At 66.4% G+C, this 88,010-nt stretch carries 89 protein-coding genes, 2 tRNA genes and 1 pseudogene; 74 read left to right on the top strand and 18 right to left on the bottom strand.

Going from position 1 to position 88,010, the window contains the following annotated elements; translation table 11 throughout:
- The first annotated feature begins 102 nt into the window (after positions 1–102).
- A complete protein-coding gene (locus FL625_RS14365; RefSeq protein ID WP_149589368.1) occupies positions 103–474 on the top strand; it encodes a hypothetical protein in 372 nt (123 codons plus the stop codon).
- A gap of 95 nt (positions 475–569) precedes the next feature.
- Entirely contained in the window at positions 570–1,874 is a 1,305-nt protein-coding gene (locus tag FL625_RS14360) for a UDP-glucose dehydrogenase family protein (RefSeq protein WP_149589367.1), read from the top strand.
- On the opposite strand, the gene FL625_RS14355 is transcribed toward FL625_RS14360, so the two are convergent.
- From FL625_RS14355 to FL625_RS14340, 4 genes are all read right to left on the bottom strand, one after another.
- Positions 1,871–3,235 carry a sigma-54-dependent transcriptional regulator gene (locus FL625_RS14355; RefSeq protein WP_200833953.1) on the bottom strand — a complete coding sequence of 455 codons (1,365 nt, stop codon included), beginning with the start codon at positions 3,233–3,235 and terminating at the stop codon, positions 1,871–1,873. The genes FL625_RS14360 and FL625_RS14355 overlap by 4 nt on opposite strands.
- A 62-nt stretch (positions 3,236–3,297) precedes the next feature.
- Positions 3,298–3,816, bottom strand: coding sequence for a hypothetical protein (locus FL625_RS14350; RefSeq protein ID WP_149589365.1), 519 nt, complete (start codon positions 3,814–3,816; stop codon positions 3,298–3,300).
- Positions 3,817–3,902: 86 nt separating this feature from the next.
- Entirely contained in the window at positions 3,903–5,789 is a 1,887-nt protein-coding gene (locus tag FL625_RS14345; RefSeq protein WP_149589364.1) for a propionyl-CoA synthetase, read from the bottom strand.
- A 260-nt stretch (positions 5,790–6,049) separates the two neighbouring features.
- Entirely contained in the window at positions 6,050–8,329 is a 2,280-nt protein-coding gene (locus FL625_RS14340) for an NADP-dependent malic enzyme (protein WP_149589363.1), read from the bottom strand.
- Between the two features lie 128 nt (positions 8,330–8,457).
- Here FL625_RS14340 and FL625_RS14335 point away from each other — a divergent pair, with 128 nt between their 5' ends.
- From FL625_RS14335 to FL625_RS14305, 7 genes and pseudogenes are all read left to right on the top strand, one after another.
- The gene (locus tag FL625_RS14335) at positions 8,458–9,540 is read left to right on the top strand and encodes a cupin domain-containing protein (protein WP_149589362.1); all 1,083 of its coding nucleotides are present in this window, start codon (positions 8,458–8,460) and stop codon (positions 9,538–9,540) included.
- Between the two features lie 107 nt (positions 9,541–9,647).
- Positions 9,648–10,067, top strand: a pseudogene (locus tag FL625_RS14330) (cytidine deaminase); the annotation flags it as partial.
- A complete protein-coding gene (locus FL625_RS14325; RefSeq protein WP_149589360.1) occupies positions 10,064–11,374 on the top strand; it encodes a thymidine phosphorylase in 1,311 nt (436 codons plus the stop codon). The pseudogene FL625_RS14330 and the gene FL625_RS14325, both read left to right, overlap by 4 nt.
- 1 nt (position 11,375) lies before the next feature.
- Positions 11,376–12,584 (top strand): phosphopentomutase, encoded by a 1,209-nt coding sequence (locus FL625_RS14320; RefSeq protein WP_149589359.1) that lies wholly within the window; start codon positions 11,376–11,378, stop codon positions 12,582–12,584.
- A 66-nt stretch (positions 12,585–12,650) separates the two neighbouring features.
- Complete coding sequence (locus FL625_RS14315) at positions 12,651–13,634, top strand: adenosine deaminase (RefSeq protein WP_200833952.1); 984 nt, start codon at positions 12,651–12,653, stop codon at positions 13,632–13,634.
- Between the two features lies 1 nt (position 13,635).
- Entirely contained in the window at positions 13,636–14,268 is a 633-nt protein-coding gene (upp, locus tag FL625_RS14310) for a uracil phosphoribosyltransferase (RefSeq protein ID WP_149589358.1), read from the top strand.
- Positions 14,268–14,840, top strand: coding sequence for an SPOR domain-containing protein (locus FL625_RS14305; protein WP_149589357.1), 573 nt, complete (start codon positions 14,268–14,270; stop codon positions 14,838–14,840). The genes upp and FL625_RS14305 overlap by 1 nt, the downstream gene beginning before the upstream one ends.
- A 46-nt stretch (positions 14,841–14,886) precedes the next feature.
- Here FL625_RS14305 and FL625_RS14300 read toward each other — a convergent pair whose 3' ends face one another.
- Positions 14,887–15,909, bottom strand: coding sequence for a hypothetical protein (locus tag FL625_RS14300; RefSeq protein WP_149589356.1), 1,023 nt, complete (start codon positions 15,907–15,909; stop codon positions 14,887–14,889).
- A 185-nt stretch (positions 15,910–16,094) separates the two neighbouring features.
- Between FL625_RS14300 and FL625_RS14295 the strand changes: the two genes are divergently transcribed.
- Positions 16,095–17,042 carry a DMT family transporter gene (locus FL625_RS14295; RefSeq protein ID WP_149589355.1) on the top strand — a complete coding sequence of 316 codons (948 nt, stop codon included), beginning with the start codon at positions 16,095–16,097 and terminating at the stop codon, positions 17,040–17,042.
- On the opposite strand, the gene FL625_RS14290 is transcribed toward FL625_RS14295, so the two are convergent.
- Positions 17,003–17,593 (bottom strand): thymidine kinase, encoded by a 591-nt coding sequence (locus tag FL625_RS14290; protein WP_149589354.1) that lies wholly within the window; start codon positions 17,591–17,593, stop codon positions 17,003–17,005. The genes FL625_RS14295 and FL625_RS14290 overlap by 40 nt on opposite strands.
- Positions 17,594–17,964: 371 nt before the next feature.
- On the opposite strand from FL625_RS14290, the gene FL625_RS14285 reads away from it, so the two are divergent.
- The gene (locus FL625_RS14285) at positions 17,965–18,417 is read left to right on the top strand and encodes a hypothetical protein (RefSeq protein WP_435532710.1); all 453 of its coding nucleotides are present in this window, start codon (positions 17,965–17,967) and stop codon (positions 18,415–18,417) included.
- A 78-nt stretch (positions 18,418–18,495) separates the two neighbouring features.
- Here FL625_RS14285 and FL625_RS14280 read toward each other — a convergent pair whose 3' ends face one another.
- Entirely contained in the window at positions 18,496–19,845 is a 1,350-nt protein-coding gene (locus FL625_RS14280) for a DEAD/DEAH box helicase (protein WP_149589353.1), read from the bottom strand.
- Between the two features lie 342 nt (positions 19,846–20,187).
- On the opposite strand from FL625_RS14280, the gene FL625_RS14275 reads away from it, so the two are divergent.
- Together FL625_RS14275 and FL625_RS14270 are read left to right on the top strand one after the other, a co-directional pair.
- The gene (locus FL625_RS14275; protein ID WP_160147785.1) at positions 20,188–21,285 is read left to right on the top strand and encodes an efflux RND transporter periplasmic adaptor subunit; all 1,098 of its coding nucleotides are present in this window, start codon (positions 20,188–20,190) and stop codon (positions 21,283–21,285) included.
- Positions 21,282–24,431 (top strand): efflux RND transporter permease subunit, encoded by a 3,150-nt coding sequence (locus tag FL625_RS14270; protein ID WP_149589351.1) that lies wholly within the window; start codon positions 21,282–21,284, stop codon positions 24,429–24,431. Before FL625_RS14275 ends, FL625_RS14270 begins: the two co-directional genes overlap by 4 nt.
- Positions 24,432–24,547: 116 nt before the next feature.
- Here the strand turns inward: FL625_RS14270 and FL625_RS14265 are convergent.
- Both FL625_RS14265 and FL625_RS14260 read right to left on the bottom strand, forming a co-directional pair.
- Positions 24,548–24,623 (bottom strand) — tRNA-Ala (locus tag FL625_RS14265).
- Between the two features lie 103 nt (positions 24,624–24,726).
- Positions 24,727–25,062 carry a TIGR02300 family protein gene (locus FL625_RS14260; RefSeq protein WP_149589350.1) on the bottom strand — a complete coding sequence of 112 codons (336 nt, stop codon included), beginning with the start codon at positions 25,060–25,062 and terminating at the stop codon, positions 24,727–24,729.
- A gap of 124 nt (positions 25,063–25,186) precedes the next feature.
- Between FL625_RS14260 and FL625_RS14255 the strand changes: the two genes are divergently transcribed.
- The 4 genes from FL625_RS14255 (at position 25,187) to FL625_RS14240 (ending at position 28,518) form a co-directional block, all read left to right on the top strand.
- Complete coding sequence (locus FL625_RS14255; protein WP_149589349.1) at positions 25,187–25,879, top strand: M48 family metallopeptidase; 693 nt, start codon at positions 25,187–25,189, stop codon at positions 25,877–25,879.
- Positions 25,880–25,910: 31 nt separating this feature from the next.
- Positions 25,911–26,558, top strand: coding sequence for a GntR family transcriptional regulator (locus tag FL625_RS14250; RefSeq protein ID WP_149589348.1), 648 nt, complete (start codon positions 25,911–25,913; stop codon positions 26,556–26,558).
- 184 nt (positions 26,559–26,742) lie between these two features.
- Positions 26,743–27,654, top strand: coding sequence for a pirin family protein (locus tag FL625_RS14245; protein ID WP_149589347.1), 912 nt, complete (start codon positions 26,743–26,745; stop codon positions 27,652–27,654).
- A gap of 117 nt (positions 27,655–27,771) precedes the next feature.
- A complete protein-coding gene (locus FL625_RS14240; protein WP_200833951.1) occupies positions 27,772–28,518 on the top strand; it encodes a class I SAM-dependent methyltransferase in 747 nt (248 codons plus the stop codon).
- Here the strand turns inward: FL625_RS14240 and FL625_RS14235 are convergent.
- Together FL625_RS14235 and FL625_RS14230 are read right to left on the bottom strand one after the other, a co-directional pair.
- Complete coding sequence (locus FL625_RS14235; protein WP_149589346.1) at positions 28,515–31,028, bottom strand: ABC transporter permease; 2,514 nt, start codon at positions 31,026–31,028, stop codon at positions 28,515–28,517. The two genes, FL625_RS14240 and FL625_RS14235, sit on opposite strands and share 4 nt — an antisense overlap.
- Positions 31,025–31,720 carry an ABC transporter ATP-binding protein gene (locus tag FL625_RS14230; RefSeq protein ID WP_149589345.1) on the bottom strand — a complete coding sequence of 232 codons (696 nt, stop codon included), beginning with the start codon at positions 31,718–31,720 and terminating at the stop codon, positions 31,025–31,027. The genes FL625_RS14235 and FL625_RS14230 overlap by 4 nt, the downstream gene beginning before the upstream one ends.
- Here FL625_RS14230 and FL625_RS14225 point away from each other — a divergent pair.
- The 3 genes from FL625_RS14225 (at position 31,719) to FL625_RS14215 (ending at position 36,835) form a co-directional block, all read left to right on the top strand.
- Positions 31,719–32,417, top strand: a complete 699-nt coding sequence (locus tag FL625_RS14225; RefSeq protein WP_149589344.1) for an arylesterase — start codon at positions 31,719–31,721, stop codon at positions 32,415–32,417. The two genes, FL625_RS14230 and FL625_RS14225, sit on opposite strands and share 2 nt — an antisense overlap.
- Positions 32,418–32,481: 64 nt before the next feature.
- Positions 32,482–36,060: a hydantoinase B/oxoprolinase family protein gene (locus FL625_RS14220; RefSeq protein WP_149589343.1), complete on the top strand. Its 3,579-nt coding sequence runs from the start codon at positions 32,482–32,484 to the stop codon at positions 36,058–36,060.
- 85 nt (positions 36,061–36,145) lie between these two features.
- The gene (locus FL625_RS14215) at positions 36,146–36,835 is read left to right on the top strand and encodes a tellurite resistance TerB family protein (RefSeq protein ID WP_160147784.1); all 690 of its coding nucleotides are present in this window, start codon (positions 36,146–36,148) and stop codon (positions 36,833–36,835) included.
- On the opposite strand, the gene FL625_RS14210 is transcribed toward FL625_RS14215, so the two are convergent.
- Positions 36,832–37,662 carry an SDR family oxidoreductase gene (locus FL625_RS14210; protein ID WP_149589341.1) on the bottom strand — a complete coding sequence of 277 codons (831 nt, stop codon included), beginning with the start codon at positions 37,660–37,662 and terminating at the stop codon, positions 36,832–36,834. The two genes, FL625_RS14215 and FL625_RS14210, sit on opposite strands and share 4 nt — an antisense overlap.
- Before the next feature lie 26 nt (positions 37,663–37,688).
- On the bottom strand, positions 37,689–38,309 hold the full coding sequence (locus FL625_RS14205) for an SH3 domain-containing protein (protein ID WP_149589340.1): 621 nt from the start codon (positions 38,307–38,309) through the stop codon (positions 37,689–37,691).
- 141 nt (positions 38,310–38,450) lie between these two features.
- On the opposite strand from FL625_RS14205, the gene parC reads away from it, so the two are divergent.
- Positions 38,451–40,766 (top strand): DNA topoisomerase IV subunit A, encoded by a 2,316-nt coding sequence (gene parC / locus FL625_RS14200; RefSeq protein WP_435532709.1) that lies wholly within the window; start codon positions 38,451–38,453, stop codon positions 40,764–40,766.
- A 3-nt stretch (positions 40,767–40,769) separates the two neighbouring features.
- On the opposite strand, the gene FL625_RS14195 is transcribed toward parC, so the two are convergent.
- The 3 genes from FL625_RS14195 to FL625_RS14185 all read right to left on the bottom strand — a co-directional run bounded on the left by FL625_RS14195 (position 40,770) and on the right by FL625_RS14185 (position 43,789).
- Entirely contained in the window at positions 40,770–41,429 is a 660-nt protein-coding gene (locus FL625_RS14195) for a Fe2+-dependent dioxygenase (RefSeq protein ID WP_149589339.1), read from the bottom strand.
- A gap of 3 nt (positions 41,430–41,432) precedes the next feature.
- On the bottom strand, positions 41,433–42,281 hold the full coding sequence (locus FL625_RS14190) for a 4-helix bundle domain-containing protein (RefSeq protein WP_149589338.1): 849 nt from the start codon (positions 42,279–42,281) through the stop codon (positions 41,433–41,435).
- A 149-nt stretch (positions 42,282–42,430) separates the two neighbouring features.
- On the bottom strand, positions 42,431–43,789 hold the full coding sequence (locus tag FL625_RS14185) for a cytochrome P450 (RefSeq protein WP_149589337.1): 1,359 nt from the start codon (positions 43,787–43,789) through the stop codon (positions 42,431–42,433).
- A 166-nt stretch (positions 43,790–43,955) separates the two neighbouring features.
- Here FL625_RS14185 and tuf (FL625_RS14180) point away from each other — a divergent pair, with 166 nt between their 5' ends.
- From tuf (FL625_RS14180) to FL625_RS14160, 5 genes are all read left to right on the top strand, one after another.
- Positions 43,956–45,131 (top strand): elongation factor Tu, encoded by a 1,176-nt coding sequence (gene tuf, locus FL625_RS14180; protein ID WP_149589320.1) that lies wholly within the window; start codon positions 43,956–43,958, stop codon positions 45,129–45,131.
- A 147-nt stretch (positions 45,132–45,278) separates the two neighbouring features.
- Positions 45,279–45,572 (top strand): ribbon-helix-helix domain-containing protein, encoded by a 294-nt coding sequence (locus FL625_RS14175; protein ID WP_149589336.1) that lies wholly within the window; start codon positions 45,279–45,281, stop codon positions 45,570–45,572.
- Between the two features lie 87 nt (positions 45,573–45,659).
- Entirely contained in the window at positions 45,660–46,055 is a 396-nt protein-coding gene (locus FL625_RS14170) for a VOC family protein (protein WP_149589335.1), read from the top strand.
- 49 nt (positions 46,056–46,104) lie between these two features.
- A complete protein-coding gene (locus FL625_RS14165) occupies positions 46,105–46,626 on the top strand; it encodes a Twin-arginine translocation pathway signal (protein ID WP_149589334.1) in 522 nt (173 codons plus the stop codon).
- Between the two features lie 15 nt (positions 46,627–46,641).
- Positions 46,642–48,213: a GMC family oxidoreductase gene (locus FL625_RS14160; RefSeq protein WP_149589333.1), complete on the top strand. Its 1,572-nt coding sequence runs from the start codon at positions 46,642–46,644 to the stop codon at positions 48,211–48,213.
- 71 nt (positions 48,214–48,284) lie between these two features.
- Here the strand turns inward: FL625_RS14160 and FL625_RS14155 are convergent, their stop codons facing one another.
- Positions 48,285–49,136: a hypothetical protein gene (locus FL625_RS14155; RefSeq protein ID WP_149589332.1), complete on the bottom strand. Its 852-nt coding sequence runs from the start codon at positions 49,134–49,136 to the stop codon at positions 48,285–48,287.
- A 195-nt stretch (positions 49,137–49,331) separates the two neighbouring features.
- Here FL625_RS14155 and FL625_RS14150 point away from each other — a divergent pair, with 195 nt between their 5' ends.
- The 20 genes from FL625_RS14150 to FL625_RS14055 all read left to right on the top strand — a co-directional run bounded on the left by FL625_RS14150 (position 49,332) and on the right by FL625_RS14055 (position 70,852).
- A complete protein-coding gene (locus tag FL625_RS14150) occupies positions 49,332–49,982 on the top strand; it encodes a CatB-related O-acetyltransferase (protein WP_149589331.1) in 651 nt (216 codons plus the stop codon).
- Positions 49,983–50,061: 79 nt separating this feature from the next.
- Positions 50,062–50,137, top strand: a tRNA-Trp gene (locus FL625_RS14145).
- A 105-nt stretch (positions 50,138–50,242) separates the two neighbouring features.
- Positions 50,243–50,761, top strand: a complete 519-nt coding sequence (locus FL625_RS14140) for a hypothetical protein (protein ID WP_149589330.1) — start codon at positions 50,243–50,245, stop codon at positions 50,759–50,761.
- A gap of 175 nt (positions 50,762–50,936) precedes the next feature.
- Positions 50,937–51,128 carry a preprotein translocase subunit SecE gene (gene secE / locus FL625_RS14135; RefSeq protein WP_149589329.1) on the top strand — a complete coding sequence of 64 codons (192 nt, stop codon included), beginning with the start codon at positions 50,937–50,939 and terminating at the stop codon, positions 51,126–51,128.
- 155 nt (positions 51,129–51,283) lie between these two features.
- Positions 51,284–51,817 (top strand): transcription termination/antitermination protein NusG, encoded by a 534-nt coding sequence (nusG, locus tag FL625_RS14130; RefSeq protein WP_149589328.1) that lies wholly within the window; start codon positions 51,284–51,286, stop codon positions 51,815–51,817.
- Between the two features lie 91 nt (positions 51,818–51,908).
- Positions 51,909–52,361 carry a 50S ribosomal protein L11 gene (rplK, locus tag FL625_RS14125; RefSeq protein ID WP_149589327.1) on the top strand — a complete coding sequence of 151 codons (453 nt, stop codon included), beginning with the start codon at positions 51,909–51,911 and terminating at the stop codon, positions 52,359–52,361.
- A 5-nt stretch (positions 52,362–52,366) separates the two neighbouring features.
- On the top strand, positions 52,367–53,065 hold the full coding sequence (gene rplA, locus FL625_RS14120; RefSeq protein WP_149589326.1) for a 50S ribosomal protein L1: 699 nt from the start codon (positions 52,367–52,369) through the stop codon (positions 53,063–53,065).
- A gap of 223 nt (positions 53,066–53,288) precedes the next feature.
- Positions 53,289–53,804: a 50S ribosomal protein L10 gene (gene rplJ, locus FL625_RS14115; RefSeq protein WP_149589325.1), complete on the top strand. Its 516-nt coding sequence runs from the start codon at positions 53,289–53,291 to the stop codon at positions 53,802–53,804.
- A 66-nt stretch (positions 53,805–53,870) separates the two neighbouring features.
- On the top strand, positions 53,871–54,254 hold the full coding sequence (gene rplL, locus FL625_RS14110) for a 50S ribosomal protein L7/L12 (RefSeq protein WP_135448038.1): 384 nt from the start codon (positions 53,871–53,873) through the stop codon (positions 54,252–54,254).
- A gap of 236 nt (positions 54,255–54,490) precedes the next feature.
- Entirely contained in the window at positions 54,491–58,624 is a 4,134-nt protein-coding gene (rpoB, locus tag FL625_RS14105) for a DNA-directed RNA polymerase subunit beta (protein WP_149589324.1), read from the top strand.
- A gap of 81 nt (positions 58,625–58,705) precedes the next feature.
- On the top strand, positions 58,706–62,956 hold the full coding sequence (gene rpoC, locus FL625_RS14100; RefSeq protein WP_149589323.1) for a DNA-directed RNA polymerase subunit beta': 4,251 nt from the start codon (positions 58,706–58,708) through the stop codon (positions 62,954–62,956).
- A gap of 402 nt (positions 62,957–63,358) precedes the next feature.
- Positions 63,359–64,237, top strand: coding sequence for a DMT family transporter (locus FL625_RS14095; RefSeq protein WP_235019420.1), 879 nt, complete (start codon positions 63,359–63,361; stop codon positions 64,235–64,237).
- Positions 64,238–64,505: 268 nt separating this feature from the next.
- Positions 64,506–64,877 carry a 30S ribosomal protein S12 gene (gene rpsL, locus FL625_RS14090; RefSeq protein WP_103259202.1) on the top strand — a complete coding sequence of 124 codons (372 nt, stop codon included), beginning with the start codon at positions 64,506–64,508 and terminating at the stop codon, positions 64,875–64,877.
- An 11-nt stretch (positions 64,878–64,888) separates the two neighbouring features.
- Positions 64,889–65,359 (top strand): 30S ribosomal protein S7, encoded by a 471-nt coding sequence (gene rpsG / locus FL625_RS14085; protein ID WP_149589322.1) that lies wholly within the window; start codon positions 64,889–64,891, stop codon positions 65,357–65,359.
- Positions 65,360–65,371: 12 nt separating this feature from the next.
- Positions 65,372–67,489 (top strand): elongation factor G, encoded by a 2,118-nt coding sequence (gene fusA, locus FL625_RS14080; RefSeq protein WP_149589321.1) that lies wholly within the window; start codon positions 65,372–65,374, stop codon positions 67,487–67,489.
- 83 nt (positions 67,490–67,572) lie between these two features.
- Positions 67,573–68,748 carry an elongation factor Tu gene (gene tuf / locus FL625_RS14075; RefSeq protein WP_149589320.1) on the top strand — a complete coding sequence of 392 codons (1,176 nt, stop codon included), beginning with the start codon at positions 67,573–67,575 and terminating at the stop codon, positions 68,746–68,748.
- A 125-nt stretch (positions 68,749–68,873) separates the two neighbouring features.
- Positions 68,874–69,182 (top strand): 30S ribosomal protein S10, encoded by a 309-nt coding sequence (gene rpsJ, locus FL625_RS14070; RefSeq protein WP_149589319.1) that lies wholly within the window; start codon positions 68,874–68,876, stop codon positions 69,180–69,182.
- A 13-nt stretch (positions 69,183–69,195) separates the two neighbouring features.
- Complete coding sequence (gene rplC / locus FL625_RS14065; RefSeq protein WP_149589318.1) at positions 69,196–69,918, top strand: 50S ribosomal protein L3; 723 nt, start codon at positions 69,196–69,198, stop codon at positions 69,916–69,918.
- Positions 69,915–70,535, top strand: coding sequence for a 50S ribosomal protein L4 (gene rplD / locus FL625_RS14060; RefSeq protein WP_149589317.1), 621 nt, complete (start codon positions 69,915–69,917; stop codon positions 70,533–70,535). The genes rplC and rplD overlap by 4 nt, the downstream gene beginning before the upstream one ends.
- Positions 70,532–70,852: a 50S ribosomal protein L23 gene (locus FL625_RS14055; RefSeq protein ID WP_149589316.1), complete on the top strand. Its 321-nt coding sequence runs from the start codon at positions 70,532–70,534 to the stop codon at positions 70,850–70,852. Before rplD ends, FL625_RS14055 begins: the two co-directional genes overlap by 4 nt.
- Before the next feature lie 110 nt (positions 70,853–70,962).
- On the opposite strand, the gene FL625_RS14050 is transcribed toward FL625_RS14055, so the two are convergent.
- Positions 70,963–71,433, bottom strand: a complete 471-nt coding sequence (locus FL625_RS14050) for a hypothetical protein (RefSeq protein ID WP_149589315.1) — start codon at positions 71,431–71,433, stop codon at positions 70,963–70,965.
- A 385-nt stretch (positions 71,434–71,818) separates the two neighbouring features.
- On the opposite strand from FL625_RS14050, the gene rplB reads away from it, so the two are divergent.
- From rplB to FL625_RS13910, 28 genes are all read left to right on the top strand, one after another.
- Positions 71,819–72,658: a 50S ribosomal protein L2 gene (gene rplB, locus FL625_RS14045; RefSeq protein WP_149589314.1), complete on the top strand. Its 840-nt coding sequence runs from the start codon at positions 71,819–71,821 to the stop codon at positions 72,656–72,658.
- 3 nt (positions 72,659–72,661) lie between these two features.
- Entirely contained in the window at positions 72,662–72,940 is a 279-nt protein-coding gene (gene rpsS, locus FL625_RS14040) for a 30S ribosomal protein S19 (protein ID WP_149589313.1), read from the top strand.
- Between the two features lie 3 nt (positions 72,941–72,943).
- Entirely contained in the window at positions 72,944–73,324 is a 381-nt protein-coding gene (gene rplV / locus FL625_RS14035; protein WP_137110185.1) for a 50S ribosomal protein L22, read from the top strand.
- Positions 73,324–74,040, top strand: coding sequence for a 30S ribosomal protein S3 (rpsC, locus tag FL625_RS14030; protein ID WP_149589312.1), 717 nt, complete (start codon positions 73,324–73,326; stop codon positions 74,038–74,040). The genes rplV and rpsC overlap by 1 nt, the downstream gene beginning before the upstream one ends.
- A 13-nt stretch (positions 74,041–74,053) precedes the next feature.
- Entirely contained in the window at positions 74,054–74,467 is a 414-nt protein-coding gene (gene rplP, locus FL625_RS14025) for a 50S ribosomal protein L16 (protein ID WP_149589311.1), read from the top strand.
- A gap of 224 nt (positions 74,468–74,691) precedes the next feature.
- Positions 74,692–75,315: a TIGR02466 family protein gene (locus FL625_RS14020; RefSeq protein WP_149589310.1), complete on the top strand. Its 624-nt coding sequence runs from the start codon at positions 74,692–74,694 to the stop codon at positions 75,313–75,315.
- Positions 75,316–75,398: 83 nt separating this feature from the next.
- Positions 75,399–75,683 carry a hypothetical protein gene (locus FL625_RS14015; protein WP_149589309.1) on the top strand — a complete coding sequence of 95 codons (285 nt, stop codon included), beginning with the start codon at positions 75,399–75,401 and terminating at the stop codon, positions 75,681–75,683.
- Between the two features lie 162 nt (positions 75,684–75,845).
- Positions 75,846–76,046 carry a 50S ribosomal protein L29 gene (rpmC, locus tag FL625_RS14010; protein ID WP_137110190.1) on the top strand — a complete coding sequence of 67 codons (201 nt, stop codon included), beginning with the start codon at positions 75,846–75,848 and terminating at the stop codon, positions 76,044–76,046.
- 11 nt (positions 76,047–76,057) lie between these two features.
- Positions 76,058–76,297, top strand: coding sequence for a 30S ribosomal protein S17 (rpsQ, locus tag FL625_RS14005; protein WP_149589308.1), 240 nt, complete (start codon positions 76,058–76,060; stop codon positions 76,295–76,297).
- Positions 76,298–76,355: 58 nt separating this feature from the next.
- Positions 76,356–76,724: a 50S ribosomal protein L14 gene (gene rplN, locus FL625_RS14000; RefSeq protein ID WP_023666245.1), complete on the top strand. Its 369-nt coding sequence runs from the start codon at positions 76,356–76,358 to the stop codon at positions 76,722–76,724.
- The gene (rplX, locus tag FL625_RS13995; protein ID WP_149589307.1) at positions 76,724–77,029 is read left to right on the top strand and encodes a 50S ribosomal protein L24; all 306 of its coding nucleotides are present in this window, start codon (positions 76,724–76,726) and stop codon (positions 77,027–77,029) included. The genes rplN and rplX overlap by 1 nt, the downstream gene beginning before the upstream one ends.
- Positions 77,029–77,589, top strand: a complete 561-nt coding sequence (gene rplE, locus FL625_RS13990; RefSeq protein WP_149589306.1) for a 50S ribosomal protein L5 — start codon at positions 77,029–77,031, stop codon at positions 77,587–77,589. The genes rplX and rplE overlap by 1 nt, the downstream gene beginning before the upstream one ends.
- A 19-nt stretch (positions 77,590–77,608) precedes the next feature.
- Positions 77,609–77,914 carry a 30S ribosomal protein S14 gene (gene rpsN / locus FL625_RS13985; protein WP_149076682.1) on the top strand — a complete coding sequence of 102 codons (306 nt, stop codon included), beginning with the start codon at positions 77,609–77,611 and terminating at the stop codon, positions 77,912–77,914.
- A gap of 12 nt (positions 77,915–77,926) precedes the next feature.
- Positions 77,927–78,325, top strand: coding sequence for a 30S ribosomal protein S8 (gene rpsH, locus FL625_RS13980; protein WP_149589305.1), 399 nt, complete (start codon positions 77,927–77,929; stop codon positions 78,323–78,325).
- Positions 78,326–78,335: 10 nt separating this feature from the next.
- A complete protein-coding gene (gene rplF / locus FL625_RS13975; protein ID WP_149589304.1) occupies positions 78,336–78,869 on the top strand; it encodes a 50S ribosomal protein L6 in 534 nt (177 codons plus the stop codon).
- A gap of 11 nt (positions 78,870–78,880) precedes the next feature.
- A complete protein-coding gene (gene rplR / locus FL625_RS13970; RefSeq protein ID WP_149589303.1) occupies positions 78,881–79,240 on the top strand; it encodes a 50S ribosomal protein L18 in 360 nt (119 codons plus the stop codon).
- 109 nt (positions 79,241–79,349) lie between these two features.
- Positions 79,350–79,922, top strand: a complete 573-nt coding sequence (gene rpsE / locus FL625_RS13965) for a 30S ribosomal protein S5 (RefSeq protein ID WP_149589302.1) — start codon at positions 79,350–79,352, stop codon at positions 79,920–79,922.
- 2 nt (positions 79,923–79,924) lie between these two features.
- Positions 79,925–80,122 (top strand): 50S ribosomal protein L30, encoded by a 198-nt coding sequence (rpmD, locus tag FL625_RS13960; RefSeq protein WP_135449746.1) that lies wholly within the window; start codon positions 79,925–79,927, stop codon positions 80,120–80,122.
- A 365-nt stretch (positions 80,123–80,487) separates the two neighbouring features.
- On the top strand, positions 80,488–80,967 hold the full coding sequence (rplO, locus tag FL625_RS13955; protein WP_149589301.1) for a 50S ribosomal protein L15: 480 nt from the start codon (positions 80,488–80,490) through the stop codon (positions 80,965–80,967).
- Positions 80,968–81,069: 102 nt separating this feature from the next.
- Positions 81,070–82,440 carry a preprotein translocase subunit SecY gene (gene secY, locus FL625_RS13950; protein ID WP_149589300.1) on the top strand — a complete coding sequence of 457 codons (1,371 nt, stop codon included), beginning with the start codon at positions 81,070–81,072 and terminating at the stop codon, positions 82,438–82,440.
- Positions 82,441–82,443: 3 nt separating this feature from the next.
- Positions 82,444–83,094, top strand: coding sequence for an adenylate kinase (locus tag FL625_RS13945; RefSeq protein ID WP_149589299.1), 651 nt, complete (start codon positions 82,444–82,446; stop codon positions 83,092–83,094).
- 178 nt (positions 83,095–83,272) lie between these two features.
- Positions 83,273–83,641, top strand: coding sequence for a 30S ribosomal protein S13 (rpsM, locus tag FL625_RS13940; RefSeq protein ID WP_149589298.1), 369 nt, complete (start codon positions 83,273–83,275; stop codon positions 83,639–83,641).
- A gap of 12 nt (positions 83,642–83,653) precedes the next feature.
- The gene (gene rpsK, locus FL625_RS13935; RefSeq protein WP_149589297.1) at positions 83,654–84,049 is read left to right on the top strand and encodes a 30S ribosomal protein S11; all 396 of its coding nucleotides are present in this window, start codon (positions 83,654–83,656) and stop codon (positions 84,047–84,049) included.
- A gap of 122 nt (positions 84,050–84,171) precedes the next feature.
- Positions 84,172–85,188: a DNA-directed RNA polymerase subunit alpha gene (locus FL625_RS13930; RefSeq protein WP_149589296.1), complete on the top strand. Its 1,017-nt coding sequence runs from the start codon at positions 84,172–84,174 to the stop codon at positions 85,186–85,188.
- Positions 85,189–85,324: 136 nt separating this feature from the next.
- On the top strand, positions 85,325–85,735 hold the full coding sequence (gene rplQ, locus FL625_RS13925) for a 50S ribosomal protein L17 (RefSeq protein ID WP_149589295.1): 411 nt from the start codon (positions 85,325–85,327) through the stop codon (positions 85,733–85,735).
- A gap of 196 nt (positions 85,736–85,931) precedes the next feature.
- Positions 85,932–86,525 (top strand): helix-turn-helix transcriptional regulator, encoded by a 594-nt coding sequence (locus FL625_RS13920; protein ID WP_354001258.1) that lies wholly within the window; start codon positions 85,932–85,934, stop codon positions 86,523–86,525.
- Positions 86,526–86,577: 52 nt separating this feature from the next.
- Positions 86,578–87,165, top strand: a complete 588-nt coding sequence (locus FL625_RS13915; RefSeq protein ID WP_149589293.1) for an acyl-homoserine-lactone synthase — start codon at positions 86,578–86,580, stop codon at positions 87,163–87,165.
- Positions 87,166–87,266: 101 nt separating this feature from the next.
- On the top strand, positions 87,267–87,878 hold the full coding sequence (locus FL625_RS13910; protein WP_149589292.1) for an autoinducer binding domain-containing protein: 612 nt from the start codon (positions 87,267–87,269) through the stop codon (positions 87,876–87,878).
- Positions 87,879–88,010 lie beyond the last annotated feature (132 nt).

The raw sequence follows: 88,010 nt of genomic DNA, 5'->3' as shown, positions 1-88,010 counted from the left end.
CTACGCAACTTCTGGCGCCCAACGGATACATCAGCGTTGGCGGCACCTCGTCCGTAATCGGGTTTGCCACCATGAGCCTCTACATCGAAAGCGACCACTGACATGACCCTGCACGTCCTGTTCACCGAAGACGGCACTCCCGGCTGGATCGGCGATACCCCGCGCGCCGGCAGCGAACCGATCGAGGGTCTGACGATCGAGTTCCTGGCCGCGCATCGCCGGACCGCTCGCGGAAAATGGGTGGCGCGCGCCCCGGCGGCACCCGAGGCGCCAACGCCGGAAGCGGAGGCCGAGGCCGCCGAGGCGGAGTATCAGGCAGCCTTGCAGCAGCGCAGCGACGCGGTGCGCGAGGCGCTGAGCATCGAGGCGGACCCGCAGTTCTTTCGCTGGCAGCGCGGCGAAGCTTCGCGCGAGGACTGGCTGGCGGCGGTGGCGCGGGTCAAGGCCCGGTTCCCCAGACCCGAGCGGGTCTGAGCCTCGGCGGGCCGGCCCGCAGGCCACCGGTCCGGGGATTTGACACCCCGGGGCGTGCTGCATAGACATGCGCCCATGTTGGAAAGGGTATTGTCATGCGCATCGCGATGATCGGGACGGGATATGTCGGGCTGGTCTCGGGCGCGTGCTTTTCGGATTTCGGGCACGAGGTGATCTGCGTCGACCGCGACGCGGGCAAGATCGAACGGCTGAACCGCGGCGAAGTGCCGATCTTCGAGCCGGGGCTCGAGGCGCTGATCGCCAAGAACGCGGGGGCCGGACGGTTGAGCTTCACGACCGACCTCGCCGCCGCGGTGGATGGCGCCGAAGCGGTGTTCATCGCCGTGGGCACGCCCACGCGCCGCGGCGATGGCCATGCCGACCTGACCTTTGTCATGGCAGCGGCCGCCGAGATCGGGCGGGCGCTGACGGGATATGCGGTGGTGGTCACCAAGTCCACCGTGCCGGTCGGCACCAATCGCAAGGTGGCCGAGGCGATCCGCGCGGCCAACCCGGCGGCGGAGTTCGATGTCGCCTCGAACCCGGAATTCCTGCGCGAGGGCGCGGCGATCGACGATTTCATGCATCCCGACCGCGTGGTGGTCGGCGTCGAGACCCCGAAGGCGCGCAAGGTGATGGCCGAACTCTACCGGCCGCTGTCCCTGCGCGAGTTCCCGATGGTGTATACCGGGCTCGAAAGCGCCGAGCTGATCAAGTATGCGGCGAACGCCTTCCTGGCCACCAAGATCACCTTCATCAACGAGATCGCCGCCCTGTGCGAGAGGGTGGGTGCCGACGTCAAGACCGTGGCCAAGGGCATCGGCATGGACGGGCGCATCGGCGACAAGTTCCTGCACGCCGGCCCCGGCTATGGCGGCAGCTGTTTTCCCAAGGACACCAAGGCTCTGGCCCGGATCGGGCAGGATCATGCCGTGCCGATGCAGATCGTCGAGACCGTCATCAAGGTCAACGAGGAGGTGAAGCGGCGGATGATCGACAAGATCGTCGATCTCTGCGGCGGCTCGGTCCGCGACAAGACGATCGCCGTCCTCGGTGTCACCTTCAAGCCCAACACCGACGACATGCGCGAGGCGCCCTCGCTGACCATCGTCCCGGCGCTGGTGGGCGGGGGTGCGAAGGTCCGGGTCAGCGATCCGCAGGGCCGGCACGAAGGCGAAGCGCTGCTGCCCGGGGTCAAGTGGATCGACAACCCCTATCAGGCCGCCAACGAGGCCGATCTGGTCGTACTTCTGACCGAATGGAACGAGTTCCGCGGTCTCGACCTGGCGAAGCTGGCCCGCAAGATGGCCACGCCGCAAATGGCCGACCTGCGCAACATCTACGACCCGGTCGAGGTGCGCGCGGCAGGCTTCACGGCCTATGTCGGCGTCGGCCGCTAGCTGGCCTTCGCGTTCCAGGCCTCGATCTTGCGGTAAAGCGTCGAGGGCGAGACATCCAGCACCCGCGCGGCCTTGGGAATCGAGCCACCATGCAGCGCCAGCGTCGCCTCGATCAGGCGGCGTTCGGCCTCGGCGAGCGGCAGGCCGAGAAGGCTGTCGGCGCTGAGTGCCTCTGGAGCAGCCATCGGCACCGGCAGCGGTTCGGGGTCGCGCCCTTCCTCTGCCAGGCCGGGCGGAAGCATGTCGGGCGTGACCCAGCCGCCCTCGTTCAGCACCACCACGTTGCGCATGACGTTCAGCAACTGGCGGACATTCCCGGGCCACGGCAGCGACTGCATGAGCGCGCGGGTCTCGGGCGCGAGGCCGTGAAAGGTGCGTCCCTCTTCCTGGGCGAAGCGGGCCAGCGCGGCCTCGGCGATCTCGATCACGTCCTGCCCGCGTTCGCGCAGCGGCGGCATGTGGATCGGCACGACGTAGAGCCGGTAATAGAGGTCCTCGCGGAAATGACCGCGACGGACGGCGTCCAGCGGGTCGCGGTTGGTGGCGCAGACAATGCGGACATTCACCTTGCGCGGCCGCGTCGCGCCCACGGGCTGAACGGTCGAGGTTTGCAGGAAGCGCAGGAGCTTGGTCTGCAAGGCCGGCGCCATCTCGCAGATCTCGTCCAGGAAGAGCGTTCCGCCATCGGCCGCCTGGGCGGCGCCCTGCTTGTCGGAGATGGCACCTGTGAAGCTGCCCTTCATGTGGCCGAACACCTCGGATTCCAGCAGGTCCTGCGGGATCGCGCCGCAGTTGAGCGCGATGAAGGGGCCATTGGCGCGGTTGGAATTGGCGTGGACGGCAAGGGCGCAAAGTTCCTTGCCGGTTCCGCTTTCGCCGGTGATGAACACGGTTGCCATCGATCGCGCGACCGAGCCGATGGTCAGGTGGATGCGCTTCATCGCATCGGACGAACCGATGAAGCCCGAGTTTTCCGCGACTTCGGCCGGGTCGCGGCTGCGCGTGGCGACCTGTGGGTCGGCCTTTCCGGTTTCGCGCAGGTTCGCCTCGGCCAGGGCATTCTGAACGACGGACAGGAAGCGCCCCTCGTCGAAGGGCTTGACCAGGAAGTCGTGCGCGCCGGCGCGCATCGCCTCGACCGCGCGGCTGACCGAGCCGTTGGCGGTGATCGCGATCACCCGGGTTTCCGGCTGGATCGCCTGGATGTCACGCATCAATTCCAGCCCGTCGCGGTCGGGAAGGATCAGGTCAAGCAGCACGACCATCGGCCGATGCACCCGGAACTGTTGCAGTCCGTCATCGGCCGTGCCCGCAACGGCCACCCGGTGCCCGGCGGTGGCCAGGATCGAGCGATAGACCATTTGCAGGGACAATGTGTCCTCGACCAGAAGGACGGATGGCCGGGAAAGGGAGGTGACGGGTTTCACGCGGCAGACCCTTCGGGCGGCTTGGTGGATCGAATCAGGCGGATCAGCACGGCAAGTTCGCCCGCAAGCGGCGGCATCAGCCGGTCGAGCGCACCGTGGTCCCGGGCATGTGCTATGGCGTTCAGGCTTTCTGCCATCTCCTGCAACGAAATCGCACCGACCGACCCGGACAGGGAGATCAGCACATGGCTACCCTCGCGCAATGCCTTCCAGTCAAGATCGCCCGCACCCTTGGCCAGCTTGGCCTCGGTGGTGGTCAGGTCTTCGGTCAGGCGCGCCAGCAACTCGGCAGCAAGCTCGGGTCCCGTGATCTGCAAGAGGTGGTGCAGCCGCGTGGCATCGAACTGTTTCAGTCCCGAGGCAAGCGGGGGGGGCGAGTCGGCGAGGCGCACCATCGTCTCTTCGATCAACTGAAGCGCAGCCTGCTCGTCTGACGTGGTCAGGAACGGTCGCACCGCCGCCACCGCCTGATACAGCCCGGACAGGGCCTCCAGCTTGCCGGACGGTGGCGTCATCCGAGAATCGTCCCGAAATGCGACGGATTTCTTTGCATAATGCAAAGATTGCCGCAGATCCGGGGCTCTGTCCAGCGCGTTTCGCGTCAGCCGCGCGCGAGGCCGAGCGATTGCAACGCCTGGGTGATCTCATCCAGGATGGCCGGGTCGTCGATGGTGGCGGGCATCTTCCAGGGCTGGCCGTCGGCGATCTTGACCATGGTGCCGCGCAGGATCTTGCCGGATCGGGTCTTGGGCAGGCGGTCCACCACGACGGCGCGCTTGAAGTCGGCGACAGGGCCGATCTGGTCGCGCACCAGTTGCACGCATTCCTTCACCACCTCGTCATGCGGGCGGTTGGAGCCCTTGTTGAGGCAGAGGAAGCCCAGCGGCGACTGGCCCTTCAGCTCGTCGGCGACCCCGATCACGGCACATTCGGCCACGTCCTTGTGGCTGGCGAGGACTTCCTCCATCGCGCCGGTGGACAGGCGGTGGCCGGCGACGTTGATGACGTCATCGGTGCGGGCCATGATGTAGAGATAGCCGTCCGCGTCGACATAGCCCGCGTCGCCGGTCTCGTAATAGCCGGGGAAGTGGTTGAGGTAGGACTTGCGGAACCGGTCCTCGGCGTTCCAGAGGGTTGGCAGGGTGCCGGGGGGGAGCGGCAGCTTGATCGCGATGGCGCCGAGCGTGCCGGGTGAGACCGGGTGGCCGCCTTCGTCGAGGACCTGCACGTCGAAGCCGGGCATGGGGACGGATGGCGAGCCGATCTTGACCGGCAGATGTTCGATCCCGAGGGGATTGGCGGCGATGGCATAGCCGGTTTCGGTCTGCCACCAGTGGTCGATCACCGGGACCTTGAGATGGGTCTGCGCCCAGTGGATCGTATCGGGGTCGGCGCGTTCGCCCGCCAGGTAGAGCGCCTGGAGCGTGGGCAGCGGCGGGACGAGCTTGCCGTCCGGGTCGTCGCGCTTGATGGCGCGAAGGGCGGTCGGGGCGGTGAAGAAGCTGCGGACCTTGTGTTCGTTGATGACGCGCCAGAAGGCGGCGGCGTCGGGGGTGCCGACGGGTTTGCCTTCGTAGACGACGGTGGTGCAACCGGCGATCAGCGGGCCATAGCAGATGTAGCTGTGGCCGACGACCCAGCCCACGTCCGAGGCGGCCCAGAACACGTCGCCCGCGCCGCAGTTGTAGATCGCGCGCATGGTCCAGTTGAGGGCCACGAGGTGCCCGGCGGTGGGGCGGACCACGCCCTTGGGCGCTCCGGTGGTGCCGGAGGTGTAGAGGATGTAGGCCGGGTGATTGCCCGCGACGGGCACGCAATCGGCCGGTTCCACGCCATACTGGAACTCGTGCCAGGCGACATCGCGGCCGGGGGTGAGTTTCGCCACCTCCTGCTCGCGCTGGAAGATCACGCAGAAGTCGGGCTTGTGGGTGGCCTGGTCGATGGCGGCGTCGAGGAGAGGTTTGTAGTGGACCACGCGGGAAGGCTCGATCCCGCAGGAGGCGGCGATGATCGCCTTGGGGGTGCAGTCGTCGATGCGGACGGCGAGTTCATGCGCCGCGAAACCGCCGAAGACGACGGAATGGATCGCGCCCAGCCGGGCGCAGGCGAGCATCGCCTCCAGAGCCTCGGGGACCATGGGCATGTAGATGATGACGCGGTCGCCCTTTTCGATGCCGCGGGCCTTCAGCGCCCCTGCGAGGCGGGCGACGCGGTCCCGGAGCTCGGCGTAGGTGATGACGTGCTTGGTGCCGGTGACCGGGCTGTCGTGGATGATCGCCGGCTGCTTGCCGCGGCCGGCGATGACGTGGCGGTCCACGGCGTTCCAGCAGGTGTTCACCTCGGCATCGGTGAACCATTCGTAGAGGGGGGCGCGGTCGGCATTGAGGGCTTTCGTCGGCTTCCTCACCCAGTCGATGCCCCCTGCGGCGGTCAGCCAGAAGCCCTCCGGATCCTGCTGCCACTGACCGTAGACCTGTGCGTAGCTCATCGCGATCTCCCCCCGCTGATGCACTGACGGGTTCGTATGCGAATGGATGCCTGTCACGCAACGGTGTTACCGTTAGCGGGGTGCGGCAGATTTGCAGAATTTGCGATTGATCGGGACAAATATTTGCAAACCGACCAAAGCTTGCAAAGCGGTCTGGCATCCCTGCGTACGATTTGCAAAAGGCGGCGGAGTTTTCGAAAACTCCGCACCGGAGCCTTTGAAGGCTCCGGTCCGATTTCTTCGAAGAAATCGGCCCTGACTCAGCCGTAATGCGCCACGGGCGTCCCGGCGATGGCGGACATGTTCAGAAGGCCGCGCGCGGTGATGGCGGGGGTCACCACATGCGCCTTGTTGCCCATGCCCATCAGGATCGGGCCGACCTCCAGCCCCCCGGCCTTGACCTTCAGGATGTTGCGCACGCCCGAAGCGACCTCGGAGGAGGCGAAGACCAGCACGTTGGCCGCCCCATCATAGCGCGAGTTGGGCAGGAGGCGGTCGCGGATCGACTGGTCCAGCGCGGCGTCGATGTTCATCTCGCCCTCGTAGGCGAAATCGGGTTCGCGCAGGTCCAGAAGCTCGAGCGCGTCGCGCATCCGGCGGGCCGAGGCATTGTCCATGTTGCCGAACTGGCTTTGCGTGCAGAGCGCGATCTTCGGCGTCAGGCCGAAGCGGCGGACATGCCGCGCGGCGCCGATCACGGTTTCCATGATCTGCTGCGGCGTGGGCTCGGGATGCACATGGGTGTCGGCGATGAAGAGCGGGCCATCCTCGAGGATCATCATCGATAGCGCGGCCACCGGGTGCAGCCCGCCCCGCGCGAGGATCTGACGGACATAGCCGAGGTGCCAGTTGAACTGGCCGAAGGTGCCGCAGATCATGCTGTCGGCTTCCTCGCGATGCACCATGATCGCGGCGATGGCGGTGGTATTGGTGCGCATCACGGCGCGGGCGATGTCGGGCGTCACCCCGCGCCGGGCCATCAGGTCGTGATAGGCGCCCCAGTAGTCGCGGTAGCGGTGGTCGTTCTCCGGGTTCACCAGATGGAAGTCGCGGCCCGGCCGGATCGGCAGGCCATAGCGTTCGCAGCGCGCCTCGATCACCTCGGGCCGGCCGATCAGGATCGGGACCTCGGTGGTTTCCTCGAGGATCGCATTGGCCGCGCGCAGCACCCGCTCGTCCTCGCCTTCGGCAAAGACGATCCGGCGCGAGGCAGTGCGGGCGGCCTCGAACACCGGGCGCATCAGGAGCGCCGACTTGAAGACCGAGCCGTCGAGCTTGCGCTTGTAGGCGTCGAGGTCGGCGATGGGGCGGGTGGCAACGCCGGTTTCCATGGCCGCACGCGCGACGGCCGAGGCGACGGTGCCGATCAGGCGCGGATCGAAGGGTTTCGGGATCAGGTAGTCGGCGCCGAAGGCCAGCGTCTCGCCCCGGTAGGCGGCGGCGGCCTCGGCCGAGGTGGTGGCGCGGGCCAGCGCGGCGATGCCCTCGATGCAGGCCAGTTCCATCTCGTCGTTGATCGTGGTGGCGCCGACATCAAGCGCGCCGCGGAAGATGAAGGGGAAGCAGAGGACGTTGTTGACCTGGTTCGGGAAGTCCGACCGCCCGGTGGCGATGATCGCGCCGGGGGCGACCTTGCGCGCCTCGTCGGGCAGGATTTCGGGCGTGGGGTTCGCCAGTGCGAAGATGATCGGGTTCGGCGCCATCTTCGCCACCATCTCGGGCGTCAGCACCCCGGGGCCGGAGAGGCCGAGGAAGAGATCGGCGCCGTCGATCACGTCGGACAGGGTGGCAGGCGTGGTGCCTTGCGCGAAGGCGGCCTTCTGCGGCGTCATCTGCGCCTCGCGCCCGTGATAGACCAGCCCCTCCAGGTCGCAGAGCCAGACGTTCTCGCGCCTCACCCCCAGCTTGACCAGCATCTCCAGGCAGGCGATCCCCGCCGCGCCGCCGCCGGTGGAGACGACCTTGATCTCGCCGAAGCTCTTGCCCGCGACGATCATCGCGTTGGTCGCCGCCGCGCCCACCACGATCGCGGTGCCGTGCTGGTCGTCGTGGAAGACCGGGATGTTCATCCGCTCGCGGCAGAGCTTCTCGACGATGAAGCAGTCGGGGGCCTTGATGTCCTCAAGGTTGACCGCGCCGAAGGAAGGTTCCAGCGCGCAGACGATCTCGGCGAGCTTGACCGGGTCGGGTTCGTTCACCTCGATGTCGAAGCAGTCGATGTTGGCGAATTTCTTGAAGAGGACGGCCTTGCCTTCCATGACGGGTTTGGAGGCCAACGCGCCGATGTTGCCAAGGCCGAGGACCGCGGTGCCGTTCGAGATGACAGCGACGAGGTTGCCCCGCGAGGTGTAGCGGCTGGCCGTCGCCGGGTCGGCCTTGATTTCCAGGCAGGCCTCGGCCACGCCGGGGGAATAGGCGCGGGCGAGGTCGCGGCCGTTGGCAAGGGGCTTTGTCGCGCGGATTTCCAGTTTTCCCGGTTTGGGAAACTCGTGGTAATCCAGCGCCGCCTGCCGCGCGTTGTCGTTCCTGGCCTCGTCCATCAACCCCTCCCGCAAAACTGGTTCAGCGTTGAACCAGTATTTCCAGACCGCCAAGTTGCGGCTTTCCGCAGCCGGCTTGCAAATCGGCCTGGCGCCGATCACCATGGCGCCATAGCACGGGGAATGCCATGACGGAAACACGCGCGGAAGTTCGGCTGCCGACGAAAGAGCTTCGCGAGGATCTGCCGTTCTACACGAAGACTCTCGGGTTCAGGCTGGACATGATCTTTCCCGCCGACAACCCCGAGGTGGCGGTGCTGTCCGGCCACGGGCTGCGGCTGCGCATCCAGAAGGGGGCACCCGAAAGCCCCGGCACGCTGCGCATCCTGACGGACGATCCGGGCTTTGCCGGGGGGGCGAAGGAGCTGGTCGCTCCGAACGGCACGCGGGTCGAGATCGACGAGTTGAACCCTCCGGTGGTCACGCCCGCGACCGAGCACGCCTTCGTGGTGCGCCGCCTGGCCGACCAGGCGCCCTGGGTGATCGGGCGGGCGGGGATGGAATATCGCGACCTGATCCCGACGCGGCTTGGCGGGGCGATGATCGCCAGCCACATCCGCGTGCCGGATGGTCCGGTGCCGGACATGGTGCACTTCCACAAGGTCGGCTTCCAGCTGATCTTCTGCGTCGCGGGCTGGGTGGACGTGCTGTATGAGGATCAGGGCGACGTGCGCCGCATCCATGCCGGCGACTGCTTCATCCAGCCGCCGGGCATCCGTCACAAGGTGCTGCATTCCGAAGGCGTGCAGGTGGTGGAGATCGGGGTGCCCGCGGAACACGTCACCGAGATCGACCACGAGATGACCCTGCCGACCCCGCATTACCGGCCCGAGCGGGAATGGGAGGGGCAGCGTTTCGTCCACGACATCGGGGCGGAGGGCGTGTTCCGTCCCTTCCGCATCCCGGGCTTCGAGGCCCGCGACACCACGATCATGGCGGCGACGAAGGGCGTGGCTTCGGTGATGGTGGCCCGGCCCACGGGAAAGCCGACGCCCTGGACGGTGCATGAGGGCGACATACTGTTCACCTTCGTGATGCGGGGCGGCATGGTGCTGGAGGGCGAGGGGAAGGAGCCCTGCCGGCTGGAACCGGGCGACGCCTTCGTGATTCCGCCCGGGATGGCCACGCGCTACGCCGATCCGACGCCCGACCTGGAACTGCTGGAAGTGACGCTGCCGGGTAACCCGATAACGCGGGTGGTGCAGCGTTAGCACCTCCTCCCGCGCCTTCGGCGCGTCGTCGGGAACGGCGAGGAGAAGCCGAAGGCGCACGAGGAGCAGAGCCCGCTTGCGGAAATCGTGGCGCCGCCGCACACTCTGACCAAATGGTCAAACAGGGGGTGGCGATGACGCTGAAGGAGGCTGCGACGGCCGTGCGAGAGAGGGCCTATGCGCCATATTCGCGCTTCAAGGTGGGCGCGGCGCTGCGCGCGACCAGCGGCGCCGTGCATGTCGGCTGCAATGTCGAGAACGTGGCCTATCCGGAAGGCACCTGCGCCGAGGCGGGCGCCATCGCCGCGATGATCGCTGCCGGCGACAGCCGGATCGCCGAGGTCTGTGTGATCGCCGACAGCCCCGAGCCCGTGCCCCCCTGCGGCGGCTGCCGGCAGAAGATCGCCGAATTCGCCGCACCCGAGGTGAGGGTCACGCTCTGCACCACGGATGGCAAGGAGAAGGTCATGACCGTGGCCGAGCTTTTGCCGGGCCTGTTCACCGCCGCGCACATGGAGCGGACATGACCGATGCGCGCGCCGTCATCGCAGCGATCCGCGACGGCCGGCAGATCTCGGCCGAGGAGCTGCGCTGGTTCGCGGCCGGCTTGGCCTCTGGCGAGGTCACCGATGCGCAGGCCGGCGCCTTCGCCATGGCGGTCCTGCTGAAGGGCCTGGGCGAGGAGGGCCGCGTCGCCCTGACGAAGGGCATGCGCGACAGCGGCAAGGTCCTCGCCTGGGACCTGCCCGGCCCGGTGGTGGACAAGCATTCGACCGGGGGGATCGGCGATTGCACCTCGCTGCTCCTTGCACCCGCGCTGGCGGTCTGCGGCGCCTATGTGCCGATGATCTCGGGCCGGGGTCTTGGCCATACCGGGGGCACGCTGGACAAGCTGGAGGCGATCCCGGGCTTTCGCACCGGCCTGTCCGAGGCCGCGCTGCGCCGGCAGATGGCCGAGGTGCATTGCGCGATCGTCGCCGCCTCGGCCGATCTCGCTCCGGCGGACAAGCGGCTTTACGCGATCCGCGACGTGTCGGGGACGGTGGAGTCGATCGACCTGATCACCGCCTCGATCCTGTCGAAGAAGCTGGCAGCGGGGCTTGAGGCGCTGGTGCTGGACGTGAAATGCGGCAGCGGCGCCTTCATGAAGACGGCCGAGCAGGCCGAGGCGCTGGCCCGCGCGCTGGTGACGACGGCGCAGGGCGCGGGCTGCATGACCTCGGCGCTGATCACCGACATGTCGCAGCCGCTCGCGACGGCGGCGGGCAATGCGCTGGAGGTGATCGAGGTAATGGAGACGCTGACCGGCACCTCGGTCAATGCGGCGCTGTGGGATGTGACCGTGGCGCTGGGCGGCGAGGCGCTGGCGCTGGCGGGGCTGGCCGGCGATGCCGAGGACGGGGCCGGACGCATCGCACAGGCCCTAGAGTCCGGCGCTGCGGCCGAGGTCTTCGGCCGCATGGTTTTGGCACAGGGAGGGCCGGCAGACTTTGTCGACCGCTGGCCGGACCGGCTGCCCTCGGCCCCGGTGATGCTGGAGGTGCCGGCCCCCGCCAACGGCTATGTCGCCGCAATCGACGGTGAGGCGCTGGGCCTGGCGGTGGTCCATCTGGGCGGCGGACGCCTGCGCGAGGGGGACCGGGTCAACCCCTCGGTCGGCCTGTCGGACCTGGCCGGGATCGGCGAGGAAGCGGGCGCAGGCGTGCCGTTGGCCATGGTGCATGCGGTGACCGAGGAGGCGGCCCGCGCGGCGGTCGAGGCGGTGCAGGCGGCCTATGTCATCGCGTCGGATCCGCCGGAGGAACCGCCACTGGTGCAGAAGAGGATCGGCTGAGATGGCACAGGGGCAAGGACGCGCCTTCCTGATCGTGATGGATTCCGTGGGCTGCGGCGGGGCGCCGGATGCGGCGGCCTTCGACGACGAAGGTGCGAACACGCTGGGCCATATCGCGGTTGCCTGCGCCGAGGGGCGGGCCGAGACGGGGCGCAGCGGCCCCCTGCGGATGCCGAACCTCGACCGGCTGGGCCTCGGGGCGGCGATCCGGCTGGCCTCGGGCGCGGCGACGCCGGGGCTCGACGCGGTGCCCGAGGGGCTGTGGGGCGCGGCGGAGGAGGTGTCGAAGGGCAAGGACACACCCTCGGGGCACTGGGAGCTGGCCGGCGTGCCGGTGCCCTGGGACTGGACCTATTTCCCCGACACGGTGCCCGCCTTCCCCGACGACATCGTGGCCGAGGTCTGCCGGCTGGCCGGGACCGAGGGCATCCTCGGCAACTGCCATGCCTCGGGGGTGCCGATCATCGCCGAACATTGCGAGGAACACCTGCGCACCGGCTGGCCGATCTGCTATACCTCGGCCGACAGCGTGTTCCAGATCGCCGCGCATGAAGAGGCCTTCGGGCTGGAGCGGCTTCTGAAACTGTGTGCCGACCTCGCGCCGATGCTGCACGCCCGCAAGGTCGGCCGGGTGATCGCGCGGCCCTTCACCGGGACCTGCGGGGATTTCAGGCGCACCGCGAACCGCAAGGATTTCGCCATCGCGCCGCCCTCGCCCACGCTTCTGGACTGGGTGTCGGGCGCGGGGCGGGCGACCCATGCCATCGGCAAGATCGGCGACATCTTCTCGATGCGGGGGATCGGCAAGCTGCACAAGGGCAAGTCGGACTCTGACCTTTTCGAACATCTGGTGCGACTGGGCGCTGAGGCGGAGCCCGGTTCCTTGACCTTCGCGAACTTCGTGGAGTTCGATACGCTTTATGGCCATCCGCGCGACGTGTCGGGCTATGCGCGCGCGCTGGAGTGGTTCGATGCCCAGGTGCCGCGTTTCCTGGCCAACCTGCGGCCCGGCGACCTGGCGATCTTCACCGCCGATCATGGCAACGATCCGACCTGGCGCGGCACCGAACACACGCGCGAGCGGGTGCCGGTGGTAGGCTGGGGCGCGGTCGAGCGCGGGGTGGGTCTGTGCGGGTTCGTCGATGTCGGGGCAAGCGTGGCGGCGCATCTGGGTGTCGCCGCGCAAGGGCCGGGGCGGAGTTTCCTGTGACCTCTGTCGGTCCGGGGGCCAGCCCCCGGACCCCCGGGATATTTGCAGACAGATGAAATCAGGGAGTTGTTCGTGAGCGGATTGCCGAAGGTCGAATTGCATCTGCATCTGGAAGGCGCGGCGCCGCCAGCCTTCATCCGGGGGCTGGCGAAGGAAAAGCATCTGGACATATCCGGCATCTTCGATGCAGCCGGGAACTACCGCTACCGGGACTTCTGGGACTTCCTGAAGGTCTATGAGGCGGCGACCTCGGCCCTGCAGACGCCCGAGGACTATGCGCGGCTGACGCGGGCGGTGCTGGAGGAATCGGCGGAGTCCGGCGTGGTCTATTCCGAAACCTTCCTGTCGCCCGATTTCTGCGGCGGGCGCGATGTCGGCGCCTGGCGGGAATACCTGCACGCAATGCGCGAGGCGGCGGATCAGGCCGAGCGCGACATGGGGATTTGCCTGCGCGGGATCGTCACCTGCATCCGGCATTTCGGCCCCGAAAAGGCGCGCGAGACGGCGATCTGCGCGGCCGAGACGGCGGGCGACTGGATCGTCGGGTTCGGCATCGCGGGGGACGAGAAGGTGGGGGCGCCGAAGGACTTCCGCTGGGCTTTCGACTGCGCGCGCGAGGCCGGGCTGCGGCTGACGGCGCATGCCGGGGAATGGGGCGGGCCTGCGAGCGTGCGGGACGCGGTGCGCGATCTGGGGGTGGAGCGGATCGGGCACGGGGTGCGGGCGATCGAGGACCTGGCGCTGGTCGATGAACTGGCGGAGAAGGGCATCGTGCTGGAGGTCTGCCCGGGGTCGAACGTGGCGCTGGGCATCTATCCGACCTTCCGCGACCATCCGATCAACGAGCTGGACCGGCGCGGGGTGAAGGTCACCATATCGACCGACGATCCGCCCTTCTTCCACACCACCATGGCGCGGGAATACGAAGAGCTGCACCGCGCCTTCGACTGGGACGAGGGGCAATTCCGGCGGATTGCCCGCCAGTCGCTTGACGCGGCCTTTTGCGACGGGGATACCAAGGCGAGGATCGGAAAGCTCTTGGAGGCCTGAAATGCTGGATCATCTGACCGTCGTCAGTCACCCGTTGGTCCAGCACAAGCTGACCCTGATGCGCGAGAAGGACACCTCGACCGCGAGCTTCCGCAAGCTTCTGCGCGAGATCAGCCTGCTGCTGGCCTATGAGGTCACGCGGGAGTTGCCGATGACGACCAAGCGGATCGAGACCCCGCTGGAGGAAATGGACGCGCCGATGATCGAGGGCAAGAAGCTGGCGCTGGTCTCGATCCTGCGGGCGGGCAATGGCCTTCTGGACGGGATCCTGGAGCTGATCCCTGCGGCGCGCGTGGGGTTCATCGGGCTTTACCGCGACCCCGAGACGCTGCAGCCGGTGCAGTATTACTGCAAGCTTCCCGAGCACATGGAGGACCGCATCGCCATCGTCGTCGATCCGATGCTGGCGACCGGCAATTCCAGCGCGGCGGCCGTGTCCCTGCTGAAACAGGCGGGGGCGAAGCAGATCCGCTTTCTCTGCCTTCTGGCCGCGCCCGAGGGGATCGCGCGGATGAAGGAGGCCCATCCCGACGTGCCGATCGTGACGGCGGCGGTGGACAGCCATCTGAACGACCACGGCTACATCGTGCCGGGCCTCGGCGATGCCGGGGACCGGATGTTCGGGACCAAGTGATGCGTGCGGTCGTGACGACGGCCGCCCTGATCGCGCTGGCCGCGCCTGCCCTGGCCCGTGACCCGATCCGACCGGCCGAAGTGCCGCCGCCGGATTATGCCGGCGAGCAATACGTCGATTCCAGGGGCTGCATGTTCGTGCGCGCGGGGACCGCCGCGCAAGTGGTCTGGGTTCCCCGGGTGAGCCGCGACGGGATGCCGTCCTGCGGCAATCCGCCGTCCGGGCGCCGGGTACCGGTGGCCGAGGAAATCGGCGTTCAACCCTATGCTCCCGGGCAAGCCGCATCTGCGGCGCCGGTGACAGCGGAAGCGGGAGACCCTGCCCCGGGCGGCGGTGACAGCGGCGGGTATTTCGTCGATGTCGGCCGTTTCGGAGATGCCGGGAATGCGGAACGGGCCGAGGCGAAGCTGATGTCCCTGGGTCATTCGGTGGTGCGGGGCAGGGTCCAAGGCGGCAGTTCGACCCTGATCACGGTCTTTGCCGGCCCGTTCCCGGATGCAGCGGCCGCAGAAAAAGCCCGCGCAGCCTTGCGAGACGCCGGGTTTCCCGACGCGGCCGTGATGGGGCGCTGACCGGCAACCCTCCGGACCGCGCGCCGCCGCGACCGGGACGGCCGGTCTAGGTGCCGCAGATTCCCTGCAAGGCCACCCAGGAGTCGTCGGGGATCAGCGGCGACGGTGCGAGCCCCTTGTAGGGGTCTGCGGCCAGAAGCCCGGCAGTTGCCTTGCCTTCCGGGTCGATCGCAAGGGCGTAGGGCGTCGCAGGGATCTGCGCGGCCTCGAAGGCGGCGAGAATCTGGGCATCCGGCACATCGACCGGTGCGGCCCGCAAGGCGGCTTCTCCGTAGCCGACGATGGCGTCGTCCGGCAGGGCGGCCGTGGTCAGAAGCGCCAGCGTCGCGCGCAGTCCGGCATGGTTCAGCAGGGGGATGATTGGATCGCGGGTCCGGGCGCGCAACCGCTCGACCAGGGCCGCCCCGGCCGCCGCCTCGGGGCCGTTCGCCTGTTCGATCAGCCGGCGCGGCAGCACGATCACGTCACCGGGCAGGTGCAGGGGCTGCTCGACCCCTTCGGGCATCACATAGAGGATCGGCGTGTCCACCGGGCCGAACACCCGCTCGGCCAGAGCCGCCAGTGCCTGAAGCCCCAGCCGGTTGTTGCAGTTCGCGCCCGTGACCCGCGCCAGGTCGTCCAGGGCGCGCTGGCCGATGTCGGCCCGCTGGGCTGCAGGCACCACCGAGGCGGTGTGCCGGACCAGGGCGCCCGGAAGCCAGAACACGGCAACCGCGACCACGGCCAGCGCCGTTGCAGCTAGGATCGCCCCCCGCAGCCGACCCGGCCGGGCGGTTGCCGCCTGGACGGCCTGGCGGACCGCGGCCAGCGCCTCGATCATGTCGGGATCGGTCAGTTCCAGGCTTTCGGCGGCGTCGGGGCCGGGGGCAAAGACCGGAGGCTCTTCGCCCCGGTTGATCCTTTCGATCGCGGGCAGGGACCAGTGGCTGATCGCGGTGCCGCTTTTCGGATCCGAGAGGACCAGCGTCGCGTCGCCGAAGCGCACCAGCACCTCGCGCCGCTGATCCTGCGGCGTCTCGCGCCACAGGCCGCCACATTCCAGCCTCTGATACTTCTTCAATGCCGTCATCGGCCGGGGGGTCTCTGCCTGTTTGGCGCAAGTCTATCCGGCCCCTGTGGCGGCGACAATCACCCTTACCGGACCTCCGTGCCGAAGGTGCATCCGCGACCGGGATTTGCCTTGCGGCGTCGCGTTCGGGCTGGAAGGGCCCGGAAAGCCCGGTCATTCAGGAGGAAACGAACCCGGGCAGGACCATGAACGCACCGCAGAACCGAACCCTGGCCGCCTTCGGTGCGGTGCTGGTCTATGCAACCGTGATCGCATTCACCGACAATTTCGTGCGGGTGATCGCCCGCGACGGGGGACTGTGGCAGTTCCACGCCACGCGCACCGCGATGGCCTTCGTCCTGCTGGCGCTGGCGGCGGTGCCGTTCGGGCTGAGGCTCTGGCCCAGACGCCCCGGTCCCGTGCTGGCCCGGTCCGCGATCCATGCGGCGGCGATGGTGATCTACTTCGGCGCGCTGGCCTTCCTGCCGGTAGCGCAGGTCGCGGCGGGCCTGTTCACCGCGCCGATCTTCGTTCTTCTGATCCAGCGGTTCCTCTATGGCCATCCGATCGACGCGCTTCAGGTCGTGGCCGTGTTCACCGGTTTTCTGGGCGTGGTGCTGGTGCTGGGCCCCGAGGCGATGACCGGAGCCACCATCGCGGCGCTGTTGCCGGTCATTTCGGGTGCGCTTTATGCCATGGGCAACATCGCCACGCGGGAATGGTGCGCGGGCGAGACGGCCGAGACGATCCTTGCGGGGTTCTTCGGCATGCTGGGGGTGATCGGGCTGCTGGGCATGGCGGTGCTGTGGCTGGTGCCGCTGCCGGTGGCCGAAGGCGCGGAGGGGTTCCTCTTGCGCGGGCCTGTCTGGCCGACGGGGGAGTTCCTGTGGTGGACCTTCGTGCAGGCCGCGGGTTCGCTTCTGGGCGTGGGGATGATCGTGAAGGCCTACCAGATCGCCGAGGCCTCGCGGGTGTCGGTCTTCGAATATGTGATCCTGCCCGCCTCGGCCGCCTGGGGGCTGATCCTGTGGGGCGAACGGCTGAGCTGGATCGCCATGGCCGGCATGGGCCTCATCGTGCTGGCCGGCGTGCTGATTGCCCGACCGGCGCCGGATCAGTCGCCCGCACGATCTTCCACGGCCTCGCGCCAGTGACGGCGGCAGAGGCTGACGTAGGTCTCGTTTCCGCCGATCACCACCTGTTCGCCTTCCTTCAGCGCCCGCCCGTCGGGACCGCGGCGGATGACCATGGTGGCCTTCTTGCCGCAATGGCAGATGGTGCGCACCTCGCGCATCTCGTCGGCCCAGGCGAGCAGGGCGGCCGAGCCGGGAAAGAGGTTGCCCTGGAAATCGACCCGCAGCCCGTAGCACATGATCGGCACACCGAGGTCATCCACCGCGCGGGCCAGCTGCCAGACCTGCGGCTTGGACAGGAACTGTGCCTCGTCGATGAAGACGCAGGCCACGGGACCGGTCGCAAGGCGCGACTTCAGCTTTTCGAACATGTCCTCGTCGGGCGAGAAGGTATCGGCCTCCTCGCCGATGCCGATGCGGCTGGCGATGCGGCCCTGGCCGGCGCGGTGGTCGAGGCGCGCGGTGATGAGGTAGGTCTGCATCCCGCCCTCGCGGTAGTTGTGCGAGGCTTGCAGCAGCGCGGTCGATTTCCCCGCGTTCATCGTCGAGTAGTGGAAATAGAGCTTGGCCATGGCGCGAAGCCCTAGCCGATGACCGGGCCGCGCTGCAAGACGCCACGCGCGACCCGGTTTACCGAAGGAAACCACCCAAGGGCGGGACCGCAGGCCCGGAACGAAACACACACACACACTCAAACGCGGAGCTGATCCGCCTACTGGTAAACACGGGCCCGCCGCGTTTCGTCGGCTCCGCCGTCACACCTTTGCAAGGGATGATGCGACGGGCCCCACCCTTGCCGATGCTGGGGACATCGGCCACTCGCTAACGTTCCGGATTGCCCGGAACCGCTTTATCCATGACAAAGCCTTCCCATCCGATTAATGGGAAAAAAATGACGGGTTTCCCCGGGGCTTGACGCCGGGGCAAGGCAGTGGAGTTGGTGATGTCGGTCGCGTCCTACCTGAAGAAGCACACCGAGGCGCTGGTCAAGGATGTGGGGATCGAGGCGGCCTGCGAGTTGACCGGCAAGTCCAAGGCGACGCTCGGTCGCTATTATTCCGACAGCGACGAACATGACGACCGGTTCATGCCGATCGACGTGGTGGCCGCGCTGGAAGGCGCGAGCCGCTTTCCGCATGTGACCGCCGCCCTGGCCGACCTGCGGGGCATCACGCTGTCCTATGACGGCGAGCGGCGCAATTCGACCAGCTCCGGGGTGAACCACGATGTCGTGGCCCTGGCGCAGCGGTTCGGGATCCTGATGGCGGAATACAACCAGGCCATCGGCGACGGAAAGATTTCCGTCAACGAGGCCAAGCGGCTTCTGCGTGAGACGCTGGCGATCCAGCAAGTGCTGTTGGAAATGAAGCTGAACCTCGAAGAAGAGGCGGGCTGAGGCGGTCAGGCGCGGCCAAGAATTTTCTCGAAAATTCTCGGCGATGTCCTGCCGCCGGGATCGGCCCGCCTGGCCGCCTTAGCGTGCGTCGCGGCGCGGGGCGAAGCTGCCGCCTTGCGGTTTCGCCGGGCGCTGGCCGCCGGGCTTGCCCTGGCCCTGGGGCCGACTCTGGCCGCCGGGCTTGGCCGGGCGTGCGCCCTGCGGCTTCGCCGTCAGCTTCTGGCCCTGGCGTCCGCCGTTGCCTTGCCTCTGCCCGCGATTCTGGCCCGGACGCGGGGCCGCCGCGACCACATCCGCCGCCCAGGGAGCGCCACCCACCACCGGCAGAGGCTTCTTCAGAAGCTTCTCGATGGCTTGCAGTTCCACCATCTCGGCGGGCGCACAGAAGCTGATCGAGGATCCCTCGGCCCCCGCCCGCGCGGTGCGGCCGATGCGGTGGACGTAGTTTTCCGGCACGTTCGGCATGTCGTAGTTGTAGACGTGGCGCACCGTCGGAATGTCGATCCCCCGCGCGGCGACATCGGTCGCGACCAGCACATCCAGTTCGCCCGCCCTGAATTCACCCAAGGTCCGGTCGCGCTGGTTCTGGCTCTTGTTGCCGTGGATCGAGCCGACGTTGAAGCCCCAGGAGGCCAGCAGCTTCGCGAGCTTCTCGGACCCGTGCTTGGTGCGGCCGAAGACCAGGGCCTGCTCGCCCGGGTGCTTCTTCAGATACTCTTCCAGAAGCTTTGCCTTGTCGCCGTTCGGGATGAAGTGGACGCCCTGGCTGATCCTGTCGGCGGGCTTGCCGGGCGGCGCGACCTGCACCTTGACCGGGTCGCGCAGGTAGGTGTCGGCGATCTCGCCGATGTCCTTGGGCATGGTGGCGCTGAACAGCAGCGTCTGGCGACGCAGCGGGATGTGCCTGGCGATCTTCCGCAAACTGTGGATGAAGCCCATGTCGAGCATGTGGTCGGCTTCGTCCAGCACCAGGTAGCCGCATTTCTCCAGGCTCACGTCGCCGCGTTCCAGGAGGTCGATCAGCCGGCCCGGAGTGGCGACCAGGACATCAGTCCCGCGCGACAGCGCCTGGGCCTGCTTGAACAGCGAAGCGCCGCCGACGACCATCGTCACCTTGACGGCGGTGCCCTTGGTGAAGACCTCGAAGTTGTCCTTGATCTGGCTGATGAGTTCCCGCGTCGGCGCGAGGATCAGCGCCCGGACGTGCTTCGGCCCCGGCGGGTGGCCGATGTCGAGCAGGCGGTGGAGGAGCGGCAGGCCGAAGGCCGCGGTCTTGCCGGTGCCGGTCTGGGCAAGGCCCATCAGGTCGCGACCCTGCATGATATGCGGGATCGCCTGCGCCTGGATCGGCGTGGGGGTCTTCAGCGTGGTCTTTTCCAGCGCCTTCAGGATTTTCGGCGACAGGCCGAGGTCGGCAAACGTGGTCATGGGTTCATCCATTCGTCAAAGGGCCCGCGACCCTCGCCCCGGACCAATGCCCGTGACCGTGCCGCGCGGCGGCGCCCCTGCGTGATGGTGGGAACCTTTCATCCGGGCCATACGGCGCCTCACGCGGGCGCTGGCTTCGGACAGAGGGGACATGGGGGCAATCGCGGCCCAAGTCAATGCCAAAGCGCTTGCACAAGCGGTCTGGACCTTGATACGCGCCGGGCGTATCACTTGCCGCACCAGCGTATCGGGTCTCTCGTCTTGCCCGGCGACCGTGCATTGCCGCGATCGCAGACCATAGAAGTTCCGTAGATTCAACCACTTGTCCGGATGCTGCCTGCCATGCCGAAATTTCATCGTATCGCCGCCATCTGCGTCCTGGTCGCCGCCGGAGCCTGGATTGCGACCGGAGAATTCTCTTCGGTCGGCAGCGCGCAGGTCGCCGAGGGTAAGGAAATCCCGACGCCCGAGACCCCGGTGCAGGACCCTGCGCCGCTGGTGCGCACCGTGGCAGCGGTCGAGCCGGCCTTTGTCGATCATGCCCGCGCCATCCGTCTGTCCGGCATCACCGAGGCCGACAAGCGCACCGATCTGGCCGCGCGGGCCGAGGGCGTGATTGCCGCGCTGGCCCTGACCAAGGGTGGCGTGGTCGCGGCGGGGCAGGTCGTCATGGAGCTGGAAGGCCCCGAGACGGTCGCACAGGAAGAGATCGCCCGCATCGCCCTGGCCCAGAAGGAACGCGACCTTGAAGTTGCGGAGCGGCTTTTCGAGGGCGGCAGCACGTCGGAGTCGAACCTGACCAATGCGCGCTCGGCGCGCGACGCGGCGCAGGCCGAACTGAATCGCGCCCGCGCTGCCGCCGACCGACTGCGGCTGAAGGCGCCCTTCGCCGGGGTTGTCGATACCGTGTCGGTGGAACTGGGCGAATGGGTGCAGACCGGGACGCCGGTTGCCACGATCCTGTCGCTGGACCCGATCCTGGTGAAGGCCGAGGTAAGTGAGGTCGATCTTGCGGCGGTCACGGTCGGTTCCACCGCCAAGGTCCGGTTGGTCAACGGGACCGAGATGGACGGGACCGTGCGGTTGGTGGCACGGGAAGCCTCGGCCCAGACGAGGACCTTCCCGGTCGAGATCGCCTTGCCGAACCCGCGCATGGCGCTGCCCTCGGGGATGACGGCGCAGGTCACGGTCTTTGCCGCGCCAGTCCGGGCCGTAGTGGTGCCCCGGTCGATCATTACCCTGTCGGACGAAGGCAAGCTTGGCCTGCGCGTGGTGGGCGACGACAACATCGCGCAATTCGCAGCCGTCACGATCATCGACGACACGCCCGAGGGCCTTGTAGTCACGGGCGTTCCCGAGGGCGTGCGGATCATTACCGCCGGGCAGGACCTGGTGCGCAACGGAGATACCGTAAAGGTCGCCGCGGGGATCGGCCAATGAGACTGGTCGAGACCGCCATTGCCAATGCCAGGCTGACGATCTCGGTCCTGCTGTTCCTGATGCTGGCCGGGGCGATGGCCTATGTCTCGATCCCCAAGGAGGCCGAGCCGGACATCCAGATCCCGATCCTCTACGTCAGCCTGCACTACGACGGCATCTCGCCCGAGGACAGCGAGCGGCTGCTTCTGCGCCCGATGGAGACGGCGCTGAAGTCGATCACCGGCATCAAGAAGATGACCTCGACCGCCTATCAGAACGGCGGCAACGTGGTGATCGAGTTCCAGGCCGGCGCCGACCTGAAGAAGGCGCTGGACGACGTGCGGACCAAGGTGGACCAGGCGCGGCCCGAGCTGCCTTCCGGCGCCGACGAGCCGACGGTCAACGAGGTCAACCTCTCCGAATTCCCGGTCCTGGTCATCACGCTGTCGGGCGACGTGCCGGAACGGGTGCTGGCGAAGGCCGGACGCGAGTTGCGGGACCGGATCGAGGAACTGCCCCCGGTGCTGAACGCCGAGCTTCAGGGCGTGCGCGACGATCTGGTCGAGGTAGTGATCGACCCCGGCAAGCTGGCGACCTACGGGCTGCGCCCGGACATCCTGATCGCGGGCTTTGCCGCCGGAAACCAGCTGGTCGCGGCGGGTGCGCTCCAGGGCGCCGAGGGGCGCTATGCGATCAAGGTGCCGTCGCTTCTGGAGACGATCGAGGACGTGGCCAACCTGCCGGTGGTGTCCACCGGGACGGCCACGGTCCGCGTGCGCGACATCGCCGACATCCTGCCCACGCTGAAGGAACCCGAGACGGTCACCCGCCTGAACGGCGCGCCGGCCATCGCCATCGAGGTGTCCAAGCGCACCGGCGCGAACCTGATCGAGACGGTGGACCAGGTAAAGGCCGTCACCGAGGCCTTCCGCAAGTTCCTGCCCGAGGGCACGGAGGTCACCTTCAGCCAGGACAAGTCGAAGGACATCCGGCAGTTGCTGTTCGATCTGCAGAACTCGGTCCTGACGGCCGTGATCCTGGTGTTCATCGTCATCCTGTATGCGCTTTCGGTGCGGGCCTCGATCCTGATCGGCCTGGCGATCCCGGCCTCGTTTCTGATGGGGATGCTGGCCCTGTCGCTGATGGGCTACACGGTGAACATCGTCGTCCTGTTCAGCCTGATCCTGGCGGTCGGGATGCTGGTCGATGACGCGATCATCGTCACCGAATATGCCGAGCGCCGGATGACCGAGGGGATGGAAAAGCGCGAGGCCTTCGCGCTGGCCTCGCACCGGATGACCGGCCCGGTGGTGGCAGCGACGATGACGCGGGTCGCGGCCTTCTCGCCGCTCCTGTTCTGGCCCGGCATCGTCGGCGAGTTCATGAAATACCTGCCGATCACGCTGATCGTCACGCTGTCGGCCTCGCTGGTCTATGCGCTGATCTTCGTTCCGACCCTGGGCGCGATCATCGCCAAGCCGTTCAAGCACCCGCCCCAGCACAGGGACGGGCCTTACATGTGGGTTGCCGGCAAGGCGGTGCGGCATCCCTGGATCATGCTTTTCCTGGCCGTCGCGCTCCTGGTCTCGGTCCCCTATGCCTATGCGAAATACGGCAAGGGCGTGATCTTCTTTCCGGACGTGGAGCCCGAGTATGGCCTTCTCTACGTCAAGGCACGGGGGAACCTGTCCATTGCCGAGAAGGACGCGCTGGTCGCGCAGGCCGAGGCGCGTATCCTGGGCTGGCCGGGGATCGAGACGGTCTATACCCGCACCGGCGCAGGCGGCGGGATGGGCAACGAGGTCGATGCCGACGTGATCGGCGTGATCCAGTACGAATTCGTCGACTGGCGCGAACGGAAGAACGCCAATGCCATCCTCGCCGACCTGCGGCAGGCGATGGTGGGAATTCCGGGCGTGGACATCCAGGTCTCGGTCCCGCAGGCCGGCCCGCCGACCGGCAAGGCGATCCAGATCCAGCTGTCCGCCGACGACCCGACTCACCTGAACGAGGTCGCGGTGCAGGTGGCGGCGAGATTGGCGCAGGTGCCGGACGTGATCGACATCTCGAACGGCCTGCCGCCCCCCGGCGTGGACTGGGAGCTTCAGGTCGACCGCGCGGCCGCCTCGCGCTATGGCATCGCGCCCTCGACCGTGGGGGCGATGGTCCAACTGGTGACGGGGGGCCTCAAGCTGTCGGACTACCGCCCGGCGGGGGCGGACGACGCGGTGGACATCGTGCTGCGCCTGCCGGCCGACCAGCGGACCATTTCGGCGCTGGACCAGCTGCGTATCCAGACCGCGGAAGGCTCGGTCCCGATCTCGAACTTCGTCACCCGCAGCGCCGCCCCGACGACCGGCACGCTGACCCGGCTTGACGGGTCGAGGACCGTCACCGTGCAGGCCGGCATCCGCGAGGGGGTGCAGGCCGACGCGGTCTATGCGCAGATCACCAGGGAGATGGAGGCCGCGGGGCTGGACCAGTACGGCATCCGCTGGAAACTGGCCGGCGAGGATGCCGAGCAGGCCGAGGCCGGGGCCTTCCTCTCAAAGGCCTTCGCGGCGGCGATCTTCCTGATCTTCGTCGTGTTGCTGGCGCAGTTCAACAGCTTTACCCTGGTCGGGCTGGTGCTGTCGGCGGTGGTGATGTCCACCATCGGCGTGCTTCTGGGCCTGATGATCATGGGGCAGCCCTTCACCATGGTGATGACCGGCATCGGAATCATCGCGCTGGCGGGCGTCGTGGTGAACAACAACATCGTGCTGATCGACACCTACGACACGCTCCGCCGCGAGGGGAAGCCGAAGATCGAGGCGATCCTCCAGACCTGCCGCGAACGCGCCCGCCCCGTGGTCCTGACGGCGCTGACCGCGATCCTGGGGGTGCTGCCCATCGCCTTCGGCCTGAACCTGGAACTGCTCAGCCACGAGGTCACCATCGGCGCACCCTCGACCCAGTGGTGGATCGCGCTGTCGTCGGCCATCGTCTATGGCCTGGCCTTTGCCACGGTGCTGACGCTGATCATCATCCCGTCGCTCCTCATGCTGGTGACGCGGGCCGACCATCCGAAGCCCTGGTTCTGGCAGCGCGAGAAGCGCCGCGCCTGGTATGCCGAGCATCGGCCGGAAAAGCTGCGGGGCAGGGGCCGCGCGCAGCCGGCGGAATAGGTCTTTCGGTGCATCCCGGCCCCGGCCGTGCCGCGCGCAGGTTCGGAGTCATCCGTGCGACAAAGGAGAGGAAATGAAAAAGGGACGGCAATGCCGTCCCGCTTTCAGTCTCTTGTTGGTGGAGCCAGGGGGAATCGAACCCCCGACCTCTTGAATGCCATTCAAGCGCTCTCCCATCTGAGCTATGACCCCACCGGAGAGAAGCATCGCACCGTTTCCGCCGCGATGCCGGCTATCTAGGACAGGTCGCCGGGGGCCGCAAGGGGAAAATCGCCCCTTTTCCCGGCGCCCGATGTCAGACTTCCTCCTCGTCGCCCGGCACGTCCGCCAGGTCGTCGAGCGAAACGTTGTCGTCGGCATCGTCTTCCAGAAGATCGTCATCCATCTCGGCGTCGTCGGCGACGGCGCCTTCCAGCAGGACGTCTTCGGCTTCCAGATCCTCGACCAGAACGTCGTCATCCTTTTCGGGAACAGCGCGCGAGATGACCGAGGCGGCCATCTTGCGGCGGACAGATTCGATGTCCACGATCTCGCCCGTGTAGGGGCTGACGATCGGGGTCTTGTTGAGGTCGTAGAAGCGTTTGCCGGTCGTCGGGCAGATGCGCTTCGTGCCCCATTCTGCTTTGGGCATGGTGGTCCCTTCGGGTAGTGGGTCAGCAGGAAAATTGCCGCTTGCCACAGGTGCAGGCGACTGTCAAAGCCTTTTGTGTGCCGTGCGAAGTGGCTATGGTCGCGGCAGGTTTCAAGGGGTTTTCATGGCCGTCCTGCCCGGTTCTCCGCCCGTCGAGGTGCATCTAAGGCGTTCGGCCCGGGCACGCAGGTTCTCGCTGCGCGTGTCGCGGCTGGACGGCAAGGTCACGCTCTCGATGCCGTTGCGCGCGCGCGAGGGTGAGGCGCTGGCCTTCCTGAAGGGCCACGAGGGCTGGCTGCGCAAGACGCTGGAGGCGATGCCCGGCTCGACACCGCAGCGTGTGGGGTTGGGGGCGCGGCTGCCGGTCCAGGGACAGGAACTGACGATCCTGCCGGGAACCGGGCGGCGCATCCGCGTGGAGGGCGAGACGCTGCTGGTCCCGGGTGATCCGACGAGCGTCGGTCCGCGCGTCGCAGCCTGGCTGAAGGTCCTGGCCCGCGACCGGCTGGCGGAGGCGTCCGCCCGCCATGCCGCCGCGGTGGACCGCCGCTTCAGCGCCATTGCGCTGCGGGATACAAGGTCGCGCTGGGGGTCCTGCTCGCCGGACGGTCGTCTGATGTATTCCTGGCGCCTGATCATGGCCCCGCCCACGGTGCTGGACTATGTTGCCGCGCATGAAGTGGCGCATCTGGTGGAGCTGAACCACTCGCCGGCCTATTGGGCGGTGGTGTCCCGCATCTGCCCGGACTGGAAACGGCAGCGTGCCTGGCTGCATGACCAGGGCCAGACGCTGCACCGCCTGCGCTTTCAGGATTGACCGGGCCCGGACCGGGGTGTTCCCTTCGCGCATGGTGACGCCCCGCCCCCCCGATCCGAACGCCGCCGCGCATGAACGGCTCTATCGCACCCTGCGCCAGCAGGTGATGCACGGCGAGCTTGATGCCGGCCAGGCCCTGACGCTGCGTGGCCTCGGCAAGCAGTTCGGCGTCTCGATGACGCCAGCGCGCGAGGCGGTGCGGCGGCTGGTCGCCGAAGGGGCGCTGACGTTGTCGTCCTCGGGACGCATCTCGACGCCGGAACTCACGCCCGAGCGGATCGAGGAACTGGCGGCGATCCGGGCGCTGCTGGAGCCGGAGATGGCCGCCCGCGCGCTGCCGCGCGCCCATTTCGCGCTGATCGAGCGGTTGACGGCGATCAACATGGCCAATGCGGAAGCCGCCGTCAAAGGCGACGCGGTTGCCTATGTCCGCACGAACCTGGAGTTTCACCGAACGCTTTACCTGCGCGCCCAGTCGCCCGCGATGCTGGCCCTGTGCGAGACGGTCTGGCTGCAACTGGGGCCGACGATGCGGGCGGTCTATGCGCGGCTGAAGCGGCGGGAGCCTCCGATGCACCACCGGGCGATCCTGGCGGCCCTGAAGGCGGGGGATGAGCCGGGCCTGCGGCTGGCGGTGCGAACCGACGTCACCCAGGGGCTGCGGCATCTGACTGGATAGCCGCCGGAGCCCACCCGGGTTGCATCCCCCAGCCGCGGCGCATGACCCGGTGATCGCGCGATCCCGGATACCGCGCCCTGGCGGGGCCTTGGTGCATTTCCGCACAGATAATCCCTGCATTTGCGCCTTGGCGCGCGGGTCGGATCACCCCATCTTCACCCCAACGCAGATTCAGGAGAGACCCATGTCCATCCGTCCCGTGATCGAGACCCGCCGCGCCCAGCCGCATATCGAGGGCGCAGGCGTCCATCTGCACCGCGCCTTCGGGTTCCAGGACCCGACCGAGGCGGACCCGTTCCTGCTGTTCGACGACTTCCGGGGCGATCACCCCCGCGATTACTCGGCCGGCTTCCCCTGGCACCCGCACCGGGGGATCGAGACGATCACCTATGTGCTGGCAGGGACCGTGGAGCATGGAGATTCGTTGGGCAACCGGGGGATCCTCGGGCCGGGATCGCTGCAACTGATGACCGCCGGCCGGGGCATCCTGCACCAGGAGATGCCGAAGGGCGACGACCAGGGCCGGATGCATGGCTTCCAGCTTTGGGGGAACCTGCCCGGGCGGCTCAAGATGACCGCTCCGCGCTATCAGGACATGCCGGCCGAGGCGCTGCCGGAACGGCACGAGGATGACGGCACCAGCATCCGCGTGGTGATCGGCGACTATCGGGGCGTGAAGAGCCCGGTCGAGGGAATCGCGGCGGACCCGCAGTATCTGGATGTCTTCGTCCCGGCGGGCAAGCGCAAGACCTTCAAGGTGGACACCCGCCGCCGGGCCTTTGCCTATGTCTTCGAGGGCGCCGGGAACTTCCGCGACGCGGCGCGGCCCGAGGGCGTGCTGCTGGAGAAGGAAGTGCGCGGGCAGGAGGTCAACATCCGCGACCTGTCGGGCAACCGGACGCTGGTGCGCTTTGGCGCGGGCGACGAGGTGACGGTGACGGCCGGGCCGGAAGGCGTGCGCTTCCTGCTGATCTCGGGTGCGCCCATCGAGGAGCCGGTGGCCTGGGCCGGTCCCATCGTGATGAACACCGAGGCCGAACTGCGCCAGGCCTTCACCGAACTGCGCAACGGGACCTTCATCCGCCCCGCGCATTGAGAAGCGGCCCAGGAATTTTCGACGAAAATTCTTGGGCGGCCTGCGGTATGCGGCGGGGTGGCTTGCACGGGCGGGCGCAGACGGGCAGTCTGCGACCGTTCGCATAGGGACCGCCACATGTACGTCAGACCCATCGGGCTGCAATACCACCGCTTCCTGCGCCGGCTGCACCGGGCCTGCCTGTTCGACTGGTACCTCGAGATCGGCTGCCGGACCGGGGACAGTTTCGCCCCGGTCCGCTCCAAGACGCTTGCGGTGGACCCCTTCTTCCGGGCCGAGATCAACATCATCGGCACGAAGCCCGCGCTGCATGTCTTTCAGGAGACCAGCGACGATTTCTTTGCCGGCGGCTTCATCGCGCGCAACGGCATCCGGCTGGGCCTCGCGTTCCTGGACGGGATGCACCTGTTCGAGTTCCTCTTGCGCGACTTCATCAATACCGAGGCGGCGATGGACCCGAACGGGGTCATCCTGATGCACGACTGTGTGCCCTACAGCCTGGGGATGACGACGCGCGACCTGCAGAACCTGCCGCGCGGGGCCTGGACCGGGGATGTCTGGAAGCTGATCCCGATCCTGCAGAAGTGGCGGCCGGACCTGCGGCTGACGGTGCTGGACTGCCGACCGACCGGGCTGGTCTGTGTCTCGGGCCTCGACCCCGAAAACCGGGTCCTGCGCGAGAACTACGACGCGATCCTCGCCGAGTTCCTGGATGTGGATATCGAGTCCTACGGGGTCCGGCGGTTCTTCGACAGCTTCGTCCTGGCCAGCGGCAAGGCAGAGCAGGAGGCAGGCTTTCCCCTCTTCCGCCCCGCGACCCTGCCCGAGGAGATGGCGCTGGTGCCGCGGAAGGTCTCGACCTAGTCCTGGGCGCGCAGGGTGCCTGCCGGGCGCGCGGCCAGGGGGCGCAGCGCGAAGGCAAGGCCCGCAAGCAGCGTGGCGATGACCCCGCCTGCCACGATGCCGATGGCCGACAGCGGCTCGAAGCGGTATGACGAGTCCATCACGAAGGTCATCACCGCCCAGCCCGACAGCCCGCCCGCGATGACCGCGACCACCCCGGCAGCGGCCCCCATCAGCGCCGAACGCAAGGCGAAGCTTGACAGGATGCGGCCCCGCGTGGCGCCCAGCGTCTTGAGGATGGCGGATTCGTAGATCCGGGCCCGTTCGCCCGCCGCCGCCGCGCCGATCAGCACGACGAAGCCCGTGACCAGCGTCCCGGCCGCCGCCCACGCGGTGGCGGTGGCGATGGCCGACAGCGCCTCGGCCACGCGGTCCACCGCCTCGCGGATGCGGATCGCGGTGATGTTGGGCCAGGTCTGCGTGACCTCGCGCAGGATCGCAGCCTCGGCCTCGGGCGGGGCGTAGACGGTGGCGATATGGGTGTGCGGCGCCCCGGCCAGGGCCGAGGGGTTCAGCGTCATGACGAAACCCATTCCGGCGTTCGAGAAATCGACCTCGCGGAACGAGGTGACGGTGGCGGTCAGGTCGCGGCCGAGGATGTTGACGGTCATGGTGTCACCGAGCTTCAGGCCGATTTCCTCGGCCTCTTCGGCGGCAAAGCTGATCTGGGGGGCGCCCGTGTAGTCCTCGGGCCAGAAGGTGCCGGCGGTGATCCGGGTCTTGGGCCCCGGCGTGGCGGCGTAGGTGATGCCCCGGTCGCCGCGCACGACCCAGTGGTCGCCGGCGACTTCGCGGGCGGGGCGACCGTTGATCTGCGTAATGACGCCGCGCAGCATCGGGGCGGTCTCGGTGTCGGTCACGGCGGGATTGGCGCGGATCAGGGCGAGGAAGGGGTCGATCTGGTCGGGCTGGATGTCGATGAAGAAGAAGGCCGGCGCCCGGGTTGGCAGGTCGGTCGCGATGGCCTGGCGCAGGTTCCAGTCGATCTGGCCCACGGCGGCAAGGACGGAAAGGCCAAGGCCCAGCGACAGGACGACCGAGGTCGCGTCCGACCGCGGCGCGCCGATGGCGGCCAGCGCGGCGCGGGTGGCGGGCCGGCCCCGGGCGATCCGGCTGCGCGCCAGCCGACGCGCGACGAGGCGCAGGGCGAGCGCCGCGAGCCCCAGCACGAGGAGAGCCCCCAGCACCCCGCCAGCCGCACCGAGCGCGAGTTCCGGGATGCCGGAGGCCCAGGTCGCGCTGCCGATCAGCGCAGCGGAGAGGAGCGCAAGCGCCGCAAGGTAGCGCTTTCGCGGCCAGGCGCGGGTGCCCGTGCCGCCGCGATAAAGCGCGGCGGGGCGGATCGTCTCGGTCCGGGCCAGCGGCAGGAGGGTGAAGATCAGCGCCGAGAGCGCGCCGTAGAAGGCAGCCTCGACCAGCGCCATGGGCGCAAGACGGATCGTGGCGGGGAAGGGGAGAGAGGCCTCGATCAGCGGCGCGGCCAGGATCGGGACCAGCGCCCCGAGCGCAAGGCCAAGCCCGATGCCGAGGCCCGACAGGATCGCGGTCTGCCACAGATAGCTGCGGAAGATCAGCCCGCCCTCGGCTCCCAGCGTCTTGAGCGTGGCGATGGTCGCCACCTTGCCGTCCAGGTAGGACCGGATCGCGGCCGAGATGCCGACCCCGCCCACCGCAAGGCCCGCAAGGCCGACAAGGACGAGGAAGCTGCCGATCCGGTCCACGAAGGTCTCGATCCCCGGCGCGGCGTTGCGGCTGTCGGTCCAGCGCATCCCCTTGTCGCGGAAGGTGTTTTCCGCCTGCCGCTTCAGCTCGGCCAGGTCGCTGCCGGGGGGCAGGAGCAGCCGGTAGCGGGTTTCGTACATCGACCCCGAGGCAAGAAGGCCCGAGGTCGCCAATGCGTCCGACCGGACGATGGTGCGCGGGCCGAGCGTGAAGCCGGTCGAGGCGCTGTCGGGTTCGCGTGTGAGCGCGGCGGTCAGGCGGAAGTCCTGCGTGCCGAGGCGGAAGCTGTCGCCGATCTTCAGGGACAGCCGGTCGATCAGCACCGGGTCCATGATCGCGCCGGGCAGACCGCCGTGATCGGCCAGCGCCTCGGCCACCGGGATCTCGGGCGACAGTTCGGCCGCGCCGGTCAGGGGCCAGGCGCTATCGACGGCCTTGATCTGGGTCAGCGCCTGGTCGTCCCCGGTCAGAGCCATGGAGCGGAAGTCGTAAACCTCGGATACCGCGGTTGCGGTGCGCGCCATCCAGTCGCGTTCTCCGGCGTCGGCGGAGCGGTAGGTGAAGCGCATCTCGGCGTCGCCGCCCAGGATCACCGCGCCCTGGTCGGTCAGGCCCTGCTGGATGCCCGCGCGCAGGGTGCCGACGGCAGCGATCGCGGCGACCCCCAGCGCGAGGCAGGCGAGAAAGACGCGAAAGCCGCGCAGGCCCCCGCGCAGCTCGCGCCGGGCGATGTTGAGGGCGAGGCTCATTCCGCGGCCCTGGCCACGGCCTCGGGCGCAAGCCGGCCATCGGCCAGCCGGATCACCCGGTCGCAGCGTGCCGCCAGTTCCGGAGCGTGGGTCACGAGGACCAGCGTCGCCCCGTGCCGGTCGCGCAGGCCAAACAGAAGGTCCATGATCGCCTGCCCGTTCGCCCCGTCGAGATTGCCTGTCGGCTCATCCGCCAGCAGGATCGCCGGGCGCGGCGCGGCGGCGCGGGCCAGCGCCACGCGCTGCTGTTCGCCGCCGGACATCTGGCTGGGGTAATGGTGCATCCGCGCAGCCAGTCCCACGGCGGCCAGTTCCGCCGCGGCCCGGTCGAAAGCATCGCCCGCCCCGGCCAGTTCCAGGGGCAGCGCCACGTTTTCCAGCGCGGTCATCGTCGGAATCAGGTGGAAGCTCTGGAACACAACCCCCATATTCCCCCGACGGAAGCGGGCGAGCGCGTCCTCGTCCATCGTCGTCAGGTCCTGCCCCAGCGCCAGCACCTGCCCGCCGGTGGCACGTTCGAGCCCGCCCATGAGCATGAGGAGCGACGACTTGCCCGACCCAGACGGCCCGATCAGCCCCACGGTCTCGCCTCGGTGGACCGAAAGCGTGATGCCCTTCAGGATCTCGACCGGCCCGGCATTGCCGGCAAGGGTCAGCCGCGCGTCGGTCAGCGCGAGGATGGGATCGGTCATGCGGGCTGTCCTTCGGGCAATGGTTGCAAAGGGATATGGCGCGCTTGCCCGGCTGCGCAATGGGCTGGCAGTCACGTTCTTGCTGGCAGGGGTGGCCGCGGCCGAGCCGGTGACGGTGGTGGCGCTGGGCGACAGCCTGACGGCGGGTTACGGGCTGGCGGATGCCTCGCAGGGTCTGGTGCCGCAGCTTGAGGCCTGGCTGAAGGCGCGCGGGCATGACGTTGTGGTGCAGAATGCGGGCGTTTCGGGCGATACCACCGCCGGGGGGCTGGCGCGGATCGGCTGGGCGCTGGGGCCCGAGGCCGATGCGCTGATCGTCACGCTGGGCGGCAACGACCTGTTGCGCGGGATCGACCCGGCCGCCTCGCGGCAGAACCTGGACGGCATCCTCAAGGAGGCTGCGGCGCGCAACCTGCCGGTGCTGTTGGTGGCGATGAAGGCGCCGGGGAACTTCGGGCCGGAGTACAAGGCCGCCTTCGACGCGATGTATGGCGATCTGGCCGCGCAATACGGCACGGTGCTGGCCGACGATTTCTTTGCCGGCCTGCGCGCGGCGGGGGCGGACCCGGCCGATCCGGCCTCGCTGGCCGCCTTCATGCAGGTGGACGGGTTGCATCCGAACCCCGAAGGTGTGCGGCTGATCGTCGAGGGGCTGGGGCCTAAGGTCGAGGAGCTTCTGGCGCAGGTGAAGGGATAGGCCCGCCGCCCCTTGCATCCCGCCCCGCCCCGGGCCACCAAGAAGCGGCAGGGGGGCTGGGCTGATGGGCGCTTGGGAATTCTGGATCGACCGGGGCGGCACCTTCACCGATGTGGTGGGCCGCGCGCCGGACGGTCGGCTGGTGACGGCGAAACTTCTGTCCGAGAACCCCGAACGCTATGCCGATGCCGCCGTTCAGGGGATTCGCGACTGTCTGGGGCTGCGCGAGGGCGAGCCGATCCCGGACGGGGCGATCTCGGCGGTCAAGATGGGCACTACGGTTGCCACGAACGCTTTGCTGGAGCGGAAGGGCGAACGGGTGGCGCTGCTGATCACCGAGGGGTTCGGTGATCTTCTGCGCATCGGGACACAAGCGCGGCCCTCTCTGTTCGACCTGAACATCCGCCGGCCGGACCTGCTTTACGAACAGGTGTTCGAGATTCCCGGACGGATGGACGCCGACGGCCGCGAGATCCGTCCGCTGGACCGGGCGACGGTCGCCGACGCGCTGGCGCAGGCGCGCGCGGCGGGGATCGGCGCGGTGGCGGTTGCGCTGATGCATGCCCATGTCAATCCGGCGCACGAGGCCGAGATCGGCCGGATGGCGCGCGAGGCCGGATTCGCCCAGATTTCCCTTTCGCATCAGGTCTCTCGCCTGGCAAAGCTGGTGGCGCGGGGCGACACGACCGTGGTCGATGCCTATCTCTCGCCGATCCTGCGGCGCTATGTGGCGCAGGTCGAGGGCGCGCTGGACATGGGCCGGGCGACGCGGCGGCTTCTGTTCATGCAGTCGAACGGCGGGCTGACCGAGGCCGGGCGCTTTCAGGGCAAGGACGCGATCCTGTCCGGCCCGGCGGGCGGTATCGTCGGCATGGTGCGCACGGCCGAGGCGGCGGGGTTCGACCGGCTGATCGGCTTCGACATGGGCGGCACCTCGACCGATGTCAGCCATTATGCCGGGCAATACGAACGGTCGTTCGAAACCGAGGTCGCGGGCGTCCGTATGCGTGCGCCGATGATGGACATCCACACGGTTGCGGCGGGGGGCGGGTCGATCTGTTCCTTCCGCGACGGGCGGTTCCAGGTCGGCCCGGAAAGCGCCGGGGCCAATCCCGGCCCGGTGTCCTATCGCCGGGGCGGGCCGCTGACGATCACAGATTGCAACGTGATGCTGGGTCGAATTTCGCCCGCGCATTTCCCGGCGGTCTTCGGCCCCTCGGGCGACCAGCCGCTGGACGCCGAAGCGGTGCGGCGTGCCTTCGCGGCCCTGGCCGGGGAGGTCGCTCGGGCGACCGGCCAGAGCGCGCGGCCCGAGGCGATCGCGGAGGGCTTCCTGCGCATCGCCATCGACAACATGGCCAATGCGATCAAGAAGATCAGTGTCCAGCGCGGGCATGACGTGACCGGATATGCCCTGCAATGCTTTGGCGGCGCGGGTGGACAGCATGCCTGCGGGGTTGCGGACGCGCTTGGCATGAAAACAGTTTTCATCCATCCCCAGGCTGGGGTTCTGTCGGCCTTCGGCATGGGCCTGGCCGAGCTGCGAAGCTTGCGAGAGGCGCAGTTCGATGCGCCCCTGTCGGCGGTGGACACGGCCCGCGACAGGATGGCGGCGTTGGCGGAGGAGGCGACCGCGGCGCTGGTCGCCCAGGGCGTGGCGGGGCCGCGACTGACGCTGACGGCGCATCTGCGCTACGAGGGGCAGCACCAGTCGCTGGCGGTGCCCTTCGGCGAGGCGGAGGCCATGGCCGAGGCCTTCGCCGCGGCGCATCGCGCGCGGTTCGGGTTCACCTCTCCCGAACGGGCGCTGTGGTTCGAGATGCTGGCGGCCGAGGCGGAAGGCGGCGGGGCGGACCTGCCGGTCCTGGCCCCCGGTCCGGGCGCGGGCCAGCCGGCTGGGCAACTGCGCCTCTGGGCCGGCGGGCGCTGGCAGGAGGTGCCGCTCTACCGCCGCGAGGATTGCGGGACGGCGACGCGGATCGCGGGGCCGGCGGTGATTGCCGAGGCGACGGGGACGGTGATCGTCGAGCCGGGCTGGGAGGCGACGGTGGATGCAAGTGCCAACCTGATCCTGCGCCGGGTGGCCGAGTTGTCGCGGGAGGCGGCGGCGGGCACGGCGGTCGATCCGGTGCGGCTGGAACTGTTCAACAACCTGTTCATGTCGGTCGCCGACCAGATGGGCGCGACGCTGGCCAACACGGCCTGGTCGGTCAACATCAAGGAAAGGCTGGACTTTTCCTGCGCGATCTTCGATGCGGCCGGGGATCTTGTGGCCAATGCGCCGCATGTGCCGGTGCATCTTGGGTCGATGAGCCATGCGGTCAAGACCGTCATCGCGGCGGTCGGCGCCACGGCGCGGGAGGGCGATGCCTGGATGCTGAACTCGCCCTGGAACGGGGGCACGCATCTGCCGGATGTGACCGTCATCACGCCGGTCTTCGTGGACGGGCGGCCGGCCTTCTGGCTGGGCTCGCGCGGGCATCATGCCGACATCGGCGGGCGGACGCCGGGCTCGGGCCCGCCCGACAGCCGCACGATCGAGGAGGAGGGGGTGGTCATCGACCTCTTCCACCTGGTGCGGGAGGGCAGGCTGGCCGAGGACGAGACGCGGGCGCTTCTGGGCTCGGGCCGCTGGCCCTGCCGGTCGCCGGATCAGAACATGGCGGACCTCAAGGCGCAGGTCGCGGCGAACGAGACCGGGCGGCGGGAACTGATGCGCGTGGTGGCGCAGCATGGGGCCGACGTGGTGACGGCCTACATGGGCCATGTGCAGCGGAATGCCGAGGAATGCGTGCGCGCGGTGATCGACCGGCTGTCGGACGGGGCCTTCCGCATGCCCCTCGACATCGGCGCCGAGATCGTGGTGCGGGTGACGGTGGACCGGGCCGTGCGATCGGCGAAAATCGATTTCACCGGCACCAGCGCGCAGCATCCGGGCAACTACAACGCCCCGCAGGCGGTGACGCGGGCGGTCGTCCTTTACGTCTTCCGCACGCTGGTCGGCAAGCCCATCCCTCTGAACGAGGGTTGCCTGAAGCCGCTGGAGATCGTGGTGCCGGAAGGAACGCTGTTGAACCCGCGCGCGCCGGCGGCGGTGATCGCGGGGAATACCGAGATCAGCCAGTCGGCCTGCAACGCGCTTTACGGCGCGCTGGGTGTCGTGGCGGCCGCGCAGGGGACGATGAACAACTTCATCTGGGGCAACGCCCGTTTCCAGAACTACGAGACCATCGCCGGCGGCACCGGGGCGGGGCCCGGCTTTGCCGGTTGCGACGCGGTGCAAAGCCACATGACCAACACCCGGATGACCGACCCGGAAGTGCTGGAGAAGCGGTTCCCCGTCCGGCTGGAGGCGTTCGGGATCCGGCATGGCTCGGGCGGGGCAGGGCGCTGGCCGGGGGGCAACGGCGCGGTGCGGCGTCTGCGGTTCCTCGAGCCGGTGACGGTCACGACGCTCTGCGGCAGCCGGAAGGTCGCGCCCTTCGGTGTGGACGGCGGTGGTCCGGGCGCGGTGGGCGAGAACCTGGTGCATTGGCCGGACGGACGGATCGAGCGGCTGGAGGGCAATGACGAGCGCGACCTGCCCGCGGGCGCGCTGTTCGAGATGCGCACCCCCGGCGGTGGCGGCTGGGGCAAGGCATAGGCGGCGGTTGGCCGGGATCGCGGGCCGTCATTGCCCTGTTGCAGTCGGCTTCCCATATTGGGTGCGGCAACCCGAGGAGGCCCCGATGCTGAACGCGAAATCCCTGCTGGACGACCTGATGGGCGGGCTGAACCAGCTGACCGGAGGCCAGGGGGCCAAGGGTCTGACCGACAAGGCGAAAGAGACCTGGAACAACCAGTCTGCCCTTGGCAAGGGCGCGATTGCCGGCGGCCTTCTGGGGCTGATCCTGACCAGCGGCGGGCGGCGCATCCTGGGCACCTCGCTGAAGATCGGCGGCATGGCGGCGATCGGCGGGCTGGCCTACAAGGCCTACGAGGACTGGAAGGCCGGGCGCTCGGGCGGGGGGGCGGCGACGCTGCCGAGCCCCGAGGGCACCGAGTTCCTGCCCTCGGATCCGGCGGCGGCGGACGAGTTGGCGACGCACCTGTTGCAGGCGATGGTCTCGGCGGCCAAGGCCGATGGCCATGTCACACCGGATGAGCGCGCGCGGATCGACGGGCAGCTGGGCAACCTTGGCCTTGGCGACGAGGCCGCGGCGCTGATCGCGGCCGAACTGGACGCGCCGCTCGATGCCGCGCGGATTGCGGCGCTGGCGAACTCCGAGGCCGAAGCGGTTCAGCTTTACGCGGTCTCGCTGCTGGCGGTGGACCCGGATACCGAGGCGGAGAAGGCCTACCTGAATCAGCTGGCTTCGGCGCTGAAGCTGGACGCTGGTCTGGTCGAGCGTCTGCACAGCGAGGCGGCGCGGCTTTAACCCTTCGCGATGGCGCGGTCCAGGAGGCGGGTCGGCAGGATCCGCCGCAGGAAGCCGGCGATATGGGTCGGCGTCGTGACGTAGTAGCGCGCGCGGGGCCGGGGGCTTTCCAGCGCATGGATCAGCTTGGCGGTCACCGCCTCGGGGCCAAGCTCGAAGGCGTCCTTCTTCGTCTTCCTGTCATAGAGCCGCCCGCGCAAGGCTGCATACTGGTCGCGCCGGGCGGACTGTTCCCAGTCGATCCAGCGTTCGAAATGCGGCACGGCGTTTTCGCGGATCTTCGTCGCTATGGGGCCGGGTTCGATCAGGATCACCTCGATCCCGGTGCCGCGCATTTCCAGCCGCAGGACATCCGTCAGCCCCTCCAGCGCGAACTTGGTCGAGACATAGGCCCCCCGCCAGGTGGCCCCGACCAGGCCGAGGACGGAAGAGCAGTTGACGATCCGGCCGTGCCCTTGCGCGCGCATAAGCGGGATCACCCGGCGGGTCAGGTCGTGGGTGCCGAAGAGGTTGGTCTCGAAGATCTCGCGCAGGGCGCCGCGGGGGATGTCCTCGACCGCGCCGGGGCAGGCGAAGGCACCGTTGTTGTAAAGCGCGTCCAGCCTGCCGCCCGTGCGCGCGACGACCTCGGTCACGGCGGCGGCGATGCTGTCCTCGTCGGCGAGGTCGAGGCGGAAGCTTTCCAGCCCCTCGGCCATCAGGCGGTCGCAGTCGGCCTGTTGCCGGCAGGTCGCGAACACGCGCCAGCCGCGGGCATTCAGGCTGCGGGCGGCGTCAAGGCCGATGCCCGACGAACAGCCGGTGATCAGGACGGAACGCTGTGGCATCGGGACTCCTGCGGGGGCTGGCCCCGTTACGGAGCCTCGGGGCTGAGGTAGCGCATGGCGACGTAGCCTTCCACCCCGTCGCCCTGGATCACGATGCGCGCCCAGTCGGCATCGACCTGCTGCACCAGAAGCGCGGCCTCGCCGGAACCGAGCCGGCCGAGGATGTCGGCCTCGGTGGAGGGTTCGGCGCGGACGTTCACGGAATTGGCCACGACATACCAGATCGTGCCCATGCCGCCGTCGGCGACTTCGGGCGCGGCTTCGGCTGCCGGTTGCGCGTCGGCCGCCGCGGGGACGGCCTCGTTGCCGAGCGAGGCCAGCGAAAAGATGGGTTCTTCCAGCCGGGTCACGACTTCGCGGGCCGGTTCCACATAGGGGGCGGGGGCAGCGGGCCTGGGTTCGGCGCGGGCCACCACGGGTGCGGCAGATGCCTGCGGCTCTGTCTTTGCGACCGGCTCGGCTGACACCACGGTCAGAGTCTCTGCCGGCGAGGCTGATGGCCCCGATTCGGACCCGCTGACCCCATCGGCAGCGGCCATCCGTGCCGCCGCAGCGGCAAGCCCGGGCCGCAGCTGGCCCCTGTCTTCACCGGCAATCATCAGGGCCGCATAGAGCCCCGCACACAATATCAACGTCAGGCGCAGCATCTGGAATCCGTTCGGTTCGTGGCCGTCTCATAGCACAGACCTAACGTTCGCGTGGAGGAAAAATGCACGACAGCCGCGACGGTCCCCCTTCGCCGCATTGTTCATCTGGACCAGAGAGCCGCTTTTGCCTACACAACATCCATGACGATGGACGATGACGAGCCCAAGATCGAGGGGTCTGAAAGCCTGACCACCTCGGAACCCCTGTCCCGCGCGATCGGGGAGAGGTATCTGACCTATGCGCTGTCGACCATCATGCACCGGGCCTTGCCCGATGCGCGCGACGGGTTGAAGCCCGTCCACCGGCGAATCCTCTGGGCGATGCGGCGGCTGCGGCTGACGCCGACTGGGGGGTTCCTGAAATCGGCCAAGATCAGCGGCGACACGATGGGGGATTTCCACCCGCACGGCGACCAGGCGATCTATGACGCGATGGCGCGGCTCGCGCAGGATTTCAACATGCGCTACCCGCTGGTGGACGGGCAGGGCAACTTCGGCAACATCGACGGCGACAACCCGGCGGCCAGCCGCTACACCGAGGCCCGCGTGACCGTCGCCGCCGAGGCGCTGATGGAAGGCATCGACGAGACCGCCGTCGATTTCCGCCCGAACTACGACGGCCGCCTGGAAGAGCCGGTGGTGCTGCCGGCGGCCTTCCCGAACCTTCTGGCCAACGGCTCCTCGGGCATCGCGGTCGGCATGGCCACCAACATCCCGCCGCACAACCTGGACGAGCTGATCGACGGCTGCCAGGCGCTGCTGGCCGACCCCGACCTGTCGGACGAGGCGCTGGTCGCGCTGATCCCCGGGCCCGATTTCCCGACCGGCGGGGTGATCGTGGAGCCGCGCGAGTCGATCCTCGAGGCCTATCGCACCGGTCGAGGCGCCTTCCGCACGCGCGCCAAATGGGAGGTCGAGGACCTGGGCCGCGGCACCTGGCAGATCGTGGTGACGGAAATCCCGTTCCAGGTGCAGAAGTCGAAGCTGATCGAGAAGCTGGCTGAGCTGATCCAGCTGAAGAAGGTGCCGCTCCTCGCCGATGTCCGGGACGAGAGCGCCGAGGATATCCGACTGATCCTGGAGCCCCGCGCCCGGAACGTGGACCCCGAGGTGCTGATGGGGAGCCTGTTCCGCAACTCGGACCTGGAAGTACGCTTCAGCCTGAACATGAACGTGCTGATCGACGGCAAGGTGCCGAAGGTGTGCAGCCTGAAAGAGGTCTTGCGCGCCTTTCTGGACCATCGCCGGGACGTGTTGCGGCGGCGCAGCCTGCACCGGATCGAGAAGATCGACGCAAGGCTCGAGGTGCTGGAAGGCCTGCTGGTCGCCTTCCTGAACCTCGACCGCGTGATTGACATTATCCGATACGACGACGACCCCAAGGCCGCGCTGATGGCCGAGGACTGGTCGAAATCACACATCCGGGCGACGTCGGAGAAGGACTACAAATCCCCCGCCAAGGGGGGCGAGGGCCAGCTGACCGAGGTGCAGGCCGAGGCGATCCTGAACATGCGGTTGCGCAGCCTGCGGCGGCTGGAAGAGATGGAGCTGAACGCCGAGCGCGACGCGCTGATGCAGGAACGCGCCGACCTTGCCGACCTGCTGGACAGCGAGCGCCGCCAGTGGAAGCGCATCGGCAAGGAACTCGACGAGGTGCGGAAGCTGTTCGGCAAGGGCACCGCGCTGGGGGCGCGGCGGACCCAGTTCGCCGACGCGACCGAGGTCGAGGACATCCCCTACGAAGCGATGATCGACCGCGAGCCGATCACGGTGATCTGCTCGCGCATGGGCTGGATCAGGGCGCTGAAGGGCCATGTCGACCTGACGGCGGAACAGAAGTTCAAGGACGGCGACGGCCCGCGCTTTGCCTTCCATGCCGAGACGACGGACAAGATCCTGCTGGTGGCCGAGAACGGGCGCTTCTACACGCTTCTCGGCGCGAACCTGCCCGGCGGGCGGGGCATGGGCGAACCCGTGCGGCTGATGGTGGACCTGCCGAACGACACCGGGATCACCGATCTCTTGGTCTGGCGGGCAGGGCAGAAGTATCTGCTTGCGTCGTCTGCGGGCGACGGGTTCATCGTTCCATCCGAGGAACTGCTGGCCCAGACCAGGGCCGGGAAGGCCGTGCTGACGGTCCGCGACGGAGTAAAGACGGCCGTCTGCACTCCGGTCAGCGGCGACATGGTCGCGGTCGTGGGCGACAACCGGAAGATGCTGGTCTTCCCGCTGTCCGAACTGCCGGAGATGGCCAAGGGCAAGGGTGTCCGGTTGCAGAAGTACAAGGACGGCGGGCTGTCCGATGCGATCACCTTCAACAAGGCCGAGGGGCTGAGCTGGAAGGACCCCGCCGGGCGGACGCGGACCGAGACCGACCTTCTGGAATGGACCGGCGCCCGCGCCAGCGCCGGCAAGATGGCGCCGCGCGGCTTCCCGCGCGACAACCGGTTCACCTGAGGCTCAGGTCTCTGCCCACATCCGGATGAGATTGGCCCGGGTCTTGGCCAGCCGGTCGAACTGCCCGCTCTTGCCCTCCCGGGCATGGGCGGCCTCGACCGCCTGATCCAGGTCGAACAGGATCTCGCGCTGGTCAGCCCGGCGGATCTGGCTTTGCACCCAGCCCACCACCGCCAAACGTTCGCCCCGCGTCACCGGCTCGACCCGATGCAGCGTGGTCGAGGGATAGAGGATCAGATCGCCGGCCCCTGGCCGGATCGCGCGCGTCTCCAGCGTGTCCTCGATGACGAGGGCGCCGCCGACGTAGCTTGCCGGATCGCACAGGAACAACGTGAAGGAAAGGTCGGTCCGCAGCCCCCCCATCACCGCATCATCGACGTGCAGCCCGTAGGTCTGGCCCTCGCGGTAGCGCGACAGGATCAGCGGACTGATCGCGCGCGGCCGGGCCGCCGAGCGGAACAGGCCGTTCTCCCGCAGGGCCCGCTCGACCCGGGCAAAGATCGCCTCCCGCTCGGGCGAGGGGGCGGCCTGATCATTGGCCTTGACCTCGCGCGCAAAGCGGCCGGCCGTGGCCTTTCCGTCGGCAAAGTCAAGCTCGCGCGCCGCCTCGCGCAGGACTGCCGCCTCGGCCGGCGGGATCAGCCCCTGGATCACCAGCATCATGGCCTATCGCACCGAGGAAAGGGCCAGTTCCACCCTGGCGGCTACGGCGAGCAGGATTGCCGGATCCCGGGCCTCGAGCGTCGGGGCGGACAGGTCGCCGAAGGCTTCGCCTGCGTCCTGCAGGGCGGCCAGAGCCTTGCTCGCCTGCGCCGCAGCAGCCGGATCAGTCGCCAGGGCTTCGGCCTGCCGGCGAGCGACCATAACGAAGGCTGCGGCTTCGTGATAGGCGTAGGGATCCGTGACCCTCGTGTTCTCGATGCTTTCGTCATACTCATGCGCGGCGGCGCGGACCAGCAGCGCAAGCGCATCGGCCCGAGCGCGCAAGTCGTCGGGTCCGGCGGCCGCCGCTGTCGCGAATGCGGTCTGGACCGCCGCCAGGGCGGTTTCGACCTCGGCGAGCGGAGCCTTCGCTTCCATCGCAGCCGAGAAGGCCGCCATCGCCGGGGTTACATCCGGCACGCCCCGCGCGGCGAGATTGGCGCGAACCTCCTCCATCATCTCGGCCTCGGGATGCCAGGACAGGCCGACCGCCTCGTCCACCATGCCCTTGCGGTAGAGGTCCAGGGCCGCGACCAGGTGGCCTTCCACGATCGCCAGCTGCGCCAGATAGGCCACGTTCGCGTCGGCCCCGGCGATCGCACCGGCCTCGCCCCCTTCTCCGCCTTCGGCCTGGGCCAGCCAGACCATGCCGGGCGCTGCCTTCTCCGGCGTCGCCGGCGGTGCGACAAGCCCCTGTGCAAGAGCCGGAGCCGTCGCAAGGGCGATGGCGCTGCCGGCGGCGATGCCCGTCCAGAGCCGTGGCGCGACGGGCCGGGGCCGGGTCGGGCGAGGCATCGAGGGAGGGAAGGTCATGAAGAGACTCCTGAAAAGATGACTGATAAAGTCGGAAATAGCGCCGCATGTCTCGTGGAGTCAATAATGTTGATTGAAACAATCGGAAATATGGTCCAGTCGGGCCAGACCGCAGATGGCAGGGCAACCGCACGCAGGGAACTTGCGCTTCAGGCCCGCTCCAGCTTCAGCCAGACCCCGCCCTGCGGCCGCAGGGTCAGGATCATCACCGGCTTCGGCTCCTTCCCCGGGATGGGGGAGAAACGGAAGCGGGCGAGGAGTGTCGCCAGCACGATCACCGCCTCTTGCAGCGCGAACGACGCGCCGATGCAGATGCGGGGGCCGTCGCCGAAGGGCAGGTATTGAAAGCGCGGCACGGCCTTGGGGTCGGCGAAACGGTCGGGGCGGAAGGCGTCGGGGTCCTCCCAAAGCAGCCGGTGCCGGTGCAGCGCGTAGATCGGCAGGATCACCGTGTCGCCGGGGCGGACCTCGCGGCCGCAGAGGGTGTCGGCGGCCATCGCGGTGCGAGACAGGAAGGCGGCGGGGGGATACATCCGCAAGGCCTCGTCCACGATCCGGCGGGTCAGGGGCAGGGACGCGAGGTCGGCCACCGTCGCCGCCCGGTCGCCCAGGGCCGCCTGCGCCTCGGCCCGGGCGGCGGTCTGCACGTCCTGGTCGAAGGCACAGAGATAGAGCGCCCAGGCCAGGGTCAGCGCCGTCGTCTCGTGCCCCGCGACGATGAAGGTCAGGAGGTTGTCGCGCAGTTCCGACGTGGTCATCTGCCGCCCGCTTTCGGGGTCGGACCCGGCCATCAACAGGTCGAGGAGGTCCGGCGGCGTCTTCCCGCCCTCGGCCTTCCGCGCCTCGATCGCCCGGTCGGCCAGGCGCTTGGTGTCGCGCATCGCGCTGCCGGTAAACAGGCGGTTCGGCCGGGGCACCCAGGGCGGCGCGCCGAGGATGTCGAGAAGCGAGACCTTCGCGGTCTCGGCGATGTATTGCTCGATGGCGGCATGGACCGCGCCCCGGTCGAAGCCCGAGCCGTCCGAGAAGGTGACATCCGCGATCACCTCGAAGGTTGCCGTCACCATCTCGTCGAAGAGGTCCGCCGCCCGGCCCACGGCGCGTTCCAGCCGCGCGACCGACCTTTCCGCCGCCGCGGTCATCACCGGACCCAGCGCCGTGACGTTGCGGTGGGAAAAAACCGGCGCGGCCGTCCGGCGCTGCCACATCCATTGCGCGCCTTCCGCGACGAACAGGCTGTCGCCGATCGCGGGCTCCAGGATCAGCTTCGTGACGACCGATTTCGGATAGTCCTCGACGCGGTCGCGCAGCACCCGCTTCAGCCCCTCCGGGTCCATGAGCATGTGCCAGCGCTTGCCGGTCCGGCCCGACAGGATCGGCACCCGGGTCGCGATCTCGGGGATCAGTTCCAGCACGTTGCGCTGGGCTGCGCGGAAGCTCGCCCAGACCCCCATGGGTTCGGTGTGAAGCGCCACACGGGCGGGCAGGGAGGCGGGCGTGTCGAGCATGATGCCGTGAAGATAGGGCAGGCCGGGGCGGTGGCAAAGCGTGCCGCTGCCGCACCCGGCGGCCCCGGCCGATCAGGCTTGAATTTCCTGCGCACGCGGGCTAAGTCGCCGCGCGTGTAATCTTGGGCCCGCCGCGGGCCTGATCTGGACAAGGGCGGAAAGCGCGATGGCGAAGGCAAAGTTTGAACGGACGAAACCGCACGTGAACATCGGGACCATCGGTCACGTTGACCATGGCAAGACGACGCTGACGGCGGCGATCACGAAGTATTTCGGCGAATTCAAGGCCTATGACCAGATCGACGGCGCGCCGGAAGAGCGGGCGCGCGGGATCACGATCTCGACCGCGCATGTGGAATACGAGACGGAGAAGCGTCACTACGCGCACGTGGACTGCCCCGGCCACGCCGACTATGTGAAGAACATGATCACGGGTGCGGCGCAGATGGACGGCGCGATCCTGGTCGTGGCCGCCTCGGACGGCCCGATGCCGCAGACGCGCGAGCACATCCTGCTCGGCCGCCAGGTAGGCATCCCCTACATGGTCGTCTACATGAACAAGGTGGACCTCGTGGACGACGAGGAACTCCTGGAGCTGGTGGAGATGGAAGTGCGCGAGCTTCTGTCGTCCTACGAATATCCGGGCGACGAGATCCCGATCATCAAGGGCTCGGCCCACCAGGCGATGATCGGCGAGAGCCCCGAGATCGGCGAGCAGTCGATCCGCGCGCTGATGAAGGCGGTGGACGAGTACATCCCGACCCCGGCGCGTGCGGTTGACCAGCCCTTCCTGATGCCGATCGAGGACGTGTTCTCGATCTCGGGCCGCGGCACCGTGGTGACCGGCCGGGTGGAGCGCGGCGTGATCAACGTCGGCGACGAAGTGGAAATCGTGGGCATCCGCGACACCAAGAAGTCGGTCTGCACCGGCGTCGAGATGTTCCGCAAGCTGCTGGATCGCGGCGAGGCGGGCGACAACATCGGCGCGCTCCTGCGCGGGATCGACCGTGACGGGGTTGAGCGCGGCCAGGTGCTGTGCAAGCCCGGCTCGGTCAAGCCGCACACCAAGTTCGAGGCCGAGGCCTACATCCTGACCAAGGAGGAAGGCGGCCGCCACACGCCGTTCTTCGCGAACTACCGTCCGCAGTTCTACTTCCGCACGACCGACGTGACGGGCACGGTGAAGCTGCCGGAAGGCACCGAGATGGTGATGCCGGGCGACAACCTGAAGTTCGAGGTCGAGCTGATCGCCCCGATCGCGATGGAAGAGAAGCTGCGCTTCGCCATCCGCGAAGGCGGCCGCACCGTCGGCGCCGGCGTGGTGTCGAAGATCATCGCCTGATGACAGCGTAGGGTGCGCTACAGCGCACCGTCCTCTGGACAGGGCCGTCCTTCGGGGCGGCCCTTTTTCCTTGGGCCGCAAGCTTGATTTGACGATTCGCGCGACACGTCCCACACTGACCCTCTGACCACATGGGAGGGGCCAGCGATGTGTCAGATGTTCGCCGGGCAGGACCCGGCCCGCTATGAATATGTCACTCGCCGCCTGCGGCTTAACGGGCAATCCACCAGCATCCGGCTGGAACGCGCCTTCTGGGGGATCGTCGACCAGATGGCGGCAAAGGACGGCTGCTCGACACCCGCCTTCCTGTCCAAGCTGCATTCCGAGGTGCTGGAGCAGCATGGCGAAGCGACGAACTTCACCTCTCTGCTGCGCTGCGCCTGCATGATCCACCTGGGCGAACTGGATCAGGTCCCGCAAGACCGGTTCGCGGCCGAGTAGAAAAACCGCCTGTAGTATTCCCGTACTACCCGCCCCCGAAATTGGTCCGTTAATCTTACCAGATAGACGGAACTGCCGGGGGACCTGATGGCCAAGCTGATTCATTCGATGGTGCGCGTGCTGGACGAGGCGCGCTCGGTCGCGTTCTACGACACGGCCTTCGGGCTGAAGGTCGCGGACCGGCTGGATTTCGACGGCTTCACGCTGATCTACCTGTCGAACGCCGACCAGAGCTTCGAGCTGGAACTGACGGTCAACAAGGGCCGCACCGAGGCCTACAATCTGGGCGACGGCTACGGCCATCTCGCGGTCAGCGTGCCGGATGTCGAGGCCGAGCACGCCCGCCTGACCGCCGCCGGGCTTGCCCCCCGCAAGGTCGTCGACTTCCGCAATGGCGACACGCCGGTCGCCAAGTTCTTCTTCATCGCTGACCCCGATGGCTACCAGATCGAGGTCATCCAGCGGGGCGGCCGCTTCCTCTAGAGGAGGAGGGGAGGCGGCCAGTGCCCGGCCAGACAACAGGGAGGAAACCATGACAAAACATGACCTTCGGGGGCTGACCCGGCGTCAGCTCCTGTCTCGCGGCCTGTCCGCCGGCACGATTGCGGTGGTGGGGACCGGCTTCATCGCCGCGCCCGACGCCGCCTGGGCGGTCGAGGTGACGACGATCACGCCCGAGCAGATGGCCACGCTTCTGCAGATGGCGCGCGACATCTACCCGCATGACCAGGTGGCGGACCGTTTCTACGCGGTGGCCGTCAAGGGCTATGACAGCGCCGAGCAGAAGGACTTCGTGGCCGAGGGCGTAGCGGCGCTGGATGCCGCCGCCAAGGCCGCCGGCTTCGACAGCTATGTCGCGGCGGGCTGGGAGGAGGACCGCGTGAAGCTTCTCCAGTCCATCGAGACCACGCCCTTCTTCCAGACGATCCGGGCCGGGCTGGTGACCGGGCTCTACAACCAGAAAGAGGTCTGGCCGATCTTCGGTTACCAGGGGGAAAGCTTCTCCCAGGGTGGCTACATCGAGCGCGGCTTCAACGACATCGACTGGCTGTAAGGGAGGGCCGCTGAGATGGTTGCGAAATTCGACCTGAACGACGATTCGGTGGTCGTCATCATCGGCACCGGCGCGGGCGGCGGGGTGCTGGCCAACGAACTGGCGCAGAAGGGCGTCAAGGTCGTCGCGCTGGAGGCCGGCGGGCGCTATCTGCCCGAGGACTACATCAACGACGAATGGGAGTCGTTCGGCCAGCTGGCCTGGCTCGACGCCCGGACGACCAGCGGCTCCTGGCGCGTCCACAAGGACTTCGCGACGCTGCCGGCCTGGATCGTGAAGGCCGTGGGCGGCACCACGACGCATTGGGCGGGCGCCTCGATCCGGTTCCAGGAGCACGAGTGGAAGGCGCTGACCACCTATGGCGCGGTCGAGGGGGCGAACCTGCTGGACTGGCCGATCGACGCGGCCGAGATGGCGCCCTGGTACGAGAAGGCCGAGGACAAGCTGGGCGTGACGCGCACCGGCAACCGTCCGGGCCTGCCGGGGAACAACAACTACCTGGTCTTCGAGAAGGGCGCGAAGGCCCTGGGCTACAAGGAGGTCCACACCGGCCGCATGGCGATCCAGTCCTCGGACGCGACGGGCAACCGGATCTCCTGCCAGCAGACGGGCTTCTGCTTTCAGGGCTGCAAATGGGGGGCCAAGTGGTCGGCCGCCTATACCGACATCCCCGAGGGCGAGGCGACGGGCAACCTGGAAGTGCGCGAGCGCAGCCATGTCGCGCGCATCCTGCACAACGAGGCGGGGAAGGTCACCGGAGTCGAGTATTTCGACAAGGACGGCAACCTGCAGATGCAGAAGGCGCGGATCGTCTGCGTCGCCGGCAACTCGTTCGAAAGCCCGCGGCTCCTGCTGAACTCGGCCTCCAGCATGTTCCCGGACGGGCTGGCGAATTCGTCCGGCATGGTCGGCAAGAACTACATGCGCCACACCACGGGGTCGGTCTATGCGATCTTCGACAAGCCGGTGCGCATGTGGCGCGGCACGACCATGGCGGGGATCGTCCAGGACGAGGCGCGGCACGACCCGTCGCGCGGCTTTGTCGGGGGCTATGAACTCGAGACGCTGTCGCTGGGTCTCCCGTTCATGGCCGCCTTCCTCAACCCCGGCGGCTGGGGCCGCGGCTTCACCACGGCGCTTGACCATTACGAGAACATGGCCGGCATGTGGATCGTGGGCGAGGACATGCCGCAGCTGACGAACGGCGTCACGCTGTCGGACGTGAAGGACCAGTACGGGCTGCCGGTCGCCAACGTCAACTTCGACGACCATCCGAACGACATCGCGATGCGCAACCACGCCTACAAGCAGGGCATGGCGATCTACGAGGCGGTGGGGGCCACCCGCGCCTTCCCGACGCCGCCCTATCCATCCACCCACAACCTCGGCACCAACCGGATGTCGGAAAAGGCCAAGGACGGCGTGGTGAACAAGTGGGGCCAGACCCATGACATCGCGAACCTCTTCGTGTCGGACGGCTCGCAGTTCACCACCGGCGCGGCGGAAAACCCGACGCTGACCATCGTCGCCCTGGCGATCCGCCAGGCCGACCACATCGCCCGCGAGATGAGCGCCGGCAACATCTGACACTGGTCTTGGGCCGGGGACACCCTCGGCCCGGGGAAATTGGGCGGGCCCGTGCCCCAGGCGGCGCCCGCCTACTTCCGTCTCGCCGCATGCTTCATCTGCCAGCCAAGCCGCACGCCAGGGTTGGCCTTGACCTGTTCAAGCATGGCCTTGAACCGGCCCCGCGGCACCATTCCATCGTGCCAGGCCGCCGCATCGCGCACCCTTTGCATCAGCTTGCCGTCGGTCAGCTCCCCGACCCGCGCGGATGCCAGCGCCGCGGACGTCACCGCACCCACCGACAGGAACACGAGGCCCACCCGCGGCACATGGGCAAGGGGCACAAAGCAGTCGCGCAGGGCCACCATCTGCGCGGGAAGCCAGGGCTGCACGGCCATGAGGTAATCCTGCTGCACCAGGATCGACCGGCCCGGGACCAGCGCGGGAAAGAACTCGGCCGCGATATGGTCGGCCATCGCCGCGCCCTTGGCCGCGTCGACCGAGAGGATCTCGATCGGCCCGCCGGTCCAGCGCTTTTCGCCGATGTCGCCTATGTGCAGCGTAACATGCCCCTCCCAGGGGGCGAGATGGCGTCGGACCACGGGCAGGAGGTCGGCATCGTCGGTCTCGGGAAGGGGTTCGTCGGGCATGAACCTTGCCCAGAAGGTGCGGGACGACCGGAAGCGGTCGTAGCTGTGGACGTGGAATTTCCGGCCCGAAAGCGCAAGGCCGGACAGCAGGAGCGCGGCCGAGCCCCCGGCATAGGCGCCAAGATCCACCGTCGCGCCCTCGCCCTGCACCCGCCGCCCCAGCCAGTGGTATAGCAGCCGCTCTTCGGGGGTCAGCATGGTGGGCACCTCTGCCGCCGGGCCAAGATCGGCCGGAGACAGGGCCCGCCAGGGCCGCGCCGCGAACTCTGCCTCGATGTCGGCCACGGACGGCATGTGCTCCTCCCGGCTGCAGGTTATGGAAACCGGGGTCCATGTTCCAGACCACTCCGCGCAGGACTTCGCCGCCGCGTCGCAGGATCTGCCTTCGCAATCGGGCGGGGCCGTGCTATGCTGAAGCGGTGCAAGAGGAGGCTGCGATGGACCTGACAGGCTGAACCGTTCCCCGAACCGTTCCCGAAAGGTCCTGACATGCCTCTTGATCCGACACTTCGGCACCCTGTGGTGCTGCCCAACGGCGCAACGCTGCCGAACATGGTCCATCTGAACCAGGTCATCGACCATCCGAACATCCGCATCGGCGATTTCACCTACGCCAATGATTTCGATCCGCCCGCCGACTGGGCGGCCCGACTTGCGCCCTATCTCTATCCCGGCGCACCGGAACGGCTGGAGATCGGCCGCTTCTGCCAGATCGCACATGGTGCGCGCTTCATTACCGCTTCGGCGAACCATGCGATGGACGGGCTGACCACCTTCCCCTTCCCGGTCTTCGATCCCGCCGGCATCGCGGACTACCGGGACAGCTTCACCGGCCTGCCCGATACGCTCATCGGACACGATGTCTGGATCGGGCACGGCGTGCTGGTCCTGCCGGGCGTCCGGGTGGGCAGCGGCGCGATACTCGGCGCCGGTGCGGTCGTCGCCCGCGACGTGGATCCCTACACGATCGTCGCCGGAAACCCCGCGCGACCGGTCCGCCCGCGCTTTGCGCCCGCGACGGTGGCGCTGCTGCTCGACCTTGCGTGGTGGGACTGGCCGCTCGACCGGATCCGGGCGGCCGTGCCCGCGCTTCTGGCCGGCGACCTGGAGGCCCTGCGTGCGTTGGGGCCGTCGGGGTGAGGCGGCGGGGAAACGGCCGGAGCGCGGCGAGAGAATCCCTTGACCTCCCGCGTCGCCTGCCGTAACCCAGCCTCCGCGTAGGGGTATAGCTCAGCTGGTAGAGCGACGGTCTCCAAAACCGTAGGTCGCGGGTTCGAGCCCTGCTGCCCCTGCCATCCCTCCCATCACAGGACGCGGCCGGCACTTGCGAGGAAACCCCAGGTGGGTCGCGCACGTTCCGTTTCCATCAGACCTGATCAGACAGGACATGGAGACATCTCATGCGTCACGCAGGAAAGGCGGCAGTCGCCGCGCTCATCGCCAGGCTTGGCACTCCGCTTGCCGCCGCCGTGGACAAGGTGGCGAAGCTCGATGCAATGGTCGATGGTTCAGCCATCGGCAACGCACAGGCAGCGGAATACTGGGCGAACCTCGAGGCCGATCTGGAGAACGCCATCGCGGCGCGGGTCGCCGACCGGCTGGCAGCAGAGAGGGGCACGCCGGACGACCAGGGCCGGATCGACGGTACCCGGATCAAGGTGGACATCCGCGAAGTCGAACTGGCCAGCGCCTTCGAGCGCACGCTGAACCTGGGCGACCCGGTGCTGGTGGGGCAGGTGACCATCGTGGACGACACCGACCACGGCAATGCGGACGGCTACGAACTGACGGTCTTGCTGCAGAGTGCGAACGTGGTCGTGCCCGAAGGCACGACACTGGTGCTCTCGACCGATACTTCGGATGCCTACAACGGCCTGGTGAATGCCTTCGCGGATGACATCGTCAGCCGCCTGAAGTAAGGCAGCGCGACAGCCTCGCACCCCTTGGGACCGAGCGGTGCGGGGCGCCTGCCTGCCGGATCGGGCATCCGGCTGGCCGGCTGACGGTCGACATCCATCTTCTCCCCTTCCGGTCGCGCTTGAAATCCGGCGGCGAAGACCGTATCTCCGCCCGGACCCTAGCCTCGGAATCCCCATGTCCACGACGAACCCGCTCCAGTTTCTCCAGCAGACGCGCGCCGAAATCGCAAAGGTGGTCTGGCCCACGCGTCGCGAGGTGCTGCTGACCACGCTCATGGTCTTCATCCTGTCTGCGCTGGCGGCGACATTCTTCAGCTTGATCGATCTGGCGATCCGCACGGCGCTGAGCTACATCATCGGCGCCTGACCCCGGTTTCCTCTTGAAAAGGCGACGGGCAGGGGATAGACCCCGCGCCAACCAAAGGGACACCGGCGCGCATCGATTCGGGGTGCGCGCTGTTTTTTGTTCCGGGACAGGATGAAGATGGGCCGAACGGCCCGGGCAGCAAGGAAGCAGGCACGATGGCGAAGCGCTGGTATTCGGTGAGCGTTCTCTCGAACTTCGAGAAGAAGGTGGCCGAGCAGATCAAGACCGCCGTCGCCGAGGCCGGCCTGCAGGACGAGATCGACGAGGTCCTGGTGCCGACCGAAGAGGTGATCGAGGTCCGCCGCGGCAAGAAGGTCACGTCCGAACGCCGCTTCATGCCGGGCTATGTGCTGGTGCACATGGAAATGTCGAACCGCGGCTATCACCTGATCTCGTCGATCAACCGCGTCACCGGCTTCCTTGGTCCCCAGGGCAAGCCGATGCCGATGCGCGACAGCGAGGTCAACGCGATCCTGAACCGGGTCGAGGAAGGCCAGGAGGCGCCGCGCAACCTGATCCGTTTCGACATCGGCGAGACGGTGCAGGTGACGGACGGCCCGTTCGAGGGCTTCTCGGGCATGGTCGAGGATGTGGACGAGGCGCACAGCCGCCTGAAGGTCACCGTGTCGATCTTCGGCCGGGCGACGCCCGTGGAACTGGAATTCACTCAGGTCTCGAAAGGGGCCTGAGGAAGCGCGTGGGAGGCGAGCGCCCTTTCGGGGGTGACGGACCGGACCACTAAACCGCATCTCCGGATGCAGTGACAGAGGAGAAGGCCAGATGGCCAAGAAGATTATCGGCAGCCTCAAGCTGCAAGTGAAGGCCCAGCAGGCCAACCCGTCGCCGCCGGTCGGCCCCGCGCTGGGTCAGCGCGGGCTGAACATCATGGCCTTCGTGAAGGAATTCAACGCGAAGACCGCCGACATCCCGCCGGGCACGCCCACGCCGGTCATCATCACCTACTACCAGGACAAGTCGTTCAGCCTGGAGCTGAAGACGCCGCCGGCCTCGTTCCTGATCAAGCAGGCCGCAGGTCTGCCCCCGGTCGGCAAGCGCTCGCGCTCGAAGGGCGCGACGAAGCCCGGTCGGGAAGTCGCCGGCACGATCACCGCGGCCCAGCTGCGCAAGATCGCCGAAACCAAGATGAAGGACCTGAACGCGAACTCGATCGAGGCCGCGATGCAGATCATCCTTGGCTCGGCCAAGTCCTGCGGCATCGAAGTGAAGGGCTGAGAACCATGGCAAAAGTTGCAAAACGTATCGCCAAGGCGAACGAGCTTTTCGCGGGCAAGGCGAACCTGTCGGTCGAGGAGGCCGTCAAGCTGGTCAAGCAGGCTGCTTCGGCCAAGTTCGACGAGACCGTCGAGATCGCGATGAACCTGGGCGTCGATCCGCGTCATGCCGACCAGATGGTGCGCGGTGTGGTCGCGCTTCCGAACGGCACCGGCAAGACCGTCCGCGTCGCCGTCTTCGCGCGCGGCGCCAAGGCCGATGAGGCCAGGGCCGCGGGTGCCGACATCGTCGGTGCCGAGGACCTGATGGAGACGATCCAGTCGGGCAAGATCGAGTTCGACCGCTGCATCGCGACCCCGGACATGATGCCGCTCGTCGGTCGCCTCGGCAAGATTCTCGGCCCGCGCAACCTGATGCCGAACCCGAAGGTCGGCACCGTGACGATGGACGTGAAGTCCGCCGTCGAGGGCGCGAAGGGCGGCGAGGTCCAGTTCAAGGTCGAGAAGGCCGGCGTGATCCACGCGGGCGTCGGCAAGGTCTCGTTCGACGAGGCGAAGCTGGCCCAGAACATCCGCGCCTTCGTGGACGCGGTGTCGAAGGCCAAGCCGGCCGGCGCCAAGGGCACCTACCTGAAGAAGGTCTCGCTGTCCTCGACCATGGGCCCGGGCGTGTCGGTGGACATCGCCTCGGCGACCCAGGCGTAACGAAATCCCGACCCGCGAGGGAAGGGGCCTACCCGGGCGGAAACGCCCGGTTCTGTCCGAGACGGCGGGTGGTGCGCAAACACCATAAATCCTGCCCGAGATGGGGAACGAGATTGAAGGCGCCTTCGGGCGGTCTTGGCTCGGGAACCGTTGCGGACCCGACGCCCCCAGCGATGGGGGCAAACATGAGCCGGGGGGAAACCCCCAACCTTGGAGTGAAACTGTGGATAGAGCCCAGAAAGAGAAAGTGGTCGAAGAACTCGGCCAGATCTTCGAAAGCTCTGGCGTTGTGGTGGTTGCCCACTACACCGGGATGACGGTTGCACAGATGCAGGACCTGCGCGCGAAGCTTCGCGAAGTGGGCGGGTCCGTTCGCGTTGCCAAGAACACGCTCGCCAAGATCGCCCTGGAAGGGAAGCCCGCTGCGAAGATGGCTGACCTGCTCACGGGCATGACCGTGCTGTCCTTCTCGGAAGACCCCGTGGCTGCGGCCAAGGTCTGCGAGGCCTATGCCAAGACGAACGACAAGTTCGTCATCATCGGCGGGGCGATGGGCGACACGGTTCTGGACCAGGCCGGTGTCAAGGCCGTGGCCGCCATGCCGTCGCGCGAAGAGCTCATCGCTCAGATCGTGTCGTGCATCGGTGCGCCCGCGTCGAACATCGCCGGGGCCATTGGTGCGCCTGCGTCGAACATCGCAAGCATCCTGTCGACCATCGAGGAGAAGGCAGCCGCCTGATCCCTTCATCCCGGTTGTGGTTGACCCCGCACCGTTGGAACCCATCTCAACATACGGAACTGAAAAATGGCTGATCTGAACAAACTCGCCGAAGAGATCGTCGGTCTGACCCTCCTGCAGGCGCAGGAACTGAAGACCATCCTGAAGGACAAGTACGGCATCGAGCCGGCCGCCGGTGGCGCCGTCATGATGGCTGCTGCTCCGGGCGCTGGCGGTGCTGCCGCTGCCGCCGAAGAAGAGAAGACCGAATTCGACGTCGTCCTGACGGACGCCGGCGCGAACAAGATCAACGTGATCAAGGTCGTGCGCGAAATCACCGGTCTGGGCCTGAAGGAAGCCAAGGACCTGACCGAAGCCGGTGGCAAGGTCAAGGAAGGCGTCTCGAAGGCCGACGCCGAGGCGATGAAGAAGAAGTTCGAAGAGGCTGGCGCCAAGGTCGAACTTAAGTAATCCGTCGCGGGGGCAACCCCGTGGGAACAGCTGGCTGGGTCCGATCCGTTCGGGCCCAGCCGTGCGCGTCTTGGAAGGGCCCTTCGCGAAGGTCTCTCCCCAGGCGCGAGCCGGGTTCGGGAGCCGCCCTTCGGGACGGGCGGCACGAATGGAACCCCTCGCCCTCTTCGCAAGCGGTGCGCGCCCGTGGCCCGACGGGTGGTGCGCCAGCGAAACACGGAAAGGTGACCAGACACATGGCGCAAGCTTATGTTGGCCAGAAACGCATCCGCCGGTATTACGGGAAGATCCGCGAAGTGCTGGAGATGCCGAACCTGATCGAGGTTCAGAAGTCCTCCTACGATCTCTTCCTTCGGTCCGGCGACGGCGACAAGCCGATGGACGGCGAGGGGCTGCAAGGCACCTTCCAGTCGGTCTTCCCGATCAAGGATTTCAACGAGACCGCGGTCCTGGAATTCGTCAAGTACGAGCTGGAAAAGCCCAAGTACGACGTGGACGAATGCCAGCAGCGCGACATGACCTATGCCGCGCCCCTGAAGGTGACGCTGCGTCTGATCGTGTTCGATGTCGACGAGACCACCGGGGCCAAGTCGGTCAAGGACATCAAGGAACAGGATGTCTACATGGGCGACATGCCCCTGATGACCGCGAACGGCACCTTCATCGTGAACGGGACCGAGCGGGTGATCGTCAGCCAGATGCACCGGTCCCCCGGCGTGTTCTTCGACCATGACAAGGGCAAGACCCACTCCTCGGGCAAGCTTCTGTTCGCCTGCCGCATCATCCCGTATCGCGGCTCGTGGCTGGACTTCGAGTTCGATGCCAAGGACATCGTCTATGCCCGCATCGACCGCCGCCGGAAACTGCCGGTGACGACGCTGCTCTATGCCCTCGGCATGGATCAGGAAGGCATCATGGATGCCTACTACGACTCGGTGAACTTCAGGTATGTGAAGAACAAGGGCTGGGTCACCAAGTTCTTCCCGCAGCGCGTCTCGGGCACCCGTCCGACCTACGACCTGGTCGATGCTGCCACGGGCGAGGTGATCCTCAAGGCGGGCGACAAGGCCACGCCGCGGATGGTGAAGAAGTGGAAGGACGAGGGCACGGTCACCGAGCTTCTGGTGCCGTTCGACCACATCCTCGGCCGCTATGTCGCCAAGGACATCATCAACGAGGAAACCGGCGAGATCTGGGTCGAGGCCGGCGACGAGCTGACCTGGGAACTGGACCGCGACGGCGAAGTGAAGGGCGGCACGGTCAAGCTTCTGCTCGACCAGGGCATCACCGACATCCCGGTGCTCGACATCGACAACGTCAACGTCGGACCCTACATCCGCAACACCATGGCTGCCGACAAGAACATGGGTCGCGACACCGCGCTCATGGACATCTACCGCGTCATGCGTCCGGGCGAGCCGCCGACGGTGGAGGCAGCCAGCGCGCTGTTCGACGCGCTGTTCTTCGACAAGGAACGCTATGACCTGTCGGCCGTGGGCCGGGTCAAGATGAACATGCGCCTCGACCTCGACAAGCCGGACACCCAGCGCACGCTGGACCGGGAGGACATCATCGCCTGTGTCAAGGCGCTCTGCGAGCTGCGCGACGGCAAGGGCGAGATCGACGACATCGACCACCTCGGCAACCGCCGGGTGCGCTCGGTCGGCGAGCTGATGGAGAACCAGTATCGCGTGGGCCTGTTGCGGATGGAGCGCGCGATCAAGGAACGCATGTCGTCGGTCGAGATCGACACGATCATGCCGCAGGACCTGATCAACGCCAAACCGGCGGCGGCCGCTGTCCGCGAATTCTTCGGTTCATCGCAGCTGTCGCAGTTCATGGACCAGACCAACCCGCTGTCGGAAGTCACCCACAAGCGCCGTCTCTCGGCCCTCGGGCCGGGCGGTCTGACCCGCGAGCGCGCGGGCTTCGAGGTGCGTGACGTCCACCCGACGCACTACGGCCGGATGTGCCCGATCGAGACGCCGGAAGGCCAGAACATCGGCCTCATCAACTCGCTGGCCACCTTCGCCCGGGTGAACAAGTACGGCTTCATCGAGACCCCCTACCGCAAGGTGATCGACGGCAAGGTGACCGACGAGGTCGTCTACATGTCGGCCACCGAGGAAATGCGCCACACCGTCGCCCAGGCGAACGCGGCGCAGGACGCCGAGGGGCGTTTTACCGACGACCTGATCTCCAGCCGGAAGGCCGGGGAATTCATGCTGAACCCGCCGGACGCGATCGACCTGATCGACGTGTCGCCGAAGCAGCTGGTGTCGGTCGCGGCCTCGCTGATCCCGTTCCTCGAAAACGACGACGCCAACCGCGCTCTGATGGGCTCGAACATGCAGCGTCAGGCCGTGCCGCTCCTGCAATCCGATGCCCCCTTCGTCGGCACCGGGATCGAGGCGGTCGTCGCGCGTGACTCGGGCGCGGCCATCATGGCGCGCCGGGCCGGCGTGATCGACCAGGTCGATGCGACCCGTATCGTTGTCCGCGCGACCGAGATGCTGGAACCGGGCGAGCCGGGCGTGGACATCTACCGTCTGCGCAAGTTCAAGCGGTCGAACCAGTCCTCCTGCATCAACCAGCGCCCGCTGGTGAAGGTGGGCGACACCGTGAAGCGCGGCGAGGTCATCGCCGACGGCCCCTGCACCGACATGGGCGAACTGGCCTTGGGCCGGAACGTCGTCGTCGCCTTCATGCCCTGGAACGGCTACAACTACGAGGACTCGATCCTGATCTCGGAACGCATCCTGCGCGACGACGTCTTCACCTCGATCCACATCGAGGAATACGAAGTCGCCGCCCGGGATACGAAACTGGGGCCGGAGGAAATCACCCGCGACATTCCGAACGTGGGCGAAGAGGCGCTGCGCAACCTCGACGAGGCGGGCATCGTCTACATCGGGGCCGAAGTGCAGCCGGGCGACATCCTGGTCGGCAAGATCACGCCCAAGGGCGAAAGCCCGATGACGCCGGAGGAAAAGCTCCTCCGCGCCATCTTCGGCGAAAAGGCCTCGGACGTCCGCGACACCTCGCTGCGGCTGCCGCCGGGGGCCTATGGCACGGTGGTGGAAGTGCGGGTGTTCAACCGGCACGGCGTGGACAAGGACGAACGCGCGCTCCAGATCGAGCGTGAGGAAGTCGAACGCCTCGCCCGCGACCGCGACGACGAGTTGGCGATCCTGGAACGCAACATCTACGCGCGCCTGAAGTCGCTGATCCTGGGCAAGACCGCCGTGAAGGGGCCGAAGGGCATCAAGGCGGGCTCTACCATCGACGAGGAACTGCTGTCCACGCTGAGCCGTGGCCAGTGGTGGCAGCTCGCGCTTGGCGAAGAGAACGATGCCAAGGAAGTCGAGGCGCTGCACGACCAGTTCGAGGCGCAGAAGCGTGCGCTCGACCACCGCTTCGACGACAAGGTCGAAAAGGTGCGCCGGGGCGACGACCTGCCTCCGGGCGTGATGAAGATGGTCAAGGTATTCGTCGCGGTGAAGCGCAAGCTGCAGCCGGGCGACAAGATGGCCGGCCGTCACGGCAACAAGGGCGTCATCTCGAAGGTCGTGCCGATGGAGGACATGCCGTTCCTCGCGGATGGCACCCCGGTGGACCTGGTGCTGAACCCGCTGGGCGTGCCCAGCCGGATGAACGTGGGCCAGATCCTCGAAACCCACATGGGCTGGGCCGCGCGCGGCCTCGGGCTGAAGATCGACGAGGCGCTGGCCGAGTTTCGCCGTTCCGGCGATCTGACTCCGGTACGCGAGGCGATGCGGCTGGCCTATGGCGACGAGACCTATGACGAAGCCTTCGCCGGCATGGAGCCCGAGGATCTGGTCGAGAAGGCCAGCCTCGTCACCCGCGGCGTGCCGATCGCGACCCCGGTTTTCGACGGCGCCAAGGAGGCCGATGTCAACGACGCCCTGCGCCGCGCGGGCTTTGACGAATCGGGCCAGAGCGAGGTCTTCGACGGCCGGACCGGCGAGAAGTTCAGCCGCAAGGTCACGGTGGGCGTGAAGTACATGCTGAAGCTGCACCACCTGGTCGACGACAAGCTGCACGCTCGCTCGACGGGGCCGTACTCGCTCGTCACCCAGCAGCCGCTGGGCGGCAAGGCGCAGTTCGGTGGCCAGCGTCTCGGCGAGATGGAGGTCTGGGCTCTGGAAGCCTACGGCGCCGCCTACACCCTGCAGGAAATGCTGACGGTGAAGTCGGACGACGTGGCAGGCCGGACCAAGGTCTACGAGTCGATCGTCAAGGGCGAGGACAACTTCGAGGCCGGCGTGCCGGAATCGTTCAACGTCCTCGTCAAGGAAGTGCGGGGCCTCGGCCTCAACATGGAACTCCTGGATGCGGAGGAGGAGTGACCGGAATTTTCGAAAATTCCGGGCCGGTTTCTTCGAAGAAACCGGCTCCTCTGACCGCAACCCTCTGATTGGGAAGATGAAATGAACCAGGAACTCTCGACCAACCCGTTCAACCCGGTTGCTCCGGTCAAGACCTTCGACGAGATCAGGATCTCTCTGGCATCGCCCGAGCGGATCCTGAGCTGGTCCTATGGCGAGATCAAGAAGCCGGAAACCATCAACTACCGGACCTTCAAGCCCGAGCGCGACGGCCTGTTCTGCGCCCGCATCTTCGGGCCGATCAAGGACTACGAATGCCTCTGCGGCAAGTACAAGCGCATGAAGTATCGCGGCGTCGTCTGCGAGAAATGCGGCGTTGAAGTCACGCTCCAGAAGGTGCGTCGGGAACGCATGGGCCATATCGAACTGGCCGCCCCCGTCGCGCATATCTGGTTCCTTAAGTCGCTGCCGTCCCGGATCGGTCTCATGCTCGACATGACGCTGCGCGATCTGGAACGTATCCTCTACTTCGAGAACTACGTCGTCATCGAGCCGGGTCTGACCGACCTGACCTACGGCCAGCTGATGACCGAGGAGGAATACCTCGACGCGCAGGACCAGTACGGTGCCGACGCCTTCACCGCGAACATCGGCGCTGAGGCGATCCGCGAGATGCTTGCGGCGATCGACCTCGAGGCCGAGGCCGAGAAACTGCGCGAGGAGCTGAAGGAAGCCACGGGCGAGCTGAAGCCGAAGAAGATCATCAAGCGGCTGAAGATCGTCGAGAGCTTCCTGGAATCGGGCAACCGCCCGGAGTGGATGATCCTGACCGTGCTTCCGGTGATCCCGCCGGAACTGCGTCCACTCGTGCCCCTGGACGGCGGCCGGTTCGCCACCTCCGACCTGAACGACCTCTACCGCCGCGTCATCAACCGGAACAACCGCCTGAAGCGCCTGATCGAGCTGCGCGCGCCGGACATCATCGTCCGGAACGAAAAGCGGATGCTGCAAGAGGCGGTGGATGCGCTGTTCGACAACGGCCGCCGCGGTCGCGTCATCACGGGCACCAACAAGCGCCCGCTGAAGTCGCTGTCGGACATGCTGAAGGGCAAGCAGGGCCGCTTCCGCCAGAACCTGCTGGGCAAGCGGGTGGACTTCTCGGGCCGTTCGGTCATCGTGACCGGCCCGGAACTGAAGCTGCACCAGTGCGGGTTGCCGAAGAAGATGGCGCTCGAACTGTTCAAGCCCTTCATCTACTCGCGGCTCGAGGCCAAGGGCCTGTCCTCGACGGTGAAGCAGGCGAAGAAGCTGGTCGAGAAGGAGCGCCCCGAGGTCTGGGACATCCTGGATGAGGTCATCCGCGAACACCCGGTCCTGCTGAACCGCGCGCCGACGCTGCACCGTCTGGGCATCCAGGCCTTCGAGCCCATCCTGATCGAGGGCAAGGCGATCCAGCTGCACCCGCTGGTCTGCTCTGCCTTCAACGCCGACTTCGACGGCGACCAGATGGCTGTGCACGTTCCGCTGAGCCTCGAGGCCCAGCTGGAAGCGCGCGTGCTGATGATGTCCACCAACAACGTCCTCAGCCCCGCCAACGGCAGCCCGATCATCGTGCCGTCGCAGGACATGGTCCTCGGCCTCTACTACGTCACGATGGAGCGCAAGGGCATGAAGGGCGAGGGCATGGCCTTTGCCGACATCGACGAGGTCGAACACGCCCTTGCCGCCGGCGAGGTGCATCTGCACGCCAAGATCAAGGCGCGCATCCGCCAGGTGGACGAGACCGGCACCATCGTCTGGAAGCGGTATGACACCACCCCGGGCCGTCTGCGGCTGGGGAACCTGCTGCCCCTGAACGCCAAGGCGCCGTTCGACCTGGTCAACCGGCTGCTGCGCAAGAAGGACGTCCAGACCGTCATCGACACCGTCTATCGCTACTGCGGCCAGAAGGAATCGGTGATCTTCTGCGACCAGATCATGTCGCTCGGCTTCCGCGAGGCCTTCCGCGCCGGGATTTCCTTCGGCAAGGACGACATGGTGATCCCCGACAACAAGTGGGAGATCGTGAACGAGGTCAAGGAACAGGTCGCCGGTTTCGAACAGCAATACCTCGACGGCCTGATCACCCAGGGCGAGAAGTACAACAAGGTCGTGGACGCCTGGACCAAGTGCAACGACAAGGTGACCGAGGCCATGATGGCCACGATCTCGGCGCCGCGCACCGACGAGAACGGCGCCGAGAAGGAGCCGAACTCGGTCTACATGATGGCCCACTCCGGCGCCCGGGGTTCGGTCATCCAGATGAAGCAGCTCGGCGGCATGCGCGGCCTGATGGCCAAGCCCTCGGGCGAGATCATCGAGACGCCGATCATCTCGAACTTCAAGGAAGGCCTGACCGTTCTTGAATACTTCAACTCGACCCACGGCGCCCGGAAGGGCCTGTCCGACACCGCGCTCAAGACCGCGAACTCGGGCTACCTGACCCGTCGTCTGGTGGACGTGGCGCAGGACTGCATCATCCGCGTCCACGATTGCGGCACCGAACGGTCGATCACGGCCTCGGCCGCGGTCAACGACGGTGAGGTGATCGTGCCGATGGGCGAACGGGTCCTGGGTCGCGTCGCGGCCGAGGACGTGGTCGTTCCCGGCTCGGACGAGGTGATCGTGGCCAAGGGCGAGCTGATCGACGAACGCAAGGCCGACGCCATCTCGGCGGCCGGTCTGGCCTCGATCCGCATCCGCAGCCCGCTGACCTGCGAGGCCGAGGAGGGCGTCTGCGCGCTCTGCTACGGGCGCGACCTCGCGCGCGGCACGCTCGTCAACATCGGCGAGGCGGTCGGCATCATCGCCGCCCAGTCGATCGGCGAACCCGGCACCCAGCTGACCATGCGGACCTTCCACATCGGTGGCGTGGCCCAGGGTGGCCAGCAGTCGTTCCTGGAAGCCAGCCAGGAAGGCCGGATCGAGTTCCGCAACGCGAACATCCTGAAGAATGCCGCGGGCGAGCAGATCGTGATCGGCCGCAACATGTCGATTGTCATCATCGACGAGGCGGGCCACGAACGCGCCGTCCACAAGCTGACCTATGGCGCCAAGCTGCACGTCAGGGAAGGCGAGACGGTCAAGCGGGGCACCAAGCTCTTCGAATGGGACCCGTTCACCCTGCCGATCATCGCCGAAAAGGCGGGGGTCGCACGGTTCAAGGACCTGATCGCGGGGATCTCGGTGCGCGAGGATACCGACGATGCCACGGGCATGACCCAGAAGATCGTTTCGGACTGGCGGTCTGTGCCGAAAGGCGGCGATCTCAAGCCCGAGATCATCGTGATGGACCCGGCCACGGGCGATCCGGTGCGCGGCGACAACGGCAACCCGATCACCTACGCCATGTCGGTGGACGCGATCCTGTCGGTCGAGGACGGCCAGGAACTGCGGCCCGGCGACGTGGTGGCGCGGATTCCGCGCGAAGGGGCGAAGACCAAGGACATCACCGGGGGTCTTCCCCGCGTGGCGGAACTGTTCGAGGCCCGGCGTCCGAAGGATCATGCGATCATCGCCGAATGCGATGGCTATGTGCGGTTCGGCAAGGACTACAAGTCCAAGCGCCGCATCACCATCGAGCCGGTCGATGAAACGCTGCAGCCGATGGAGTACATGATCCCGAAGGGCAAGCACATTCCGGTCCAGGAAGGCGACTTCGTCCAGAAGGGCGACTACATCATGGACGGCAACCCGGCTCCGCACGACATCCTGCGGATCATGGGGATCGAGGCGCTTGCCAACTACATGATCGACGAGGTGCAGGACGTCTATCGCCTGCAGGGCGTGAAGATCAACGACAAGCACATCGAGGTCATCGTTCGCCAGATGCTGCAGAAGTTCGAGATTCTCGACAGCGGGGACACCACGCTCCTGAAAGGCGAACAGGTCGAGAAGATCGAGCTGGACGAAGAGAACGCCAAGGCCGTCGCCCGCGGCGGCCGCGAGGCCAAGGCCGAGCCGGTCCTGCTGGGCATCACCAAGGCGTCCCTGCAGACCCGGTCGTTCATCTCGGCGGCCTCGTTCCAGGAAACGACGCGCGTCCTCACCGAGGCTTCGGTGCAGGGCAAGCGCGACAAGCTCCTGGGGCTCAAGGAAAACGTCATCGTCGGCCGGCTGATCCCGGCCGGGACGGGTGGCGCCACGAGCCGCGTGAAGAAGATCGCTGCCGAGCGCGACCACACCGTGATCGAGGCGCGCCGGTCCGAGGCAGAAGCGGCCGCGGCGCTGGCCGCGCCCATGGACGTGATGGAGCCCGAGGTCGGAAGCGACTTTGCTTCGGGCCTTGTCGACACGATCGAAAGCCGCGATTGAGAAGCACAGCCTTCGGGCAGAGATGGCCCCCGCCGGTCGTAGGACCGGCGGGGGTCCTGTTTTTCCGACCGGGGTGCCGCGCGGAGAGGCATCGAGCCCCCCCGCGCGGCGCTGCCGCGGCCCCGGGCATGGCGCCACCTTCGGGTGGCCGCCGGGGAGGCCTCCGGCGGGAGTATTTGTGCAAGGGGAAAATGCATCTTGCTCCTTTCTCAATTACTCTCCGGGTAGCCGATCGGTGCCGCCATCGGTTCGAGGAACCGATCGGCTGGCGGGCGAAGGGCCCCCAGCCCGGCCGGCCAGTGGGGCAACGACCCGCTGGGCCATGCATCGTGCCCCTGCCGGGAAGGCTTCACCTTTCCGACCGGGCTTGATACCCAGTTCCCGACAGGGAAGGACCCCGAAGTGCCGATTTCCGACAACCTGCGCGGCATCCTCCTGATGTGCGCCTCGATGGCCGCGTTCACCATCAACGACACCTTCATGAAGTCGGTGACGCAGACCCAGCCCCTGTTCCAGACCATCGGCCTGCGGGGACTGATCGCGGTGGCGGGGCTCACGATCCTCTGCCTCGCGACCGGAGCCTTCCGGTTCCGTCCGAACCGACGCGACGCGGGTCTGATCCTCCTGCGCTCGCTTGCCGACGTGGCCGCCACGGTCTTCTTCCTCGAGGCCCTGCTGCGCATGCCGCTGGCGAACCTGTCGGCGATCCTCCAGGCCCTGCCGCTGCTCATCACACTCGGCGCGGCCCTGGTCTATGGCGACAGGATCGGCTGGCGGCGGATGACCGCGATCCTCGTGGGCCTTGCCGGCGTCCTCATCATCATCCGTCCGGGGACCGAGGGCTTCGACCGCTGGTCGCTGCTCGGCCTAGCCTCGGTCGCCTGCGTGGTCGTGCGCGACCTCTCGGTGCGGCCCTTGCAGGGCCAGGTTCCATCGACCCTCGTCGCCCTGGGGGCCGCCGTCGCCGTCACGCTCATGGGCTGGACCGGCGCCGTCTTCCAGGGTTGGCAAAGGCCCGACGCCTGGGAGGCAGCCCGCGTCCTCGGCGCCGGTCTCTTCCTCATCGTCGGCTACCTGACCTCGGTCAGCGCCATGCGCCATGGCGACATCGGGTTAGTCGCGCCCTTCCGCTATACCTCGCTGCTCTGGGCCATCGTGCTGGGCTTCGTCGTCTTCGGCGATCTGCCGGATGTCTGGACCGTGGTCGGTGCGGCCGTCGTCGTCGGAGCGGGCCTTTTCACGCTCTGGCGCGAACGCCAGATCCGCTGCGCGAAGAGCTGACCCGCGGCACCCGGGGCGTCCATTGACACCCCTGGCGATTCCCCCTATACGCCCGCCAACCCGAGGGGCGAGGTGTGCCTTTGTCCCAGGGCTCAGAGCGCTTGAAGTGGTCATGATCCGGGCCGCAATGCCCCGATCCTCTGGAATTCCACCGCGTCATCCCCGAAAGGGCGATGGGTGCGGTGTTCGTGTTTTGCGATTCGCGCAGGGCACGGTCGAGAAGCGGCGTCGGGGTGGCACCCGGCGAGTATCGAAACGAGGAACGTGAATGCCGACGATTCAACAGCTGATCCGGAAGCCCCGGGAAGCAGTGGTCCGGAAGTCCAAGTCCCAGCACCTGGAATCCTGCCCGCAAAAGCGTGGGGTCTGCACCCGCGTCTACACCACCACCCCGAAGAAGCCGAACTCGGCCATGCGGAAAGTCGCCAAGGTGCGCCTGACCAACGGTTTCGAGGTCATCTCCTACATCCCCGGCGAAAAGCACAACCTTCAGGAACACTCCGTCGTCCTGATCCGTGGCGGCCGGGTCAAGGACCTTCCGGGTGTGCGCTACCACATCCTCCGCGGCGTTCTGGACACCCAGGGCGTGAAAGAGCGTCGTCAGCGTCGTTCGAAATACGGCGCCAAGCGTCCGAAGTGAGGAGATAAGAGATGTCCCGTCGTCACGCCGCCGAAAAGCGCGAGATCCTGCCCGATGCCAAGTTCGGCGACCGGGTGGTCACCAAGTTCATGAACAACCTGATGCTCGACGGCAAGAAATCCGTCGCCGAGTCCATCGTCTATGGCGCGCTTGACCGCGTGCAGACCCGCCTGAAGCGCCCCGCCGTCGAAGCCTTCCACGAAGCGCTCGACAACGTGAAGCCCTCGGTCGAAGTCCGCTCGCGTCGCGTCGGCGGTGCGACCTACCAGGTCCCCGTCGAAGTGCGCAGCGAACGCCGCGAGGCCCTTGCGATCCGCTGGCTTATCGCCGCCGCGCGCAAGCGCAACGAGAACACCATGGAAGAGCGTCTGGCCGCCGAGCTGGCCGATGCCGTGCAGAACCGCGGCACCGCTGTGAAGAAGCGCGAAGACACCCACAAGATGGCTGACGCGAACAAGGCGTTCAGCCATTACCGCTGGTAAGGAGCGCAGATCATGGCACGCGAATATCCGCTGCACCTCTACCGCAACTTCGGGATCATGGCCCACATCGACGCGGGCAAGACCACGACGACCGAGCGGATCCTGTATTACACCGGCAAGTCCCACAAGATCGGCGAAGTCCACGACGGCGCCGCGACGATGGACTGGATGGAACAGGAGCAGGAGCGCGGCATCACCATCACCTCGGCTGCGACGACCACCTTCTGGGAGCGCACCACCGACGGCAAGACCGCCGAAGGCCCGAAGCACCGCTTCAACATCATCGACACCCCCGGCCACGTGGACTTCACCATCGAGGTCGAACGCTCGCTGGCCGTCCTTGACGGCGCCGTCTGCCTTCTGGACGCCAACGCCGGCGTGGAACCGCAGACCGAAACCGTCTGGCGCCAGGCCGACCGCTACGGCGTGCCGCGGATCGTGTTCGTCAACAAGATGGACAAGATCGGTGCCGACTTCTTCAAGTGCGTCCAGATGATCAAGGACCGCACCGGCGCGACCCCCGCCCCGATCGCCCTGCCGATCGGCGCCGAGGACAAGCTGGAAGGCATCATCGACCTGGTGACCATGAAGGAATGGGTCTATCAGGGCGAAGACCTGGGCGCGACCTGGGAAATCCGCGAGATCCGCGACAGCCTGAAGGGCGAAGCGGAAACCTGGCGCGGCAAGCTGATTGAGCTTGCCGTCGAGCAGGACGACGAGGCGATGATGGCCTATCTCGAAGGCCAGGAGCCGGACGTGGACACGCTGCGCAAGCTGATCCGCAAGGGCACCCTCAACATGTCCTTCGTCCCGGTCACCGCCGGGTCCGCGTTCAAGAACAAGGGCGTCCAGCCGGTTCTGAACTCGGTCATCGACTATCTGCCCTCGCCGCTCGATATCCCGCCCTACATGGGCTACGCCCCCGGCGACGAGACCGAGACCCGCAACATCGAGCGCAAGCCCGATGACGCCGAACCCTTCTCGGCGCTGGCGTTCAAGATCATGAACGACCCCTTTGTCGGCACGCTGACCTTCACCCGTATCTACTCGGGCACCCTGAAGAAGGGTGATCAGATGCTGAACTCGACCAAGGGCAAGCGCGAGCGCGTGGGCCGCATGATGATGATGCATGCCGCCAACCGTGAAGAGATCGAAGAGGCCTTCGCGGGCGACATCATCGCGCTGGCGGGTCTGAAGGAAACCACCACCGGGGATACGCTCTGCGATCCGAACAAGCCGCTGGTGCTCGAAACCATGACCTTCCCGGAACCGGTGATCGAGATCGCGGTCGAGCCGAAATCGAAGGCCGACCAGGAGAAGATGGCGCTGGCGCTGCAGCGTCTGGCGGCCGAGGACCCGTCCTTCCGCGTGGAGACCGACCTGGAATCGGGCCAGACCATCATGAAGGGCATGGGCGAACTTCACCTCGACATCCTCGTCGACCGCATGCGGCGCGAGTTCAAGGTCGAGGCGAACATCGGCGCCCCGCAGGTGGCCTATCGCGAGACCATCTCGCGGCCGGCCGAGATCGACTACACCCACAAGAAGCAGACCGGCGGTACGGGCCAGTTCGCCCGCGTCAAGCTGGAGATCACCCCCGCCGAACCGGGCGAAGGCTACAGCTTCGAAAGCCGCATCGTTGGCGGCGCGGTGCCGAAGGAATACATCCCCGGCGTCGAGAAGGGCATCAAGTCGGTCATGGACTCGGGCCCGCTGGCCGGCTTCCCGGTCATCGACTTCAAGGTGGCGCTGGTGGACGGTGCGTTCCACGACGTCGACTCCTCGGTCCTGGCCTTCGAGATCGCGACCCGGGCGGCCATGCGCGAGGGCCTGAAGAAGGCCGGCGCGAAGCTTCTGGAACCGATCATGAAGGTCGAGGTCGTGACGCCCGAGGAATACACCGGCGGCGTCATCGGCGACCTGACCTCGCGGCGGGGCATGGTGACCGGGCAGGACAGCCGCGGCAATGCCAACGTGATCAACGCGATGGTGCCGCTGGCCAACATGTTCGGCTACATCAACAACCTGCGCTCGATGACCTCGGGCCGCGCGGTGTTCACGATGCTCTTCGACCACTACGACGCGGTGCCGGAGAACATCAGCCAGGAAATCCAGAAGAAATACGCATGACGGTGCGGCGGGGTGAACCCCGCCCTACCACCCCGTAGGCCGGTCCTCGGACCGGCGCATCTGAACCAATAGGAGAAGCCACCATGGCGAAGGCAAAGTTTGAACGGACGAAACCGCACGTGAACATCGGGACCATCGGTCACGTTGACCATGGCAAGACGACGCTGACGGCGGCGATCACGAAGTATTTCGGCGAATTCAAGGCCTATGACCAGATCGACGGCGCGCCGGAAGAGCGGGCGCGCGGGATCACGATCTCGACCGCGCATGTGGAATACGAGACGGAGAAGCGTCACTACGCGCACGTGGACTGCCCCGGCCACGCCGACTATGTGAAGAACATGATCACGGGTGCGGCGCAGATGGACGGCGCGATCCTGGTCGTGGCCGCCTCGGACGGCCCGATGCCGCAGACGCGCGAGCACATCCTGCTCGGCCGCCAGGTAGGCATCCCCTACATGGTCGTCTACATGAACAAGGTGGACCTCGTGGACGACGAGGAACTCCTGGAGCTGGTGGAGATGGAAGTGCGCGAGCTTCTGTCGTCCTACGAATATCCGGGCGACGAGATCCCGATCATCAAGGGCTCGGCCCACCAGGCGATGATCGGCGAGAGCCCCGAGATCGGCGAGCAGTCGATCCGCGCGCTGATGAAGGCGGTGGACGAGTACATCCCGACCCCGGCGCGTGCGGTTGACCAGCCCTTCCTGATGCCGATCGAGGACGTGTTCTCGATCTCGGGCCGCGGCACCGTGGTGACCGGCCGGGTGGAGCGCGGCGTGATCAACGTCGGCGACGAAGTGGAAATCGTGGGCATCCGCGACACCAAGAAGTCGGTCTGCACCGGCGTCGAGATGTTCCGCAAGCTGCTGGATCGCGGCGAGGCGGGCGACAACATCGGCGCGCTCCTGCGCGGGATCGACCGTGACGGGGTTGAGCGCGGCCAGGTGCTGTGCAAGCCCGGCTCGGTCAAGCCGCACACCAAGTTCGAGGCCGAGGCCTACATCCTGACCAAGGAGGAAGGCGGCCGCCACACGCCGTTCTTCGCGAACTACCGTCCGCAGTTCTACTTCCGCACGACCGACGTGACGGGCACGGTGAAGCTGCCGGAAGGCACCGAGATGGTGATGCCGGGCGACAACCTGAAGTTCGAGGTCGAGCTGATCGCCCCGATCGCGATGGAAGAGAAGCTGCGCTTCGCCATCCGCGAAGGCGGCCGCACCGTCGGCGCCGGCGTCGTCTCGAAAATCATCGCCTGAGGCTCTTGCACTTCCGAAGGGCGGGTTGTATCAGCCCGCCCTTCGACCCCCATTGCCTACGAACGAAACAGAACCTCTCGGGTGGGCGCCGTTGTCCAGGCCGATGTTCTAAAAGGATAAAACCGATGCAAGGTCAGACCATCCGCATCCGGCTCCGCGCCTTCGATTACCGTGTGCTGGACGCCAGCACGCAGGAAATCGTGAACACCGCGAAGCGCACGGGCGCCCAGGTTCGCGGTCCCATTCCGCTGCCGAACAAGATCGAGAAATTCACGGTTCTCCGTGGTCCGCACATCGACAAGAAGTCGCGCGACCAGTGGGAGATCCGCACGCACAAGCGCCTGCTCGACATCGTCGATCCGACCCCCCAGACCGTGGACGCGCTGATGAAGCTCGACCTCGCCGCTGGTGTGGACGTCGAGATCAAGGTTTGAGGAGGGCAGACAGATGCGCTCTGGAGTTATCGCAAAGAAGCTGGGCATGACCCGGCTGTTCCTCGAAGACGGCAAGCAGGTTCCGGTGACGGTCCTGCAGCTCGACAGCCTTCAGGTCGTGGCGCAGCGCACCGCCGAGAAGGACGGCTACACCGCCGTCCAGCTGGGCGCGGGCGTGGCCAAGGCCAAGCGGACCACCGCCGCGCAGCGCGGGCATTTCGCCAAGGCGAATGTCGCGCCGAAGCGCAAGATCGCGGAGTTCCGCGTCAGCCCCGAGAACCTGATCGAAGTCGGCGCCGAGATCACGGCGGACCACTATCTGGCCGGGCAGTATGTCGATGTCGCCGGCACTTCGATCGGCAAGGGCTTTGCCGGTGCGATGAAGCGTCACAACTTCGGCGGTCTGCGCGCCTCGCACGGGGTGTCGATCAGCCATCGTTCGCATGGCTCGACCGGCCAGTGCCAGGACCCCGGCAAGGTGTTCAAGGGCAAGAAGATGGCCGGCCATCTCGGCGCCGTGCGCGTGACCACGCAGAACCTGCAGGTGGTGCGCACCGATGCCGACCGCGGCCTCATCATGATCAAGGGCGCGGTTCCGGGCTCGAAAGGCGGCTGGGTCACGATCAAGGACGCGGTGAAGAAGCCCGCGCTCAAGGACGCCCCGCGTCCGGCTGCGATCCGCACCGCTGCGGCGCAACCTGCTGCCGAAGTCGCCGCCGAAGGGGGTGAAGCATGAAACTCGATGTGATCAAGCTGGACGGCAAGAAGGCCGGCTCCATCGACCTGGACGAAGCGCTCTTCGGCCTCGAGCCGCGCGCCGACATCCTGCACCGCGTTGTTCGCTGGCAGCGCGCCAAGGCCCAGGCCGGGACCCACTCGGTCCTCGGCAAGTCGGACGTCAGCTACTCGACCAAGAAGATCTACCGCCAGAAGGGCACCGGCGGCGCTCGCCACGGTTCCAAGAAGGCCCCGATCTTCCGTCACGGCGGCGTCTACAAGGGCCCGACCCCGCGCAGCCACGCCCATGACCTGCCGAAGAAGTTCCGCGCCCTCGGGCTGCGGCACGCGCTGTCGGCCAAGGCCAAGGCGGGCGAGCTGGTGATCCTGGAATCGGCCACGCTGGCCGAGGCCAAGACCGCCCAACTGGCCAAGATGAAGTCGGAGCTTGGCTGGAAGCGCGTCCTGATCATCGATGGCGCCTCGGTCGATGCGAACTTCGCCCTGGCCGCCCGCAACCTGGAGGGCGTGGACGTCCTGCCGACCATCGGCGCGAACGTCTACGACATCCTCAAGCGTGACACTCTGGTCATCACCAAGGCCGGTGTCGAAGCCCTGGAGGCGCGTCTGAAATGAGCAAGGCACCGAAAACCGCAGCTAGCCTGAAGCCGGAGCACTACGACCTGATCAAGAAGCCGGTCATCACCGAAAAGGCCACCATGGCCTCGGAGGCGGGTGCCGTCGTGTTCCAGGTCGCGATGGACTCGACCAAGCCGCAGATCAAGGAAGCCGTCGAGGCGATCTTTGGCGTGAAGGTGAAGGCCGTGAACACCACCATCACCAAGGGCAAGGCCAAGCGTTTCCGCGGTCGCGCAGGCGAGCGTTCGGACAAGAAGAAGGCCTATGTCATGCTGGAAGACGGTCAGACGATCGACGTGACGACTGGTCTCTGAGCTTCGGCCTGAGTGAACTGAGAGAGCCCCTGCCGGAAGGCGGGGGCTTTTCTGTTTGGGACGGTGTACTGGGAAAGTTGATAGGTTGCCGGGCCATCTCATCACACTCTTCACGGGAAGGGTGGCTGGTTCATGTGCATCGCCGATACAACGATCTGATCCGCACCGGCACGAGTGCTGTAGTGGAGCGAAGCGAGGACGTCTGGGTTGTCGGGCAAAGTGAAGCTGCGATAGATCTCCGCCAATCGCGTTTCTGAGTCGACTTCGACAGCACTGGTTTCGGAAATGAAGGCCGATGCAAACTCCTCAGCGCTTACGCCCTTAAAGTAGATGGTGCAGGATTCAGTTTCCATCCAGCGATCCTTGGGACGGCCCAAGATCAGAATGAATGGAAGCGGGTTCTCTTTCGTTGGGTCCGAAGCTACCCATCCCTTTAGAAACGCCATCTCTCCCTCGGGAGCCAAGGGTTTCATAGTGACGTCGTCGACCTCTTCCCAGTCGAGATTGTCGATGAACGGAACTGCGACGCTGAGAGAAAAACCTTCATTCAGGCAAGCTCCGTAAAAGTTGTCGAGTGCCATTCCCGTGAGGGGCGAAACCGACGACTCTTCTCCGTGTCCAGCTCCAGCGGCGGCAAGCGTGAGAAATGCAGAAAGGCAGAGTGGCTTAGCTCTTTGCATGGACGCCTCCAAGGCGACATTCTTCAATAGATTTCCACGCGATGCTACGTCGGCACCTGCGTGCCAACAAGCTTCCGTTTGCTGAAGAAATCGCATAGGCCCCCATTGCCACCCCCACCCCCGTCTGCTAATCCCGCGCCACGCCAGAAGCCCCGGATTCGTCCGGGGCTCTTGGTTTGTTCGTTCCCGATGCAGCCGCAGGAGGAAAGGACACTAAATCGGGGATCTTCGGAGCCCTTCACCGCCGGGTGGCGACACCCGTGCAAGCAAACGGAAGACAGGAAACATGGCACTCAAGTCGTATAAACCGACGACGCCTGGCCAGCGCGGGCTGGTTCTGATCGACCGTTCGGAGCTGTGGAAAGGCCGCCCGGTCAAGCACCTCACCGAGGGTTTGAACCGTTCCGGCGGCCGGAACAACACCGGACGTATCACGATGTGGCACCAGGGCGGGGGCGCGAAGCGTCTCTACCGGGTGGTCGATTTCAAGCGTCGCAAGTTCGATATCCCGGCGGTCGTCGAGCGGATCGAATATGACCCGAACCGCACCGCCTTCATCGCGCTGATCAAGTATCAGGACGGTGAACTGGCCTACATCCTCGCGCCGCAGCGCCTGGCGGTGGGCGACCAGGTCATCGCGGGCGCGAAGACCGACGTGAAGCCCGGCAACGCGATGCCGTTCTCGGGCATGCCGATCGGCGCCATCGTGCACAACGTGGAACTGAAGCCCGGCAAGGGCGGGCAGTTGGCCCGCGCGGCGGGCACCTACGCCCAGTTCGTCGGCCGTGACGGCTCCTACGCGCAGATCCGCCTGTCCTCGGGCGAGCTGCGGATGGTCCGTCAGGAATGCATGGCCACCATCGGTGCCGTGTCGAACCCCGACAACTCGAACCAGAACTTCGGGAAAGCCGGACGCATGCGCCACAAGGGCATCCGTCCGACGGTGCGCGGCGTCGCGATGAACCCGATCGACCACCCGCATGGTGGTGGTGAAGGCCGGACCTCGGGCGGCCGTCACCCGGTCACCCCGTGGGGCAAGGGCACCAAGGGCAACAAGACGCGAAAGCCGAAGGCTTCTGACAGCCTGATCGTCCGTTCGCGTCACGCCAAGAAGAAAGGGCGTTAATCCATGGCACGTTCCATCTGGAAAGGCCCGTTCGTCGACGGCTACCTGCTGAAGAAGGCCGAGAAGGCGAAAGCATCGGGCAAGGGCGAAGTGATCAAGATCTGGTCGCGCCGTTCCACCATCCTGCCGCAGTTCGTGGGGCTGACCTTCGGCGTCTACAACGGCAAGAAGCACATCCCCGTCGCGGTGACGGAAGAAATGATCGGCCAGAAGTTCGGTGAATATTCGCCGACCCGGACCTATTACGGTCACGCCGCCGACAAGAAAGCGAAGAGGAAGTAAGCCATGGGTGCGGAAAAGAACCCCCGCCGCGTGGCGGACAACGAAGCGATGGCCGTGCTGCGCATGCTGCGCACGTCCCCGCAGAAGCTGAACCTGGTCGCGGGCATGATCCGCGGCAAGAAGGTGGACAAGGCGCTTGCCGACCTGACCTTCTCCAAGCGCCGCATCGCCGGTGACGTGAAGAAGTGCCTGCAGTCGGCCATCGCCAATGCTGAAAACAACCACAACCTCGACGTCGACAGCCTTGTCGTGGCCGAGGCCTGGGTCGGCAAGAACCTGGTGATGAAGCGGGGCCGTCCGCGGGCTCGCGGCCGGTTCGGCAAGATCATGAAGCCGTTCTCGGAAATCACCATCAAGGTCCGTCAAGCCGGGGAGACCGCGTAATGGGACAGAAGGTTAACCCGATCGGGATGCGCCTCCAGGTCAACCGCACCTGGGACAGCCGCTGGTTCGCCGGGTCGAAGGACTATGGCGACCTGCTGCTGGAAGACCTCCGCATGCGCGAGTTCATCCACAAGGAGCTGAAGGCCGCCGGCATCAGCCGCGTGATCATCGAGCGTCCGCACAAGAAGTGCCGTGTGACCATCCACACCGCGCGTCCGGGCGTGATCATCGGCAAGAAGGGCGCCGACATCGAGACACTGCGCAAGAAGCTCTCGCAGTTCACCAAGTCGGAGCTGCACCTGAACATCGTCGAGGTCCGCAAGCCGGAACTGGACGCCCAGCTGGTGGCCGAATCGATCGCCCAGCAGATGGAACGCCGCGTCTCCTTCCGTCGCGCGATGAAGCGCGGCGTGCAGAACGCGATGCGGATGGGTGCGCTCGGCATCCGGGTCAACGTTTCGGGCCGCCTCGGCGGCGCCGAGATCGCCCGGACCGAATGGTACCGCGAAGGCCGCGTGCCGCTGCACACGTTGCGCGCCGACATCGACTATGCGCTGTCGGAAGCCGAGACCCCCTACGGGATCATCGGTGTGAAGGTCTGGATCTTCAAGGGCGAGATCCTTGAGCATGATCCGCAGGCCCATGATCGTCGTCTTGCCGAAGCGGCTGACGGCCCGGCCCCCCGGGGTCCGCGCCGCGACCGCGAACGCGCCTGAGGAGTAAACGAAGATGCTGCAACCCAAGCGCACCAAGTATCGCAAGATGCACAAGGGCCGCATCCATGGCGAAGCCAAGGGTGGGTTCCTGATCAACTTCGGCTCCTACGCCCTCAAGGCGACCGAGCCCGAGCGCGTCACCGCGCGGCAGATCGAAGCGGCCCGCCGCGCGATCACCCGCCACATGAAGCGCCAGGGCCGGGTCTGGATCCGGATTTTCCCGGACGTTCCGGTTTCCGCGAAGCCCGTCGAGGTCCGCATGGGCTCGGGCAAGGGTTCGACCGACTACTGGGCCTGCAAGGTCAAGCCGGGCCGGATCATGTTCGAGATCGACGGCGTGAACGACGAGATCGCGCGCGAGGCCCTGCGCCTTGGCGCGATGAAGCTGCCGATCAAGACCCGCGTCGTCGCGAAGGAAGACTGGTAAGCGACGGGGGGTGAACCCGACCTGCGACATCGGCCCCTGCTGGAAACGGCGGGGGCTTTTTCGTCGTCAGATTTGCCCAAAGCAAATCTGACCGCGCCCGACCCGCCCCCCGGGGGCGGGCGCGACAGTGTCGCTCCCACCCCCCGCGTGCCGGTCGCGGTCAGCTTTGCAACGGCTCGCAGGACTGGTAGGGCAGGAGGAGACATCTTCCGTGGACGCGCACTATGCCCGACATCACCTCCCTCTTCGTCACCCGCCTCTACCGCGCCAAGCTGAACGAGCTCGCCAGGAAGAAGGTCGACTACGACGAACTCCGCGTCACCTGCGAAACCATCGCCGAGGATGACGAGGCCGGGCAGGCGTGGTGCGAGGCGAACGGTTATCCGGGCTACACCTCCTATGCCTCGCTGAACGACCTGCCCTGGCGGATGCCGATCTTCGGCGATCTGGAAAAGGCGCTGGACCGCCACGTCGCCGCGTTCTGCCAGGACCTCGGCTTCGACCTGGGCGCCCGGAAGCTGAAGTGCAACTCCCTCTGGATCAACATCCTGCCCGAGGGCGGCACCCACGCCAGCCACATCCACCCGCATTCGGTGATCTCGGGCACGACCTATGTCGCGATGCCGGAGGGGACCTCGGCGCTGAAGTTGGAAGACCCCCGCCTCCCGATGATGATGCTGGCCCCCGTGCCTTTGAAAACCGCGCCTCAAGAGCTGCAGCGGTTCGTCTACGTCAAACCGGCGGTGGGCGAGGTTCTCCTTTGGGAAAGCTGGCTGCGCCACGAGGTGCCGATGAACATGTCCGAGGAAGAACGGATCTCGGTCAGCTTCAACTATGGCTGGGTGTAAGGCGGCATCGTAGGGCGCGCTGCAGCGCACCGTCCGCTGGTGCGCTGCAGCGCACCCTACGATTTCGTCCTATGTTCGGCGTCATGCGGCAGTCGCTGATCAAGATGTGGATTGGTAGGCTGCTTGGCCGCACCATAAGGAGTATGGAATTGTTCTTTACTAAGGCTGGTTTTGTAGTTGCCTGGTTGCTCTTTGTGCCGAGCATAATTGCCTATGTTGCTTTCCAAGTAGCTGCCTTTGGTGGCAGTGTATCGAACTGGGACCCGCTCTTCTTGGGATTGGCAAAAAGCTCGCCGATGGGCATCTTGGTTGGTGTGGGCTTTGGGATCGCTGCCGAGATCAGTGACACGCTGGCAAACAAGGCCTGACCTGCCCCGCAACTTCCCCCTTGCCCCCCGTCGCCTTCCCCCCTATACGGGCGCATCCGCGATTCCGGGGTGACTCGGCGTCGGCGGTTTGTCATTGATCCGCCAGGTCCTCGGTGACCCTGAGAAGGGGCCGACTGGCGATTGTGAAAAGGAAAGACCGGCATGAAAGCCGAAGAACTGCGTTCGAAGACGCCGGACCAGCTGCGTGACAGCCTGGTCCAGCTGAAGAAGGAAGCCTTCAACCTGCGCTTCCAGCAAGCGACCAACCAGCTTGAGAACACCGCCCGCATGCGTGCCGTCCGCCGTGACGTCGCCCGCATCAAGACCGTTCTCGGCCAAAAAGCCGCTGAAGCTGCGAAGTAAGGGGAACACACATGCCGAAACGCATCCTGCAAGGCGTCGTCACCTCGGACAAGAACGAGCAGACGATCACCGTTCTCGTGGAACGTCGCTTCAAGCACCCGCTGCTGCAGAAGACCGTTCGCAAGTCGAAGAAATACCGGGCGCATGACCCGGAGAACAAGTTCAAGGTCGGCGACGTGGTCCGCATCGAGGAATGCGCCCCGATCTCGAAGACGAAACGCTGGACCGTGGTGACCGAAGCTTCGGCTTGATCTCCTCGGTCCCGAACGAAACCCCAGGGCGCGTCCCTGAAGGTCGGGAGACTGAAAAATGATCCAGATGCAGACGAATCTGGATGTCGCTGACAACTCCGGCGCACGCCGGGTGCAGTGCATCAAGGTTCTTGGCGGTTCGCACCGCCGTTATGCTTCCGTGGGCGACATCATCGTGGTGTCGGTCAAGGAGGCGATTCCGAAGGGCCGCGTGAAGAAGGGGGACGTCCGCAAGGCCGTCGTCGTCCGCACCGCCAAGGAAGTCCGCCGTGAAGACGGCACCTCGATCCGTTTCGACCGCAATGCCGCCGTCATCCTGAACAACCAGGGCGAACCGGTCGGCACCCGTATCTTCGGGCCGGTCGTGCGCGAGCTGCGGGCCAAGAACTTCATGAAGATCATCTCGCTGGCTCCGGAGGTGCTCTGATGGCTGCCAAGCTGAAGAAGGGTGACACGGTCGTCGTGCTCACCGGCAAGGACAAGGGCAAGAAGGGCGAGATTTCCGCCGTCATGCCGAAGGAAAACAAGGCCATCGTCGACGGCGTGAACGTCGCGATCCGTCACACCAAGCAGTCGGCGTCCTCGCAGGGCGGCCGGTTGCCGAAGGCGATGCCGATCGACCTGTCGAACCTCGCCATCGTGGACAAGAACGGCAAACCGACCCGCGTCGGCTTCCGCATGGAAGGCGACAAGAAGGTCCGTTACGCCAAGACTACCGGGGAGGTGCTGTAATGCTCGACGCAGCGAAATACACGCCCCGGCTGAAGGCCGTCTATGCGGACAAGATCCGCGCGGCGATGAAGTCGGAATTCGGCTACAAGAACGACATGCAGATCCCGCGTCTGGACAAGATCGTCCTGAACATGGGCGTCGGCGAGGCGGTCAAGGACACCAAGAAGGTGAAGCAGGCCGCCGAGGAACTGGGCCAGATCGCCGGTCAGAAGGCCGTCATCACCAAGGCCAAGAAGTCGATTGCCGGCTTCCGCGTCCGCGAGGAAATGCCGATCGGCTGCAAGGTCACCCTGCGCGGCGACCGGATGTACGAATTCCTCGACCGGCTCATCAACGTGGCTCTGCCCCGCGTCCGCGACTTCCGCGGCGTGAAAGGCACCAGCTTCGATGGTCGCGGCAACTATGCCATGGGCCTGAAAGAGCACATCGTTTTCCCCGAAATCAACTTCGACAAGGTCGACGAGGTTCTGGGGATGGACATCATCATCTGCACCACCGCGAAAACCGACGCGGAAGCCAAGGCGCTGTTGAAGCATTTCAACATGCCCTTCACGTCGTAAGCCGCGAGGAACCTGAGATATGGCAAAGAAATCCATGGTGAACCGCGAAGTGAAGCGGGCGAAGCTGGTGAAGCAGCATGCTTCCAAGCGCGCCGCGCTGAAGGCGGTGATCAACGACCAGTCCAAGCCGATGGAAGAGCGTTTCAAGGCGACTCTGAAACTGGCCGAACTGCCCCGCAACTCGTCGGCGACGCGGATCCACAACCGCTGCCAGCTGACGGGCCGTCCGCATGCGTATTACCGCAAGCTCAAACTCTCGCGCATCATGCTGCGTGACCTGGCCTCGTTCGGCCAGATCCCCGGCATGGTCAAGTCCAGCTGGTAAGGGAGGCATCACATGTCCATGAACGATCCTCTCGGCGATATGCTGACCCGTATCCGCAACGCCCAGATGCGCGGCAAGTCCACCGTGACGACCCCCGCCTCGACGCTGCGCGCCCGCGTGCTCGACGTGCTCCTCTCGGAAGGCTACATCCGTGGCTACGAGAAGAACGAGACCGCCAACAAGCAGGGCGAATTCACCATCAGCCTGAAGTACTTCGAAGGCGAGCCCGTGATCCGCGAAGTGAAGCGTGTCTCGAAGCCCGGCCGTCGCGTGTACATGGGTGTGAACGAGCTTCCCTCGGTCCGCAACGGCCTGGGCGTCGCCATCGTCTCGACCCCGAAGGGCGTTCTGTCGGATGCAAATGCACGCGCTGCCAATGTCGGCGGCGAAGTGCTTTGCACCGTGTTCTGAGGAGGGGTCCATGTCTCGTATCGGCAGAAAACCCGTTACCCTGGTCAAGGGCACCTCGGCCTCGATCAGCGGCCAGACCATCGAAGTGAAGGGCCCGAAGGGCACCCGCAAGTTCACCGCGGGCGACGACGTGACGATCACCATCGAGGGCGACACCATCAAGGTGACCCCGCGTGGCCTGTCCAAGCGTGCGCGCCAGCAGTGGGGCATGACCCGCTCGATGATCGACAACCTCGTCACCGGCGTTTCCACCGGCTTCAAGTCGGAACTGGAAATCCAGGGCGTCGGCTACCGCGCCGCGATGGCCGGCAACACCCTGAAACTGTCGCTGGGCTACAGCCACGAAGTGAACTTCGAGGTGCCGAAGGGCGTGACCGTGTCCGTTCCCAAGCAGACCGAGATCGTCGTGGAAGGCATCGACCAGCAGCAGGTCGGCCAGGTGGCGGCGAACATCCGCGATTGGAAGCGGCCCGAGCCCTACAAGGGCAAGGGCATCCGCTACAAGGATGAGTATATCTTCCGCAAGGAAGGCAAGAAGAAGTAAGGGTGGCGAACATGGCAAACAACAAGAGAGAGTTGTTCCTCAAGCGCCGCCTGCGCGTCCGGAACAAGATCAAGGCGACCGCGCATGGCCGCCTGCGGCTGTCCGTGCACCGTTCGTCGAAGAACATCAGCGTCCAGCTGATCGACGACGTGAAGGGTGTGACGGTGGCTTCGGCCTCCTCGCTCGAGAAGGAACTCGGCGTGGTCGGCAAGAACAACATCGAGGCTTCGGCCAAGGTGGGCGCGGCGATTGCCGAGCGGGCCAGGAAGGCCGGGATCGAAGAGTGCTACTTCGACCGGGGCGGCTTCCTGTTCCACGGCAAGATCAAGGCGCTTGCCGATGCAGCCCGCGAAGGCGGTCTGAAGTTCTGATACGGGCGGGTGGCCTCCGGGCCACCCCGATGATCCGGGTCCCCGGCCTGACCGGGGACACCAGGATTGGCTTTAACGGCACAGCGTGCCACCACGAAGGATATGCCAGATGGCAGAACGTGAGAACCGCCGGGAGCGTCGTGACGACCGTCGCGACAACCGGCCCGAAGAAACCCCGGAATTCGCCGACCGTCTGGTCGCGATCAACCGCGTGTCGAAAACCGTCAAGGGTGGCAAGCGCTTCGGCTTTGCAGCCTTGGTCGTCGTCGGCGACCAGCGCGGTCGCGTCGGCTTCGGCAAGGGCAAGGCCAAGGAAGTGCCGGAAGCCATCCGCAAGGCGACCGAGCAGGCCAAGCGCAGCATGATCCGCGTGCCGCTGAAGGACAGCCGCACCCTGCACCACGACATGGAAGGCCGCCATGGCGCCGGCCGCGTCGTGATGCGGACCGCCGTGGCCGGTACCGGCATCATCGCCGGCGGCCCGATGCGCGCCGTGTTCGAGATGCTGGGTGTGCAGGACGTCGTCGCCAAGTCGATCGGCAGCCAGAACCCCTACAACATGATCCGTGCGACCATGGACGCGCTCAAGGCCGAAACCTCGCCCCGTCAGGTGGCGTCGCGTCGTGGCAAGAAGGTCGCCGAAATCCTTCGGAAGCCCGAAGCCGAAACCGTGGAGGCCTGAGCATGGCTGACAAGAAGAAGACCATCGTCGTGAAGCAGATCCGTTCGGCCGCCCGCCGTCCGGCGGTGCAGACCGCGACGCTGAAGGGCCTCGGCCTGAACAAGCTGAACCGCACCCGCGAGCTGGAAGATACCCCTTCCGTCCGCGGCATGGTGAACTCGATCAGCCACCTGGTCCAGATCATCGAAGAGCGCGGCTAAGCCGTAGGGTGGGGTTCCACCCCACCGCAGCGACATGAAACGCCCTCGCGGATACGCGGGGGCGTTTTCCGTTCCGTCAAGCGGATTGCCGACCCGCAATTGCCCCTCGACCACAAGTCCGTCCACAAGTCCGTCCTGCATGGCCGTCCCCGGCTCTGCCACGGTTAACACCACCCTAACAGAATCTGGCAAGTCGTTCATTGAATTGAGAAAAGGCAGGGTTGTCCACCGTGGACAGCCTTGGCCTTGCTTTTCGGGGTCCCGTGCTGTATCGCCCCCCGGTGGCCAAGTCCGGCCATGAGAATCAAGAAAAGCCGAGGGTGTCCCGTTTCGCTTCGGGGGCACATCCGGCAAGGAGAAGCGACATGAAACTGCATGAACTCGCCGACAACGAAGGCGCGGCCAAGAAGAAGAAGCGCGTGGCGCGCGGCCCGGGCTCGGGCAAGGGCAAGACCGCCGGCCGTGGTATCAAGGGTCAGAAGTCCCGCTCGGGCGTCGCCCTGGGTGGCTACGAAGGCGGCCAGATGCCGCTCTACCGCCGCCTGCCGAAGCGCGGCTTCAACAAGCCCAACAAGCTGCACTACGCGGTCGTGAACCTCGGGATGATCGAGAAGTTCATCGCCGCCGGCAAGCTGGACGCCAAGGCCGAGATCACCGAGGACGCGCTGGTCGCGGCCGGTGTCACCTCGAACAAGCGCGACGGCATCCGCGTTCTGGCCAAGGGCGAGCTGAAATCCAAGGTCAACCTGACCGTCACCGGCGCCTCGGCCTCGGCCGTCGAAGCCGTCGAGAAGGCGGGCGGCAAGGTCACGCTCCTGGCACCCGTGGCGGCTGCGGCTGAATAAGCATTGTGAGCGGCCGCAAGGTCGCTTACATCAGCACCCAGTTTTCCCGCGCCGCCGAACCGGAAAACGGTCCGGCGGCGCTTGGCTTGAAAGAGACCTGACATGGCATCTGCTGCCGAACAAATGGCCGCGAACCTCAGCTGGGGCATGCTTGGCAAGGCGACCGACCTGCGCCAGCGCATCTTCTTCACGATCGGCCTCCTGATCGTCTATCGCGTGGGCACCTTCATCCCGGTTCCCGGCATCGACGGGGACGCGCTGCGCGAGTTCATGCAGCAGGCCGGGCAGGGGATCGGCGGGATGCTGAACCTGTTCACCGGCGGCGCGGTCAGCCGGATGGCGATCTTCGCGCTGGGGATCATGCCCTACATCAGCGCCTCGATCATCGTGCAGCTTCTCGGCACGATGTATGCGCCCTGGCAGCAGCTGAAGAAGGAAGGCGAGCAGGGCCGCAAGAAGCTCAACCAGTACACCCGCTATGGCACGGTGGCTCTGGCGATCCTGCAGGGCTACGGCATCGCCATGTCGATCCAGGCCGGCGGCCTCGCGCATAATCCGGGCCTCTTCTTCGTCGCCTCCTGCGTCATCACCCTGGTCGGCGGCACGATGTTCCTGATGTGGCTGGGCGAGCAGATCACCGCCCGCGGCATCGGCAACGGCATCTCGCTCATCATCTTCGTCGGCATCGTGGCCGAGATCCCCGCAGCCATCGCCCAGTTCTTCGCGCAAGGCCAGTCGGGCGCGCTGTCCACCCCGGTGATCCTGGGCGTGATCGTGATGGTCGTGGTCGTCATCGCCTTCGTCGTGTTCATGGAGCGGGCCCTGCGCAAGATCTCGATCCTCTACCCGCGCCGGCAGGTGGGGATGAAGGTCTATGAGGGCGGCTCGTCGCACCTGCCGATCAAGGTCAACCCGGCGGGCGTCATCCCGGCGATCTTCGCCTCGTCGATCCTGCTCTTGCCGACGACGATCAGCACCTTCTCGGGATCCACGACCAACCCGGTCCTGTCCTGGCTGGCGGCGAACCTCGGCTATGGCCAGCCGCTTCACCTGCTGTTCCTGGCCGGGATGATCGTGTTCTTCGCCTATTTCTACACGCTGAACGTGTCGTTCAAGGTCGATGACGTGGCCGAGAACCTGAAGAACCAGAACGCCTCGGTCCCCGGCATTCGTCCCGGCAAGAAGACCGAGGAATATCTGGAGTATGTGGTCAACCGGATCCTGGTGCTGGGCTCAGCCTATCTTGCGGCGGTCTGCCTTCTGCCCGAGATCCTGATCAGCCGCGTCGGCATTCCGTTCTATTTCGGCGGCACGTCGGTGCTGATCGTGGTTTCGGTCACCATGGACACGATCCAGCAGGTCCAGTCGCATCTTCTGGCGCACCAGTACGAGGCGCTGATCGAGAAGTCGCAGCTGCGCGGTCGCAAGAAGCCCGGTGCCAAGACGGCACCCAAGGCCCCGGCGCGGCGCTGATCCATGGCCAACGTCATCCTCCTGGGGCCGCCGGGTGCGGGCAAGGGAACGCAGGCCAAGCGGCTGGAGCAGACGCGCGGCATGGTGCAGCTCTCCACCGGCGACATGCTGAAGGAGGCGATCGCCAAGGGCACCGAGCTGGGCAAGCGCGTCGAGGGCATCATGGCGCGCGGCGAACTGGTCACGGACGAGATCGTCATCGGCCTGATCGAGGACAAGATGAAGACCGGCGCCAAGGGCGGCTTCATCTTCGACGGCTTCCCGCGCACGCTGAAGCAGGCCGATGCGCTGGGCGAGTTGCTGGCGCGCACCGGTCAGCGGCTTGACGCGGTGATCGAGATGCAGGTGGACGACGCGGCGCTGGTCGCCCGGATCACCGGCCGCTTCACCTGCGGCAACTGCGGCGCGGTCTATCACGACGTGACCCACCCGACGAAAGTGGCAGGCATCTGCGACGCTTGCGGGTCCACCAACCTTAAGCGGCGGGCAGACGACAACGAGGAAACCCTCAAGACCCGGCTGATGGAATATTACAAGAAGACCTCGCCTCTGATCGGCTATTACTACGCCAAGGGGCAGCTTTCCGCCGTTGACGGCCTCGCCGATGTAGATGTCGTTGCCGAAGCGATCGCATCGGTTCTTGACAAGGCCTGAAAAATCCGCCCTGCGGCCTTGACGGCCTTGGGAAAACCCCATATGGCACAGCGTCCCGCGATGGAATCGCCATGCGGGCCTTCCGTATTGGAAGTTCGTATCGCCGGGTCAAGGACCCGTGCGGGTTGTGAAAAAAGGTTCTGGCACTACGGAACCGCAACGAAGAAGGACGACACGTTTGGCACGTATTGCTGGCGTCAACATTCCGACCGCGAAACGGGTTCCGATCGCGCTCACCTACATCACCGGGATCGGGCCGCACACGGCCGAGACGATCTGCGAGGCGCTGAAGATCGACCGCGCCCGTCGCGTGAACCAGCTGACCGACAGCGAAGTGCTGGCGATCCGCGAATACATCGATGCGAACCTGACCGTCGAGGGCGACCTGCGCCGCGAAGTCACGATGAACATCAAGCGTCTGATGGACCTGGGCTGCTACCGGGGCCTCCGTCACCGCAAGGGCCTGCCGGTCCGCGGCCAGCGCACCCACACCAACGCCCGCACCCGCAAAGGCCCCGCGAAGGCCATTGCCGGCAAGAAGAAATAAGGGGGCTGACAGATGGCACGCGATACCAAGGCCGTCCGCGGCAAGAAGAAAGAGCGCAAGAACATTGCCGCCGGCGTGGCGCATGTGAACTCGTCGTTCAACAACACCAAGATCCTGATCTCGGACGTTCAGGGCAACGCGATCTCGTGGTCGTCCTCGGGCACCATGGGGTTCAAGGGCTCGCGCAAGTCCACGCCCTACGCCGCCCAGATGGCCGCCGAGGATGCTGGCCGCAAGGCGCAGGAACACGGCGTGCGCACGCTGGAAGTCGAAGTGCAGGGCCCCGGCTCGGGCCGTGAATCGGCGCTGCGCGCCCTGGCGGCCGTGGGCTTCCAGATCACCTCGATCCGCGACGTGACGCCCCTGGCGCACAACGGCTGCCGTCCGCCGAAGCGTCGCCGCGTCTAAGGCATTGATTTCGGCCGGGCCGTGGGGGGATCACCCCTCGCGGCCCGGTTTTCGTCGTTTACGATCCTCGGGCGTCCGCCAGCTTTCGGACATCGGCAGCGGACAAGAATAGGGGCTTCAGAATGATCCACAAGAACTGGCAGGAACTCATCAAACCCGCGAACCTCGTCGTGAAGCCGGGGGCCGATGCTGCCCGCGTCGCGACCGTCATCGCCGAGCCGCTGGAGCGGGGTTTCGGCCTGACGCTGGGCAACGCGCTGCGCCGGGTGCTGATGTCGTCCCTGCAGGGCGCGGCCATCACCAGCGTGCAGATCGACAACGTCCTGCACGAGTTCTCTTCGGTGGCCGGCGTGCGCGAGGACGTGACCGACATCGTGCTGAACCTGAAGGGCGTCAGCATCAAGATGGAGGTCGAGGGGCCGAAGCGGCTGTCGATTTCGGCCAAGGGGCCGGGTGTGGTGACTGCCGGCGACATCTCGGAATCGAACGGCATCGAGATCCTGAACAAGGACCATGTGATCTGCCATCTTGACGAGGGCGCGGACGTGTTCATGGAGCTGACCGTGAACACCGGCAAGGGCTATGTCTCGGCCGACAAGAACCGTCCCGAGGACGCTCCTATCGGCCTGATCCCGATCGACGCGATCTATTCGCCGGTCAAGAAGGTCAGCTACGAAGTCACCCCGACCCGCGAGGGACAGGTGCTGGACTATGACAAGCTGACGATGAAGGTGGAAACCGACGGCTCGCTGACACCCGAGGATGCGGTCGCCTATGCCGCGCGCATCCTGCAGGACCAGCTGTCGATCTTCGTCAACTTCGAGGAACCGGAATCCGCCAAGGTCGGCGAGATCGATTCGGGTCTGGAGTTCAACCCGCTCCTCCTGAAGAAGGTGGACGAGCTGGAGCTTTCGGTCCGTTCGGCCAACTGCCTGAAGAACGACAACATCGTCTATATCGGCGACCTGATCCAGAAGACCGAGGCGGAAATGCTCCGCACCCCGAACTTCGGCCGCAAGTCGCTGAACGAGATCAAGGAAGTGCTTTCGGGCATGGGCCTGCATCTCGGGATGGATGTCGAAAGCTGGCCGCCGGAGAACATCGAGGACCTGGCCAAGCGCTTCGAAGACCAGTTCTGAAGCTACGGTGCGCTGTAGCGCACCGCACGAAGAATGCCCGCTGCCTTGCGGGGAAACCATGGGCATCCCGCCCCAACGAAGCCGCCCGCAACGCACGGGCGGCAACACAAAGCAAAACGACGTCTAGGAGATCATCATGCGTCACGCCCGCGGCTACCGCCGCCTGAACCGCACCCACGAACACCGCAAGGCGCTGTTCGCCAACATGGCCGGCTCGCTGATCGAGCACGAGCAGATCAAGACCACCCTGCCCAAGGCCAAGGAACTGCGGCCGGTCGTCGAGAAGCTGATCACGCTGGCCAAGCGCGGTGACCTGCACGCCCGCCGCCAGGCGGCTGCGGCTCTCAAGCAGGACATGCATGTCACGCGCCTGTTCGAGGTTCTGGCCCCGCGCTACAAGGACCGTCAGGGCGGTTATGTCCGGATCCTCAAGGCCGGCTTCCGCTATGGCGACATGGCGCCGATGGCGATCATCGAGTTTGTAGATCGAGACACTTCGGCCAAGGGTGCTGCCGACCGTGCGCGCCTCGAAGCAGCCGAAGACTGAGCCCAGGCTCTGACCGCGCCGATTCGAAGACCCGCCAGCTCTGGCGGGTCTTCGCCGTTTCGGGGGCACCTGATGCAGGCCTGCGACCGTTTGCCGCCAAATCGTCAGATCAATGCGGCGAACAGCTTGATATTTTACACTTATGGTTGAACATGACCCGGTGAGGAACCTTTTGCCGATGTCGCAGAGTAAACGATTGACCGAACTTTACGAAGAATTGCACGACCTGGCGCCGGAGGGCTATGCCGTCGGGCTTCACATCCGCTTTGCAAGTCCGCTGATCTACCATAGCCGGTATCCGGCCGATTGGGTCGAATATTACAACTCGCATTCCTACTATCTGCGCGATCCGGTGATCTTCTGGGGGATCGGGACGGCCGGCACGCGGCGCTGGAGCGAAATTCCGTTGCCGGATCCGTTCGAACTGCTGAAGAAGGCCGCCACCTTCGGCATGAAATACGGGGCCGTATCCTCCTATGGCCCGATCACCTCAAGGTCGATGGCCGGTATCACCAGGTCTGACCGCGAGTTCACCGATTCGGAGCTGGAGCGTCTCGCCGATATCACCGCGCGCCTGCATATCGCCGCGAAGCCTCCGTCCGAGCTGACCAAGGCGCAGATCGAAGCGCTGCAATGTATCGCAAATGGGGACCGTCACTCTGCTGCCGCAGCAAAACTGGGGATATCGGAAAGCGCCTTCAAGGCACGACTGAATTCGGCTCGAATCCGACTGGAGGCCCGGACTGCAACCGAGGCTCTCAAGAAGGCGCGCGAATACCGGCTGCTGTAAGCATGTGATGTTTCCCTCTGATTGTTCCTGGATCAAGCAGAAGGAGACCGCTATGGAAGTTACCACCCTCTCGTACGAGAACCTGCACAACCATGGCGAGCTGTTCGCCAACATGTTCCGTGCGCGGCATCGCGCCTTCATCCAGCACAACAAGTGGGATCTGCCGCAGTGGAACGGAATGGAATTCGACCAGTACGATACGCCCGCCAGCCGCTGGGTCGCGGTGCATGAGGGCGGTGAGGTCTTGGCGGGCATCCGTCTGACGCCCACCACCCACAAGTGCGGCATCTACAGCTACATGATCCGCGATGCGCAGCGTGGCCTTCTGGAATCGATTCCCGCCAATCTTCTGAATTTCCCTGCGCCGGTTTCGGAACACATCTGGGAAAGCAGCCGAGTTTTCGTTTCCGAGTCCGTTCCTGCGTCAATGCGCCTGCGGGTCCAGTTGCAGTTGCGCCAGGAAATGGTGAACGCCGCCCGGGCTTTGGGCGCCACCTCGGTGCTGGGGCTGATCCCCGAAGCCTCGCGCCGGATCGGCCGCCGGGTCGGGCTGGATTGCGAGCCGGTCGGGCCGATCCTGAATTTCGACGGTCTCGACTGCGTGTGCGTCACGATCAGCATGGCGTCAAACATGCACTGAACAACGGTTCAGAATTGTTTCCGACGCGGGGGATCACAACGCTGGATTGACAGGGCTGGCACGGTATAGTCGTTCTGATCTCGGGTGCAGAACGAGTTGGAATGACTATCCGTAAGAGTATTGATGCCGAGTTGCGGCATGTGGCTCGTCTGGCAACGGCAGGTTACTTTATCGGGCTGAACATCCGGTTCACTTCACCGATCCTGACCTTCCACAGTTTTGATCGGCGCTGGATCGATCATTACACGGAGAACGGCTACGTTCTGCGAGACCCTGTCATGGCTTGGGCGCTGTCCCGAACCGGTGTCATCCGGTGGAGCGATCCGGCTTTGTCCGATCCATTCGGCCTGTTCAATGAAGCTGCCCGGTTTGGCCTGAACTACGGGGCAACCGTTTCGGTCGGCCCGATAAGGTCGCGAACGATTGCCAGTTTCGCCCGACAGGACCGTGAATTTGATGATCACGAGATTGCCGAGTTGCAGCGCTCTGTGCAGCGGATGCATGAGCTGAGCGGGCCGACCGAGACCCTGACCGGAGCCCAGATCGAGGCTTTGCGATGTATAGCGGGTGGTGATCGCTTTGCTGCCGCAGCGGCAAAACTCGGCATCTCGGAAAGCGCGCTCAAGGCGCGGATCAGTTCCGCCCGCGAGCGACTGATGGCACGCACCACGGCCGAAGCGATCCAGCGCGCGAAGGATCACCGCCTGATCTGAAGCCGTGCCCTGAAGGTCAAGGCTTGCTTGGCCCCGTCTGTGGCCTTCTCGCTGCAGGGGCGCCCCCTTGGTCGGAGTGCTCTGACCCCCGAGAACTCCTCCATCTGATGCTAGAGTCCGGCCCGAGGAGAG

Origin of the sequence: Tabrizicola flagellatus, assembly GCF_008271465.1 — a bacterium.
GTDB classification, from domain to species: Bacteria; Pseudomonadota; Alphaproteobacteria; order Rhodobacterales; family Rhodobacteraceae; genus Tabrizicola; species Tabrizicola flagellata.
This window is presented reverse-complemented; position numbering and strand designations above follow the sequence as displayed.

Coding starts and splice junctions, on each gene's coding strand:
- FL625_RS14365 (WP_149589368.1), top strand. CDS start 103: ATGACCCTGCACGTCCTGTTCACCGAAGACGGCACTCCCGGCTGGATC.
- FL625_RS14360 (WP_149589367.1), top strand. CDS start 570: ATGCGCATCGCGATGATCGGGACGGGATATGTCGGGCTGGTCTCGGGC.
- FL625_RS14355 (WP_200833953.1), bottom strand. CDS start 3,235: ATGGTCTATCGCTCGATCCTGGCCACCGCCGGGCACCGGGTGGCCGTT.
- FL625_RS14350 (WP_149589365.1), bottom strand. CDS start 3,816: ATGACGCCACCGTCCGGCAAGCTGGAGGCCCTGTCCGGGCTGTATCAG.
- FL625_RS14345 (WP_149589364.1), bottom strand. CDS start 5,789: ATGAGCTACGCACAGGTCTACGGTCAGTGGCAGCAGGATCCGGAGGGC.
- FL625_RS14340 (WP_149589363.1), bottom strand. CDS start 8,329: ATGGACGAGGCCAGGAACGACAACGCGCGGCAGGCGGCGCTGGATTAC.
- FL625_RS14335 (WP_149589362.1), top strand. CDS start 8,458: ATGACGGAAACACGCGCGGAAGTTCGGCTGCCGACGAAAGAGCTTCGC.
- FL625_RS14325 (WP_149589360.1), top strand. CDS start 10,064: ATGACCGATGCGCGCGCCGTCATCGCAGCGATCCGCGACGGCCGGCAG.
- FL625_RS14320 (WP_149589359.1), top strand. CDS start 11,376: ATGGCACAGGGGCAAGGACGCGCCTTCCTGATCGTGATGGATTCCGTG.
- upp (WP_149589358.1), top strand. CDS start 13,636: ATGCTGGATCATCTGACCGTCGTCAGTCACCCGTTGGTCCAGCACAAG.
- FL625_RS14305 (WP_149589357.1), top strand. CDS start 14,268: ATGCGTGCGGTCGTGACGACGGCCGCCCTGATCGCGCTGGCCGCGCCT.
- FL625_RS14300 (WP_149589356.1), bottom strand. CDS start 15,909: ATGACGGCATTGAAGAAGTATCAGAGGCTGGAATGTGGCGGCCTGTGG.
- FL625_RS14295 (WP_149589355.1), top strand. CDS start 16,095: ATGAACGCACCGCAGAACCGAACCCTGGCCGCCTTCGGTGCGGTGCTG.
- FL625_RS14290 (WP_149589354.1), bottom strand. CDS start 17,593: ATGGCCAAGCTCTATTTCCACTACTCGACGATGAACGCGGGGAAATCG.
- FL625_RS14285 (WP_435532710.1), top strand. CDS start 17,965: ATGTCGGTCGCGTCCTACCTGAAGAAGCACACCGAGGCGCTGGTCAAG.
- FL625_RS14280 (WP_149589353.1), bottom strand. CDS start 19,845: ATGACCACGTTTGCCGACCTCGGCCTGTCGCCGAAAATCCTGAAGGCG.
- FL625_RS14275 (WP_160147785.1), top strand. CDS start 20,188: ATGCCGAAATTTCATCGTATCGCCGCCATCTGCGTCCTGGTCGCCGCC.
- FL625_RS14270 (WP_149589351.1), top strand. CDS start 21,282: ATGAGACTGGTCGAGACCGCCATTGCCAATGCCAGGCTGACGATCTCG.
- FL625_RS14260 (WP_149589350.1), bottom strand. CDS start 25,062: ATGCCCAAAGCAGAATGGGGCACGAAGCGCATCTGCCCGACGACCGGC.
- FL625_RS14255 (WP_149589349.1), top strand. CDS start 25,187: ATGGCCGTCCTGCCCGGTTCTCCGCCCGTCGAGGTGCATCTAAGGCGT.
- FL625_RS14250 (WP_149589348.1), top strand. CDS start 25,911: ATGGTGACGCCCCGCCCCCCCGATCCGAACGCCGCCGCGCATGAACGG.
- FL625_RS14245 (WP_149589347.1), top strand. CDS start 26,743: ATGTCCATCCGTCCCGTGATCGAGACCCGCCGCGCCCAGCCGCATATC.
- FL625_RS14240 (WP_200833951.1), top strand. CDS start 27,772: ATGTACGTCAGACCCATCGGGCTGCAATACCACCGCTTCCTGCGCCGG.
- FL625_RS14235 (WP_149589346.1), bottom strand. CDS start 31,028: ATGAGCCTCGCCCTCAACATCGCCCGGCGCGAGCTGCGCGGGGGCCTG.
- FL625_RS14225 (WP_149589344.1), top strand. CDS start 31,719: ATGCGGGCTGTCCTTCGGGCAATGGTTGCAAAGGGATATGGCGCGCTT.
- FL625_RS14230 (WP_149589345.1), bottom strand. CDS start 31,720: ATGACCGATCCCATCCTCGCGCTGACCGACGCGCGGCTGACCCTTGCC.
- FL625_RS14220 (WP_149589343.1), top strand. CDS start 32,482: ATGGGCGCTTGGGAATTCTGGATCGACCGGGGCGGCACCTTCACCGAT.
- FL625_RS14215 (WP_160147784.1), top strand. CDS start 36,146: ATGCTGAACGCGAAATCCCTGCTGGACGACCTGATGGGCGGGCTGAAC.
- FL625_RS14210 (WP_149589341.1), bottom strand. CDS start 37,662: ATGCCACAGCGTTCCGTCCTGATCACCGGCTGTTCGTCGGGCATCGGC.
- FL625_RS14205 (WP_149589340.1), bottom strand. CDS start 38,309: ATGCTGCGCCTGACGTTGATATTGTGTGCGGGGCTCTATGCGGCCCTG.
- parC (WP_435532709.1), top strand. CDS start 38,451: ATGACGATGGACGATGACGAGCCCAAGATCGAGGGGTCTGAAAGCCTG.
- FL625_RS14195 (WP_149589339.1), bottom strand. CDS start 41,429: ATGATGCTGGTGATCCAGGGGCTGATCCCGCCGGCCGAGGCGGCAGTC.
- FL625_RS14190 (WP_149589338.1), bottom strand. CDS start 42,281: ATGACCTTCCCTCCCTCGATGCCTCGCCCGACCCGGCCCCGGCCCGTC.
- FL625_RS14185 (WP_149589337.1), bottom strand. CDS start 43,789: ATGCTCGACACGCCCGCCTCCCTGCCCGCCCGTGTGGCGCTTCACACC.
- tuf (WP_149589320.1), top strand. CDS start 43,956: ATGGCGAAGGCAAAGTTTGAACGGACGAAACCGCACGTGAACATCGGG.
- FL625_RS14175 (WP_149589336.1), top strand. CDS start 45,279: ATGTGTCAGATGTTCGCCGGGCAGGACCCGGCCCGCTATGAATATGTC.
- FL625_RS14170 (WP_149589335.1), top strand. CDS start 45,660: ATGGCCAAGCTGATTCATTCGATGGTGCGCGTGCTGGACGAGGCGCGC.
- FL625_RS14165 (WP_149589334.1), top strand. CDS start 46,105: ATGACAAAACATGACCTTCGGGGGCTGACCCGGCGTCAGCTCCTGTCT.
- FL625_RS14160 (WP_149589333.1), top strand. CDS start 46,642: ATGGTTGCGAAATTCGACCTGAACGACGATTCGGTGGTCGTCATCATC.
- FL625_RS14155 (WP_149589332.1), bottom strand. CDS start 49,136: ATGCCGTCCGTGGCCGACATCGAGGCAGAGTTCGCGGCGCGGCCCTGG.
- FL625_RS14150 (WP_149589331.1), top strand. CDS start 49,332: ATGCCTCTTGATCCGACACTTCGGCACCCTGTGGTGCTGCCCAACGGC.
- FL625_RS14140 (WP_149589330.1), top strand. CDS start 50,243: ATGCGTCACGCAGGAAAGGCGGCAGTCGCCGCGCTCATCGCCAGGCTT.
- secE (WP_149589329.1), top strand. CDS start 50,937: ATGTCCACGACGAACCCGCTCCAGTTTCTCCAGCAGACGCGCGCCGAA.
- nusG (WP_149589328.1), top strand. CDS start 51,284: ATGGCGAAGCGCTGGTATTCGGTGAGCGTTCTCTCGAACTTCGAGAAG.
- rplK (WP_149589327.1), top strand. CDS start 51,909: ATGGCCAAGAAGATTATCGGCAGCCTCAAGCTGCAAGTGAAGGCCCAG.
- rplA (WP_149589326.1), top strand. CDS start 52,367: ATGGCAAAAGTTGCAAAACGTATCGCCAAGGCGAACGAGCTTTTCGCG.
- rplL (WP_135448038.1), top strand. CDS start 53,871: ATGGCTGATCTGAACAAACTCGCCGAAGAGATCGTCGGTCTGACCCTC.
- rpoB (WP_149589324.1), top strand. CDS start 54,491: ATGGCGCAAGCTTATGTTGGCCAGAAACGCATCCGCCGGTATTACGGG.
- rpoC (WP_149589323.1), top strand. CDS start 58,706: ATGAACCAGGAACTCTCGACCAACCCGTTCAACCCGGTTGCTCCGGTC.
- rpsL (WP_103259202.1), top strand. CDS start 64,506: ATGCCGACGATTCAACAGCTGATCCGGAAGCCCCGGGAAGCAGTGGTC.
- rpsG (WP_149589322.1), top strand. CDS start 64,889: ATGTCCCGTCGTCACGCCGCCGAAAAGCGCGAGATCCTGCCCGATGCC.
- fusA (WP_149589321.1), top strand. CDS start 65,372: ATGGCACGCGAATATCCGCTGCACCTCTACCGCAACTTCGGGATCATG.
- tuf (WP_149589320.1), top strand. CDS start 67,573: ATGGCGAAGGCAAAGTTTGAACGGACGAAACCGCACGTGAACATCGGG.
- rpsJ (WP_149589319.1), top strand. CDS start 68,874: ATGCAAGGTCAGACCATCCGCATCCGGCTCCGCGCCTTCGATTACCGT.
- rplC (WP_149589318.1), top strand. CDS start 69,196: ATGCGCTCTGGAGTTATCGCAAAGAAGCTGGGCATGACCCGGCTGTTC.
- rplD (WP_149589317.1), top strand. CDS start 69,915: ATGAAACTCGATGTGATCAAGCTGGACGGCAAGAAGGCCGGCTCCATC.
- FL625_RS14055 (WP_149589316.1), top strand. CDS start 70,532: ATGAGCAAGGCACCGAAAACCGCAGCTAGCCTGAAGCCGGAGCACTAC.
- FL625_RS14050 (WP_149589315.1), bottom strand. CDS start 71,433: ATGGCACTCGACAACTTTTACGGAGCTTGCCTGAATGAAGGTTTTTCT.
- rplB (WP_149589314.1), top strand. CDS start 71,819: ATGGCACTCAAGTCGTATAAACCGACGACGCCTGGCCAGCGCGGGCTG.
- rpsS (WP_149589313.1), top strand. CDS start 72,662: ATGGCACGTTCCATCTGGAAAGGCCCGTTCGTCGACGGCTACCTGCTG.
- rplV (WP_137110185.1), top strand. CDS start 72,944: ATGGGTGCGGAAAAGAACCCCCGCCGCGTGGCGGACAACGAAGCGATG.
- rpsC (WP_149589312.1), top strand. CDS start 73,324: ATGGGACAGAAGGTTAACCCGATCGGGATGCGCCTCCAGGTCAACCGC.
- rplP (WP_149589311.1), top strand. CDS start 74,054: ATGCTGCAACCCAAGCGCACCAAGTATCGCAAGATGCACAAGGGCCGC.
- FL625_RS14020 (WP_149589310.1), top strand. CDS start 74,692: ATGCCCGACATCACCTCCCTCTTCGTCACCCGCCTCTACCGCGCCAAG.
- FL625_RS14015 (WP_149589309.1), top strand. CDS start 75,399: ATGCGGCAGTCGCTGATCAAGATGTGGATTGGTAGGCTGCTTGGCCGC.
- rpmC (WP_137110190.1), top strand. CDS start 75,846: ATGAAAGCCGAAGAACTGCGTTCGAAGACGCCGGACCAGCTGCGTGAC.
- rpsQ (WP_149589308.1), top strand. CDS start 76,058: ATGCCGAAACGCATCCTGCAAGGCGTCGTCACCTCGGACAAGAACGAG.
- rplN (WP_023666245.1), top strand. CDS start 76,356: ATGATCCAGATGCAGACGAATCTGGATGTCGCTGACAACTCCGGCGCA.
- rplX (WP_149589307.1), top strand. CDS start 76,724: ATGGCTGCCAAGCTGAAGAAGGGTGACACGGTCGTCGTGCTCACCGGC.
- rplE (WP_149589306.1), top strand. CDS start 77,029: ATGCTCGACGCAGCGAAATACACGCCCCGGCTGAAGGCCGTCTATGCG.
- rpsN (WP_149076682.1), top strand. CDS start 77,609: ATGGCAAAGAAATCCATGGTGAACCGCGAAGTGAAGCGGGCGAAGCTG.
- rpsH (WP_149589305.1), top strand. CDS start 77,927: ATGTCCATGAACGATCCTCTCGGCGATATGCTGACCCGTATCCGCAAC.
- rplF (WP_149589304.1), top strand. CDS start 78,336: ATGTCTCGTATCGGCAGAAAACCCGTTACCCTGGTCAAGGGCACCTCG.
- rplR (WP_149589303.1), top strand. CDS start 78,881: ATGGCAAACAACAAGAGAGAGTTGTTCCTCAAGCGCCGCCTGCGCGTC.
- rpsE (WP_149589302.1), top strand. CDS start 79,350: ATGGCAGAACGTGAGAACCGCCGGGAGCGTCGTGACGACCGTCGCGAC.
- rpmD (WP_135449746.1), top strand. CDS start 79,925: ATGGCTGACAAGAAGAAGACCATCGTCGTGAAGCAGATCCGTTCGGCC.
- rplO (WP_149589301.1), top strand. CDS start 80,488: ATGAAACTGCATGAACTCGCCGACAACGAAGGCGCGGCCAAGAAGAAG.
- secY (WP_149589300.1), top strand. CDS start 81,070: ATGGCATCTGCTGCCGAACAAATGGCCGCGAACCTCAGCTGGGGCATG.
- FL625_RS13945 (WP_149589299.1), top strand. CDS start 82,444: ATGGCCAACGTCATCCTCCTGGGGCCGCCGGGTGCGGGCAAGGGAACG.
- rpsK (WP_149589297.1), top strand. CDS start 83,654: ATGGCACGCGATACCAAGGCCGTCCGCGGCAAGAAGAAAGAGCGCAAG.
- FL625_RS13930 (WP_149589296.1), top strand. CDS start 84,172: ATGATCCACAAGAACTGGCAGGAACTCATCAAACCCGCGAACCTCGTC.
- rplQ (WP_149589295.1), top strand. CDS start 85,325: ATGCGTCACGCCCGCGGCTACCGCCGCCTGAACCGCACCCACGAACAC.
- FL625_RS13915 (WP_149589293.1), top strand. CDS start 86,578: ATGGAAGTTACCACCCTCTCGTACGAGAACCTGCACAACCATGGCGAG.
- FL625_RS13910 (WP_149589292.1), top strand. CDS start 87,267: ATGACTATCCGTAAGAGTATTGATGCCGAGTTGCGGCATGTGGCTCGT.